Genomic DNA, 115,343 nt, shown 5'->3' with positions numbered 1-115,343 from the left:
TACAGAAAAACTGTGGAAGCATTCCCCACTCGCTTATGTCGGTAATGTGCAGACCCCACTGCTTATTCTTCATGGCGAACAGGATCTTCGCTGTCCCATTGAGCAAGCCGAGCAATTATATGTTGCACTGAAACGCCGCAAGCAAACAACTCGGCTCGTGCGATTCCCAGGGGCCAATCATGAGTTATCCCGCGGTGGTCATCCTCACCTGAGGGTGCGACGTTTAGAGCATATCGTCGGGTGGTTTAATGAATATCTGTAACACACAAAAAGCCGTTTGCCTGTAATCACGAAACATTACAGGCATAACGGCTTGTTTTATTTTTAGAAATCAGACAACATACGAACTCGCTTATTCTTCTCCCCAGATGACCGTCACTTCATTTAAATCCTTATTGCTTGAAGATGGGTTACCTGTAATCGTTACAGCATACTTGCCTTCCTCACGACCTAAAATGCTGAATTCGTCAGCTTGAATATCCTCACTGTTTTGAGTCAGGTTTTTATTCTGATAATAATTTTTATAGGATGAAGCAAGTGTACTCAGACTATCCTTGGTTGTATAAATAAGAACCACTTTTTTATTTCCATCAACAACGCTCTCGATCAGACTTGTCGCTTTGGCATCCTTAGGCAACGGGAAATCCGCTGGCAGGTACTTGGATTTCACTCCTGATGCTGGTGTGTTCGCACCTGTCGATGGGGAAGTTGAACTACCGCCACCAGTAGATGCAGATCCACCTGAGGAGCTGGAAGCACCAATGCTTACCTTATTATTTTTAGCATCATATTTCACTTCTGTATTCAACGCTTCTGCAATGGAACGAGCCGGAAGATATGTACTGCCTTGATACGTAATTGGCGCAAGCTTTTTGCCTTGGTCACCTGTTGGCGTAAATTTTTGTCCATTTACTTCGATAGCAAGTCCGTGGTTCAAATAGGCTTTGATCGTCTCCAGCTGTGTACCTGCATAGACACCTGCCGATCCCGTTAGTACCATACCAAATACACCTGCAGCAATCAGCCACTTTTTGTTTTTCATTTTCGTTTTCCTCCCAGTTTCAGTTAAATATAAATTGATGTTACATCTTTAATTGAAAAAAACGGTTAAGCATAGATATGATTCGGATACTTATAGTTCGTATAACAATGAGCTGTACTAGATAATTACGGAATCTCATCTTATATTAGCCATATCATAAGCACTTGATCGTATGTTGTAAACGATATCTCACCAAATCAGGACTTGGGTCATATAAAAATGGTTTAGAAGTTGCGAAAAGTGAAGATGTATTAGATAATGATCTCTTGTTTGTAGGACGTAACAACGAATGAATGTAACCAAGGAGGACTTCATTGTTATGATAAATCACAGTTTGTTTGATACACCGATTGCCCGGTTATCCACCGCTTCCGAGAAATAGGACGGGCTGGAGCAAACCTTTGGTGTAGCAGATGCACTCCCCATGTGGGTGGCCGACATGGATTTTGCTGCCCCCCCGTCTGTTGTTGAAGCTTTGCAGACCCGAATAGAACACGGTATCTTGGGTTACACGCTACGTACCGAGGCTTATCATGCTGCAGTTACTGACTGGATGTTACGCCGCCACAACTGGCACATCAATGCGGACTGGATCGTATTCACACCCGGGATCGTACCGGCGCTTAGCATAGCGGTACAACAATTCACTTCACCTGGTGATGCTGTAGTCATCCAGACTCCGGTATACCCACCCTTTTATAATGTGGTAAAGGACCAGAGCAGAGAACTCATAACAAATCCACTGATCGAGAACCAAGGGCAGTATACGATGGATCTAGAACAACTCGAAACCAGTCTGCAGACTGGTAAAGTCAAAATGCTGATCCTGTGCAGCCCGCATAATCCAGTTGGACGTGTATGGAGCCGCGAGGAGTTGGAAGGACTTGCATCGCTGTGTCTAAAATATAATGTACTCATCGTATCGGATGAGATTCATGCCGATCTGGTATATGAGCGGGGAACTCATACGCCGCTTAGTCTGATCTCGGAAGCGATCGCAGATTACAGCATCGTCTGCACAGCACCAAGCAAAACGTTCAATATACCCGGATTATGCACCTCCAATATCATCATTCCAAACGCCGAATTGCGGGCACATTTCGCCCAAGGTGTGAACACCATGGGATTATCCAGCATAAGTACACTGGGAGCAGTAGCAACCGAAGCGGCTTATAATGGTGGTGAGAGCTGGCTCGATCAATGTCTTGCTTACATTCGAGATAATATGGAATACGTGCAGCAATTTATAGCCGAGCATATGCCTGGCGTCCGGGTATATCTACCTGAAGCAACCTATCTGTTATGGGTCGATTTCCGTAGATTAGGGTTGACTCATGCGCAATTAAGCAAGAAACTGCTTCATGAGGCAGGACTCGCTTTTAATGACGGGATTGTATTTGGTAAAGAAAGTTCCGGATACATGCGCATAAACGTAGCCTGTCCACGTGCGACGGTTGAAGAAGCTATGCGCAGATTGCTAGTGCTGGTCAAGAAGTAAACATCAGGGTGTCTCGGCAGTCATATCATGTTTTTTCATGATTACTGCTGTGATACCTTATTTTTTCACCAACAGTCCATTTCACATTGCATTTATTTATCCTCTGTTTTCTTACGCCATCCTCACTCCCCATCCTCATTCATTTTAATTGTTCTTGTTCTTGTTCCTGTTCCTTTACCTTACTATCTGAGCCTTTCGGTTACTTATTTCTATGATTCTGAATAAATTGCACGGATGCCTGTAGCGCCTGCTGTGCAGCTTCACTTCTCAGATCGAACTGATAATCATGTCCTAATTTTTCGGAGGATGATTGAAAAAATAACGTTTCTGTTGTAACACCCTGATGCTCCAACACTTCTGCTAATTCCATTGATTGTACGGTCAAAGGATCATCATTACCAGAAGTGATAAATGATGGTGGATATTCGCCTGTAGCCTGAAGTACCGTTGACATTTCATCCAGATTTGGATCATCTTCGTATACCTTGCTTCCCGTGTATGACCAGAGGAACGTGCGCATAAATGGAAAACCTGTACTCTGAGCGGTACGCAAGTTATACGGGCCACAGAACAAAAGTGTTCCTCTTAACTGCTCAGGCTCAACCGATGGTGTTATATTCATCTGTATTGCGAGATTGGGATTCGTAAGCAAAGCTGCAGTCTGACTTGCAATCTGGGCACCAGCTGAATTACCGGCAAGAAATAGGTTATTCGGATCGCCTTGATATTGACTTACATGATCTCTGATATAAGTTAGAGCCTGATTTGTTTGTTTAACAGGCATAGGATATGTCGTACCCGGTGCAAGTGCATAGTTTATGCTCACCACCACATGACCACGTTTGCTCAGCTGCACCGCATAATCGGCAATGTCTCCTTTATCGCCCATAACCCAACCGCCGCCATGAATCCACAATACGACCGGCAACGGTTCAGTTGCTGCGGAAGGATAATAAATGTCCAACGTACTGTTGCCCCGGCCTTCATCCGCATAGACCACATCGGTAACCCGAGTTACCCCTTCCAATTCATTCGTGTGTTTGCTGTTTGTGTTCGAAGTAGCGAGCTCAAGTCCTGATTTCAGCAAGAAAATCGTTATTTTAGGTGTAAACTGTGCACCGATTCCTACAAAACCGATAATCAGGATCAATAAACAGATGGGAACCCAGTAACGCTTTCGTTTCCATCCAAATCTGCCTTTACGCTTAGAATTTGTTCTGTTAACACGCTTTGACTCAGTTCTGCCTGATCGTTTCATCCTATGCCCTGGTTGCACCAGCTTGCACCTCGTTCCGTGTCCAAATGGACTTAATCTTTTTATAGAGGTGTACGCGCCAGAAAAAATCAAGTTTCTCTTATACATTTTTCACAGGATAGATCACAAGCCACCGACTTGCAGAATCAGGCTTCTTAATTAGGTCTGTTACGGATCTCCTGACTAACCTTGACGTAGATCGCGGACACCTTCTGCTCTAACGTGTGAATGTTCCGGGTTGCAGCCGACCACCTTTCAGCTGAAGAAACCAAAGAATTCAAGGCACTTAATGCGCGTGAAGGCTCACCTTTTTTCAGTATTTGTTTGAAATTCCGCAAGGCATTCTTATATCGTTCTCTGGACAAGCTGACCTGCTTTTTGGCCGATTTGATCTGTTTTTTTACTGCAATCGTGCCATTTAACATGGTTCGCAGCCGCTTCACCTCGTTATTTTTCCGCTTCCGTGCTTCAGCAAGGTTCATTTTCTTCGTACGAATATCCTCCCGTGCCAACTGCACCAGCGGTTTCAACGTTTCGGCCTGAGTACGAATGGCAGAACTAAACTCTTTGCTCTGAAGCCCCTTGGCTGCAGACAGTTGTTTGTTCAGCGAGCTGTAGAGTTGAAACAACGGTTCATATCGTGTCCGTGTATGCTCAAGGCTCTCATGAAGCGCTGCCAGCTTAGCTGCGTCAATGCCACTGATTTCTTTTCGAAGCTTCATCAATTCAGTCGCATTGGTCGTATGGAGTTGCTTGATCTTTTGTTCCCACATTTCTTTCTGTGACTTCCACTGCCCGGCAGTCTCATACGATTGCTGCAAGTTACGCTTGGTCTGTGCATCCGCCTTGTTTAATACCATGTTCCAGGCTTTCTGCGCAGTTACATTCAGTTCGATCCCCTCACCGTGAACTGTTGCTGTACTGCACATCATTCCAATCCCGAATGTTACAGCAAACATCACACTCAATCTTCGTAAAATAGAATGTCCAACAAACATGTTTAACGAAGACTCAATAAACAGACCCCACTTTGAATGTCCTATCCACCCATTCTTTGATTGTTGTTCCAATGTTGGATGCTCTGCCAACTGACGTTTCTCTAAGCTAAAATGCATATCCTTTTGCCCCCTTTTCCAGTTTGTCTTGCATCCCAACTGCCATTACCTCTGTACTCGTCGTTGGGAGACTATTCGATACCTCAATCGAACACATCTCCTCTGCAGTTCAAGATTCCAAAGTCAGCGATCGATTCCGTATACGACAAAAAAAACACCCGCAAGTCAGGCATATGCCTGCTCTTACGGGTGCTTCCCTCCTGAGCCGTTCCATATAAGATTCGGTGATCAACGAGTTGTCTGAATCTTCACTTTTTCAAATATATTCCATATGATTCATTTGGTCAAGATGCATGTTGGAACAATGTGCACATTCTGTAACAAGCAAATATTGTGAATGATACAACCTGCAGCTACAGCGAGTGCAGAAGAATAACAAGTTATAGATCGCCTAGAATGGCTTTCATATTCTCGGTGAGATCTTCCTCCTTTAACATCATATATAGGCCCTGGCCTTTGACCAAATTTAGTTTAATCTGATAAAAGGTGCCCCGATTGGTGTTAACTCCGGATCTTTGGCGCTGGATCAGTTCGCTAATAATTTGTTTGTTTTTGGTCGCGACTTTTCTGTTTCCGTTCAGGTTTTCATTGATAAATTGCGAATCAGCATAGACCCACTTCACTTTACCGGGGCTGTCGATCTCCTGTTTAATAAACTGGGCGGAGGCAATTTCATCTACAGAAACCTGCAGCTGATCATATAGCTGGTTATCCTTGAGCCATTTAATCAAACGGGTATAGGTTGATTTAATCTCATACGTTGAACTAGAGTTAGAACGGTCCATTATCTGCTTGCCCGATGATTCATCCACATTATTCGGATAGATATCGGCTGACGCAAATGATTCCCAAGTGGATTTCTGATCTTGATACGTTTGATCTAGAATTTCTGATTTCAGCAGTGCATTGAATTCACGGATTAACTGAGGATCACTGATGTACACAGTACGATCACTAAGGATGCTTGACCGAATACCGATACTGCGAACATCGATATCCAGTCCATAAGTTTCATATCTGTTTTTTTTGTAATCTTTCCAGTTTTTCATATTCTCGAATTCCGATTGAAAAGCAGGCTCAAAAACGGTGTATTCCCTTGATAAGGTTTTCCCATTCTTTAACTTATAATCAATGATTACACTTTCTTCCCCTAGTATATATTGATTCTGTACCCTGTCCTGAAGGGACGGACCGGCATCCACAATTTTCTGATGAAGGTCAAGAACAGCCTGTATATACCCCTCCGTGTTAGAGTACATCGTTTCGTCATCCACCTTCACATATGTACCATCCACGTAGATAGAACTATCGCCTCCAATACGTACCTTTTCCACGCTGTCCTTGGAAGGCACATTGGCTGCATAACCATTCCAATCTGCAACAGGTACGTATAAGATTAACGCAGTTGCAATCCCGTACACAGCAAACCTTGGTAATAAGCTACGGTTCCAGATCAACCAGGTTTTGCGAATAATCATCTCGGCTCCAATGTATCCCGCAACGCCTCCGATGACATACCCGACAATACCCCACATATCCGAATGTCTGGGCGAAATTGTCGACAGGTAAGCACCACCCGTTAGTACAACCGTGAACATGAAGCCAAAACGGAAAATCGGCTTTACAATCCGGAATGTAATGGCCTGCGATGCTGATTCCACATGCCGTTTACGATATAAAAGATATGACAGAACGATAAGCAGCACCGTCATAGCAGCATAGATCCCAATTTCGCTCCAGCCTGGTGCTTCTTGGAGGACGCTCATCCGGGCGACCGGGGATATACTCTCCATACCGGACCGAAGCGCATGATCTGGAAAACCTAACAGATAACGCTTCAGATGCATCTCAAAAGTTCCCCAGAAAATTAATGGAATCAGGCTGATGCCATATACAGTAAGTCCTTGTAAGATGGACTGTCCAATACACATGCCCACCGCAACAGTTAGCATAAACATGAACAAAGAGATAACACTCATCGTCAAGCCCCACATCCAGATCACACTGCCGTCAAAAATAAAAGCAGGTTCATCCAGAGCTGCGGACACCCATGCGGTAACTCCAGCTGTAATCCAGATGGGAACCAGAATCATCACATATCCGGTCAGCAGGTTCATCGTCAGCAGATGTTTACGCCGCAGCGGCAGGCTGTGATATATATCCGCAGGTCCACCGGCCTGGATATACCGAAAGAGGAATAATGCGATCACTACCGGAACCGTTATCGCTAAGAACCAGTGAAATTCTCCACGCGCTCTAAACAAAGTGCTAATTTCTTCTGTATAATCCCGGTACTGTGTACCGATAAATAACGGAAGTGAATATAATAACAGAAGCAGATAAACAATCCCGAGCCATCCATGCTGCCTAAAATTTTGGTACAGGATGCCGCGGTTAAAGTATAATCGGTTGAATGTCATAACCGGCACCCTCCATTTCATAGATGAAAATTTCTTCCAGCGTTAGCGGCAAAACATCCAGCAGATACGGATCATGCAAACGAAATTGCGAGGTAACATCTTCACGATGACCTTTAACAATGTACAAGGTGACACTTCCTCTTTTTTCTTCATGCAAAATATGAACTTGTTCTTTCAGCAAACCGGCATGATCCGGGTGGCGGAAAGCAACCTGAATCTTGTGAGTGTCGGCCTTAAGGTCATCCAGATCTTTCTGAACGATAATTTGGCCTTTGTGCATGATGGCTACATGGTCACAGAGATCTTCAATCTCCCGCAAATTGTGGGATGAGATGATAATCGTCACCTGACGCTCCGCCGCTTCCTGGAACAGCAGGTTTTTGATCTGCTGGCGCATGACAGGGTCCAGTCCATCAATCGGTTCATCCATCAGCAACACCTCAGGCATACAACTGAGTCCCAGCCATACCGCGGCCTGACGGCGCATGCCTTTGGACATGCGATGAAGCTTGCGTTTTACATCTAATTTGAAGACAGATGCTAGTTGATTAAATCGCTTATCACTCCATTGTGGGTACACGGAACGGTAAAATTGAGCCATGTGAGTTATCGAAGATTGTGGGAAAAAGTACGGTGCATCGGCCATAAAAATCGTACGGCCTTTAAGTTCCAGATTCTCATAGATTTCTGCCCCTTTGATGCGTACAGTTCCACTGTCTTGTCGATAGATCCCTGCAATGATTTTGAGCAGCGATGTTTTGCCTGCCCCGTTAGAACCGAGCAGACCGTAAATCGATCCCTTATGTATGTGCATACTTATGCCATTAACGGCCTTTTCCTGTTCAAAAGCTTTAATGACTTGGTTCAGCTCAATCATGAGGTACCTCCTTTTCTATTCGGGCCATCGCTTCTTCAAATAACAGAGTCATCTCCGCCTTGGTTAAACCGGAAAATGAAGCTTCGGCAATCAGTTTTACCAAGGAATCTCTGATCTCATCTTTCATAGCCTCCTTCGGATGTTCCACAGATGGTGATACGAAACTTCCTTTACCCTGCACGGAATAAATATAACCTTCTCGTTCAAGCTCACGGTATGCCTTTTGAATTGTATTCGGGTTCACGGTGAGCTGTGTTGATAATGAACGAACGGAAGGAAGCTGCTCATCGGGTTTCAGAATACCGTATACGATCATTTCTTTGACTTTATCCACCAGCTGCTCATAGATCGCCTTACGGCTACGTACATCCAATTCGAACATCCCGCACCTCCTCTCTTAAATGGGTTAACTGCCATCCATTCTTTTCTTTACGACCGATGTTCATTTTGCATTTATTTATGTTTTTCGGTTAAAAGATGGATGATACTTGTGTGTTACACTGTATCACCTGTACTACTATTAATAATACAGTTAATACAGTTTGTCAATCCTAAAATTGACTCCATATGTGAAACCGAGGGAAGAGCAACAATTTATAAACGAACAATTAATATGGTATAATTGACATATGGAAAAAACGTTTAAAAAGCACTTCGCTTTATTCCTGTATTCTTTGAAACCTTAAGAGGATATTTCGTTGTGAAAACAGTTTTAGAGAGAACTTTACGAAAGTCCTGTTAAAGATACCGTTTTTCTGATTCAGGTTATCGAGCTCCACTTATGATCCAGACTTGTTATAGAATAAGTGTGTGAACGTTTGGCGTTTGCACATTTGATCATTTGATCGTTCTTATCACAAGCAGCATTGAGAGGAAATAATCGGGGAATAGCTTGAATATGACATGCTCGCTATCGGGCGAAAATATATTCAAAAGCTTGTTCTGCACTTGTCCCTTCGTTATGATGAGTTATGATAAGTTATGATGAGTTAGGACAAGTTCGGATATGTTCGGGTGTGTTCGGAGGAAGAAGCTCTGTTATTCATTTGGTGCAGAACATTGTTGTGCAAATCAAACGTGTCTTGACACCCAATGAAGTGCATCTTTGGCCGACTTTTCGCCCCCTGCTGCGTCAACTCCACTTGATGTACCCCGGTACGCTTGCGGTACACTTCCTGACTTGCAACGAAACTTCAGCTACATTGGCTTTCTTCATTCGTTTTCAGACACACCCTGGAGTTGTAATCGCATGGTGGGAACATTGTTTTTTTGCCAATCTGCCATTCTGATGTTCCGGTGTTCTGGTGTTTCGATGTTCTGGTGTTCTGCTGTTTTAGCTTTTAAGTAGCAATTTAACGGATTGAAATTTGTCCACATGTCGTGTACATTTAGGGATTTTGTTTAACAAAAGGTGGACACGTTTTTGAGAATAACACCCATTATACACCAATCTACATATAGACTTAATTTTACATTTTGTTGTTTTTTTATCTATATATAGTATTTCAAACATTAACCGAGGGACATGCTCTATTTGAGAGGAGTGTCCACTCTTTGAAAGACAAAAAAGGTTCATTTGTTCTCATACAGTGGACAAGAATAGGTTTGGGTTTGGGTTTGGGTTTGGGTTTGGTATCTATTAAATACTACAAATAAAATCGAGGTAAATGCCCAATGAATACATTTAAAAGTACATTCTCAGATAAAGGCGCTACAACAACCGGGTTCTGTACAACTTCTCGCGTACTGATTGTAACGGCAGTAGATGCGGAAAAGGATGCAATCCTTCGCGGCTTGGGTGATGATGCCGCAGCACAATTTGATGTAATTGCGGCGGGCGTTGGCCCTGCCTCGGCCGCTGCCGGAACTGCCGCTGCCATAGCCTTTGCTTCAGCAGCGGCACGTGAACTGGCGCATGGCACTGCCGCGCCAGAGGAACGTGATGCGGCACAAGCATCTGCCGCATCTTCAGGGCCGGGGCCCGCTGCCGGAACCGGCGCCAGATCAACAGCCTATGGGCTGGTGATCAGTGCCGGCATCGGCGGCGGGTTCCCCGGCCGGGCGGACGTCGGCTCCCTCGTGGTAGCCGACGCTATGGTTGCAGCCGATCTGGGCTCGCAGACGCCAGACGGCTTTCTCTCTGTGGACGAGCTCGGATTCGGCTCGTCCCGTGTAGCGGCGGACGCGGTGCTTGCCGCGCGCCTGCGCCATGAGCTGCAGCGTGCAGGGCTCGCTGTCAGCGGGGGCACTGCGGTCACCGTGTCCACGGCGACCGGAACCGCGCAGACGGCCGCGGAGCTGCTGCGCCGCGTGCCAGATGCCGCCGCCGAAGGCATGGAGGGCTTCGGCGTGGCAACAGCTGCGCAGCAGTTCAGCCTGCCGGTACTCGAACTGCGCGGCATCTCTAACGCGGTCGGTCCACGCGACCGCGACGCCTGGCGTATCAAGGATGCCCTGGATGCGCTCCAGGCAGCAAGTTCAATTTTACGGGAGGTTATTACATCATGAATATTGCTTTTTCCCCTTGTCCTAACGATACATTTATCTTTCATGCCTGGGTACACGGATTGATTCCTGGTGCACCTGAACTTGAGGTTCGCTATGCAGATATTGATATAACCAACGGCCTTGCTGCGAATCCCATCGGACCAGAAATTCCGGAAGTAATGAAAATCTCTTATGCAGCGCTTCCCTATGTACTGAAAAACTATGCTTTATTACCTGCTGGCGGTGCGCTGGGCAGAGGTTGCGGTCCTTTAGTTTTGACGGCTGATGGCACAACGGACCCGGCATACCTGTCTGGACGGCGGGTCGCCGTGCCGAGCGAGCGCTCCACAGCCTATCTATTATTCCGTCTATGGGCCGCACAAAATGTCCTTGGCGGTGTCGGTGAAATTGTGGTCATGCCTTTTGATAAGATCATGCCTGCTGTTCGCGATGGTCAGATCGATGCCGGACTGGTTATCCATGAAGCGCGTTTTACGTACCAAAACTATAATTTGCAACTGATGACAGACCTCGGCAACTGGTGGGAGAGTGACACAGGCTTGCCGATTCCCCTTGGTGCCATTATTGCACGCCGTGATCTGGATGCTGATGCTCTGGCTGGCTGGGCTCGTGCCTCTGTGGAATATGCCTGGGCACATCCTGAAGAATCCCAAGCATACGTGATGCAACATGCACAGGAAATGGATCCCCATGTCGCCGCTCAACATATCGATCTGTATGTCAACGAATTCAGTGCGAATTTGGGCGAAGATGGATACGCCGCCATTACGGCACTGCTTGGTCGTGCTATGCAAGAAAAACTGGTTCCCGAGTTCGACCTGAACCTGTTACGGATCTGACCTCCCCATTACAGTGCTCCTATTGGCTGGTAATGATTGGTTCGTACTGATTGGCTCGCACTGAAAAGTTGTTAGTTTATTAACTACGAGCATAGCCAAAGCTATTGCTAACCGGTTAGAGCCTTTCTTTTTACAGCAGCGTATCTCTAACGATCCTGACAGAGCTTATTTGGCCTATTTTTGCACTCTGATAATTCTAACGATCACCAGGAAGCTTATTTCGCCGAAAATGACTCTTTTTCACCTCAATCTTGTCTATTTTGGTGAAATAGCGTTCCTACGGATCGTTAGAATTATAAAACCACCAAATTAGTGTAAATAAGGTCTGTGGAGATCGTTAGATTTTTCACCGGACAATCGTGCAGGATCATCGTGTCTGACGCGCAGTTTTATTGAGTCCAATATATGAAAAGGGCAACTCCGCGCGCCACCTTTGTGACGTATCGGAGCTGCCCTTTTGTTGGTTGGTTCTTTGGTTGGTTCTTTGGTTGGTTCTTTGGTTGATACGTTCGTTCGTCGTCCTTGGGTTCTTTGGTTCTTGGGTTGATACGTTCGTTCGTCGTCCTTGGGTTCTTTGGTTGATACGTTCTTTGGATGGTACGTTCGTTCGTAATTGATTGGTTGGTTGGTTGGTTGGTTGGTTGGTTGGTTGGTTGGATGGTACGTTCGTTAGTTGGTTATTTGATTCGTTGACTCGTTGGTTCGTTAGTTGGTTATTTGACTCGTTGGTTCGTTGGTTCGTTAGTTGGTTATTTGATTCGTTGACTCGTTGGTACGTTAGTTGGTTATTTGGTTCGTTGGTTCTCTCGTTGGTTTTATTTGCAGTTTATTTTTTTATTCCGTCCTCTATGTTTATTTTTGCTTCTGACAAAATTGTGCGGATCATGGATCGCAGTGCATCCAGCATCACTGGCAATGGCAAAGATGGGACAGATGGCTCCAGTACGGCCATTTCAGTCGATGCCGGAAAATGTACAAACCCCGCCCTCACGGACAACTGCTGCAACCGAATATAATCCAGTACCCGGTACATCGTGTTATTACATATATAGGTTCCCGCTGTGTTGGAGACGTTTGCCGGTATGCCCGCTGTCAACATATCATTGACCATCGCCCGGATGGGCAAGGTGGAAAATAAACCGTCCGGACTTCCAACTGCAATTGGCTCGTCCACAGGGCGCTGACCTTGATTGTCCGCGTAAGATCGGGGCGGAATATCCTTCACGTTGATCGCGATGCGCTCTGGCGTGATCGCTGTTCTGCCTTTTGCCAACCCGCAAGCGATAACGACATCTGGCTGAAAAGCCTCCATCTCTTCAATTAACAAGTCTGCACATTCATCAAAATGCACAGGCAGCAGCAAGGTTTTTAATACAGCACCCTCAACAACCTCATACTCTAATGCCGCCATCAACGCCCCTGTCGGATTCACCGCATCTCCGCCAAAAGGCTCAAATCCTGATATCAAAAATTTCATCACCGCTGCACTCCCTCCTGTTGTAATCATGCCGCGTTCTTACTCCGATCTGTAGCGCAATCCCCACTGCCGCCGAACCGTGTCCATCAACTTCATGATTTCCAGGGATTCGTCCAGTTTCATCGTATTACTCTCCGTGCGGCCTTGCAGGATGCAACGTCCCGCCTCTTCAGCTTCAAACGCATACCCGATACACGTCCGATCATCCACAAACTTCTCTGGCTCGTCCTGTCCATTCACATGTAAGTAGGCTTCTTTGCCTGCAAGGAAAAAAGGCAGACGAATTCGCCCTTCCGTGCCATATATGACAGCCTCATTGTTCAGATTCAAACGAATGGCACCGTTTAATGACGCCGAACGTCCCTCCGAATACGACAACAGTACGGAGAATTGCTCGTCCACACCGGTTTCCCCAATATGCGCTGTGCTCCATACATGCTGTGGCTGTTCACCAAAGATCATCGACGCGAAAGAGATCGGATACACCCCGGCATCCAGCAATGCACCACCGCCTAGATCGGGATTAAGTAGCCTTCCCTCCGGCTCCCAGCCAATGCGGAATCCAAAATCCGCATGCACCATCCGCACTTCACCAATGCGCCCTTCCGCAATCCACGCTCGTGCCTGGGCAACCGGCGGCAGGAATCGTGTCCACATGCCTTCCATTAGAAAAAGCTTCCGCTCTCGCGCCGTTTCCACCAATGGCTCCAGTTGACGAGAGTTCATCACAAAAGGTTTCTCACAAAGTACCGCTTTACCTGCTTCGAGGCAGGCCATCACATTTTCCTTATGTACCGGATGAGGGGTTGCCACATAGATGATATCCACCTCAGGGTCTCGCAGCAATTCATCATATGAAGCGTAAGCGCGTTCAAAACCATATTCGGCTGCAAACTTCTCTGCACTGCCTGCTGTTCGTGAACCGACCGCTACTTTCTCCGCATTCCCGGCATGTACCAGGTCCTTGGCAAACTGGGATGCAATCCATCCCGTGCCCATAATCCCCCACCGTACCTTATCCCGTCCCGCTGTCTGTGTCATCCGTACATCCTCCTACTACAAATTTGAGTGTTACAAGGTTCATGATTCAGACCAGCCAACATGGTATCTCTCTTATTTTACCAAAAAGAAACGTTTTCGTCAGAAAACCTGCTTCGCTTCACCACATTTCATTTCTGCAGCAGATTTGCTAAGATGATTTGGAGACAAGCCCTGAGCACATGCACCCTTTAGAAGAACTTATAGACCCCAATGAAAGGAAGGTACGCCATGATCACTGAGCCAAACCAAGGCCATAACCGCATACCTTCAGACGACAAGCTGACTATGCGCCCTCGTGGCGATGCTAATATAAATGCACAACAACTAACGACGGAGACTACTCTGAAAAAAATAAACACTGATACGTTGGCCGATATTCCTCGGTCCGTATCCAAGCCAACGAATGGTCTCGCTTCTAATCATGGCCCTACACGCTCGGCTAATGGCCCTATTAGCTTGGCTAATAACCCTACTCGCTCGGCACTTGCAACGTCTCGCGATGAACTTCAGCAGTTCCTGGGCCATGCTTTGGTTGAACTTCGACGGGCAGAACACATCAATACACACGGCCGCTTCCAATGGCAGACAGACGAGCTACCGCATCATACTCTCATTTATATGCATCGCTTCACGGGAACTCAGATTGTGGGTGCCGATCCAGCCCGCGTTGTTCGCAAAGCGGCTTGCTTGTACCCACCCGGAACCCGTCTGGAACTTGTATCGGATGCCGATCACGATACTGAGTTGTACATACTTGAATTTGATCTGTTTCGAGTGACAGAGAAAACAGAAGCGAAGCGCATCTATGAACGTGAACTTCATTTACCCGTTACCGGATGGATTCAAGGTCCCTTTTACGGCATACAACGAATGGCTGCCCAATTGACCGAACTCGCACATCCCGATAACGAAACAGCATCCCGTGAAATCAAAGCACAATTACTATTGACTGAACTGCTCTATATGCTCTGGCCTGAAAGCAATCCAACCCCTGTAGAGGAACAGGAGCAGGATGATCCCGAGTCTTGGCTAAAATCAACACTTCAATATATGCAGCAGCATTATATGTACGAGATCAAGCTGGATACACTCGCTGAACTGGCGGGCATGCATCCGTCGTATTACTCCCAGCTGTTCAAAAGCCGGATGCAAAAAAATCCGACTGAATATATTACTCATCTGCGCATGAATCGGGCCAAGGAAATGCTGATGACCTCGAATTTGCGCATTCGCGATATTGCGCGCGAGGTCGGTTACCGTGACGAATTTTACTTCAGCAGACGTTTTCGCAACTATGCGGGTTATGCCCCAACATCTTATGCCAAGCAGGTTCATCGCAACATCGTGTCCCTTTCTTATCCGTATACCGACCATTTGATGACGCTCGGCATCACCCCATGTGCTGCCCAGATACAAGGCCATCTGCCACATCTGCCTCAGTCGCTTAAGCTGCCTTTTCATGCGTATGAACCTTGGGAACAGGGACGGCAAGCTTTTCTGGATGTGAATCCCGACCTGATTCTGACCAAAGATAACGCTGCGGCCAGAGCGATGGAGCATATTGGAGATGTCGCTCCTATTATTACCGTCCCGTGGAACCAGACTGATATGTTCGGCCATTTGGAACGAATCGCTTCCATTGTAGATCGGACTCAGGCGGCAAAAGAATGGATGGATCGACACGAACGCAAAGCAGAGCGTGCACGTAAGAAGATCAGAGAACTGGCTGGCGATCTGACTATAGCTGTAGGTACGTTAACAGCCAAGGGCCCCCGAATGTACAGTCACCGTAACTTCGGCCATGTGTTCTACCGCACGTTACAACTCGCTGCACCTGAGCGAATTCAGGCTGAACTGCAAGGCAAAGCTCCCGGGATTGGCTTCAACTGGATGCCTTTTACACCCGGACAATGGGACGGTCTGGAAGCCGATGTACTTGTGCTTGCAACAGATAAACTGCATAACCGAGCAACACTGCTGCAAAAATTAAAGAATGATCCGTTATGGAACAGTCATCCCGCTGTTCGCAACGGACAGGTCCATCTTGTGGATTGGAACACTTGGGTTGTCTACGCCCCATATTCCATCAACATCCAGCTCGAGGAAGCGCTCTCGATGTTGACGAACAAGCCTGTACTTTTGTAATCTAAAAAATGTCCATTTCCTAAATCTTAATTTATGCCATGTACGGGCTTGGATTAAGATTTTATAATAATCACTAATTGATAATGATAATCAATAACAACGAAAGATGTTATTTGTTATAAAGGAGTGACCCGTATCCATCATCCGGGACTACCTCAGCGTCCGTCTCATGTTAAACGATCCGCAGTATCGGTTGGCCTGATGTTTCTATCCGCTATCGCGATTCTGCTGATCAGTATGTTTGTTGCCATCTCATTGGGGGCCAAGGGATTAACACTGGAAACGGTCTGGGCTGCCGTATTCCAATATAGCCCTTCCCTGACGTCTCATCAGATCATTCATGAATTGAGACTGCCACGAGTGCTGGCTGCCGCTGTCATTGGAGCCGCCTTTGCCGTAGCCGGGGCTTTGATGCAAGGTATTACTCGCAATCCGCTGGCAGACACCGGTATCCTCGGCATTAATGCCGGAGCAACATTTGTTGTGGCATTAAGCTTTGCCTTCTGGCCGGGATTACCGTACGGCTGGATTATGCTTTTGTCGTTTATAGGAGCGGTGCTCGGCACCGTGCTCATCTTCCTGCTTGGCATGGCGGCCCCCGGGGGCCTGAGCTCAATCAGGCTCACAGTGGCTGGTGCAGTGATTGCCGCTATGCTCGGTTCGCTGAGTACCGGGGTCGCCATTTATTTTGACCTGAGTCAGGATCTGGCCTTCTGGTACGCGGGTGGTTTTGGGGGTATTGAATGGCAGCACCTGAAACTGATCCTGCCGGTACTGCTGCTTACACTGTTGTTAACCATGCCGCTCGCACGGCGTGTCTCGCTCATGTCTCTGGGGGAAGAGGTCGCCATTAATCTCGGGATGAACCTGCGCTGGACTCGCTTTCTTGCCCTTGCTGCTGTCGTTGTGCTCGCGGGGGTGTCTGTCTCCGCTGTAGGTTCGATTGGATTTGTAGGGCTAGTGATTCCTCACATGTCTCGCAAGCTGGTGGGCGTAGATTATCGGCTGATCATTCCCATGTCATCCCTGCTCGGGGCAATTCTACTTGTGCTCGCTGATCTCGGTGCCCGAATTGTAAATCCGCCTCAGGAACTGGCCGTAGGCATCATGGTTGCTTTTGTCGGCGTACCGTTCTTCCTCTATCTGGCCCGCAAGGAAAGGAGGGCTCTGTAGTGATGAAACGGAGAATGAAATCCGTCGTCAGAATCCCTTTGGAGAAGTTCAATCCAACCTCTCGTGGCCAAAGGGCAATCATCGTCAGCATCGTTCTGCTCTGTCTCGCAACTCTGGTGATCCTCATCAGTCTGAACACAGGTACGGTTCGCGTATCTCCTCTGGCTGTTGTGCGGACCTTTTTGGGACAAGGAAGCGAACAGGATCAGATCATCCTGTTTGATTACCGCCTGCCCCGCATACTGGTTACCGTGCTTGCCGGGGCAGGGCTCGGAATTGCAGGCGCAACTCTGCAAGGCATTACACGCAATGCACTTGCAGACCCAGGGATTCTGGGCTTGCATGCCGGGGCAGCTTTTGGGCTAATGATTTTTGTCAGCCTGTCATTCAGCATGGATACTTCAGTAGCACTGTTGATTCCACTCTTTGCTTTTGCCGGTAGTGTGGCTGCTGCCCTGATCATCATGCTGCTGTCCTATGACAAAAACAGCGGTGTATCACCAATTAAACTTATTCTGGTTGGCATCGCTGTTGCCGCCGGGTTCCATGCACTCACGCTCTATCTGTCTCTGCGTCTGGACGAAGACACGTATTCCTTCGCTGCACGCTGGCTTGCAGGCAGTGTGTGGGGTCGTGACTGGGTTCATGTACAGGCTTTGCTTCCCTGGGTCGTGCTCTGTATCGCCTACATCTGGAGCCGTTCCAAAACCTTGGACGCCTTCCATCTAGGCGACGCTGCTGCCACCAGCATCGGCACACCTGTGCGTTCCCGGCGTATCCTGCTGTTGCTCTGTTCCGTAGCCTTGTCTGCGGTCAGTGTATCTATGGCTGGAGGTATCGGCTTCATCGGGCTGGCTGCCCCTCACCTGGCCCGCAGATTGGTTGGACCGATGCATCGGCACTTGATTCCGGCATCGGGGCTGATCGGCATGGTCATTCTGGTAGCTGCCGATACGGTGGGCCGGACGATATTTGCACCAAACGCCATTCCAGCGGGCGTTGTTGTCGCCGCGATTGGCGCACCTTATTTTTTATACCTGCTGGTACGAACCAAATGATTACAAAAATATCTATCCCAAGAATTTTGATCCATTCATTTAAGTTGAACTATTGATTTACACAATAACGGAGAGGACAGAAAAAACCTGGAAAAGCGGAGCGTTCGCCTAAAAGCTTTCTGAAAGAAAGCTACATCGGAAGCATACGCTTATCACCGGATTTTATCCTTGAGACAAAGGAATCAAAAAATCTGGGGATAACAGCGATTGTAAGGTTATTCTGTTATCGAAGTGTCCGTGTAAATGATCTTTAGTTCAACTTATATAGTTACATCAAAAAATCTATCCCATCCATGAGATGTTCAAGGAGAATGACAAACATGTTGAAAAAAAATCTAATGCTTTTGTTAACCATCAGTTTGGTGCTGGTACTCGCAGCCTGCGGTACAGCCAAAACGTCCACATCTGGCTCGGGGGATTCAAAAACCAATGCTGGCACAAGCACCTCGGCAGACCATTCGAACAACAACGCAGCTCCGGGTGAACCCCGTATTGCTTCCATGTCCATTCACCTGACCAATGATTTGCTTTCCCTCGGGATCACGCCTGTCGGTTCTGTCATCGGCGGGGAAGCGAAAGGTTTCCTGTCCCATGTGGCTGATCGCCTGAAAGATACGACACCACTCGGCCCGGTTAAAGATCCGGATATGGAAGCCCTGCTTGCTCTTAAACCGGATGTCATCTATCTGGATGAGGAGTTTTCCGGTAACGATGTGACCAAATTCGAAAAAATTGCGCCTGTACATGTGTTCAATCTGGACGATGGCACATGGCGGGATCACTTGAAAGAGATTGGCAAGCTGGTAAACCGCGAGAAGGAAGCGGAACAATATATTAAGGACTACGAGACCGAAACGAAGGAAGTCCAAGGGCTGATTCATGATCAGATCGGTGACGGCACCGTCATGGCGATTCGCGTGACCGCCAAGGAATTACGTGTATTCAGCACACGCCGTCCCATGGGCCCTATTTTGTACGATGATCTTGGTCTGACTCCAGCCAAAGGTATCAAAGAAATGGACACTTCCAAACCGTATCAGGTTGTATCACGTGAAATACTGCCTGATTATGATGCCGACGCGATCTTTGTCGTGGTTAACTCGGACGATGAAGCACAAACCATGTTCAAGGAACTGCAAAACAATCCGATCTGGCAGGGACTGAAAGCTGTTAAAGCAGGTCATGTCTACCCAATCGGAGCACAGCCTTGGCTTGATTATTCTTCCATTGGTAACAAAATGGCTATGGATGAAGCGAAAGAAATGTTTTCTAAAAAATAATCCCCGCTTCGCTTACGAGTAAAAACAACAAAAAACCTCGCTTCGGTAACGGAAGCGCGTTTGCAAGAGCACAGAGCGCATATTAATCATGCTCCAAGCTCAATGAATACAGGGATCAGACTTCGTAATCATCTTATCTCTGTATCTCGCGCGTTTCCTTACCCAGCTGAGGTTTTTTATTTTACATCCATCATAGCAAGCATAATCGCTCATACTGTACATACAACAATCTCGATATCCATCTCCGCAAATGTGTTCTGAATAATCACACTAACTTTCTCCCACTTCAATCTGTCCAGCCCGCAACCGATTCGAGGCATAGCCAGCCGAGTGATCCCCTGCGCTTTACAAACATCACGCATTGATTCTACCGCCTGGGTTAATGATAAATACGTAGGTTTATTCGAAAATTTGGCTTTGGTTACCAAGTTCAACGTTCTTCCAACCGGATAACATCGACCAATTTCGAGCGGCTCCAGCCTTACTTGCTCCTGAAGAGTCTGTAAATCAAACCGCTCTCTGAATTGTACCGCAATTCCTTTACCCATTCTCGCATCGGCGGATATGCAGTGTGCCAGTGCATAGTGATCCTCTAGTTCAAACAAATCCTGTTGTCGTTCATGAAACTGCATATTGGTTCCACCTTTCTCTTCCTTGCCAAATCGCATCTCACTATTGAAACTACAAACTTCTTGTTTATTTTGCCCTCTGCACATTAGGCGTTAAATAACGTCCGTTCTATTAAATGATGTCTACATAACATCTTGCTCTCCCACTTCCCCTGCTCAATTTATCAGAGTAAGCGCTTGAAAGTTTCCAACGTTCGCTGTCCTGCACTCCGGTCATAAATGGCAAATACGATGTGATCAAAGTAGTTCTTGTATCCTTCATCAACCAGTACATCATTAAAATACGCTGCCACCTGTGCCGGTTCATTCCGAAACACACCACAGCCAAAGGCGCCCAGTACGATGGTTCGATGACCTTGGGTAGCTGCAACCTCCAGCACGTATCGAATACGCTGCTTCATGACCAACCTGATCTCTTCATCCGTCGCTTCGTTCCGCTCTCTGACAACACCTGCATTTACTGCCGGAGCGGTGATAAATGAGGTTGTGTAATATTGATCCAGCAATCGGTCAACATCGTCCCTGATTACGGGAACCTCAGGAGAATAGATCATATGATCCGAATACAGGCAAGAACGCTGCTTACGGTTGTACTCATACATTTCTTGCATCTGGGCAATACATGGGTACAGTCCGGTTGCCCGCGCCAAGCTTTCCTCCTGAGCCTGACTTCCGCCGAGAAAACCACCGCCCGGATTTTTTGCGGATGCAAAATTCAGACAGACAACATCCGTTCTTCCTTCCTCCAGGGTCAGACGAGCTGCTGCTGCAAGTGTCGTTTCACTGGTTACTTCAATCCGAGCCGGGTTCCCTCGGGACGGTATTTTCTCGGTACCTTGTTGGTTCCCTGCCGAGCTTGCTTGCTCATCTATGCATACTCCTTTGCGTAGCTTCTCCCCTAGTAGAGAAAGCTCCGAAGGCCGATAGAGAACCGAATTCTGAATGGCCTGCTCCATATTTTCCTTAATATGAACTGCACGGTCATATCCGTTTACGTACAAGCCTTCTTCCAGAATCTCCAGCGTTTGATGCGCAATACGCGAACGTCCAGAACGCGAGTTAACGCCAGTACGATCTGCTGATGCGTTAGACTTACGAGACTCCTCGGTCTTACTATTTAAATTATTGTATTTGTTGTTTTTGTTGTAGTTGTTGTAGTTATCTACATTACTCATTGTAATCACTTCCTATTTCTTCTCTCAGACGAGTCAGTATCTCGCCAAGCCAGTTCGTTCCTCGCCATGTTTTTCGATTGCGAATACGCGGGTCTTCCTCCGCCAGTCCGACACCCCAGATACGATCATCCGGGCTCGCTTCCACGAGTGTTGTGCCACGGGTGGCGAGTAGAGCAGCCAGCAGATCTTCGTTCTGTGTAAACTTGGCCCGATTGCCTTCATAGACAATGCGCTGGCACTCGCTTTCCCATATCGTCTGGTTAAAACCTGCGACCTGTCGGCCCAGCTTTTTTTGCACCGAAGCCGAACGAGTCTTCATAATTTTGTCTGCATTATTCTGGTCGTTAAAGAGCAGCGCTTTCTGATGCATCATATATTGTTCTGCGCTCGTGTATTGAACCCCGTTCACCGTAAAATCAGCCAAAAACCACTGGGAAAACGGCGAAGCTGTCCGCCAGAAAAACGTAAACTTTTCCATCTCTATCACCTCTCATTCCTTCCCCAATAAAACTAGCACTTACTTACTTACTTACTTACTTACTTACTTACTTACTTACTTACTTACTTCTTGTAAATCAAATACTGACTCCTCCTGATCCCACCTACAGGGTCTCCCTATCCGGATTTAGGCGGTACAACCGGGACGGACGATGACCTGCACTACTTGCATACTCTCCCGTCTCGATCACCCAATCTGCCATTTTGCGCCGGAAAGCAGCTGCCAGCAGTTTTTTGCCACTAATAATCTCATAGACCTTCTGCAATGCCGTCAACGTAAATTTTTCAGGCATCAGATTAAACGCAATATCCGTATATTCAATTTTGGAGCGCAGTCGCTCTAGCGCATAATGAATAATTTTGGCGTGGTCGAATGCGATCCCTTGAACGTCCAGCAGTTCTACACTACCACTTCGCACACGTCCCTCTACCTTCTCCTTGGTCTCCACAATGGCCGATAATTGCTCCGTCTCATCTTCATTGCTCAAAATAAGCTGCAATCTGCGCTCTGTCACCCGGCCACGTTCATGAATATGACGTTTCTCTTCGATGAGTTTCTGCTCCACTCGAAACCAGCTTGCGTCGCTGGCATCATCACCCGCTTGAAGCTCCAGCTCACTACTGTCCACTAGGGCCATATAAGAGCAACTTATGACCCGTGTGCGCGGATCACGGCCTACATCTCCCCAGGTATACAGCTGTTCCAGATAGATATCGTCCAGTCCCGTCTCCGTCTGTAATTCCCGCCGGGCAGCATCCTCCAGTGATTCATCTATGGAGACAAATCCCCCTGGCAAAGCCCACTGCCCAAGGTAGGGGTGACCTCCCCTGCGAATCAGTAGCAAACCAAGTTCCGGTTCCGCCAGCTTACGGTAATTTTCCTGCTCTCCGCTTCGGATCGTAAATACGAGCATATCCACAGTAACCGAGGGACGTTCGTAATCTCCGGCATCATAGGTTTTTAGGAATTCTTCTTCGCTAATGTTGACTGGGTCAAGCGCTTTGTCTCCATGAGACATGATTCATGCACCTCATTCTGTTATTAACATTTTGTTATTAACAAATAGTTAATAACAATGTAGCACAACTGTAACGAGAAGGTCAAATCTTCAATAAAGTCAAAAAAGCCGCCGTCTTTGCTCTATACCTTCAGAGCAAGGACGACAGCTGAAACACTCATTTTCATATTACATAGATGGATATCTCAGTTTAGTTCTCAGAGGCCAACCCAATCTTTCTTAAAATACGCTATCTGGAACATAGTATATTTTCTGCCCATTCTGTTTGTTTCCAGGATCGGCCACAATCAGAAAATAAACGTTCCCGTTCTTGTTTTGCACACCCTCGATCTCATGTTTTCCGACATTCGTTATTTTCACAAGAGACTGATACGTGCCTGAACTTGAGATTTTAGCTATCTGAGGCGTATCTCCTTCTGCCCCACCAGATGTAAATATTTGAGTCTTACCCAGCAAGTCTACCCCTTGGAAAGATCCATTTGGCCGAATAATTCCGCTACCCGACTGTGTGAAACTGGAGACTGCTGCTTTAATTGCCGCAGGGCTATCCATGCGAACCTGCTTGTTCTGATCAAGCAACCTGTTTAATGCAGCCGTATCATACACAGACCAGACTACCTTATCAGTGTTGGACTTTCCGCCTTCCCTCGTCTGAATCCGGAACACGGTGTATTTACTATTGCCACCGCCATCAACTCGGTATGTCGTTCCCTGTTTCGTACCCTTTTTATTCGCATAGTTCATATAAGTAAACCGATGAAGATCGGTATAATCTACAGTTTTGCCAGCAGCATATTGAAGTCTCGCTACCTGAAGGGACCAGACATTTGTAGGTGCTACATCCGCTTTGGAACTAAAATAAAAATAGTTCGCTCCGTTGTACGTATACATATCCAGCGTCTGGCAATGCCCGCTGTTCGTAATCGTCATATGATCTACGTATTCGGCATTATTGCCTTTAATCAGTAGTCTGGATAGTTGACACGTCGTGTCTACACGTTGCGTTACGTATACGTACTTGTCTGCTATATAAGCTTTCTGCACAACTCGGTTAAATTTGAGTCCTTTTAGGTTATAGGCCAATTTGGCTGATGCATTTACAGTTTTTCCTGGAGAAGCTGCAAGAGCCGGGACAACGGACATCATAAATAGCATTACTGCCAGAAAAGTAGCTACGATCGATTTCCACTTCATCGTTGTAAGGTGGAGAAATTGTTTTTTAATCACACAGGTGCCTCCTTTTTCATTAAGAATGGAATACATCAGATATATTAGCTGGTCTCTGAGACTATACTGCATTCAATAGATAATACCATATTTTCCAGATTACGAAACATAAATTGTAAATCACGAAATGACCATTTACGCACAAACCTGATATCCTTTAAAATTTAATATTTCTTTTTAGTACATTTGTGTTATATTAATTTTAATTCATATGTACCAAAAAAAGGAGGACTTCATGAAACGAATTGCCCTACTCGACATTCTTCGGGGATTTGCGATTATTGGCACCTTGGGAACCAACATCTGGATTTTTGCTTACCTTGGTGATCTGAACCTGGTATTCGGAAATGCTCTTGAACCGTGGTGGAGTTCAGGAGATCGCCTGATGCAGACGATCATGCTCATCTTGGTGAATGGAAAATTTCTAGGTATGCTCACTTTGCTATTTGGAGCCGGCATGGAATTGAAACGCCAAAAAGCAGCTCGTGAAGGCTACGCATGGCCTGGTGTCTATATCTGGTCATGTGTACTTCTGCTACTAGACGGACTACTACATTACATCTTCGTGATGGAATATGACGTGTTAATGAGTTATGCCATTACAGGTATGATTGTATCCCTGATCATTCATCGCTCCAGGCGCTTTATGCTAACGATAATGGCGATTGCCGGAAGCATACATGTGATCGGCGTTACAGGAATTACAGCGTTGCTTGCGTTCGAATCCGGTTCATCCTTCAACGGGATGGATACCATTACACAGCTGTATGCTTCTGGAACGTGGTGGGAACAAGTCATGTTCCGGCTGAATAACTTTGTTTTTTTCCGTGCAGAATCGATTGCCATCATCCCGCTGAACGTCTTTCTCTTTCTGCTGGGGGCACTGCTTATGCGGACAGGAGTATTCTCCAACGATGATTCTGGACGTCATAAACGCCGTAAACTGATGATTGTCGGACTCGCGGCAGGCATTCCCCTAAATCTTCTGTTGCTCGTCCCCGGCGGGATTATGGATATTTGGGTACGTTATATCAGTGCGCCAGTGCTTACGCTTGGTTATATCGGAGTCATTGCTTATGGAGTGGAAAAAGGGGTACTTCCTACGCTGTTCAAGCGTTTCGGTGAGATTGGCAAGATGGCGCTAAGCTGTTACATTGTACAAAATATCATCACCTCAGTGCTTTTCTACGGATGGGGAATTGGCTTGGGCGGACGACCGTCTTCCCTTTTTATTTTGCTAATGTGGTTTGGCATCTGTCTGTTATTAATGCTTTTCTCGCACCTCTGGCTACGCAAATATTCACTCGGTCCAGTCGAATGGTTGTGGCGCAAGTTATCGATCTCCCCTTCTACCAGAGCAAGAGATACGTCACAAAATACGTCCGTATAAGTAGTCTAAACGCCAATAGGGGCTGTCCGGCTATCCATCGATGATTGATCATAACTAATGACCGATGGATAGCCGCAGGACAGCCCTTCTTTATTCCATATTGCTAATATCCCCAGCAAGTTTTATCCCCCCTTTTTGTGCTGGTCTGACCTATAACAATTCCATTTTATCCGTCTCCACAGGCAAGCATAACGTGAAAGTGGAACCTTCCCCCATTGCACTCTGAACGGTAATTCTACCGTTATGATCCTGAACAATTTTTTGACAAAGCGCAAGACCAAGCCCCGTGCCTTCCTCTTTTGTCGTAAAAAATGGGTTGAAAATCGCGGTTAGCGAACTCTCGGGAATACCGCTGCCCGTATCCGCTATCGAGATCAATGCCTTATCCCCTTCCTGCATCATATGGATATGTACCTCGCCGGGGTCTGACATCGCTTCAAATGCATTACGAATCAGATTGATTAGAACTTGTACAATTTTATCCCGATCCATGTTCACTAAAACCGACTCATCCTTTACATGGAGTGTAATCCGATGCCCTCTTGAGGCAGCGTCCGATTCGGTCAAAGACATGACGCGCTCCAGACAATGTGCCAGCTTTTCCGGTTTCATATGATGGACTTGTGGTTTGGAAAATTGCAGAAATTCCCCCGTTAAATCGGTGACTCTGGTGACCTCGCTCATAATCACTTCATACCACGGTGCAATATTGAAAGATTGCCCACGTGACAACTGCAAAAAACCCCGGATCGCGGTGAGTGGATTACGTATCTCATGTGCCATCCCCGCGGCAAGCTCACCTACAGCACGCAGTCTCTCGGAACGAAATACTTCCTCTTCATTTTTAATCCACTGGCTACGCTGCTGCTGGATCAACTGATCCTCCGCAATGGTCATGAATTGCTGCAAGGTTTGTGATGATCTCGGATAACGCGATATGCTATAACTTACTTGTAATCCCTGCAACTGATTCGACAGCAAGGAGGATATCCGTTCTTCGATATAGGGTATTTGCGGCAACACGATAGCGAATCGGTCACCTGCATACCGTGATATACCATAAGCTTCGGGAAACTGATTGGTGATCTTAGTTCCGATTCCCTTAATGACTGAACACCAAGGATCATCTGATCCTTTCTTGTATCCACTAAAATTATTGACATTCAAAAGAACTAAGAGGAAAGATCGTTCTTCCTCCAGCGTCCGATGAAGCACCTTCATGTATCCTTCATAATTTAGCAATCCCGTAAGCGGATCATGGAGGGTCAGAAATTGATTTTTTTTCCGAAGTTTCTGTTTCTCGGACTCACTGTTCATAAGGGTGTGGTATAGAACGATAACCACTACCGAGGTAAGAAGATCAAATAAAGACACCAGTAGAGTGTATGCATCCGTCGGCACGTAAGTCAGTCGAATGATCGTATACTGGAGCATGAGCAGCAGTGAAACCAGCAAGCTCTGTCTCATTTGCTGTTTGTTCTGAATCATTGAAATAATAAGCATATAATAGAGCAGATTACACCAGTTCAATTGACTGAAATAATGAAATGCGCCAAGGATTAACCATTGTATCATTCTTAAAAATGGATAACGTTGCTCTCCCCATATGCTCATGATCAGCAAAACACCTGTAAGCATCATCAAGACCGGATGCGCTGTTTGTCCCAATATGATTGAGGATACAATGACAAGCAGGCAACCTAGTGGGAATATCACCATCTTCATTGTGTAACTTAGCAAACAGCCTCGCCCCCTTAGACAAAAGTCACACTAACAAATATATTCACAAATATTATATCGATTATGATTAGCCGATGTTGTCGATTATTGGAAGCTGTTAAAATTCGCAAGGATGTATAATTTTCAAAAGCAATAGGACATATGAAGTGATTGAAATGAAAAAATGAACATATCGATATCTTCACTCTTATTCTGTATGGGATAATTCAATGTAAAATAATCAAAGCCAGCTCTCTAGGTATGAGGGCTGGCTTCTTTGCTGCTTTTCCATATAGGTCATATCGTTCTGGTAGAAAATATATGATGAACTGTATTATTTCTTAGCCATATATTTGCGAATATCAAACGCCACGGCTGCAACAATAATTAATCCTTTGATAATCAGCTGCCAGTAAGGACTTACCCCGATAAAAGTGAGACCGTAGTTGATAACTCCGAAGATCAGCACCCCCGCCATGACGCCAGGTACGGTTCCAATTCCGCCAGCCGTGGATACACCGCCAACAACACATGCAGCAATGGCATCCAGTTCGTACATATTTCCGTAATTGTTTGTTGCTCCGCCGGTACGAGCTGCTTCCAGTACGCCGCCCAGCCCGTAGAGTCCCCCAGCAATGGCATATAGCGCAATCAAGTTCCGAGCGACATGAATGCCCGATACGTGAGCGGCCTGAATGTTTCCGCCAATGGCATACATATTTTTACCCAGACGTGTTTTGTTAAACACAACCCAGCAGATCAGTGCAACGCCGATAGCAATCAGTACAATATAGGGAATCGAATACCCTCCACCGAGATCAATGTAACCTGAACCTATCGTGGTAAAGTCCGATCTAAGCCCGCCGATCGGCTGTGACTGGTTCGGCTCTGTATCAAAATAGATTGAGTTCAGTCCGTACACAGCCACCATCGTGCCGAGCGTTGCGATAAAAGGCGGCACATGCAGTTTGGCAACGATAATCCCATTCACTAATCCAACGAGCACCCCGGCTATAATACCGATCAGGATCGGCAACCCCACCCATAATTGTGGAAGATCCGGAAAAAATCGATTGGCATACGTATCAATCTGTAACATAGAGGCCGATACAACGGCTGTTAGACCAACGACACGACCGGCAGACAGATCGACGCCTCCCGTTACCAGAATGAAGGCCGCCCCCAGTGCGATAATGGCACGAGTGGAGGATTGCTGCAGAATGTCCCGCAAGGTGGAAAAAGCGAGAAAGTTTGGATCGGCAATCGCAATACCGACGACAAGCAGAATCAGCACGATAAAAATTGCACGCTGCGTTACATATTGCTTCACTTGATTAACAAGGGGTGTATTCATTTGTGTTCCTCCTGACCAGTCATCCGCTGCTGTGCGGCCAGCCTCATAATATGCTGCTCTGTAGCCTCTGCTCCGTCTACAATACCGGTGAGACGTCCTTCGCTCATGACCATAATGCGATCTGACATCCCCAGCAATTCAGGCATCTCGGAGCTGATCATGATAATGCTTTTACCTTGCCGAGCCAGTTCAGTAATGATCGTATAGATTTCGAACTTGGCTCCGACGTCAATTCCGCGTGTTGGTTCATCGAGCAACAGAATTTCCGGGTTGGTCAAGAGCCAGCGGGCGAGCAACACTTTCTGCTGATTCCCTCCAGATAAGTTTCGAATAAGGGTGTTAACCGAAGGGGTTTTGGTTCTGAACTTCTGTGTCTGCTCCCGTGCCTCTTCTCGCCCCTTCTTCTCATCCAACAAACCCAAACGATTTTGGTAGCGACCCAGGCTTGCAATAATTGTATTCTCATAGACCGACAACACGGGGAAAATCCCGGTCACTCGTCGTTCTTCGGTCAACAACGCTATGTTATGACGTTTGGCTGCTGAGGGCGAGGTAATCTTCACCTTGCGCCCATGAATAGAGATCGTACCTGAAGCGAGTCCACGCAAACCGAACAAGGACTCCATCAGCTCCGTCCGCTGTGCACCAACCAAACCGCCAATTCCGAGCACTTCGCCTTTGCGTAAATGAAAGGAGACATCCTGGAACGAATTCGGCTGATTGGATGTCAGCCCTTCTGCCTGAAGAATGACTTCGCCAGGCACATTGTGCCGTTCCGGAAATCGTTCGCTCAGATCACGACCAACCATGCGGGTAATAATCAAGTCTGTCGTCAGATCCGTTGCATCCCAGGTACCTACTACAAACCCATCTCGCATAATGGTCACTTCATCGGAAATCGTCAAAATTTCCTCCATCTTGTGTGAGATATAGATGATGGACACGCCGCGACTTCGCAGCTTGTTGATGATCGTAAACAGTTGCTCCACTTCTTTCCCTGTCAGGGATGAGGTTGGTTCATCCATCACAATGACTTTGGAGTGAAAGGATACCGCTTTGGCAATCTCCATGGATTGAATCTTGGACACAGACAATGTTCCAGCGAGCGCCTTCGGATCAATATCCAAATTCAAATCCTGAAACAGTGCGAGCGTATCGGCATACATCCGTTTCTCATCAACCAACAGACCCTTCATCGGAAATCGTCCCAGCCATATGTTTTCCATCACCGGACGGTGCGGAACCGGATTCAACTCCTGATGAATCATCGATATGCCATGCTGTAAAGCTGCCTTCGAACTTGGGATCTCTACATCCTTGCCATCGATGCGAACCGAGCCAGCATCCGGACGATACATTCCAAACAAACATTTCATTAAAGTTGACTTTCCCGCTCCATTTTCGCCCATCAACGCATGAACCGTTCCCGGCTTCACCTTCAGCGTAACCTCGCTAAGCGCCTGTACGCCGGGGAATGCTTTGGAAATTCCGTTCATCTCCAGCAAATAAGGTGAGTGCATTTTGTATCTTCCCCTTTCATCTAACCGGCCAAAAAGGGACGTTGCCTGAATGACATACGTCCCTCTCTGCTGCTGTTATTGGGCGTCGGCAATGTTGTCTTTCGTAATTTTTTTGTAAGCAATCCACACATATTTCCCGTCCGTAATATCAAATTTCGTATTTTCTTTGGTTGGTGTCTCACCTTTGGCAAGAACAGCAGCCAGTGCGACCGTTGCAGCTCCCTGATTTTTGGCATCGTTCAGCACCGTGCCAAGCATGGTCCCATCCTGCAATGCCTGAATTGCCGGAGCTGTAGCATCGACGCCTACAACAGGCATCGTTTTGCCATCCTTGAAGTACCCTGCTGCTTTCAACGCTTCAATGGCACCGAGTGCCATGTCATCATTGTTCGCCAGCACCGCTTCGATCTTGTCGCCATGAGAAGCAAGGAATGCCTGCATTTTCTCTTGGCCTTTGACCCGATCCCACATCGCCGTATCTTCAGCCAGCGCTTCGACTTCAATACCAGCGTCCTGAATGGCCTGAACGGAATATTTCGTACGCAGCTCGGCATCCTGATGTCCCGGTTCGCCTTTCAGCATGACGTATTGCAGCTTACCGTCACCGTTTTTATCAGCTTCCGGATGAGCTTTCCAGTAATCCACGATCAATTGACCGGAAATCGTACCCGACTCTTCTGCTTTGGCACCAACGTAATACACTTTATCCCACTTGTTCATGTCTTCTGCTACAGGCTCACGATTCAGGAATACCACCGGAATATTGGCCGCTTTCGCCTTATCAATAATGACACCTGCTGCTGTCCGATCTACCGGATTCACCGCCATGGCATTGTATTTCTTGGATACAAACAGGTCCACCTTCTCATTCTGAGTCGGCTGTGCATTCTGACTGTCTACAATATCAAGGGTAGCGATCCCCTCTGCTGCCGCAGTCATCGCATTCCGTACTCCCGTCATAAACGTATCGTCAAACTTATAGATCGCAACCCCGATTTTCGGATTTTCAGTTTGTGTTCCAGCTTCTGCTTTCGTTCCACTGTCCGTCCCTGCGCTGCCGCTTTCACCGGCGCTGTTTCCCCCGTTGCTGCACCCTGCCGCCACAGCCATGCATACCGTAAGCAAAAATGTCATCCACGTTTTCTTCTTCATTCTTAAATGACCTCCCCCAAGTTCATTCGGCTTTACCGATGTCTTTATTATGAAAGGGTTTACATTACTTTCGAATACAATATCTTCATCTCTTTTATCGAAATCCTCATCAATTCATCTATTCTATATAAGTTGAACTAAAGGTGTTTACACGGGACACTCCGATGACAGAATAACCTTCCAATCGCTGTTATCCCCAGATTTTTGATTCCCTTCTCTCAAAGGAGAAAGTCCGGTGATAAGCGTATGCTTCCGATGTAGCTTTCTTTCAGAAAGCTTTAAGGCGAACGCTTCGTTTTTTCAGTTTTTTTCTGTCCTCTCCGTTAATGTGTAAAAATAACAGTTCAACTTATATAAATACTTTATAAATGAGGCGCAATGATCTAATCTTCATTGCACAAATGGAAATAACAGCTTCTGGTTATCCATCCAGAACATATTGTCTGTACTAACGACCTTGGTTTCCAGAATGACTCGGGTCTGCACATGCTTCCGATCCAGTCTGGCAAGGGCTTGATTAAGCCCTAAGTATCCGGCGCTGTACCCGTTCTGTACAATCAATCGTTGAAACACACCTTCCTGCAGCTGCTCCAGTTGCTGCTGCTCACTACCAAACCCCACAATGCTGATCGGCCTTTCATCCTTGCGGCGATGCAGTTCATCCGCTGCCCCAAGCGAGGCCTGCTCTTGAAGAGCAATCAACCCGGTGAGCTCATGCTGATCCAGTAGTTGCTTTACCGCTTGCCAGCAAGCATCCCGGTTATTGCACACCGTTCTCGGGATTACATCAATGCCGGGATACTGCGATAATACATCCTTGATCCCCTGCTCCCGGAGAACCAGGCCGGCATTCAGTGCATCCGGGCCCACTAAAGCAATCTGACCGTGCCCTTGTAATAATTCTGCCATCGCTTCACCCGCCTGTCGTCCGGCTTCGAGATTGTCCATCGAGATGACACTGGTTATGCCTTTAACAGGGAACTCATCATTCAGCACAATAACGGGCACAACACCTCCATCCGTTCTTGCTGTCTCTGCTTCCCGAATGATATCGCTAAGGACATCTTCACTTAGCGGATCGACAAGCAGCGCTGTTGCCCCTTGTTTCAATGCGAGATCTGCTGCCTGAACCTGCGCCTGCTCACGCTCACTGCGAGTGAAATCCCGGTCAATGGCACCCCCTGTGTTCGCAGGTGGCGGACTTATCACATAGTCCGCATTGGAAGAGGTGTGCGAAGCCGAATCCATCTGATACGCTTCAACGGTAAGCAGCTGTGCGCCGCGCTCTTTGGCGGCAGCCTCGGCTCCCAGGCGTATCGCTTCGGCCAGTTCTCCGGTGCCCGCAGGCGTAATGAGCGCAATGCGCGGCGACGACGCCGGTTGATCCGCTTCCGCTATGCCGCAGGCAGCGCATAATAACAGGCAGCAGGCTGATGCTGTCTGGAACAAAGCTCGGAACGGCCGAAATTCCGGGGATACCGGAAAAGTTGCCTGGCTTTTTTTGGCCAATACACGGCGTGTGCTCTTGATCTGGTTGCTGGTTTCGCTACAGTCCTTCATTCATCCCGTCCCCCTTCTGCTCTTCCTGAACAGGAATCCGAATCCATACGGTTGTGCCTTCCTCCAGCTCGCTGGTGAATTCAAGCCCATATCCCTCACCATAATAGTGCCGGATGCGATCATGTACATTGCGTACAGCGACACCCGAGCCTGCTCCGCTTTTCACTACTGGACGACCGCTGAGCAATCCCTCCATCTGTTCCTCCGACATGCCTACGCCGTTATCCGTAATACGGAACAAAATGGCGTGCTCTTCACGCTCAACCTCAATCTCAATGTTCCCCTCATCCATGTGGTACTCGATGCCATGTACAATCGCATTTTCGATCAACGGCTGCAGAATTAACTTCACGGTCAGGCAGTCCAGCAGCTCCTCATCCGCATGAATGGTGAAGGTGAACTTGTGTTTGAATCGCATCTGCTGAATGGTCAGGTAGTGGCGGGCGTGCTCCAGTTCTTCTCTGACGGTAATGATGGTTTTGCCTTGACTGAGACTGATGCGAAACAACCGGGAAAGCGACGTAATCATTGTGATGACTTCATCATTACGGCTCATGCCCACCATACGCACAACCGAATTCAGCGTGTTGTAGAGAAAATGTGGATTAATCTGAGCCTGCAGCGCCTCCAGCTCCAGACGGCGTTTCTGCTCCTGTTCATGGATGATCTCATCCATCAGGTTACGGATTTTGTTCACCATAAGGTTAAACCTGCGCGCCAGACGCTCGACCTCAAGTGGCCCCGTTGTCGGTAGCTCCACGTTGAAATCCCCTCGCTCCACGGCCTTCATCTTGCGTTCCATCCGCCGGATGGGACGTGTCAGACTGGAGGAGAGAAACAGGGATACCACAATGACAAGCACCAGCACAACGATCAGCACACGAATCAGATAGCCATTCACTTCCTGCCGTGTCGTCATAATCTCGTCCAGATAAGCCACGCCGACGATTTTCCAGCCGATATTCGCCACCGACTTTACGGTGTTCAACCTTTTCTGTCCATCGGCCTCGTCTTCGTAACTGCCTGTAGCTACCAGGGCTTGCTCGATATTTTCTTTTTTCAATCCCATATACATGAGTTGTTGTTGCGGATGGTACACAATGTTGCCCGCACTCTCATCAATAATGTAGACGTAACCCCGTTGCCCCAGGCTGACCCGGCTGCTCAGTTCATCCATTTGCTTGAAGTTGATATCCACCAGCAAAATGACTTGCTGCTCCTGACCCTGGTGCTTAATGGTGATACCTTTGCTCATCGAAACGACCCACTTATAAGGACCCGCGTACATATTCTGAATATGAGGCAAGGAAAAGCTCAGATGATTGGGTACACGCAATGCGGATTGAAACCATCCTTGCTGGGTAACGTGAGCGCTGCGTTTCAATGCGGCGGCAGGTCTGTTCTTGAGCAGTTGTCCATCCGCGTCAAGCAGCGTAATGGAAATGATATCTTCCCGGCTGCTAAGCAGGGTATCCAGCTGTTTGTCCACCTGCTCTGCTTCCCATGTTCCGTCCCGCAACATATGTTCCTCGATGGCACGATACAGATGGGACATACTGCGTACGTAATCCTCCAGGTTATAACTGACCTGATCCACAATCTGTCTTGTGGACAGCTCTGCACTGCGCTCGGCAGCTTGCGTGAACTTGTCATGTAGCAATATCGCCATAATGGTGAGAACCAGTACAATGAAGATGGAGAAAGACCACGTAATAATAGAACGAATGCTGCTGACCTTGGACGAGCGCATATACAGACGGAGTTTGGCTCCAACCGTTTTCATTCGTGCAGTTAACGTGCTCCAGCTCATTGAAGGGAACCTTCCTGGGACACAGCGGCCTGTTTACGATACTCTTTGGGCGAGACCCCGATATGTTTTTTAAAACAAAAACTGAAATAATTAGGCTCGGCAAAACCCACCTTCTCCGCAATCTGAAACGACTTCAGCTCTGTGGAGCGAAGCAGTTCCCTTGCCTCATCCATGCGAATCTGCATCAGATACTGCAGGAAGGTGAGCTGCACTTCTTTTTTGAAAATGCTGCAAAAATAACCGGAACTGATATGCAGATGTGCGCATACCTTCTGAATGGACAGATCCGGATCGGCATAATATTTTTTCGTAAACGTAAGTGCCTGTTCCACGATATCCTTGTAAACGTGCTGGCGTCCGCTAGATATCCGCTGCTGCACAAGCAGACAAACTTCGCTCACCTTATGCTGTGCCTCGGACAGACCCGGCAGTCGGAATAAATCCGTATACAGCTGGAATCCAGCGCCGAATATATCTTCCATCTCTTCACCCGAGGCCTGCGCAGCCTTCCACACCGTCGTTAACACTTCGATCAAGTACAGCTGAATATCACTTCGCCCATGCTCCACCGTAATTTCCTGGAAAATGACTTGCAGCCCCTCTTCCAGCTCTGCCTGCGTCCCAGCCTTCAAACAGCGGGTTAACGTCTGTTGTTTCAATTCATCAAAACGCAGCTTGCCTGCGGCCTGACGCTCTACATCGGCAATGTAGATCAGGGAATCCGTTCCAGGTACTAGCCGATAATCCAGTGCCAGCAGAGCATCCTCATATGCATGTTTCACATCGGGAAGTGTATCTACAAGACGACTCGACCCAATCGTTACGGGTACACGTAAATAGTGACGGATGCTGCGTACCACATTTTCCAGCGCCTGCTGCTGCAGCTTTGCTGCCTCTCCGACTGTCTCTGATTCACCCAGCGGTTCCACGTAGAGTAATACAACGCTCTCCTGATGCATAAAAGCATATCCTGCCGTGTGGTCCGTCCAGACTTCTGCCGCAATATTAAGTGCAGCAAATAGCTTTAATTCAGGATCTTCGGACGGGTGCAATACCAGAACAGAAACAGCATAACGTTTACCGATTAGTTGTAGTCCGCACTGACTTGCTCTGCTTAATATATAGGAAGAAGATTTCTGACGATGCAGTATCGTTGCAATCAGATCCGCCTGTAATAAAGGCAAGCTGGAGCGATAGTGCTCCCTCAACTGCTGTACATCCTCACGCTCAGCGATTTCCGCCTCCATCTGGGCGCGCAATCTGGTGAGCAGTTCGGTAAGATGGCCTGCCGAGAATGGCTTCAGCAAATATTCATCTACACTAAGTGACACCGCCTGACGAGCGTAATCAAATTCATCATATCCCGTTAAAATAACCACCTTCACCAGCGGATTCCGCTCTCTCAATCTTCGCGCCAGTTCCAGACCGTCCATAAATGGCATGCTGATGTCGGTAATTACAATGTCCGGCTCCACCCGCTCTGCCATCTCCAATGCCTCACGCCCGTTCTCGGCCAGACCCGCAATACGCAGATCGAGCGCTTCCCAATCGACTTCGATGACCAATCCTTCACGCACATCTTCCTCATCATCCACGAGCAGGACCCGGTACATATGTTGATTCCTCCCTTTTTATCTAAAGGCTGTTACCCCTGGTCATTAACTGATCTCATTGATCTCAAGGTTCCAACATAATATACAATAAAACTCTATATATGTAATCGCTTTCTTTTTTGAACGAAAGTCCAAGCTGTTGCTGAATGTTTTTATGCGGTATGACAAGGGGTTGCGCTTTCATAATAAAATTTTCCTCTAGAAAATACATATAAAAATTGACTTATATTGGCACGCGTGTTATGATGATATAGATCGATACATTAGTGGACTTTAAAGTCTTCGGTTTAACCGCCGGATGAGCATTAATCAGAATTGAATACCGCTCATACCAATGGTCGTAAAAAACTTATTATTTTTGGAGGAATCACATGCAAACAGGTACAGTAAAATGGTTCAACGCGGACAAAGGATTTGGCTTTATCGAAACTGAAGAAGGAACAGACGTATTCGTTCACTTCAGCGCCATTCAAGGTGATGGTTACAAATCGTTGGACGAAGGACAACGTGTAGAGTTTGAAGTAACTCAAGGTAACCGTGGACCACAAGCTGAGAACGTTACTAAACTGTAATTGATACGGGGGCTGCCTTCGGCAGCTCTTTATTTTTGCCCATCGATGCTTACTTTGTTGTTTTATCTACATCAATCACCATATAAGTTTGGACTTTTTGTTTATACAATAACGGAGAGGACAGAAAAAAACTGGAAAAGCGAAGAAGCTCGCCTGAAAGCTTTCTGAAAGAAAGCTGCATCGGAAGCATACGCTTATCACCGGATTTTCCCTTTAGGAAAAGGGAATCAAAAAAATCTGGAGATAACAGCGATTGAAAGGTTATTCTGTCATCGAAGTATCCGTATAAACACCTTCCTTACACTTATATCCATCACAAGAAAAGAGGTTTTTATTCCAACAGATCATTATAAAGCAAGTGAACACGTTGTATTTTCCACGGTTGACGACATCATTAACTTCTACTCACCTCAGCAAACGAGCATAGAAAGCTCCGAAGCTCACTCGCGTCCTACACATCCGGTAGATCCATCCAATCACAAGGATCACAAGACCGAACGTTAACCACGAAATGACAGCAACCTATCCGACATAAGCAGAAGGCCCTGAACCGCTTGAACGGTACAGGGCCTATTTATATTGTTATTTTACATAACCGTTCCGAATCGCAAAAACGACCGCCTGCGTGCGATCCTCCACCTGTATCTTCTGCAAAATGCGATGTACATGCGTTTTCACCGTGCTTTCACCGATGAACAACTTCCGGGCAATCTCCTCATTGCGCCGACCGTAAGCCATCTGCTGCAGCACTTCAAGCTCACGTCCAGTGAACGCATCTGTAAGCAGCGAAGGCTGCTCACCGTTCACCTCGTTAAATGGCGAATTCACGGCTGAATTGGCTCTTTTTTCGTCTGGAGATACTGTTCTTGTCGACCTTACCACTATACCAATAACCTTGGCCGCTACCGCAGTTCTGTAGATGGCTTCCCCGCGATGAGCAGCTCTGATCGCATCAATCAATTCTTCCGGTGCGGCGTCCTTGAGCAAATAACCTACGGCTCCGGCACGTATTCCCTGGTAGACATAATCCTTCTGATCAAACGTAGTCAGAATGACAACCTTGCATTCAGGCAGCACATCCAGTAACGCTTGTGTTGCCTCCAGTCCTTCACCTTTCTCCATCTGCACATCCATAAATACAACGTGTGGCTTGAGTTCTACCGCGAGCCGCACGGCTTCGTTTCCGCTTCACCGACCACAACCATATCTTGCTGAGCATTAATGATATAACGTAATCCATGCCTGACCAGAAGTTGGTCATCTACCAGAAGCACACGAATTGTTGTTGACTCGGTCATAGCTCATCCCCTCCTGCTGCTTCTATGCCGCCATATGGAATGCAGACAGTCAGCCTCATACCCTGGGTATGGATCGCTTCAATCGTCATCGTTCCCCCTGCCCTTTCACACCTTGCTTCCATACTGGATAAACCGAAACCCGGCACAATCGGTTGATGCTGACCGAATACACCATCATCCTCTACTCTCATGTACAGATGCTCTCCCTGTTCCGTGATCTGCACACGTATCCTTAAAGCCTGAGCATGGCGAATGATATTGGATAAGGCTTCCTGAAGTATCCGATACAGAAGTTTGGATGTTTCCGGCGGCCATACTTCCTTTTGCCCGGCATAGTGCAGTTCAATGGAACAACCTGTCAGCTACTGTACTTCATTGACCAAACTGTTCAATGCGACCAGTCCAAGTCCTGCTTCGCTGCTGCCCATCTGATGAGCCACCGTTCGCACTTCCTGCAAGCTTTGGCGTACGACATGCAGCACAGTATCGATCGCTTGGTCTGCCTCAGCCGCATCTACCTTCATCATGTAAGGAATGGCTTGAAGCTGCACGATGGCCGATGTCAGCCGTTTCCCGATACTATCATGCAAATCCATGGAAATTCGGCCCCGCTCTTCAAGTACAGCATATTGCATCAGACGAACCGTTGCACGCTCTAGTTCCTCATGGGTGTGCCGGAGATCATCATGCGTTTGGCTCAATTCAGCATGGACGGACTGCAACTGTGCGTAATGAATCTCGCTCTCTCGCCTGCTCTCCCGCTTGATACGAGTTCCCCAGCATAAATTATATAAAGATCGCTACAGCAACAATGACAGGCATCATCCACATGCGATCAAGCTTAACCTCTTTTTCCCGCATCCATAATAATAAAATAATGAAAGCTGTAATCACCATGTTTAACATCTATCATTCCCCACTTTCTCTGATTTAGCGTCTCTGACTTCTCTTCTCACCACTCCATGTAGAACAGTATAACCAGCCAGAAATCACATGAAGTCCACCTACGGGTGGACTTCATGTGATTTCGCTTCGATCTGAGGATCGATATGAAAGAAAGCAGGGGGCGGTGTTTACCTTGAATACTTTATATTTTAAAAGGTTTCAGGGATACCTGCAGTTCAGCCGAAACGTCCGACAGCATCGCAGCGGATTCCTTGATCTGCTCTACAGACTTGAGTTGCTTTTGTGCAGACCCGGCGGCATGTTGAGAGTTGGCACTAGCTGTCTGTGCATGCCGTGCAATCTCGTTTACCGAGGCCACAATCTGCTCTACACCTGCGGACATCTCTTCACTGGTCGCCGCCATATCTTCAATCTCTGTGGCAATGCGCAAGTTCGTATCCCGAATCTGGGTAAAGCTCTGCTCTGTCTCTCGTGTGAGTCGCAGTCCTTCACGTACTTCTTGCTTCACTTGGGCCATAGCTGCCAAGGATTGCTGCATGTCCTGTTCCATGGCACCAACAAGCACTTCAATCTGGTTGGATGATTGTCCAGCCTGTTCTGCCAGCTTTCGTACTTCGGTGGAGACAACGGCAAACCCCCTCCCGTGTTCTCCTGCTCTCGCCGCCTCAATAGAAGCATTAAGCGCGAGCAGATTTGTTTGACCCGCAATCTCATGAATGGCAGAGACCATCTGACCAATCTGGGCAGACTTCTCCTCCAACATCCGAATCACATCATCCGTTGCACTGACGGAAGCTTCAATGGCTGCCATCTGTTCCACCGTTAGCTGTACGGCCTGCTCTCCGGTATCCGCTTGCTGCCGCGAGTACACTGCCGCATCTGCGATGCTGGAAGCTCTGTCCGCGATACGCTGTACACCAATAGCCACCTCTTCCATCGCTTGCAAGTTCTCTTCTGTGCTTACGGTCTGACTCTTCGCTCCCTGTGCGACCTGTCCTACAGAAGCAGCAATCTGCTCCGACACACTTGCTGTCTGGTCTGCGATCTTCAATAACAATCCGGTTGAATGACCTGCTTTGTCCGCTGCATTCAGCCCACCTTGAATAATGCTTTGCAAACTGTTTCTCATTTCATTGTAGCCTGCGCCGAGCATACCAATTTCGTCTCGCACGTGATCCACCACAGGCTGTGTGAAGTCTCCGGTACCCGCACGTTTGATGGCAAGTGAGACCCGGTTGATTCTTGCTCTCACTCTGCGGACGTACCAGACGATTAGCACAATCGCAATCAGCATCGCACTGCCAACGACAATCAGGAAGGTTTTAAGAAAGGAGGAGATAATTACATCAATTAACGATTGAGAAGCTCCGACATAAAAAATACCAATAATTTCTCCAGATGCATTTTTGATGGGCTCATAGGCTGTCTGTGTTTTCTGCCCCACAACGACCGCTTCCCCAAAATACTTTTCTCCCTTCTGCAAAACGGTCTGTGCAACCTGTTCGGACACCTTCGTGCCTACAGCGCGCTTTCCATCAATCATGACATTCGTAGCAATTCGTTCATCTCTACGAAAGATAGTTACGGTATCTCCCGACGCATTACCGATTTCATCCACTAGTTCAAAATTTTCTTCCAGCAATGTAGCACCTTTATATAACTGCCCATCTTTAATAGCCCAGTCGCCCGGATATTTGTATGACAAAATGTGATTCGCCATCTCCAAGTCCCGTTTTGCCTTTTCGGTAGCGAATGCCTTAATGCCATTCCTCATCTCCATGATCACGCTGACCGCCACGGCCGAGGAGAACAAGATAAAAATGCCGATCACGATCAAACTGATTTTAGTACCAATGCTCATGCTACGCATGTGTGTGAGCCACCCTTTTCACGATTAAATTGTCTTGATCTCTGGCAGATGGGGTCTGCTTAGAGATTTCACATAAAGACTTATCGGCGTTGGTATGCACATTTTTTATAACCTGACTGTGATATTTATCACATTATTTCTAAAATATTAACTAGTCATTTACGCATTCTCCGTAATTGTGTAAAAAGATGTATGAGGCTGGGAGATTCACAATAAGGATGATGTGCCATATGTCCTAAAAGTGCAGCTAACAATTAATATTGGAAGATAAGACCAAATAAAGTCGTATTCCTCCACTTACGGGAGGTAGATACGACTTGTCGGGGAAATTGTACAATCGCTCGCTCACTTGCATGCTCTTGTTAATCCGGTTCAACCACTTGAGTTGACTATTCGGATGTCAGACTAACCAATGCATTCGTTGAATTCCCAATCTACTTTCATTCCTAACCTTTCTGAGATGAAGCGAACCGGAACCAGTATACGATTGTTTTGAAGGATGCTCGGTGTATCCATCTGCAGTGTGTTACCGTTCACATTTACTCTCTGCTGCCGATCTGCAATGATGGCTTATGTGACCATGGTAGAGGACGAACCTTTAGTGAATCTTATTTAAAAATATTTTGTTAATGTATATGGGCATTCCTGTAATTTGAATTATGAGAAACATTCATATTTATATGATATTTTTTACGTAAAAAGACGAAATTAATTCAAAAGTTCCGGTCCATAAGTCCTATTTTAATTGAAAAATCTAACATTAATATGTCGAAATAACGATATAACTGTTGAGTAGAACTTACCTGGAGTTCATATACGTGAAGAGTAAACATAATATTTTAGCCACTATAGTCTTCTTATCTGTAATGACATCGAAACTCTCATAGCAATTGAAAACGTCTGTCCATCATGAAAGCAATACAACATGCAGCGTATACGACGTCCAGGTGAAGTCCGTTTTAATTTTATAGGAGGAGTGAACTACCTTGTTTAAAAAGCTTCACTGGAGTACCATGCCATTTTTCGCCAAGAATCTGGTGATCTCATTCGGGAGCATCGCTCTGATTGGAATTATTCTGATCACTGCGGCTTATCAGTTGCAAAAAAGTATATTAATCAATCAACTGCAAGATCAAGCCGAGATTACAACCTTGAAATGGTCCCAAGATTTAGACACAAGTCAGGTCGAACAGGCCACATCCGAAAAGAGTTATTCCGATACATATCAGAGTAAACTACGGGATTATCTGGATTCCATTCACACCTTTAATCCTAATATCGCGCAAGCTTACATTTTCGGCTCACAGCTAGATCAGGAGAAAGGCGCTCCGATTTATGCGATTCCAACCAGTCTGGTTGAAGCATTTGAGAAAGATAAGTATCTACCTGGTACAAATTATGCGTTATCTCCTCAGATTGAGCACGGTCTTGATGAAATGAATGCAACTGGTGGACCTGCGTTTAGTGATTTCTATACCGATGATTTCGGTACGTGGACAACACTGATGTATCCCATTAAAAAGGCAGATGGCTCCATCTACGCAGCGCTGTACTTTGATGTTGATGCAAGCGCCGTTCCCAAAGGACTTAATAAATTACTTATGTACGGTCTGATGTACCTGATCGGCTTCCTGATTCTGTTCATGGTACTGCAATTTATTCTACTGAAAAAGACCATGCGTCCGATCCGTGACCTCATGAAAGGCATTGAGGAAGTTAGCACAGGCAACCTGAATGTTACGATTCAGACAGGACGAGATGATCTCGGGGTCATTAACGAGAAGTTTAATGTGATGATTGATCGCTTTAACACTACACTTTTCAAGGTAAAGAATACGTCACGTCATCTCTCGAATTCGTCGAAAGAACTGCTGGATATCTCAGCGAAAAACAACGATAACATTCAATCCATCAGCACTAACATTCGGGAAATCTCTACGGGCCTCGTATCTCAAGATAAAGCAACCGTGGAAAGCGCTCGCGCCATGACCGAGATGTCTACCGTAGTGCAGAACATTGCCGGAAGCTCAGCAGAAGTAGCCGATGAAGCGCTCAGCATGGAGCAACGTTCAAGTAACGGACATGAAATTATGCAGCAGGTTATCGATCAGATGGGGCTGATCTCAAGCGCGGTCCAGAACACCTATGCGTCGATTCAATCTCTGGAGAACCGTTCCAATGAAATTAGCAGCATTGTCGGTATCATTACGGATATTGCTGGTCAGACCAACCTGCTTGCCCTGAACGCTTCTATTGAAGCGGCACGTGTTGGAGAAGAAGGACGCGGCTTCGCAGTCGTGGCTGGAGAAGTACGTAAACTGGCAGAGCAGTCTCAAGAATCCGCAACCCAGATTCGTGCGTTGATCGATGAGATTCAGCGGGATATTGGACAGTCTGCAGACGCGATGGAACGCGGTTCGGAAGAAGTACAAAAAGGCCTTAACGTTACGCGGGAAACGGGAACTTTCTTTGAAGACATTATGACCGCCACCAACAAAGTAGCGAACCAAATTCAGGATATTTCCAGTTCCACCGAGGAAATCTCGGCGAGCACACAAGAAATGTCCGCAACCGCAGACGAGCTGTCCGCAAGTGTCAGCAAAGCAGCAAGCAGTACCAAACACATCGAGCACTCGATCGCCGAACAGGAAACTTCCATGGCTTCCATCGTCAGCGCATCCGATGAGTTAGCCGAAGTATCCGAGCAACTGCAAGAACTCATCTCGTTCTTTAAGGTGAAAGAAGCGTAAGCTGAGAAGTATATGATATTGCGGCAAGGCGTGGAAGTGAGAAGTACGGAAGTACGGAAGTACGGAAGTACGGAAGTACGGAAGTACGGAAGTACGGAAGTACGGAAGTACGGAAGTACGGAAGTACGGAAGTACGGAAGTACGGAAGTACGGAAGTACTCGATAAGTATAGAAGACTATGGGTGAGACATCCAGTAGCTGTGAAGACACAGAATGCGTGGAATTTGCGTGGAAGTGAGCATGGCGTGAATTGCATATGAACCAGCAGTAGCAGCAATTGCAGGTACGCCACGAAGTACTTTTCATCGACGATCTGCGCCACAGCCGTAATATCAACCAAGGCTTGAGTGTTTGTACATTCAAGCCTTGGTTTTTTAGTTCGCTCTGATTGCCATTACATTCTAACGATCTCAGGAGACGCTATTTGCCTGTTTTTCTGCTCTACAGAATTCTAACGATCACCAGAAACCTTATTTGCTTTATATCCCCCTTTTCCCGTTGTTTTCTGTTGTATTTCTCCTAAATAACGTCTGTGGTGATCGTTAGAATTAGAAAAGGTCATAAAACGACCAAATAAGCTCTCCTGTGATCGTTAGAGCTCGTCTGAGACTAATTTATCGCATCAGCTATACCGTGCAAGCTGCTCCTAACATCCTCCACACTACGATAAGCTCCAGCAATCTTAACCAGCTTCCAATTATTTTGCTGCTTCAAATAATGCAATGTCACCGCACTAGGCAGTAAGCACACTCGCTCATCTCCCATTTCGAACCATTCCAGCTGCATTCCCACATTTGACGCAAATTGTAGAAAGCTTTCTATTGTCTTCAGTGTATCTACCTTAGATAGTTTTGCACCTGTACCTGTACCTCTACCTACCACATTCCCATTCTCGGTCTCGTTCTCACTTTCTTTCTCTATTTCGGCTCCTGCATCCGCCCACACATCCACACTATCGAACAAGTACGTCCCGTCCATCTGGAATGTCATATTCACCGTGTACCCCTCATAATCCAAGCTGATTACTTCCAGTTTTTCCGCCGCCACACTCCACACTTCATCTGCCTGTGCTCTGACCTTATCCAGTGTGATCTGAGCATCTGCTGGTAAACATTGCGTTATCTTCCCCTTTTGCACATACTCTTCTAAAAAAATCGTGCCAATGAGTAACTTGGTCTGCTCATTATTCATCGTTTGTTCGTCAGCACCTTTCTGATTTGTTTATCAAGAATATGCAGTGAGTGACATTTTGCAGAATAGTCAGCCTCCCCGTTCTCAATACTATACATATTGAAATATTGGGCTTCGTTGCTAAAGTTAAGAATAAAAATAGGTATACGTGGGTTGTATGTCGCATAAATGTTTAATAAAATGAAAATAAGGAAAAATAAGAGTAGCCAGGCCAATGGCTACTCCTGCACAGCATTTGCGATGGATATTCCTCCAAGTGTGTTCCGTAAGGTGAAGAAATAACCCGCTAGGCCTCCAACCTATGGCGGGTTATTTCTTTTTTCGATCAATGTATGTCAGGAGCGCAATAATTAACGTTGCGAACATGATCACATCTGAAAAGAGAAATTCATAGACACCACCTCCTTACCGGAGGACTGTCTATACCCACCACCAAATTGGCTGTACATTTTAAATGATACCAGTATGGAACTGCTCAGACGAGCAGTTTTTTTATTTCCTGGATGTTCTTGTGTTTTATAGTGTAGCCTTTTATTTCAGGTATCCTTTGGATTTCCAATATCGCTTCGCAAAGGATTCAACGGCATAGGGCAGTTCCCCATCCAGCAAATCCCGATTCGCTTGCATCAGCTCTTTGCTTCCACGTTCCAGCAATTGAACGGCATGTAGTAATTGGGGACCACCTATATAATGTAGTTCAAGCAACAACGGCTCTTCCTCATCCTCTTTCTCCTGAGCCGAGTATTCAATTAACACAATTTCCGTGCCGTCCACATGCTGGTGTAGCGTATAGAAGTATTTCTCGACCTTCGTCTCCCCTTGTGTATCCGTATACTCTCTACCAATACGCAGCATAGCTGGCTGGGGAACATCATTATACATTTGACCTGCTTGTCGAAATGCAAAGTAAAAGTCTTCAATCCACAGCCCATGCCGGTCATCATCATAATAATCGTCATACGGCTCCACGATAGGCAACGCTAATAAATCACGAATACGTTGCGGCGAAATTAAGGTGCGTGCATACTGGTAATTCGATACGGACTGCAACAAGGTATCCCATCCACGGTTGCTTAATTGCTGAATATCCGAAGGTGAGTCTTCCGTAAATACACTCCATTCGGAGTTCTCACTGTTCACATAACGATATGCGCCTGAGATCATCCAGACAGTAGTGCCCGCTTGCTCGGCAAGTTCATTAGGAGTGTCTGAAGCTTGGTCTGCTGGCTCTATTTTGAGCAACAATGCACAGTCATGGTCGTCTTGAAAATACAGACTCCGGAAATAACCCTCCGTATACTCATCCCCGTAGACAGAACCTCGGCAAAACTGTCCATCCACCCAAAACTCATAGCTGTTCAGCAACTCACCCTCCTCTCTTACAGGTAATAATGAAGGGTGAGTAAGACGCTCAATGTTCGCAGCTGTGAACTGATGATCTTCGAACCAATCCGGTACATCTGGCGCTAGTTCTGCGGCATAAATATACTCTCGTTTAATGATAGGCTGTCCCTGCTGGAGCCTCTCTATCATCTTTTCTCGCCATGGAAACGGCTCTTCTGTATCTTCGTCAATTACACACTCAGGAACAAATAATTCCAGCATGTCAAAGCCTTGCCATGGTCCGACATCCTCCCAATCTTCAAACTGACGCTTCACTTTCCGCTGTCCTTGAACCTGAATTCCATATTGCTCTGTACTTACTAGTAACCCACCTTCTACGTTGCCTCTCACCGTCAATTCTCCATGGTTGTAATCTCCCCAGAACATATCCTCCACATAAAGATTACCTGTAATATATATTTCCTGCCCTCCAACGAGCATATAAGGCGTTGTAAGATCACCAAGCACAACCAGGTTAGAAGAGGCCGCGTCGGATTCTGTGTTTCCAATATAACGATCAACGATCAGATTTCCCTCCACCATAATTAAAAAAGGCCCCTCATCCAGCAACAGCTTACTGATATGAAGATCACCTGAATGCAGCCATATTTCCTCGGCATCAAATTCACCATCATGTGCTTCATTCTGTGTATACATCCAGCTTTCGTGAGGCAATCTCGTTTTGATTTCGGCAAAAGTAACCTTTTGACCTATGTGATGTATGGACATGTCCTGACACTCCTCATCGGTTGATATATGGATAACATCTTCAAAACTTCTAATCTTCGAAACTCCGAATCTATTGGCAGCATGACTACCCAGTTTAATTATACTAGAGGAAATTGAGTTGAGCTTTCTGCTGACTAATACTTTTGTAACGCTCTAATCTCCGTTGAAATCTCTCTTCTTCACGCCTATCTTCATCGGTACGCGCATCATCTTGATCCACTTCATGTGCGACTATTGACGTTCATCAATTCAGCAAATTTGACTTCTATTTCAATCCACACACTCCATACAGAGTGCGACGGCAATGTAATTGTGTATGGAGTGCCATCAACACTATTTCAATCCACGCACTCCATACGGAGTGCGACAGCGAAAAAACACGTATAGTACACACTTACACGTCACAAAACTACGTTTTTTTACTACTATTCTATGTGTTCCTGCCAATGAATTCAATCTTTTTCCAGTATATTGTTGCCATAAGGTATCAATACACCCTGTTTTCACTACTTTCGAGGTGCGAATTCCCCGGGGGTTTTCATGTGAGCTTCACATTCGCACCTGCACAAATCTCTTTCTGCCCCTACTTAATCTTCCTACGTTTCAATGTCCTTATCTCGTCTACTCTCCTTTTTAAGTCTCCCCCTTTCTCTACTCTTCCAGCTTCTCCCTACCCACACCATCACAACGTTCACTTTCCAAACTATGACATAGATCACATCCAACCTCATGAACAAGTGCTACATTAAATAACGACCAACTGACCGAAACAGTAAAACGGTCAACCGTAAGGTTAGGTTCACTCTGTTTCACAACCTGCCTTCATTGCTTCAACCAGCTTCATTATTTTCAAAAGTTTCTCCTGCTTCACACTGTTTCTTGTGTTTTACCCGCTTCACCCATTCCACACGTCAGACCCCAAGGAGGTGCATAGCCGTGAAAACGATAGATCGAAGGCAACAGGTGATGGACTCTGCCGAGAAATCCTTTGCCCTGTTTGGCTACAAAGCCACAACGATGGAGCAAGTGGCGAGACTGGCCAATGTGGGCAAAGGCACGATCTATACCTTTTTCGAGAACAAAGAAGAATTGTTTGATGAGATCCTGCGCTCCATTATTGCAGACATGAAACAGATTACGGAGCAGACGGTGAAGGATGAGAACTCTTTTCTGGATAACGTGCATCAGAGTATGGACTCTTTGCTCGAATATCGGGAGGAGCATGAGTTGCTGATCAAGCTTTTTCAGGAGGTAAACGAGTTTGGGACACCTCAAGCAAAGGAAGGTTTGCAAAAAGTAGAGAAAGCCATTCTCGAATACCTCGAGCGTCAGGTTAGTCGGGCCATGGAATTACAGCAGATTCGGAGCGACGATCCCAAGCTGGTCTCGTTTGTGCTCCTGAAGTTATACGTTAGCCTAACATCCGATTGGAATAAAGCGCATCCTACCTTGCACAAGGATCAGATCAAAGCGTTTGTGGGCCTCTTTCTCAAAAATGGATTATCCCCCACCTAGAGAAACACCTGCGGACGCACACATACCATACTAAATAGAGAAACAAAGGATAAGCGTAAGATAGGGAGAGAACATCATGAAATCATTTCGTGTATTTGGGCAGGATCTGAAATCCGCCTTCAAGAAACCAAAAGTATGGATTCCAATTCTCGTTGTGCTGTTCATTCCCGTGTTATATAGCGGACTGTTCCTGAACGCCTTCTGGGACCCATATGGCAAAATGAATGAATTACCTGTCGCCGTGGTCAACACGGATCGGGGTGCAGTTTACAATGACAAATCGCTTGAAGTCGGCCAGAATCTGGTTGATGAGTTGAAGAAAAGCGATGATTTTAACTGGCAGTTCGTCACTCGCGACCAGGCAGAACAAGGCATGAAGGACAACAAATATTACATGACCATTGTCATTCCAGAGGACTTTTCCGCCAAAGCAACTACCCTGATGGATGAGCATCCGGCTCCGGCTGAGCTGATCTACGAGCCCAACGAAGGTTACAACTTCCTTGCGGGTCAGATCGGCGGTACGGCGGTGAAACAGATTCGCTCCAAAGTCTCTGCCAAAGTCACAGAATCTTATACCGAAACCCTGCTGGATAAGGTCGAGAAAATCTCGGACGGTTTGGCGGATGCCGGAGATGGCGCAGGCAAGATTCATGATGGAGCAAGCAAACTGGACGAAGGGGCGGCTACGTTAAAAGAAAACCTGGCGAAACTGGCTGACGGTGCAGGCAAACTTCAAACCGGCGCCGTTTCGTTAAAAGAAGGCACAGCTACCCTCGCCAAAGGCACAGGTGATCTTCACACTGGCGCGAGCACATTATCCAGTGGTCTCGCACAACTATCTGCCGCCAGCACCAAGCTGGGTGACGGCGCAACACAGGCCGCCGCTGGCAGCAAACAGCTGCATGCCGGTATCCAAGCTGCGCAAGAAGGCGCGTCCAAACTGGACGCAGGACTCGCAGCTACCGAACAAGGCAGTGCCAAGCTGACCGCCGGACTGCAAACTTCCGTGGAAGGTAGCGGCAAAGTCAGCGAAGGCGCCAAAGCGGTCGCCCAAGGCCTGGCTCAGCTAGCCAAGTCCAGTCCCGAACTTGCAGCCAGCCCCGCTGTTCAACAGCTACTCGCCGCTAGCCAGGCCGTTGCCGCTGGCAGTGAGCAGGTATATCAAGGCGGACAGCAACTCGTTGCCGGAAGTCAACAACTGCAGGCTGCACAGCAACAATTGCATCAAGGCAGCAGACAGTTGGTTCAAGGTGAAGAGCAGCTGGTACAAGGCGCTGTACAGTTATCCGGTGGGCAAGAAAAGCTTAGTGCCGGACTCAACCAGTTCAATGCTAAATTAAATGAAGCCGCCGCTGGCGGTGCCAAACTGGCTGCAGGTTCAGAGCAACTACATGCTGGTGCGGGTAAACTGTTGTCTGGCGTAAGCCAGCTGGAAAGCGGGGTTTCTACCCTTACGGACGGTTCACATAAACTGGCTGATGGTGCAGGTAAGCTACAAGAAGGCACGTTCAAGTTAACCGACGGTTCCGGTGAACTCGCCACCAAATTAAATGATGCTGCGCAGCAAACGAGCAGTGTCAAAAAGACGGATGAACTAGTTACGATGTATGCCGAACCTGTTCATGTTGATGAACACAAATTAAACGAAGTGCCCAACTACGGCACAGGTTTTTCGCCCTATTTTCTCTCACTCGGATTATTTGTCGGTGCGTTGATTGCTACGCTGGTTGTGCCAACACGTGGCAGCAGTGTGAGTGAGGCAAGTGGCTGGAATCGTTTTGTCAGCAAAACCCTTGCGTTCACCATCATGAGCGGCGTACAATCGTTGCTCGCTTCCGGACTGGTGTTATACGGGCTTGGCCTGAAAGTACAGAGTGTGCCGTTATTCCTTTTGTTCAGCTTTGTGACGAGTCTGAGCTTTATGTACATCATTCAGGCATTGGTAACTTGGCTGGAAAATCCGGGACGGTTCATTGCCATCCTGATGCTGATCTTCCAACTCACCACCAGCGCAGGCACGTTCCCACTGGAACTTATTCCGAACTGGCTGAAAGTGTTCAACCCATGGTTGCCAATGACATACTCCGTAACGGGATACAAAGCAGTCATCTCCAGCGGACAATTTGGCGTCGCCTGGGATCAGATCGGCATTCTGTGCATCTTCGCCGTTCTCGGTCTGGTCGGTACGTTAACGTATTTCCTGAAACATCGCACGGTCGAAAACGAAAATCTCAGCAATGAAGCTGTGTTTCAGGCTTAATTGAATGTAAGCTTAAGTATAAACATTTTATTTATAGTCGTTAGAGGATATCTAAACGACATTGAATAACCAAACTTGTACGCTATCAAAAGTCAAAAGGCATATCCCCTGTCCTGACTCGCTTAATATCAAGCGGGTCTGACGTAAGGATATGCCTTTATTTCTGAATAAATGGCGTCAATTTCTATTTTTTTGCTTAAAGCTTCTTATATCTCACAATCATGCTCTCGCAATATGTTCATCCACAAACTGTAGAACCACCCTTGTAGAAAACAAGTTAAGGAATAACACCTTTAATGTTTCATGATTGACGAGTAAAATAACTTGCGTAGTCGTCGAAGTCATGGCCTGTGATATAGCACAACAAACGAGCATATTTGTTTCTATGTAAGGAGCAGATAGTCGGCTGATTAACTTTCTAGTGATCAATAACATAGTATTGTGCTTTTAATATGTAGAATACATATCTGCGTTTGTAAACAGTAAGTAAGCAAATAGAAAAAACACAACAATAATTGCATAGAGGGCTGTTCCGATAATTCCGCACACAAGCCCCGCAACCGCCAGACCTTTGCCTTGTTCCATGCGCATCCGGATTTCTTTGAAAGATAGCGAAGCAAAAACGATAGCAACAATCCCAATCAGGAATCCCAGATACGGAATAATGATAGACAGAATCCCCAATACCAGTGATACAATCGACTTGGTATTTGTTTTTGACGGTACATAAGGCGGTGGTGGCAATGCGTCGCTATAATAGCGATCTACATTGTTTAAGTTTTGTGAGTTCAAGGTAAATCCTCCCTATTATTGAGTATTCTCACATTATAATCGATAAACAGAAATATTCCCCTCCATTTATTATAAAACATAAAAACAAGCGATGCTCCGATTACAAACATTTCTCCCTCTTCCTTATTTCACCTAATTTAATGTACCTTGAATGGAGTATAACCAAAGAGGTCTGCCATGACCAGCTCCCCCCTCATGAACATATTCTAATTCAATATGGTTCATCAGTGCGAATGAACGTAGACTTCACAAATTCTAACGATCACCAGAGACGCTATCTTTCCCTTTTTAACCATTTTAAAAATCTAACGATCACCTGAGAGCTTATTTACCTGAAACACAGCGATTTAAACTCCATTTTGAGAATTTCAGTCCAAATAGCGCTTGTGGTGATCGTTAGAGTTTCAAACACCGATTATTAAGCAGAATAAGCTTCTGTGTGATCGTTAGCGTGTTTGGTTGCAGTTAAAGCCCGCTACAGCTCAGTTTGTTTTTCACCAAAATACGTCCATATGAGTGCCATGATTCCAGAAAGGTGTAGCTTGCCTTCGCTCGTATGCCAATCCACGTACTCCATATGAAGTGCAACAGCTAAAAAACACGTAATAAAAGTATAGATTGTATACTTTATTACGTGTTCTCGTTTAATTTATCTATTCATGGTCGATTGGCATTTTCGCATTTGTTTTCACGCAAAAAAAACACGCGATGAATACGTTTTTCAACGGTATCCATCGCGTATTTGACAGCTACTCTTTCATATCCACTCGTTTCAAAAACGTCTGCGTACGCGCTAGCTTTGGTGCACCAAAGATTTGTTCAGGCGGGCCTTGCTCGGCTATTTCGCCATTGTCCATGAAGAAGACACGGTCCGCCACATCACGGGCGAAGCTCATCTCGTGTGTGACAATCATCATCGTTATGTTTTCCTGTGCAAGCTGCTTGATGACACGAAGCACTTCTCCCGTCAGCTCCGGATCGAGGGCTGAGGTTGGCTCATCGAAGAGCAGGATATCCGGCTGCATCATCAAGGCGCGGGCAATCGCTACGCGCTGCTTCTGTCCACCGGATAAGTTGGCCGGATAAGCATCGGCCTTGTCCGACAGTCCGACTTTGGCAAGCAATTCCGTGCTGCGGCTGCGAATCGCCTTGGTGCTCTCTTTTTTCAACGTCTTCGGTGCGAGTTCCAGATTCGCCTGCACGGTTAGATGCGGGAACAAGTTAAAATGCTGAAACACCATGCCCATACGATCGGTAATCTTCCGAATCTCGGTAGCGCCTGCGTATCTGCCATCGTCCACCAGCATCTGATTCTGAACACGAATCGTTCCGCCCGTAATATCCTCCAGATGGATCAGGCTGCGCAGCATTGTGCTTTTTCCCGAACCCGAAGGTCCAATGACCGCAATCACTTCACCTGGAGCCACATCAAAAGATACCTGTTTCAGCACATCAAGTGTACCAAATGATTTTTTCAACTGATTTACTTCTATACTATAGGTCATATGCAGACAGTCCTTTGATTGAACAGATTTGATTTACTCATACGAGAAACGTTTCTCCAGAGCCTTGAACAGTAAGGTAAGCACCAGAGTCATCAGCAAATACATAATCGCCGCTACGAAAAATGGAACAAGCTGCAAGTCTCGATTCACCGCGGCTTGCGCAAAGTAGAGCAACTCAGGTACAGCCACGGCATAGAGCAACGCCGTATCTTTAATTAAAGTAATTGCCTCATTCGCTGTGGCCGGCAGTACCACCCGAACCATCTGTGGAATGATGACTTTCGTCATCGCCTGCCACTTCGTCAGGCCTAGCACTTTTGCTGCTTCATGCTGACCTTTATCAATGGACAACAATCCGCCCCGGAAGATTTCTGCGAAATACGCTGCGTAGTTGAGCACAAAAGCTATTCCCGCAGCTACGATTCGTTCAAACACCAGATACTCACCAATGACCGGCAGCAACGGCAATCCAAAGCAGAAAAACAAAATTTGCAAAAGCAATGGTGTCCCACGCATCACATAAACGTACGTGTGGGCAATCCACGCCAAAGGTTTAAACCTACTTTTCATCGCAAGTGTGATCACAAATCCAAGCGGTACCGATAGGATGATCGCAACCAAAAACATAATAATCGTTGTCTGTGCACCCTCAAGCATCGGTTTTAAAATGGTCAAAATATAGTCCCAACTCATATTATGTCTCCTCTAATCTCTTAACCCCGCACTCCTCGGAAGCATATCGCTCCAGCGTGGAATACGGGGTTACTGTTTTCGTGAGTACACTCTCCTGATTCGAGAACAGCTCACATCATTATTGGTCAGATGAATTTCACCTGGCTAATTTCAAATTCACAAATTCATTTCAAAATGATCGAAGACCATTGTGTGAAATGATTTTTCATAATTTATTCTCACTTCTTATATCTTACTTCTTACTTCAGAACCTTGTCCTCACCCAACCACTGGGTAGAGATTTTCGCCGCTGTGCCATCTGCATTCAGTTCATCCAGTGCTTTTTGCAACTGGTTCAGAAGCTCTTCATTGCCTTTTTTGATCCCGATGCCATATTGCTCTGGCGCCAGTGATTCATCCAACAGTTTGAAGGTTCCTTCTTCCTTCGACATATAATATCTTGCAACCACTTCATCAATGATGACAGCATCGAGACGTTTTGTTTTCAAGTCTGTCAGAGCAAGCACATTATCTTTGAATTCGGAAGCTTTGACTTTATCCTTCAGAGGACTTGCCGCAAGCGCATCTGCCGCTGAGGACAGTGCTTGCAATCCTACATTTTTGCCATCCAATTCGTCCAGCTTGGTAATCGGGGAGTCTGCCAGAGTAATAGCAACCTGACTGTTCTCCAGATATGGCTTGGTGAAAAGCACTTTCTCTTTACGCTCATCTGTAATCGTATATCCGTTCCAGATCATATCGATTCGGCCACTGTTCAGCTCTGACTCTTTGGAAGACCAGTCGATTGGCTGGAATGTCACCTTTTTACCCATTTTCTCCCCAGCCGCACGGGCATAATCAATATCAAACCCGACAATTTCATTCTTCTCATCCCGGAATCCCATTGGAGCAAACTTATCATCGATCCCTACAATGATCGTATTCTCGTCTTTACTTGCCGAGCTGGTACACCCAGCCATAATGATCATACATATGCTGATAAATAATAGTAGAATTGCTTTCTTTCTCATCTCTAAAACCCCTCCATGTCTATGTCCAAGCCCAAACGCTTTAGTTCGTTACCACGTTATCAGAGTCTTATAATAACATAGCATGAGAGAAGAGTCGAGCACCTTGCCCATTTCCAGCGAATTCAACCCTAAGAATTGTCAACTATTTGTGAAAATGAAGCCTGGATCTGATTATTTTTATCATCTATTAAATTAATTTACTCAACGATAAAAAAGGGTAATAATAGTATTTTAAAGAAAATAAGTATAACTTTTTCCATATGACAGTATACATAAGTGTTTTTATATGGTAAATTATAGATGTAATATAAAAAATTAGTTGGATGTAGTTACTTAATGAAGTTATCACGCATTACCACAAAAGTTGCGTCAGGCGCCCTTGCTTTAAGTTTATTGCTTTCTGTTTCTCCAGTGCTCGCTTCAGATGCTCCAAGCCTTACTGCTAATCAACTTGAAGTCATTGAAGCCGCAAACAATGCTGTACTAAGTGAGGTACAAACTGTTAATAACGATGGTGTTTACTCACTCGCAGCAAGCAATGTACCTTACACCGTAAAACTTACTAGAGGAAGTTTCTTAGCTTGGTCTGACGCGGTAGTAGATTGGACTTCAAATGGTAATCAAATTACTTCAAGTAGTGGTAGTCAAGATTCAGGATATGTGTTCCCTAACATAGTAAGAAAAGGAGGAATAACCAAACAGAGTTCTTCAGCTGCTTCTTATCACATCTATCTTTCCAAAACTACTATTGGTGCCGGTGTTGTATCTCCTTGGGGGGATGTAACCGTCTACGAATCAGACTTTTCTGACTACATCAAGGTTAATAAGGACGGAACAGCAACTAATTACTAAAATACTTATAACAACTGAAAACAACGACCAAAAAATGGTCGTTGTTTTCAGTTACTAGAGGTGAAAATCATGATAACTATTTCTAACTTGTCAAAGGACTACAAAAATAAAGTTATTTTCAATAATTTAAACTTAAAAATTCCAGAAAATAAAATTACATTTATCTCTGGGCCTAATGGTTCTGGAAAAAGCACTCTACTAAAGTGTCTTTTGAATCTCGAAGATTACACTGGGGAAATTAGATATGATAATTGTCATTTTGAAAAGGTAAGGGAAGATGTAATGGTTGTATATGATAATAGCCCACTCTATCATAATTTAACCGGATACCAGAATTTAGAATTATTAACCAACCATTCCTTTAAGAATGTAAATGAGAATAATCAGGATATACTTATGCCTCATTTTCTTAAACCAGAAATTTTAAAAAGCAAAGTTAAAAACTATTCTCTCGGGCAAAAAAAAAAATTAAGCCTAATGAGAGTTCTTCTAACTAAACCGAAATACTTATTTCTTGATGAAGCATCAAATGGATTAGATCACGAAGCTCTCTTAGATCTTAAATCTCTTTTGAGAAAGTTGTCAGTAGATACCACCATTATAGCAATAGGGCACCATTTCGAATATTATACTTCTATTATTGACAATCTTATTTTGATGAATGATCAATCCGCGATCCAAATTAAAGATTTCGAACTTCAAGAGGGGGAAGGATTGAATGACATCTACGAACGTTATATTAAATAGAACAAAAAAAGAAATAAAATATCAATGGTATTCACGCATTATATGGATCACTATGATTATTTCAATTTCCATCTCTTTATTGAATATATATGGTTTAAAATCGAAGGCTGCGAGTTCTTACGATCTATACGTTAGAACCTATAATTTGTATAAAGAAGAAGGCATGGATGTTGATAAAATGCTTGATATGCCTATAAATATCAGCGGCACTGGTTCTGAACAAGTTGTAGATAACCCTGTTCGCCTTCGTCTGGAAGAAGCAGCTACTTCGATAAATCATCTTACTATAAATTCAATTGTTACAAATACGTTAGAATGGATGACTTTTGTTTTCTTTCCATTAATCTTTGCTATTTACTCTATATTTATAGCTTCTTATGATTATAAATATAAAACGGTCAGTATTAAAGCCACACTCATGGCCCCATCACAATTAATCACCTCAAAAATACTCTCTATTTTTTTAGGAGTATTGGTTGTTTTTGTTGTTACTTTATTCTCTTCATTAATTACAGGAGTTATTTTCCATAATCAAGTTATTTCTGGAATCGCAGAGCAAACTTTAACAAGGTTTGATAATGCTATTGTTCCGAATAACCTTACCCTTCAAATTTTATTTAGCCTATTAGTCAGTCTAATATTTGCATCAATTGGTTTTTTCATGGGAATATTATTTAAGTCCGCTCTTCTTCCCGTTATTTTATTTTTTGTATATGATTTTATAATTCCTGTACTTGGGAGATACGATGTACGTAACTTAATCTCTGTAATAGCTCATGATATCTTCGAATTTAAGGGAAGGTTCCAATTATTCAAACCTACACCTGTTTCAGAAGTGACTTCTTTTATAATTTTAATTATTGTTTTTGCCCTATCTATTTTTTTATCTTATGCTAGCTTTAATAAGCAAAGTAAGTACAATATGTAAATCAATTAAACTAATACATGACAAGCGAATACAAATTATCATCCGCTTGTCATGTTGCTGCTTATCTAAAAAATGATTCGTTTCTCCACTCTCTACTGCTGTACCTTCTCGCGATCCTTGCCTTTATCCGACTCGCCCGCATTTTTATTGGCAGCTTCCCTGTCTTGCTGCATCTCTTCTACCGTTTTGACCTTCAGGCGTGCAGCGCCTTCGTATGATTTGGTTGGAATAAGATTGCCCTCAGCAATTCTGACTTCTGCCGCAGCAATCGCATCACCGTACTGTGGCAGCCACTTTGCCTGTGCAACCAGCATCTCATCGACCATCTGCCAGATTTCCTTCGGATTACAGACCGCACCCACCAGCGGGTCCATCATGAATGCCTGCCGCAGCAATTTATCGTCTCCATGGACTGCCGCCTCCACCGCAAGGCGCTGCACGGAAATACTCACATTACATACAGCTGCAGGACCGAGTGGCAGATCACCGATGTGCGGCATCGAGATGCCGTTACGATCCACATAACCCGGCGCTTCAATGATGGCATCATCCGGCAGGTTCGAGATGACTCCGTTGTTCACCGTGTTAAAATGACCACGATACACACGTCCCGTCTCCAGACTCTCTATGATATAGGAGCCGTGCTCTTCGCCACGTTTCTCAGGTATATACTGCATCGGGTCATCCTTCATCCAGTTTGGAAAATCTGTCTCAAACCAGTTGCGTCCCTCGGTGCACACGCGCAAATATCCACCTGTTTCCCCGTTAATCCAGCTTTCCATGTCAATCCAATCGTTGATTTCTTCAGGACGTTTGCGATACCATGGCACATACTCACTCAAATGACCATTTGATTCGGTACTGTAATATCCAAAACGCCGTAGCATATCAATCCGTACCTTCTCGGTGCGGCTGTACTCCGGGTGTTTTTCAAAGGCTTCAAGCAAGTCACTTGTTAGATCCCTGCCCTCATGCGATGCCTGAATGTACCACGTTTGATGATTGATGCCTGCACAGACAATATCCACTTCGCTCTTTTGCAATCCATACACTTCCGCAATCTGTTGATGCCCATGCTGAACCCCGTGACACAGCCCGATCGTCCGCACACCACCATACTTGTTGCACGCCCATGTCATCATCGCCATCGGATTGGAGTAGTTGAGGAGTATTACATCCTGCGCACTCTGTTCGCGAATATCTTTGCAGATTTCAAGCATCTCGGCGATCCCGCGCTGTCCATACATAATGCCGCCTGCACACAGCGTATCCCCGACACATTGATCCACCCCGTACTTCAGCGGAATATCGACATCGGTTGCAAAAGCCTCCAGTCCCCCTACACGAATCGTACAGAGGACATACTTGGCGTCTTTCAACGCTTCTCTCCGATCAGTTGTCGGTTGAATCTGAATATTTAATCCATTCTCGCGGAGATCCCGCTGGCACAGCTCGGTAACCATGTCCAGATTATGCTGATTAATATCGCAGAATGCGACCTCGATGTTGTTAAACTCGGGTACGGTGAGCAGATCACGCAACAACCCTCTTGTGAATCCAATACTTCCTGCCCCAATAAACGCCACTTTGAACGACATGTACATGTCCTCCCGTAATCCGAACCTTCCGGTTTCGGTTAATGACTTGCTTCATGGGTTCATTGTAGCAATGGAGAGAAGGAGAGCGTTATCAAAATCATGACCTGTTCAGGAACGAGGTGTCAAAAATCCTAACTTATATCTTCTTGTTTGCTACAACTGGCTGTAGCTAATGAGTTGAATCCCTTGTTCCTTCACATATTCCATCAACGCTGGATTGACCAATACAGCTAGATCATGATCACGCTCATCTACTAGAGATGAGATGCTGCGCAGTTCCTCATCCGCATAACCCGGATGACCAGCAATCTCAACGATATGTTCCGTATCCTTATACTGGTCCAGCACACCACGCAACCAAGATTCCTGCAGAGAAGGCATAGCTGGATCACCACATAACTTATCCGTAGAACGAATCCCTGCTTCAGCAAGCTTCCCCTCCAATTCCGGAGATAAGATATCATCTCTTCTCATGGGAACGTTATACTCCCGAGCCAGATCCATGACCAAGTCAAGCATTTGTGCATCTTTTACACTCACACCATGATGGGTATCCAGATGATTCAACGTCAATCCGGAAGCCAAAAACTTCTCTATTTGTGCCTTCAGCTCGGCGCGTACTTCCCCAGGATCATAGGATGCAGGAATAAGTCCAGGTTTTCGATAGAAACGGCCTGATTCGTCCACGATACTCTGAACAGCCGAAGCTTCCAGCACAGGGGTCATGAAGGTCAGGTTCAGATGAACCCCCATAGCCGTAATGCCTGCTTCAAGGGCCATGACACTACTCTTTTCAAAATGTTCCGAATTCACCAATGCCGAGGTATCTGTGATCAGACCCTGTTTCATTCCATGAAGAATGCCTTCGCTTACTCTCATGGTGATTCCATAATCATCTGCATTAACAATCAGCTTCATCTTGCTCTTCTCCCCTCTGATTCTATGTTAGGATCGAACAGATAACAGTTCCTCTGTGATCGCAACCGTTCCTTCTGTCAGCAACGGCGTAATGACGCGGAATTGATCGGAGTTCGTTACGACAATCGGAGTTGTCAGCTTAAAGCCCTCGTTCCGGATCTGATCCAGATCAAATTCAATCAGTACCTCCCCCTTACGGATTCGGTCACCTTGCTGAACTTTCTGTGTAAAATACTTTCCTTTTAATCGCACCGTATCTATGCCGATATGCATGAGAATTTCGACACCTTCATCCGAAGTGACTGCGATGGCATGTGCACTTTTCATCGTTACGGAAACGATCCCGTCTACTGGCGATACCAACTGACCTTTGGACGGAATGATGGCTACTCCTTTACCCATCGACTCCGAGGAAAATACGACATCCTCCACGTCATGAAGTGGAATTACTTTGCCTTCGAGTGGGCTTGTAATCAAGCTTTCCATCGCTGCGTTCATGTCGATTCCGGCAGCGTTTTGTTCCATTTTCCCCGTAGATGATCCAGGTGCTGAGTGCTGGTTATTTTCACTTTTTCCTTCAACGGGGTTATTGTCATCTTTTTGTACCTCAGGACCTTCAGCAATCTGATCATTTTTCTTACTCTCGTAGCCAAAGAGAACCACACACAAGGCTCCGCCCGCAATGGCAGTCAACACACCAATAATGTAATACAACATCGGACTCTGTGCCGGCAGGGTGAACACGTTGAGGAAGAAATTGAACACAATCAACTTCACACCAAGATAACCCATCAGACCGCCGCCAATGGCTCCAGCTGCTACCAGATATATCAGTGTTTTGCGGTAACGCAGAATGATACCATACAGGATAGGTTCAGTAACCCCGGACAGAATCGCAGACAGGAATGATGAGCCGCTTAAAGCCTTAAGATCTTTATCCCTTGTTTTCAGGAATACCCCGAGGCCAATACCCATGGAAGCCGCTACAGATGTTGCCGCGAGAGGTGCAATGAGGTCTCCCCCAGCGCTTAGATTACCCATAATAATAGGTACCGTCGCCCAGTGTAATCCAAGCAAGACAAGAAACGACCAGGTCCCCCCCAAAATAATACCTGCGATGACTGAGTTGCTGTTAATCAGGAAATTAACGATATCCCCAATCCACTGGCCTACATATTGCCCGAATGGACCAATCAACATAGCCGTTAGCGGTACCATAATGACAAGAGAGAAGAATGGAACTGCGAACAACTGCACATTTTTGTGCATGATTTTCTTCAAAAACTTCTCTAGAACCGCGTAGATACTAACGGCGATGAACATCGGAAAGACCGACGAAGCGTAGTTCATTAACGATACAGGAATGCCTAGAAAATGAGTTGTACCTCCTGCCGCCGTCAAAGCCGTAAAGTTAGGCTCCATTAATGCAGCACCGATTGCGGCTGCCACATAAGAATTCACATTTAGAACTTTGGCAATTGTAATTCCAAGTAGGATCGGCAAGAAATAAAAGATAGAGTTCCCTGCCGCAGCCAATATGGCATATGTTCCACTGTCCGCAGCAATCCATCCTGCTCTTTCAAGAACGATTAGTAGTGCCTTGACCAGACCAGCTCCGGCAAATACCGGAATTAATGGCGTCAGACTGCCCGATATCAGGCCAAAGATGGCTGAACGGATGCTCTTTTTTTCTTTCTCAGAGCCTCCACCGGACTCAGCCCCGTCGAACTCCCCTTCCGCGACGATATGTTTGTACACCTCCGAAACGTCATTACCTACTACAACCTGAAATTGGCCGCCGCTTTCAACCACTTTCAGGATGCCTGCTGTGTTTTCGAGCGTGTCTGCATCGGCCTTCCGATTATCGTTCAAGACAAATCTCAAACGGGTAGCGCAGTGCGTCAGCGACTGAATATTTTCCTTTCCTCCAACGCGACTTACAATGTTTTGAGCTAATTTGAGATGATCCATGTTGCTCCCCCCATACTTTTGTATAATCATTACAATTCACATTTTCACTTCGTCACTTCGGACGACACCTACGATGACAAAATAAAAACCTGAACTGAAGCTCGTCTACTGACCTTAGTCAATACACAAGCCTCAGTTCAGGTTTCGCCTGCCGAACAGTCACAATCCCTTAATATAAAGTTGTATTAGCATTTCTTCATTCTTCCGTCAGATCATGCTCACGGTTTGTGACTCGGTGAATGTGGATCATAAAATAAACCATTTCCTCATTTGTTGTTTTCTTCTCGTAGTTAATCTCCAGATAGTTTCTAATTTTTTTCGCGCACGCGTAGGCTTCGGGGTACTTGTCCTTTACATGATCGTATAAAGAATCTCTATCCTCCGGAATCAACTCATCATGAAGAATTCGGTACGCAAAATAACGCAAATGTGTGAGGAAACGGCTGTAATTAATCGAGCTTTCGTCCAGTTTAATTCCAAAATGGTATTTCACAATGTTCGCTAGATCGTTAACAATCTTCGTCATCTGATACGTTTGTTTCATATCCTGCCCACGCTGCTGTGCATTTACAAAATGTAGGGCAATCGAACCCGCCTCATCCTCCGGCAGTTTCACACCTGTTTTCTGCTCAATAATATGGAGTGCCTTGAAGGCAACTTCATATTCGGCTGCATAGAATTTTTTGATCTCCCACAGCAAAGCATTCTTTACAATGATGCCCTCAGGAAACCTTCTCAGTGCAAAACTGATATGATCTGTTAGGGTGATGTAGATGTTGTCACTGAATTTGAGGGCAAGCTGTTGTTCGGCAAATTCAATAATTTCATTCGACAACTCCAGATGTTCGGTTGGAATCTCACCAATCAGCCCCATCAGTTTGTCTGACGTCGCCTTTTCAACGACGAACTTTTTCTCCACCTGTGAAAAATCAATTATATCACTGTTATGTTTGTTATAACCGATCCCTTTTCCCATCACGATCATTTCGTGCCCGTTATCATCCGTCAGTAAAATCACGTTGTTATTAAAAATTTTCCTAATCTTCATCTGCATCACCCCCAACTCATCACATGTTCGTCCCGTTAATATTCCATAAAATTCTTCAAAAAATCAAAATCTCCTATAAAAAAAACCTAAATTGAAGCAGTAACATGCACAACTCATGTTTACTACGAACAATTTAGGTATCGCCTGCCGAACAGTCACAATCCTGAGTATATTAAATTAACTACTACATTATCGACGAATTGGTTACTTCTGAACAAAGGATATCATGAATACCCTTTCAGTTCAACATTTAGTTTCTACCCGCCTGTTCCAGCCTCGCGGTCTGCTGCTACTCCGATTCCTCCGGATAGCTCCACTGTATTCGCTCCATGGATTCTCGGTATTGAACAGGCGTATTACCCGTATATTTTTTGAAAAGCATATGAAAATACTGCCTACTGCCCACACCCACATAGTCTGAAATTTCGGAGATGGGAATGTTGGTCTGCTGTAACAACATCTTGGCCTTCTCCATCCGTAGCATCGTCAGATAGTCGGTCGGTGTCCACTGCATATAATTACGGAAAATGCGGTGCAAATACCCTGGATGTAAATTGACTGCGGCCGCGATATCCTTCATCTGAATATTGCGATCCATATTGTGATGCATGAATTCAATCGTACGTTTCACATACAGCTCTGTCTGATCTAGCGCACTTCGTTCCATCTCGCCTCGCAGTCTGGCAATCCGGACGAGCAATTGGATAAAAAGGGTGCGGACCAGCATCCCCTGCTCCGGGGAGCTCAGGTTTCGGGCTTCACGATGAAGCATTCGCTCTTCGGCAGGTATCACCCTCATGTGTACAGGAGAAAGCCCAGACTTCGTGTGCTCTTGTGATTGTTCCTGTTCCTGCTCCTGCTCTTGTGATTGTTCCGGTACCAGTTCCTGTGTCTGTACTTGCCTCTGCTCCAGCAAGCCACGCTGATCCAGTTCAAGCACAAGGCTTTTCATCGTGTGATACACCTCTTCCGGGTCAGGCAGAACGAGATAAGGAGTGGATCGAGTTAGAAAAGTATGAACGGTTTCCTCTTCCAGCGCAAGTTGCCGTATGGAAAGTTGTCCAGATGCATGACGGACAAAGCCAAATTCCACATTGAGCATCCGGCAAGGCACACCGTCCTGTACTAACAGTCGATGAGGAACCCCTGCATCCAGCAGGATGAACTGTCCTTTTTTCAACACCGCCTGTTCCGAGCTTCCATCTGCCATCATCACATCCACTCGGCACATGCCCGTAATGATGTACATAATTTCCGTGGAATCATGGGTGTGATAGGCCATCTGATAATCATCCCATTGTTTATAATAATAAGCGAAAAAACGAGGTCCCCAGTCTTCTGTACGAAGGCGTTCCTGAAAAAGACTGCCTGAAAAGGATTGTGTCTGATCCAACCCCATCCTTATAACCTCCCTTCAAACGCTATACAGAGTGCGGCTGATTGGCTTTATTTTGAATAAACATCATTAATAATCGCGTTAGATTTCGACGATCCGGTACTGCTCTCCATCCATAACAATGACTTGGGAGTTCGTTATAGGTACAAGAGTTAACGTCGACTGATACTCATCCATGACTTGTGCTGCCGACTCTACAAATGGGGGACATCCCACATGAGGGACGGGGTAGAAATCAACAGAATTTAGTCCTTCATAGCTAGACAAGTCTGGTGCTACCGCGCAATCATCCATGGCCTTCACATATGCAATATCAGGGGCGAGGATGATGGAACCTGCTGACTCCCCGATATATATTTTCCCTGCCTGAATATGAGCTTGTATGTACTTCTCTGCTCCACTTCTGCGAAGCTCCTGTAATAGAAAAAAGGTGTTGCCACCCGACACGTAGATCAAGTCACTTTGTTGCAACTTGCTAGCTATCTCCTCAGAAGTTGCCGTGGATACTTCTAATTCTTCTACGATAAGTCCGTATTTCTCAAGCGCCTGTCTACCTGCATGTACATAAGCATCATATGGTTCAGGTACAGCAGCAGTCGGAATAAAGGTGACGCTTCTCCCTGCTAAAGTCTCTCCCAGTGTGTTCAACAAGCTTGATGTCTCTTCAAAAGAAGCGGACAAAAACAATTTTTTCATTTTCATGACCTCCGAGTCTTATTAGGTAATCGTTGATAGATCAGATAGTACTTGAACGTATTGCATTGGTGCAAAAGTACATATACATTATTTATGTTCTCGTAATAATAAGGGAGTACAGTCAGTTCCCTATAGGCTATTATTATATAATCATCATCCTTTCAGCTCCAAATCCATCGTTAAAGGAGATTTCATATCATGAATACAACCTTTTATCTGGTCAGACATGGTGTCAAAAAAAGTGATATTGGCAACGTGCCACTTACATCCGAAGGTAGCCGTCAGGCTCAATTGACCGCCAGGTACTTTGCAAACGCTCCATATCCTATCCACCGGATCGTCGCGAGTCCACTTCGCCGAGCTCAAGAAACCGCCGAAGCAATTGCTTCCCTTACCGGGTCTGACGTTGCAGAAGATGCACGCTTGCGCGAACGTGCGAATTGGGGCGATGATCCGGAGCAGACTTTTGAACAATTCGTCGCCTTATGGGATCAGTGTACAGCAGATCCAGAGTTCATTCCACATGTTGGTGATTCCGCCAAACAGGCAGGGATACGACTAGCCTCTTTGCTTGACGAACTGGCTACGCAGGCGCCACCCGGCAGTCATATTGTTTTGGCTACACATGGCGGTCTGATTACCGATTTCCTGGTGCAAACCTTTTCCGAACAAGAGCTGAACAGATGGCATCCGAATTTCCTGGTGGATCAGAAACGTCTGGTTCCCGAGTGCTCCATCACCAAGTTGTTGATTCAGGATGGTCAATATACGCTGGAATCATTCGCTTCCGCAGCACACTTGAGCGAAGACGTGGAAAAGTAGTCCAACGTGCTATTCAACGTAACATATAACATGATATGTAATATATTATTTAATAATGGATCTAACCATACGCATCTAAAAAAGCTCTGGAATGTCCCTGCGTTATCATTACACAGGAGCGAATTCCAGAGCTATTTGCAGTTAGCTTACATCATTCTCTATAACTCTAAGCCGACAATTTATTTATCCCCTTTTCCTTTCCCTGGGGTATAGAACTTCGGCAGCGTCACCTTCGACCAATCGATATCAGATGCCATGTAGAAGGATAGATAGGAAGGCTGGTTATACCCGCTGTTCTGTCCGGCAATACCTACACGGTACATCGCATCGTGCATCAGCGTATACAGCTTGCGGTCTGTCTTCTCGGTGCTCAGGTAGATACGAATCGCTGAACTATCCGCCGTACGCACCAACATCTCTTCCCGCCAGTCTCCGAATACATCGGCAACTAGCGAAGGTGTACCTTTCGTATGGTTATTGGTTAAGGTTCCAGTCGCGGTCAGCAACGTGCCACGTTTCCAGTCTTTAATCGTAGGGGTGACATCGATGGCCCCGTCTACGATTTGCGTTGTCATGTCGGCAGCCCAGCGAATGCTCATATTGGTTCCGGGTGCCTGATCACTTATTTTCTCACCCTGTGCCGTCCATAATCCGACAGCCCATGTCTCCAACCCGCGCCGGGTCGGATCAACATCTCCTACCATGCCACGTCCGGTATCTTTGCCAGTATATCCGCCATAGATCACTTCTCCAGTCTTGGCATCACGCAGGGAATATCCGTATGGCGCCCAAGGTCCGCCTTCATGCACCATAAAAATCTCAAGTCCCGGGCGATCCGGGTTAATATCCGCGACATGCAGCGCATCCCCGTGTCCCAGACGGGCAATCGTTCCCGGTGCAGCACTCTCAAGCGGCATCACATCTGTGGAGCTGTACAGCACACTGCCATCGTGGTCAATTGTCGCGGAGCCATAAATAATCTCATGTTTGCCGTCACCGTCCACATCAGCCACACTGAAGTAGTGCGCCCCCTGCGTTGTAATTGAACCGTACTGCGGATCAGTGCCATCTACACCGTGTGGCCCGTCGTTAAACGGATTTTTCATCGGTGTCCAGCCGCTATCCACGTACCATTCCTTTTTCAGCTTTTTGCCATCCCAATTGTAAGCTGCCATCGTGGAACGAGTATAATATCCGCGTGCAAAAATCGCAGACGGTTTCTTGCCGTCCAGATACGCAACTCCCGCGAGGAAACGGTCTACCCGGTTTGCCGGTTCAATGCGTGCCATCGCATAATCGCCCCACATCAGGCCATCATCATGACGTTCCGGTTCATACCGGACGGTCTGCAATTCTTTTCCCGACTTGCCTTCAAATACGGTAATATACTCCGGTCCATCCACAATAAAGCCTTCAAATTTGCGCAGTTCATTGCGAGCGCTCCGCTCCGGTGCATATACATCTATAAAGTAGTCGGCCAAGCTTTCCGCATCCTGCTGGGATAACGGATAACTGTACTTTTTCTCAATCCCAAACGCTTCTTCCAGCGTTGCAGGCCAGTTTCCTTTCACAACCTCTTCGTGTTTATGCCAGTTTCGGAACATATCGACTACATGGTCGTAGTACCCCTCTGCACTGAGGCGATAATCGTCCTCGTTGGTCACCCCTGCCTTGCGATCCTCCTTCGGCAGGGTGATGTACTTCTGCGAGGTTGGTTTGCCCTTTTTGTTGTATTTGATGATCTGCGTGCCCGGAGCGGTCTTGAACATCAGTTCAGCCTTGCCATCTCCGTCAAAATCATAGACAAGCATCTGCGTATAATGCGCTCCCGCACGAATGTTAACCCCGAGATCGATCCGGTACAGCAGTTGTCCGTCCAGCGTATAACAATCGACATAAGTGTTGCCGGTATATCCTTTTTGCGATACGTCCTTGGCGTTGGATGGGTCCCATTTTACGAAAAACTCGTACTGACCATCCCCGTCCACATCACCGACACTCATGTCATTGGCACTGTAGGTGTATGCTTCACCCACAGGCGTTACACCGTCTGCCGGCTTTTGCAAAGGAATATCAACATAACCGTTTGCCCACGGACTGACGGATGAGCTGCGTTTGCTTTCTTTGCCTTTGCTGTTCACGGCGGCAACTTCGTAACGAGAAGATGTCGTTCCTGTGCTGTCCACATAATTGGTACTGTCTGTGACCGTCGCGATCCTTTTGCCATCCCGATACACGTTGAAATCCGTCCCGGTCAGCCCTTGGTCGCTGTACCCTGTTGCCTCATCCCCAAGTAATCTCCAGCTTAGAAAAACACCTTCGGACGTCGAAGCCGCTACCAACCCGCGATCCAGCTTCTCCAATTGAATACCTTTACCGTGGCTGCCACCTCTGTCTTTATCATGCATCTCCACTTCCATAGCACCATTCCCTTGAGTTTGGGATTCGGTTTGGGAGGCCTCTGCTCCGCTAATTCCGGCAGTGCCACTAAGCATCAAAGCCAGACTGAGTGCAGAGGAAAGCACTTTGGCCCCAAGAGGCATGCGCGGCCGTTTTGATCGATTGCTGCGACTTCTTCGACTGTTGGGACTGCTGGAAGGGATTTTGCTGTGACTGCCTGGACTGATGCTACTGCTAGTATGGAAGCCTGCACCGGCCTCAGGACCGGCATCTTTTACTGATCTTAAGTTCATCAACCTTCACTCTCCCTGGTTAGAATGGGTAATGATACTTCTACCTGGCCATATTCATGTTCAAGTTAAGATTCGTGTTTGTGTTTGTGTTTGTGTTTGTGTTTGTGTTTGTGTTTGTATGCATATTAAGGTCAGGTTCATACATAAGAAAAAAAATGATTACGCTTACAAAATTGAAGTTTAAAAGAAAATCCCGTTTGCCTGACGTACTTCTTTCTCCCGTTTCTCCAGCCCCTTCCCCTCTCTTCACTTAATTGGAAGTCAGAGTTACCTTCCATCGGGTACTATTATAGACATCCTCACTGCCTAACCATAGGCAAATATCCGTCCAAAACGATCAATATTCAGTGTATCTCTGTCGGATAGCGCTCCAGCCTCATTCATCCAATTATGCTTTTTCAACAAGCTCGCTCCAACTATAAATTCTAACGATCTCCACAGAGCTTATTCAGGTGTTTTAAGCCACATTTGAATTCTAACGATCACCAGTAACCCTATTTCCCTCCAAACGAGGCAAATCACATCAAAACTACCGAGTTTCATCAAAATAGCATCGCTACGGATCGTTAGAATTGATTCATGTCTCTTTTTCGCCAAATAAGCTCTCCTGAGATCGTAAGACGAAAACAGAGCTGCCTCCGGTCAATGGATGACCAAGAAACAACCCTGTTTTGATAAGATGTGCTAGACTCACACGTACCTTAGCACCAAATCATCAGATGTATAACCTTACGGCTCGATTCCCCATACAAGGCTACCGCCTTGATAAAGTGTGACTTTATCCCAATCCTGATAAGATGTTTTGGTTGGATCATAGGAATAGTCATCGCTCTCGTCAAAGTTGGACCAGTCTGTTTTGAACATACGAAGCTGAATATCTCCAGACTGCCCGCCAGCAGCAATGCTTCCTGCACCGGACTTGAAGCTCAGCTCGACATATCCATCCCCAAAGGTACGGTCAATGTTAGCTGCGCCAACCACGGCCCAGTCAATGGAGGAATCCATTGCTGCTGAACCTTCCTTGGTGAAATAATAACGAAGTGTCAGATCGCTCAGGTCCACTGCAGTGCTGCCCAGGTTTTTGATATTGAACAACGGTCTGATCTGGTTATCCGTTGCATTCGTATCCCCTGCACGATATTGCACCACCAAATTACTTGTTGGTACAACTACTGCCGCTGGTGTCGCAGAAGCTACAGTTGAATTCGCACTTTGCCCGGCTGCGTTCACCGCACTCACCACATAATAGTAGGTTGTGCCATTCGTCAAACCAGTGTTGGTATACGACGTTGCCGTTACATTCGATGCAATCGTCGTAAATGGACCCGCAGCCGTCAGCGCACGTTTCACGTTGTAGCTGGTTGCACCTGCCGATGCTGTCCAAGCCAGGCTCACCTGTGCATTTCCAGCTGTTGCTGTCAATGCTGTTGGTGCCGCTGGAGCGGTTGCAACTGCTGCCGGTGTTGCCATAGCAGATGCGGAGTTCACACTCTCGCCCGCTGCATTACTTGCTGTCACGACATAATAGTACGTTGTACCATTCGTCAAGCCAGTGTTCGTGTAGCTTGTTCCGCTGACATTGGCAGCAACCGTTACAAATGGACCGGATGCCGTCAGCGCACGTTTTACCGTATAACTGGTCGCACCTGTCGAAGCCGCCCATGTCAATGTCACTTGAGCATTGCCAGCTGTAGCGGTTACAGAAGCCGGTGCAGCTGGTGCTGTATTTCCACCTGGAGGGTTACCTCCACTATTCTCAGAGAGTACAGGGAAAGAGTTTTTCACCAGTTGTACAAACTGATCATGGAACCAGTGACCTGATACCGGTGCGTTAGGCAATGCGCCAGTCAGCACTCCATCTTTCGTTGTATACGTTGGGTCACACATCCGGTCAAAGCCTTTACCCTCATTGTTCGGAATTTCAGAACTGGAGCCATCGGATTCACCTGGAGGTTTTACCCATACATAAGCATCCAGATGCGCAGGTCCTGGAGCCGCCTTAGGCGCTTCTCCGATACCTGCTCCGCTTGCATTACACCAGTTACCCCGGTGCTCCCGGCGATCCACCCGACCAGAATTCACATAATCATTGATATTGCTGCCTGTAGCCGTAGCTGGACGATTCACCCCGCCCCATCCGTTACGGCTGGTATCAATGAGGAACCCTGTGCTCGCTGGCCATCCTGCTTGTACGAAATCAGAATACAACTTTGCTGTGAAATCGGTTTCGTCAAAGTACGGATTCCATTCGTAGAACTTCGCTGAACGGATCGGTTGTCCACCGATGTTGAGATCTGGATTGGACAAGTTTGGTTCAGCCAGCGGTGTTGTATTGGCAGTATTCGTAATGAATCCATCTGCACTGCTCAGTCCGCCCAGCGTGTCCCCTACCACATCTGTATACAGAGCTACCGCGCCAGAACGATTGTTATCCCATCCGAGCCAGCCGGAGTGACCGATATCCAGATAGTTGTATACGTTTGGAATAGCGTGCAGCTTGTCCAACGTATATTTAATACCAGCTTCATAAATCCCGCTTGCAGCCGCTTGACCACAGGCTGGTGTGCTCAGATTGGTTACCAGGTTAGGCAAACTATCAGGCTCAATAACAGCGATAATGCGAATGTCCTGGTATTTTGGATCAGCAAAAATATCTGCAATTACGTCAATGTAATCCGTTTTATACGTCTGCAATGCTGCCTGGGTTAAAGGAAGCTCCCCGTTAGATGCAAGGGCATGGCAGTCCCGACCCGGCAAATTGTAGATAACGAAAGACGCGGTAATAGGTACGCCTGGCTTCTTCTGAGCGAGCACTGCATCGAGATGCTCTTCCACGCTCTTGCGTCCAGCGTTCTCGGCCCCGCCGTAGATGGCTGCAATCCGGTCAATCCATACCGCTGTAGGATAGGATTTCACCGTTTCCATCTTCGCTTTCAGCGAAGCATCACTGGTAATGGCAATAGAGGTATCCACCAGTGCAGAGTAATCCTCATTGAGATAAGCCGTGGCGCCAACAAACGGATTGTTCACATGGGCCTCCGCTGCCTGCGTCACACCTGGAGACATGCCAGGGAAAATCCCTGCTGCAAGCAGCGCAGCTGCCATCATTTGTTTTACACCTTTACGCAGCAGCTTCTGGCCTCTCGATTTCGTTTTCAATGTTTTCTTCATAGTTCCACCTTTCCCTTAGATAAGATTGGACTCGACTCATGTCTGTTCCTCTGTGTAGAAGCAGGATGCATGGCACAAAGTGCATGAAAAAAAATGTGTGGTGTTTCGTTCACCTCCATAGACAAAATAGCTTGAGTTAAAGAGCAAATATAAGTTGGGTGTGTTGATAGAATTGCTGTGTGAGCGTGTGTGGGGGTCAAATCATGAGAGTATCGTGGTGGAGTAGTTGATCCATGTGCTTGGGATTGAAGAGTGAAGAAAATGTTGAGTCCATAACGAACCTTGCCGTAAGCGCTTACTAACTAAACTTCAAAAAAATCTTCATCTCGAGATGACTACCTGTTCACCTCCTTATAGTGTGATTATACGACATGTAAATATTACTGTAAATTGAATTATATAAATTAAATTATATTTTTTTCCACATAAAAAGAAGGATTTCTCTCCCCTCCCGCCACAACAGAGAAAAGGCCCATTACGGTATACACCGCAATGAACCTTATGTAAGGACGACTCTATTGAATAACAACAACATCCCCCGGCTTTAAGCCACTAACAACCTCGGTTTTATCTCCTGACTCCATGCCCGTTTTAATCGCATGCTGCTCCGTCTGTCCGTTTCCTTTATCCAGTAACACGTAAGGTTCGGGCTGATCACGCATAATGGCAAGGCTGGATACGACCGTCACTTTGTCCTTGCGCATGGTTTCAATGTCTCCTTCCAGACTCACACCACCGTACATGCGAGCGTCCGGCTTCAGATCAATGACCACATCAAACTGAGAGGCCTGCTTCAGATCGATATCCGAGCTTTTCCGGGCAAACTTGGACACCTTGCTGACGGTTCCGGTAAATTTCAGATCCTTCTGCGCACTCATTCGCACCTGTACCGGCATGCCTGCCTTCAGTTTGAACATCTCTTCCTCACCAACAATAGTCATGAATTTCATCTTGCCGGTATTGGTGATAGATCCGATGAGCTGCCCTTCCGTAACTGCCCGTGTTTTGCTATCCTGATCGTTCAACTGAAAAACACCCGTGGTCCCGGCATATACCACTGCTTTACTCATCACGTCCTGTTTCTTGCGTATTTCCTGCTCTTTGAGAACCAGCGCTTTCTGACTCAGTTCGTTTGCAAGACGTTTGCTCTCCCGATCTGCAAAAGCTTTTTTGCGCTCCTCCTCCGTCACACCAAGTGTTTCGGTCATGCCGGCCGAATTGATGCTGATCTGATTCATCTCCACATCTAACCGGGCTTTGTCCAGATCACTCTGCATCTGACTGACCTCTGACTGTAGCGCCGACGTATCCAGCGTGAACAGAATGCTTCCCTTTTTCACTTGCTCCCCGTTCTTGACATGCCACTGTTTAATGTTTGAAGTAAATGGAGCAAATACATCCGTCTGCTCGGTATATACCGATTTCCCTTTCACTTGTATCGTTTGTGTCATCGTCTCCTGTGTCACATCAAAGGTGATGGGCGGTGGAGCTTCAACTGGGGCTTCGGGCTGGGGTTTGTATTTCTCGTATACCCAGTACCCTGCACCTGCCATAAGTACAACGGTAATGATCATGCTGATCCATTTCTTCATGCGTTATATTCCCTTTCACTGATAAGTTTGAGTCTGAAAATAGTTCCGGAGTTCCGCTCGCTAGTCTCTCGCGATCACATCGATTTAATGACGCTCAGTGCATTCGTACGGGACGCACTGATTGCCGGATAGATACCGGATACCACACCGACAAGCACGGCAAAAATAATGCCCATCGGCAGTGCCGACTGTTGAATAATGACCGTCATCGGCCCGCCTGCCTGATCTGCCATCTGATTCGCGAGTAGCTGGTTCACCCCTCCAAGCGCGGCAAACGCAATACCTACACCTGCCACACCGCCAATGAATCCAAGCATGGCTGCTTCCACTATAAACATCTGACGGATCTGCCACAGGTTGGCGCCAAGTACCTTCATGACCCCAATCTGCTTGCGCCGCTGATGTGTGGACATGATCATTGCCACAATAATGGAAAGTGACGCCAGCACCATAATAAAACCGCCAATGCCAATAGCTGCTTTTTGATACATCGCAAGCTGTCCAGCCATGGCCTCTTCCTGAAAGAGATTACTTTGCGTGTTTAATGTCAGCCTTTTGATCTGCTCTTCGACCTGAGCCACATGCCGTTTGTTATCCACCTTCACCAAAGCGGAGTTAAGACGTTTGAGCGCCGGGCTGTCTGCTTGCTGCAGTCCAAGTTCATCCTGCAGGGCTCGTGCCGTATCCAGCGGAACATATACTTTTTTGTCACCTTGTGCACTCATATCGTCCATATTGGCAGGTTTGGTCAATTCACCCGATACACGAATGGTTCCGCTCATCTTGGTCTTTCTGCCATTCATAAAATCTTCATACCGAAATTGAATACGCTGCTGCATCAGTTGATCCTGTTTCATCATCATCTCGCTGTACTGTTGCAAAAGATCATTGTTATACGGATCGGAATTTAGCTGTTCAAACAACTTTTGCGTCACTTTCTGATCGATAAATCCATAGGTGGCGCCGTAATTCACAACGGCAACCCGGCCGTTGCCAGCACCGCTGCCTTGTGAATACTTGTATCCGAAACCGTTCAGTGTTCCCATTTCCGTACCGATCACTTCCACATAGGAACTACGTCCATCGGGAAGCACCATATCCAGTGCATCCAGCTTTAACATCGGAGCTACAGCAACGACATGTGGAAGCCGCTGTATAATTCGAATTTTCTCCATGGTCAGCGCGCCGCGTTCAAACTTGCTTTTCGTGCCTCCGCTGCCATTCCCCGTTTTGATTCCCTCGTTCGGGCTGATCGTAATTTCGTCCATCTTGTAGTTATCGTTCAACGTTTTTTCGCTATATGTCTGCACCGACTGACCCACACTCAGGGCAATAATCATCGCTGCCGATCCAATCGACAAGCCGATCATGCAGAGCAATGTGACCACTTTGCGCCGGATGATCTGTCCCCAGGCCATGCGCACTACGTCCCGTATTCTCACTGTTCCTCTCCTTTTACCTTATCTCATACACTCTGTAACTGATCAGACTGTTCGACCAGTTTCCCCTGCTGCAACGTCAGGACAACCTGCATCTGTTCCGCTACCTCACTTTCATGTGTCACAATGACAAAGGTTGTTTTCATCTCTCTGTTCAGCTGCTGCAAAATGGAAAGGATCTCTTCCTCCGTCTCTGTATCCAGATTGCCCGTTGGTTCATCTGCAAAGATGACCGACGGCTCCGTAATGAGCGAGCGGGCGATACTGACCCGTTGCTGCTGACCGCCGGATAACTGGGAAGGAAAGAGGTGCGCCTTCTCACCCAGCCCTACCTGCTCTAGCAGACGTAGTGCCTTTTCTTTTCGTTTGGATGGTCTGATCCCCATAAATACCAGAGGCAACTCTACATTTTCCCGGATGGTCAGATTGGACAACAGCTCGTAGGATTGAAAAATAAAACCGATATGGCTACGCCGAAACTCTGCGAGACGATTCTCACTGAAACGCACAATATCCTGTCCCGCGATCCAGATCTTGCCTTGCGTTGGCTTCATCAGCCCAGCCATCAGATTCAGCAGCGTGGACTTGCCTGAACCCGAACTGCCCAGCAGAGCAACCATCTGCCCCTCTTGAATCGTCAAATTGATATCTTGCAGCACGGGAACATCGCCCTGTGCATTGCGGAAGGCATGGGATACATGTTCAACTTGAAGCATTCGTGCTTGTCTTCCTTTCTGTTTCCTGATTATGTATTTCTGTGTAACCTGCACTTAATTATAGTGTGAAGATGTATCGTGGCAGGACGAAGTTGTATCCAACTTGTAACATGTCAACACAAAAAGCCCTGCGGGCAAGCGTTGTACGCTCTACCGCAGGGATATATATTCTTTCTAATGTCTGAATAATACTAAGGCTGTGGCATCAAATTCTCTACATGAAGCTACCTCTCGCTGGGTAGTACTCCTATTATAAACCTACCACGCCTTGAAGCTAAAACGATACAACTCACTCTTGCTGGCGGTGCTGCTTGCCATGAACAGTTCTTCCTCAAACCATTTCAGCTTGATAAAATTGTTGATATTCCGGTAGATCACCGTATCGGAGGACAAGCTCTGATCATTCAGGAAGGCAATATGAAGCTCGTTTTTCTGATTCTCCAGTGTATTCAGATAAGCAATTCGGGATTCGTCCGCGCTCAGATCAAAATTCCAGAATGTGCCCTTGGCCAGCAAGTTCAGCTTATTTTTTTCCGCCTGATATCGGTATAGTCCCTGCACCTGATTCACTTCACCCTGAAAGATCATATCCCCGTTTTTCAACAGATGGTATTGCTGAATATCCTTCGATCTCAGGTATAGGGATACGTCCGGATTTTTCTCCAGCGACACACGATAGACGGCAAAATCATCCTTGTGCATGACCAGCACATAAGCCTGCTTCATATCCTGACTAAGCTCAAAACTGTCAATAACGATGTAATTCTTGCCCGACTTATCCTCATGTGTCTCTACTCCGACTTTCTTCATCATGACCTCATCGGAAAACAGGCTCTCTTCTTTGCCCGTTCTCAGATCGGTCTGAATGAAACCACGCTCATCATGACTGATGGATGTGTCGTTACTGAGGAACTCCCTGAAATAGGAATGTTCCTTGCCCAGTTTGGTTCGTTCGCCACTTTTCATATCGTATATAAAAGCCGTGCGCTGGGCTTGTCCTGAACGATACTGAGCATACATGAGCTTGGTTCGATCCGGGCTCAATACAACGCCAAAATCGGTGTTGCTGCCGATCTCTTTCACCTGGTTATCATCCAAATGCAGTTTTAATAGCCGCAGTCCCGAATAGGAGCGTTCTGTACTATTCACAACAATCGTATTCCGGTCCCCCATATCAAAATCATAAATGACAAAATCATTCGGAATTTTAGTCGCTGACTCTATCTGAATGGTACTGCTCGATGGGGGCGCAAGGCGACTGTTGAATTGCTCACCAGGCAATATCACAGTACGTGGTTTAAGGTGACCCATGCTGAACAGACTGCCAATCCCGAATATCCCACCAACAAAGGCAATGAGTAGCCCAGACAGCATCAGCTTATCGCGATGTTTACGCCAGAAGCCGGTATATTTCATGTCTTTCTATCCCCCGGCAGGCGGATATGGACTTGTGTCCCTTCCCGCATGATGCTTTTCATCTCCACTGTTCCTCCATGACGCTCGACAATGTTTTTCACAATTGACAGCCCAAGACCGGCGCTTCCTTTTTCCGTACGATTCATACCCTTGTCCTGGTAAAAGGGTTCAAACACATGATTCAGTGCTTCCGCACCGATCCCCTCTCCCTGATCTCGAATCAATATGGCAATGGACTGCTCTTCCCGCGAGGACTGCACTTCAATAATCGAGTTCACATCACTATACTTGACGGAGTTATCCAATACGTTCAGGAATACTTCCTTCAGCTTGTCCCGATCTCCCTGGACATATAGTTCTTCTTCGAGTTCATAATGAATGCCGATATTGTACTTGCCTGCCTTGATAGACATATCCTCACACGCTTCCCGTATAACTTCAGAGACGTCAACCTGTGCAAAACGGTAGTTCTCAATGACTGCTGAGGACACCGAAACTTCCAAAATATCTGCAACCATCGTATTCAGACGACGGCTTTCCTTAATGATATAATTCATGCCCTTGTCGAAGAAATCCGGGTCGGTGAATCCATTATCCCGCAAAATCTGTGCATAGCCCAGAATGGTCGTCAGCGGTGTTTTTAATTCATGTGTCACATTGTCAAAAAAAACCTTGCTTCGTGCCTGTACTTGTTTCACTTCGTCCCGTTCTCGCTCAATCACATCAATCTGCTCTCTTACCCGGTCAATCATGACCGTGAAGCTCGCCGCAAGTTCCCCAATCTCATCCTTCGTTGCAATCTGAATATCCGCATTCAGGCTACCTTGGGCCACCTCAGCAGAACGTTTCGTCAGCACACGAATCGGCTGTGTAATTTTCCGGGAAATAAAAATCGAAGCAATAAACACAAACACAAATATCGTCGCTGCAAACAGCTTAATCGTATCCTGAAAACGCATATTTCGTCTGTAAAGGTCGGTATAATCCTTTTCAAGTTGCACAATGCCAACGAGTTGCTGGTCACTCTGAATCGGAAAAGAGAGGCTTGCAACAACCCGTCCTTGATCGACTTTTGTAGTATAGGCGATTCGGGATTGCATCGCTTCTCTCAAATCTGCAATGTCTGTCCGTTTGACAAGTTTCCCTCCACTGGTGTTGGAACCATATGTGGTCGCATCAGGACGATAGAGCGTAATTTCCCCACCTACGGCAGAACCAATCTGCTCTTCCAATTCCCGGCTGCCTGCCTCCAGCGAATCTTTACTGATACGTTTGTTATGGATGAGAAAATACTGATTCAGGGCGATATCCAGGTTTTTTTTGGATTGCACCATATCCTCTCGCACTTCACGGTACATATTCTCTTGAGCGACCTTGTTGGACAGAATCAGAAGTGCCGAGAAACCGATAAAAACGATCACAGAGAACAGCACAACCATCTTGAACTGAATCGTCCATTTCATGTCTGCACCTGAATATTCAGCTTGTACCCTACGCCAAATACCGTTTCAATCATCGATATTCCTTGATCACCGCTATCCAGCTTTTTGCGAATGCGCTGAACGTGGATGTCCACGGTGCGGGTATCTCCAGCAAAATCAAATCCCCACACCTTGTCCAGCAGCTCTGAACGTGTATGTACTTTACGGTGGTGGTTCACGAGGAAGAGTAACAGGTCATACTCCTTGTTAGTGAGCCCTGCCCGTTCTCCGTCCTTCCACACCTCGCGCTCATCCTTACGAATCTCGATATGTTTGCCCAGCCTAACGACTTCGTAAGATTGATTCTCCAGCGTTTCGCTGATGAGATCGATCCGGCGGAAAATCGCACGGATGCGGGCAACCACTTCGCGGATATCAAAAGGTTTTGTAATGTAATCGTCAGCCCCTAGCTCCATACCAAGCACCTTGTCCAGCATATCGGACTTCGCCGTGATCATGATTACCGGGATTTTGGAATTCACAGACAACTGTCTGCACACATCGAAGCCGCTCATATCTGGCAACATCAGATCCAGTAGAATCAGGTCGGGCTTGGACTCCCGAAGCAGATTCAATCCTTCTCTACCTGAAGCCGCCTCCTTGATCTCGAACCCTTCCTTGCGAAGCGAATACGACAATATATCGCGAATGGACTCTTCATCCTCGATGATTAATATCTCTTTTGGTCTCATAATACATTCGTAATCTCCCTGCTCTATGAATTTCATCTGCCTATATTTTGTATCCCAAGCTGTCTGCTTGAACAGAGGAAATCAAGAAATGTTACAACTCCGATACAACTCTGAACCTTTTGGAAACAACCTCCCGCTATACTTGCATTAACAGAATGCAAACGGACCGAACGAAGGCTTGATCCATATCCAAGGGGGATTCACATCTTATGAACCACTCACAGATTAATGATGCTTACATTAACTATAAATCAGAAATCACCAGGTATCTATCCCAAATCGTCAAACAGCCACAGGATGCAGAAGACTTGGCACAAGATTGTTTTATTCGTCTCATGAACGTCACTGTTTATATCCCTGAAGACCGAATTCTCTACTATCTCAAACGCATCGCCCGTAACCTCGCTATGGACAGCTTTCGCAAACGTACACGGACCTTACGTCGTGACAGCCGGCTGGAGACGCCCACACACCATGTTGATACTCCTCAGATAGAGATTAATGAAGGAGTTAACGAAATCGTCTCCCATATCAACAATACCGAACATCGCAAAATTTTGGAGCTGCGCCTGATCCATGGGTATTCGATCAAAGAAACTGCCCAGATGGTGAACCGCAGTGAAGGCATGATCAAATCTTCCGTTTTCCACGCCGTCAATCGTATTCGTGCCAAAGTCATCTCGTAGAGATGGCTTTTTGACTTTAGTGTTGTCCCCGTTGTTGTGACTGTACTTTGTAATTTGTATCTGGTGTTCATCTCTTCTGTTCACGACTCGTAAGTTTCTACTCCACATGTTCTTTCCGCTCTATGTCTCAACTCTTGTTATCCACCATATTATTATTTCCATTCTTGTAACAACCAATAATCCAAATGACCTATTGATATGCCAAAATGCCTAATTTTACAAAGTTCGATCTAATTTTTACATTTTGTTATGACTATGTGAGATTTTCATGTGGTAGAATATGGACGAACTTATGAATCAATCAGGGTGTGGGTTTCATGACACGTCCTAAAATTGGGGAGGGATTTGGTTGGGTAAATTGACACGTTTACGAGGAGTTTGGTTAAAATCACTCCTGGCATTATCCATGGCTTTGCCACTTCAGATCGGATTATGGAACGGAGATGCTTCGGTTCATGCGGAAGGACCGACAGACCCGGCACCGTTCATTCAAGCCAAGGTAGTTAACGAGAATGCTGGCAAAAAAGTACTGTTCGACAATTCGCACGGTCAAACTGCCGGAGCAGCTGACTGGGTTATTGATGGTGGCTTCTCGGATTTCGGTAATGCTCTGGCGAACGACGGCTATTACGTAAAAGAACTGCGCAAAACGACACCTTTTACCTATGATGATCTGAAAGAATACAACGTATTTGTCATTGCAGAACCTCAAATTCCTTTCAAAACGTCTGAACAGGCGGCATTAAAACAATATGTTGAAACGGGCGGAAGTATCTTCTTTGTTGGAGATCACTATAACGCTGACCGTAACAAAAACCGCTGGGATGGCTCGGAAGTCATTAACGGCTATCGCCGCGGTGCATACGAAGACCCAACCAAAGGCATGAGCGCAGATGAGCGCAATTCAGCAGCCATGCAAGATGTAACCAGTACGGACTGGTTGTCGGATAACTTCGGCGTACGTTTCCGTTATAACGCACTTGGCGATATTAACGCCAATATCATCGTACCTGCGGATCAATCATTTGGCATTACGGAAGGCGTCTCTGCTGTAGCAATGCACGCAGGCTCCACGCTGGCGATCACAGACCCAGAGAAAGCCAAAGGTATTGTGTACTTGCCAAAAACGAATGCCAAATGGAATAACGCCGTAGACCAAGGTGTATATAACGGTGGCGGTATCGAAGAAGGTCCTTATGTGGCTGTATCCAAACTCGGTGCAGGTAAAGCGGCCTTCATCGGTGACTCTTCCCCGGTGGAAGATGCATCCCCGAAATATTTGCGCGAAGAAACAGGCACACGCAAAACGACATATGACGGTTTCAAGGAAGTCGATGATGCCGTATTGCTCGTCAATACCGTAAACTGGCTGGCTACACAAGAAAACTATACTAAATTGTCCGAAGTAAACGGCCTTACATTGGATACAGCTACAGCGCTGTTACCATTCGAAGAGCCAGCGGCTTCTACTGAACCACAAGCTGAACCTTGGGCTGCACCTGCGGCCGGATACAAGTGGTATGATCGTTCCACGTTCAAGCCAGGATCTTATGGCGGCCCTGCATCCAGTGCTAACGCAGCTTACAGCTTCGTGAAACAGGATACATTGCCTAATGCCGAAGACTTCCAGATTCGTGTTGTGGTTGAGAATATGCCACCAAACACAACGGTTACCGGTTACAGCGCCGGAATCTATCTGACAGGTGGAACACAGGTAGCGATGATCCAAAATGATAGTGGAACATGGCCAACTTCGTACGGATACAGCTCGGTGTTTAGCGTAACATCAGACAGCAAAGGCCGTGCAATCAAGGATCTGAACGTTCGCATTAAACCAGACACGAATGGCAATGCCAGCCTGCGTCTGCGCCTGAACGGAAGCAACCTGATTACCAGTGCGGTGAGCATTGCTAATGTACCCGCACAGCCGCTTCCAGAAGAACAAGGTCCAATTCCAGCAACAATTAGCGTTGCCGAAGCACGTACCAAAGCAGTAGGTACCACAGTTACCGTTGAAGGTGTTGTCACAACGAAGCCGGGTTCTTTCGGTGGACAAGCCTTCTATCTTCAGGATGATACGGCGGGAATCTACGTGTTCCAGCACACCAGTGGGTTCGACGTAGGTGACAAAGTGAAAGTGACTGCACCAACAACGATCTACAACAGCGAGTTCGAGTTAACTGATGTGGTTGCGATTGAGAAAACAGGAACAGCTACTGTTCCGGCTCCAACTCTCGTTACAGCCATTAGTGATGCCAATCAAGGTCAGCTTGTTCAATTAAAAAATGTAACAGTACAGAATATTATCAGTGCTACACCTGCTGGTTCATTTGAATTTGATGCGGTAGCTGCTGACGGGACAAGCACACATGTGCGTATGGATACACGTACTGGTGTAAGTGAAACAACTTTCCCTTTTGTTGCTGGTGACAAGATTGATATCACAGGTATTTCAGCTATTTTCAAAGACGTATTTCAATTGAAACCAAGAAGCTCGAATGACATTGTAGCTTCGGAAGAACAAGGTGGAGGCGAAAACCCTTCTACTCCAGCTGAAGACGCACCGGGTAAACCAGTGCTCTCATCCGATAACGGACATACCACCGGACTATCTGATGGTTCATTCAACGTCAGCATGAATCTGTGGTGGGGCGAAAATGCTACCGAGTATAAGCTCTATGAGAATGGTATCCTTATCGATACGCAAAAGTTAACGGCGGCTTCTCCTTCTTCCCAGTTTGCGAAAACAGAGATTAAAAGCAAAGCTAACGGAACCTATACGTATGTTGCCGAGTTGATCAACGACAAAGGTGCTACTCGCAGTGACGAGTTGACGGTTCAAATTGCGAATGCTGCTCCAAGTAAAGCCGTTTTATCTCAAAACAATTGGGACGGCGATGGCAACTACACCGTAACGATGAACCTCTGGTGGGGTACCAACGCAACTGAGTACCGTCTTTATGAAAATGATGTACTGATTGATACGCAAGCGTTGAACGCTGCTACACCATCTGCTCAAACGGCGAAAACCGATCTGAGTGGTCATGCGAACGGAACATACACGTATCGTGCCGAATTGATCAACGCCGCAGGCGTGACCAGTACGGAAACTATTACGGTACAGGTGAGCAAAGCAGCGTTGCCTTTGGCGAGCTAGTTTCAAAGTAAAAGTAAGAGTGAAAGAAAGTAAGCATAGGAATACTACTAGAGAAGTCGCAAGCGCGGAAATGAAAGTAGGAGTAGAGGCAGAAAGTAAGCGCCGAAACCGAAAAACTACGAAAACGGAAATTTATGCAATAACTTAGATTTAACGAAACGAAGAATGTTAATAGGAACGAAGAAAGTAGTTTAAGCTAAGTAGAACGCGAGCAGTAACAAAAAACCTAAACCGGTCCGGTGGTCAGAAAACAGGCTCCGGTGGTTTCGGTTTTTTTGTGTTTTTGTAGTCTTTTTTAGGTCTTTGTAGATTTTTGATTGTTCTATTTTGTGTTTCTATTGCAGTTTTGTTTCGGTTTTATTGTGATTGTATATTGGTTTTATCGTGGTTGTATTATGGTATTATTGTGGTTGTATATTGGTTTTATCGTGGTTGTATTATGGTATTATTGTGGTTGTATATTGGTTTTATCGTGGTTGTATTATGGTATTATTCCTTGCGTACCAATGAACCCTTGAACTCTCTACTCCCTCAGCGCTAACGATCATGAGAGAGCTTATTTGGCCATTTTTGCAGGCTTATACATTCTAATGATCACCAGCGACGCTATTTGGCTATTCTTCAGTGTTTTGAGGGATAAATCGGGCTTATTGCAACAAATAGCGTCCGTACGGATCGTTAGAATTTCAAAAAGGCTTTTTTTAGCTAAATAAGGTTTCTGGTGATCGTTAGCGCACCTGCTTCGAGAATCATCTTAGACGCGGATTCTCATAACCTTTCCTTACAAAAAGAATACTATTCCACACTGTACTATAAGCTGCTAAGGCTAAGATACCAATGACCAATATGAGGTTCATCTGCGTGAGAGAATAGCTACTTCCCGTAAAAATAATGAGAATCGCACTGAGTCCGATATTTTCCCGGTTATGTTTTTTAAACTTCTGAAAGATCATTCGATACAGCAAGATTAGCACCATAAACACGGTCCATATCACATAAAATGTTTCCATAGAATCGTTACCTCCTCACAAAAGGCTTATTTCTTTAACAATAAATTAACGTTTCAAATCTCATGACCAACATCATTATGTACGTTCCAACTTGTCAAGCGGCCATATTCACCTACAAATGACTTTGCAATCCTCTTCTATCCCCTTCGATTTACTTCAATTTCCTTCGATTCTCTTCAATATGGCCGTGTTCCCTATTTTCAATTACGACCCGTACAAAGTTTATCCAGTATAATGCAACATAAATCTTCGAATCTTCGCTTTTACTTCGCTTTTAAAATTATATCCTCTTGATACTTTTTACCATTCGTGTCTTTCCACTCAATCACAACTATTTGGTCGTCCTCAGTACTAGCCATGGAGCCTTCTGTGCTAATTATAGGAAACTGTATCGATTTTGAAGTTAATCCGTCTTCCTGTCTAATCATTTTTCCATCATTTATGTTTATTTTGGACCATTTCACATCTTCCAGATTATCTCTTTTGTAAGAAATGATATATTCACCGTTTTCCCCTGCTCCCTTTGTGACTGTGGTATCTAATTCTCCACTCCAATGTTCACTCTCTCCGCTGAAGTTCATTTTTGTTTGCATGTCTGAGCAACCAAGAAGAGATATGGCGACGATAAACATAAATATAGATATCCATAATAGGTTATTACTCTTCCTCATTAAATCCCTCCATTACATTATCCAATGTATAACTATACACTATCATATTAAGAATATATTTTTAACATTTATTCCAAATAAGTTTATATACTAATAAATTTCGTATAGATCAGTAAATGATCTTAATAATAAGGTACAGTAATAACTTGTTCACTCATAACCATAATCATATGAAACAACGACCAAAAGCATCTCATGCGAATGCACAAGATGCTTCTAGTGATTATTACGGATTAAAACATTTCACTTCTATGTCTTCTCTGTTACGGGCAAGAAAGTATAACGTCCTCTACACCAGCTTCTTCCGGATATACCCCGAGATCAGGTCAATGATCGTGATCATCACGATAATACCGAGCAGGATAATGCCGACACGCGGCCAGTTGCGTGTGCTGAGTGCAAAGATCAGCGGTGTACCGATACCACCCGCGCCGATTACACCGAGGATTGTGGCAGAACGGACATTAATTTCAAACCGATACAAAGTATAGTTCAGGAATCCCGGAATAACCTGCGGCAAGATAGCAAACCATAGCTGCTGCAATCGGGTTGCTCCGGAAGCCAGTAACGCTTCGGACGGGCCGTAATCTATATTTTCAACCTCATCCGCGTACAGTTTACCCAGCATACCGATCGAGTGCAGTCCTAGGGCTAACACCCCTGCGAATGATCCGGGTCCCACGGCCTTAATGAACAAGAGAGCCATAATAATCTCGGGAAACGTACGGATGAAACTAAGCATCATTTTACCCGCACCCGAGATTGCCCGATGTCCACTCATATTCCGTGCAGACCAGAAAGCAAACGGGATACAAAGCACAGCAGAGATGACGGTACCCAGCACGGAGATCGCGAGTGTATCCAGCAGTCCACGCAGCAAATCTTCGCCTTCAGGCAAATAAACAAAATTCCAGTCGGGCGAGAAAATGCCGGCAATAATAGCCTTCATGATCTGTCCAGCGGTTTCCTTGAATCCGGTAAAAGGTACGCCCGCAAGCGCCCACGCATAGACCAGAATTAACAGTAGAACGATAAGCCAGCGCAGTGGATTTTTCCGTGGCTTGGATCTTGGCCGAATACGGCTCGCTTCATTTTTCATCATAACAATTTCTCCCGCAGCTTAGTGCTCACATAGTCGATAATCAGAACGATGGCCAGTGTGAAAATAATAATGGTATTTGTCTTGTCATACTCCAGGAATCCAAGTGTCGCTTCATAATATAGTCCAATACCACCCGCTCCAACGAGTCCAAGGATGGCGGCGGCGCGTACGTTAATTTCGAAGGCATACAGTACATAGGACGTGAACTGGGCTGAAAGTTGCGGCACGACACCATAGACAATAAGCTGAATACGGTTCATGCCCACAGCAGTCATCGCTTCAAGAGGACCTTTGTCAATCGTCTCCAGTGTCTCATACGTAAGCTTGGCGATCAGACCTACAGAGAATACAGCCAGCGCGAAAATACCCGGAATCGGTCCCAGCCCAAATACAGCGACGAACAACGCCGCCAGCAGCAAATCGGGAACCGTACGAATCAAATTCAGCAGAAAACGTGCCGGATAATAGATCCAGCGGCTCGGCGCAAGATTTCCTGCACAGATAATCGAGATGGGAATCGCAAAAATGGCACCGATTGTTGTTCCCAGTAAAGCCATGCGAATCGTCTCCAGCATCCCCTGAACGATATTGTCAAAATAACTCCAGCGGGGCGGAAACATCTCCTTCAGCAGTTTCCACATCTCCGGGCCACCTGTGAACAGTTCCGCAAAGCTCGCATCCGTTTGCTTCGCACTCGCCCACAAGAGTAACCCAATGATTACTAGCGTCAGCAGATGTTTGGTCTTCCCCGGTGGTTTGGGGCGATTCACAATTTGTCTCGGGTTTGACCCAGGTTCCTTACCCACGCCCGCACGCCCTTCATGTTCAAGTGAAACGTTGGATTGTCCCTTCATACCAGTACTTCTCCCTGCTCATGCACAGCCTGCTTGTCAAGCAATTCATCCGCCAGGATCGGTCTGCCGTAAATTTCAGCAAAACGCTCATCCGTTGCCTCTTCCACCGGACCGTCAAATACAACCTCTCCTGCCCGCAAACCAACAATACGTGTCGCATACTCTCTCGCCAGATCAATAAAGTGCAAGTTAACAATCGTTGTAATGCCGAGATCCTGATTAATACGTTTAAGGTCATCCATGACCTGTTTCGTCGTCAGCGGATCAAGTGAGGCAACCGGTTCATCGGCCAAAATGATTTTTGCTTCCTGAGCGAGTACACGGGCAATCGCCACACGCTGCTGTTGTCCACCAGACAACTGATCTGCACGAGAGTAAGCCTTCTCGGAGATATTCACCCGATCCAGTGCATCAAAGGCCAGTTCGACATCTTCTTTTGGAAAACGACCCAAAATGGTACGAAGTGTGGAATGATACCCCACCCGACCAGCCAGTACATTGCGTAGCACGCTGGATCGTTTCACCAGATTGAAGCTCTGGAAAATCATGCCGATATCCCGGCGGATCAGACGCAGACGTTTGCCCTGTGCCTTGGTGATGGAGCTACCGTTAATCAGAATTTCACCTTCACTAATATCGTGTAGCCGGTTGATCGACCGCAGTAGCGTAGACTTGCCTGCACCAGACAAACCGACCACAGCGATGAATTCTCCCTGCTTAAATTTCAAATTTATGTTATTGAGGCCTTTCGTGCCGTTCGAATATGTTTTGGTCACGTTGTGAAGCTCAATCATCGCGTTAATCCTTCTTTCATCCATAATATTTATCGATATAAGTTGAACTATAGGATGGTTTACACAGGCACTTCGATGACAGAATAATGTGTAAATTAAATGTTCAACTTATATCGTTTTCGCTGCTTCTATATAAATTGAACTATTCATTTACACGTTAACGAAGAGGACAGAAAAAATCTGAAAAAGCGGAGCGTTCGCCTGAAAGCTTTCTGTAAGAAAGCTACATCGGAAGCATACGCTTATCACCGGATTTTCCCCTTTGGAAAAGGGAATCAAAAAAATCTGGGGATAACAGCGATTGTAAGGTTATTCTGTTATCGGAGTGGATTGTGTAAAATCTTTAGTTCAGCTTATATAGTAGAAACTTATAATAACGGCACAAGCCAGAACAGCGTCATTTACGCTGAACTGGCCTGTTCACTGTGCAAAAGTCACGAATCGCTTGTCGGATCGGAAAACTACTCGGTTTTTACTTTCTCGTTATACTGGCGCACGATATCAAACTTGCTGTCATCGGACTCCACATAACCTTCGTGTGTGTAGATTTCTTTGATGATCTTGTGACCTTCTGTATCTTTACCGATATCGATGAAGGCTTGTTTGATCTTCGCTGTCCAATCTGCATTCATGTCGGTACGAACGGCGATCGTATCGTTAGGAATAGGCTCAGTGAAAGCAAGGACACGTGTGTCTTTAAACACATTCGGGTAGTCTTTGGAAACCGTGTTACGGGCATCCTGGAAAATAGCTGCTGCATCTACGTCACCGTTAAGCACGGCAAGAACAGCTTGGTCATGGCCTTTAACGGTTACAGGCTGTACATCTTTCAACGGATCGATACCGCGATCCAGCAGCAAGGCTGCAGGCCATACATAACCAGCGGAAGACGTTACGTTCTGGTAAGCAATTTTCTTACCTTTCAGATCCTCAACCGATTGGATCGGGGAGTCTTTTTTCACAATAATCATGGATTTATACGAATCTGCCAGTTGCTCTGTCGGAGCGCCAGTCTCATCATTCACACCAAAACGCTGTGCTTGCAAAATAACTTGTGCTGCCCCTTTTTCTTTCGCAAGGACATAAGCCGTTGGAGGCAGGAAACCTACATCTACTTTTTTGGAAGCCATCGCTTCAATAATCGTGTTGTAGTCCGTGGATACGCTAACTTTTACAGGGATACCCAGCTTGTCGCCAAGCAGTTTTTCCAGCGGTTTTGCTTTTGCTTCAAGGGTGTCTGCATTCTGGGAAGGAACGAATTGCACTGTCAGTTCCGTAGGGACATAACCTTCAGCGGTTTTGTCTTTCTCTGCTGTGTCGGTTGATGTGCCGGACGCGCTTGAATTGGCTTCAGCGCCGTTTGACGAATTGGATGTAGCGTTAGACCCACACGCACTCAGGAACAGAACCAAAATCAACAATGGTAAAAATAAAGCAGACTTCTTCAATCGAACACCCTCCAAAAGTTTTTCTATTTTTCAATACTTATCTACTATAATTGGCGAATATTTGCGTGATGTGAAACGAAATTTGGAGTTTTGTAAAGTTTCCTGGCAGGCTGTCAACGTAACATTCTTCTGTTAAAATAGGCTCATTATGGTCGAGGAATCTGGATGAAATAGGCTTAGTTTAAGGCTTACCGCCCGTTATTTCGTTTATTTCTTCCGCTTCATTCTACGGTTTATGCCATATATCTAAACTTATATATTAGAGGAGATTGTAAAATGACCCACATTCCCCCTACGACAAACTTTGATATCCTGTTCACCAGTGACCTCCACGGAGCGATTCGCCCGATCCATTACAATACGAATGCTTATCGTCATGCAGGTCTTGCCCTGCTCGCTTCTTTGATTCGGCAGGAACGTGAACGGTCGCATGAATTACTACTAATTGATAATGGAGACTTACTGCAAGGCTCTCCTCTAGCTTCTTATGCGGCTTCTCATGGCTCCAAAGTGCAGACTCATCCTTTTATTCACGTGTTAAATGAGCTGGGATACGATGCGGCAGTAATGGGCAATCATGAGTTTAACTATGGTCAGGAGTTACTGCGCGGAGCGGTCGAAGGCTCCTCCTTTCCTTGGCTGTCTGCCAATATTGTGAAGGATGAATCAATTGTTGTTCATACGTATCGAGTAGATTCCAGCGAGAATGAAACTACTAGCGAGCGTTTAGATGACAAGCAACAAGTTTCAGCACTGCCGCTTGCCCCTGATGGAGCAGGTATTCCGGCTTTTGGCGAACCGTATATGATCAAAACTCTCTCTTCTGGTGTAAAAATCGCATTGCTCGGTGCAACCACACATTACATCCCCAACTGGGAGCATCCGAAAAATATTGAAGGGCTGCACTTCCTGGATGCGCTGGAAACGATTCGTGCTTGGGTGAAGTACATTCGAGCATATGAACAGCCTGATGTGCTGGTGGTCAGTTATCACGGGGGATTTGAGTGTGATCTGGAGACGGGAGAAGCTGCCGAGCGCTTGACCGGAGAAAATCAGGCGTACGAAATCTGCCGAGAGATTGAAGGCATCGACGTACTGCTCACGGGGCATCAGCATCGCCAGTTGACTGCCGAGATTTATGGGGTCACCGTGATTCAGCCAGGGTTTAATGGCAGTGGATTAGGTCATGTGTCTGTGCAACTTCAGCAATCGCCTGACGGCAAGTGGTTAGTGGCGGACAAACAAGCGCGCTTGTTGCTTTTAGATGAACATCCTGATATCAAACCCGATCCTGTTGTAATGAAGCTGACGGATGAACTGGAAGCTTCGGCACAAACCTGGCTAGATCAGCCGATTGGCGAAGTCGCCGGGGACGGTGATCTATCGATCTCCAGTGCCACACAGCTGCGGCTGCAGGCGCATCCTTTTATTGATTTTGTACATCAGGTGCAGATGGAAGCAACAGGGGCTCAGCTTTCCAATACGGCGATGCTTAGCGAAGAAGCTCGTGGATTCGGCGAGCAGATTACGGTGCGGGATGTGTTATCGAACTTCATTTATCCCAACACCCTGACAGTGCTTGAACTCAGCGGGAAAGATATTCGGGAGGCTTTGGAGCAGACGGCACGTTATTTCGAACTGGACACCTCCGGCAAAGTAGTCGTTAACCCGGCGTATATGCAGCCCAAACCTCAACACTACAACTACGACATGTGGGCAGGCATCGATTATGAACTGAACATTTCCCAGCCTGTGGGCAGCCGGGTTGTGAAGCTGGAACGTGAAGGAAAGCCGCTGGGGATGGCTAAGAAGTACTCCGTGGTGATGAACAGTTATCGCGCGGCAGGCGGTGGAGATTATGCGATGTATCCAGGCAAAAAGGTACTGCACGAAGGCGCCACGGATATGGCTGCACTGGTGGAAGATTTCATTCGCAGGCACCAGCCGTTACAAGTTCGGGAAGTGCATAACTGGAAAGTAACCTGCTGAATTTTCAGTTGGCGAAAATGCCAAAGGAAAGAGTGCATGAAAAAAGGACGGAGCCAGGTTATCCGGTTTCGTCCTTTTACCTTTTATGGAACTTCCTTTTAACGATGTATACATTTTAGGATTGCGTACTTTTGTTGTAAAGACTATGGATTCACGGGTAGGATAACGTAACTCTATTAAAACAAAGAATCCGAGAGAAGCAGTACGATCAGAAAAGCGACCACCCAGAACAGAAACAAATTCGCAGTTGCGACAGCCCATTTGCTTTTGCCCGAATGATAGAACGCCCAGCATACGAAGGAAAATAATACACCCATGGGATACGTAGCCATAAGGATTGCTGCTATCGTATCTAACAATGGGTGGTCACCAGACTCCCGATAGGCATAAAAAAACAAACTCATCATCAGTACATACGGATAGGCTACAAGAGTTAATCCATAAATAACATTGAAGAATATAAGCCAATTTGCAAGTTTAGGATTTTTCAAAACAGATGAACAACCTCCTTGTAAACATTAAACTCATTTCAGTATATCCACCTGTTCCTATCACGTCATGGTATACTTTTCCATTAATTAATTAGTATATATCCATGTATATTCCCTTTCAAACAGCAATCTGTTTGTGCATTCTATTGATGCGTCTGTAGTGGTAAGCGAACAGGATAAGTCCCAGCGCACTTGTAATGATCTCTGTTACTGTCATAGACCAGATGATGCCTGTAAGGCCAAAAGATTGATGAAAAATAATGATGACTGGAATAAACAGCGTACCCTGACATATTGCCATGACATTGGTCGGGATGCCTTCTCCTGCCGCTTTGAAAATACCTGTAAACAATCCTGTTAATCCAGTGAACAGAGCAGAGATCAACATCGCTACCAGAATTGAACTTCCCGCCTCCAGTACGGCTGCATCCGAAGAGAACAACCGAATGACAGGTTCCTTGAACATATATACAATGCCTATAAAAAGAACACCAATACCGATGATATACAGCGAGGCCTGTTTGTACGTAGCTTTTAAACGACCAAACTTTTGACTCGCGAAACTGTGTGCGACCAGTGGGATAATCCCCATAAAGATCCCCATTGCAAGAAACTCAGGAAGCTGCACAACCCGTAAAGCAATACCAAATCCAGCGACTACGCTTTCTCCATAAATCATGGCATAATGGTTCAGTAGTAGTGTAGATACGATTAGAAAAGAGGTCTGTAGCAACTCGGAAACTCCGATTTTGAATACTTCCATCTGGTCTTTGACCTGAAGTTTCCAATGTCCCAGAAACCCTCTCAAATTCTCGCTGCGACGGGACAAAAACCAAACATAATAGGCCGCAGAACAAGCATTGGCTAATACAATGGATAATGCAGCTCCAACCACATGCCAATTCAATACAAGAATCAATAGCCCATCCAGAACGATGCTCGCTGCGATGCTAATAAACATGCCGATCATGGATTCTTTCGAAGCACCCTCCGACCGAACGAGCTGTTCCAGCGCAAAATTAAGAATAACGATAGCTCCTCCGCCCAGAAGTGTAATCGCATACTGACTTGTGTACTCATATACAGCTTGATCGGCTCCCAGTCCCTGAACAATAGGTGAGATGAACAACCATGAGATCAGGGCAATCAGCAAACCAACGCCCAAGCTCGAGTAAAAGGAATATCCTGCGACTCGTTTCGCCTTTTCCCGCTCTCCCGTTGCCGCTAAGCGTGTAATGAATGTGCCACCGCCCACCCCGAACATATTGCCAAAAGCCATTAATACCGTAAAGATCGGCAAGCCCAGTGTAATGGCGCTAAACATACCCGTGTCATGAACCAGACCGATAAAAAACGCATTGATGAGATTGTATAACGTTCCCGCTGACATACCCAGCATCATCGGAATGGACAGATGCATAATCGACTTGTGGACAGGCGCTTTGTCCAGATAATAGGAGTTTGAATGTTTTTCTTTCATGTTAACTTCCACCTTTCTTAAATGTCAAACAATTAGATTTCTAAGTATTAATTTAAAAAAACACATTTAAGTTCATAATATTCTGCAAAGAAATGTAAAGCTTGATACATGTACATTCATAATTACTTTCATATTACATGTACAACTACAGCCATAATTACACCTATATTAACAACTAAATTGATAGAGTTTTAATAGTTTGAATTCTAAGTTTTAGCTTAAGAGCAGTTCATCTGCTCTATATATCCCCAGTTACCGTAATCAAACTTATAAATTCTGATTAACCTTGGTCAGCAAACGCATCAATGTTGCCTGCTCTTCATCCGTCAAACTTTTCACAATCTCGTTCTCCACGGTGGCAAACATCTGCTCTATATCCTGAATCACTTGCTCGCCCTTCGGCAGCACGTACAGATTCTTTTGCCGCTCATTATTCGCTGGAATTTTACGAACGATATAACCGTTCTTCTCCAATCCTTTTAACATGCTTGTAATCGTTGCATCCCTGCGGTTGAAGACATCCGCCAGATTTTTCTGTATTAATCCTTTTTCCTGATGCTCGTAGATATATCCAATAACTCTTCCTTGTTGAGCGTTCAATCCCAGTTCATTGACCTGATCATCCGCTTTGCGTTTGATCTTAATACCGATCGTCTGGAACAGATCCGAATAAGGCGTATTTTTGCGCATGAATTCTCTCCCTCCTGTTCTTGTTCTTCTTTAAATTGTTTCATCACTGTTCTCTTACTTACTTACTTACTTACTTACTTACTTACTTACTTACTCGGTCAGAGTCAACCTCTAAATGTTAGATATCTAACTATTCATGAGCTAAATATACAACTGTGACTTCCTCTCTGTCAAGAATCGATTTTTCTTTCTTTACTGCGCATATCCAACATATCAAAAAAAGGATTGAAGCCCCTTCCGGGCTCCAATCCTTCTGCTGTTACATCGCTAGCCTGAGTTAGCATTACCTTGTGTATACCGGAAGGAAGAGTCTCTCTCTCCCTTTCCAAGACTCTCCTGCTTGTTTCAAGCTTGCTTCAAGCTAGCTACACTCTATTGTGCTTTCTTCCGCAGTTGACTGTTATACAGCTCACTATAAAATCCACCCTGTTTCAGCAGTTCATCATGTGAGCCCTGCTCCAGCAGTTTCCCATCCTTAAGCACCAAAATCCGGTCGGCCTGACGAATCGTGTTCAGCCTGTGTGCAATGACAAAGCTGGTGCGGCCATGCATCAGACGTTCCAGCCCCTCCTGAATTTTGATCTCGGTCACCGTATCAATGCTGCTGGTCGCCTCGTCCAATACCAGAATGGACGGATCAGCCAGGATTGCCCGGGCAATAGCAAGCAATTGCTTTTGTCCTTGGCTAATGCCACTCCCATCTGCTTGAAGCACCCGGTCATACCCGTTCTTCATTCGCATAATAAAGGAATGTGCATTCGCCAGCTTGGAGGCAATCTCCACTTCTTCATCGGTTGCATCCAGACGTCCGAACCGGATATTTTCACGAATCGTTCCCTGGAACAAAAATGAATCCTGCAATACAAACGCCATGTGCGACCGCAGGTTTTCCCGCCGAATGGTTGTCATCTTGTGCCCATCCACCGTAATCGTTCCACTTGTCGGGTCATAAAAGCGGGATAAGAGCTGAATCAGCGTTGTTTTTCCTGCTCCTGTTGGACCGACCAATGCAATCATCTCGCCCGGCTTCGCTTCAAAACTGATGTCGCGTAGAATATTACGACCCTCATCATATCCAAAGGACACCTTATCGAACCGAACGTTGCCCTGAATGTTATCCAAGGCAATTGCCGCTCCTTCATCCTTCGACTCCTCATCTTCATCCAGCACTTCGAACACCCGCTCTGCCCCAGCGATCGCAGACAACAGCGTGTTCCACTGATTCGCCAGATCGTTCAACGGACGTGTGAATTGGCGCGCATACTCTACAAAAATAATGATGACCCCTACCGTAACGGAACCCTGTATCGCCAAAATACCGCCAATCCCCGCTACGATTGCAAAGCTCAGGTTGTTGAGTCCGTTCATCAGTTTTGGAATAAAACCTGAAATCGTCTGAGCCCAGAATGCGGAAATGCGAATGCGCATATTACGCTCCTCAAAGCCGCGAATGACCCGTTCTTCCTGCGAAAATGCCTTAATGATCCGCTGCCCGGATAACGTTTCCTCAATATAACCGTTGAGTTCCCCCAGATTGCGCTGCCGCTCTTTGAAAAGCGGTCCCGTTCTGCGCGTTATCCAGCGCATCCCCACAGCCATTAGAGGTACAACGATAAAGGTGAGCAACGTGAGCAACGGGCTGAGCCACAACATCACACCTAATGTGCCAATTAACGTTAACACACTCGAAAAAATCTGAATGGCCGAGCTGTTCAGCGTACTGCTGACGTTCTCGATATCGTTGGTGACCCGGCTCATAATCTCACCTTGCTGGCGCTTGCCAAAGAACGGAATCGGCAGCTTATGCAGATGAGCAAACAGATCATAACGCATACGGAATACTGTCTCCTGAGCAATCTCGATCATCCAAATATTCTGCAGCCAGGATGTGAGCGAAAAGAGTACATACACCGCTACCAGTCCGAGCAGAAACCAAGTCCAGCTTGAACTGGTCGCTTCTTCGGCAATAAATTGGTCAACGGCCACGCCCACCATATAAGGCCCAAGCAGAGCCAGCGCAGAGCTGGCAAATACCATCAGCAGCACTAGTGAAAGCTTTATTTTACGACGTGAGAGATAGCTCCAGATCCGGCCAAGTGTGCCTGACCAGTTTTTGGCTCTCGCTTTCGGCTTACGCTGGCCTCCTGAACGGAGTGACTCGGAATCGAGAACAGGCCGTGGCTGACGGAAAGGCTCAATGAATGCTTTGAACATACTGTGCGCCCTCCCCATATTGTGATTCATGAATTCGGCGGTATAACTCCGACGACTCCATCAAGTCTTCGTGTTTTCCCTGTCCAATCAATCGTCCATCATCCAGAAGCAGAATCAGATCGGCCGAAGTGGTTGAACTGATCTTCTGTGTAATAAGAAACGTTGTGCAGGAGAGGTCTTCAAGTGCATCTAGAAGCCTGCCCTCAGTAGCTACATCGAGTGCACTTGTGCTGTCATCCAGAATAAGTATGCTTGGACGGCGCACCAAAGCTCTCGCAATGGAGAGGCGCTGCTTTTGTCCACCCGAAAGGTTAACACCCCTTTGACCGAGCAACGTATCATATCCATTCGGCAACTGCTCAATGGTCTCATGAATCTGAGCCCGCTTGGCCGCTTCCACAATCTCTCCCATCGTGGCATCTTCTCGTCCCCATGCGATATTTTCACGCACAGAACCCGTGAATAGTACCACTTCCTGAGGAACATAACCAATCGATTTACGAAGGGTAGGCAAATCCAGCTCGGATGCATCTGCAGCATCAATGCGCACCTCACCTTGTTCTTCCGTATACAAGCGTGGAATGAGTTGCACCAGAGAGGATTTTCCTGATCCGGTAGCTCCCATAATAGCAATCCGCTCACCTGCTTTTGCAGAGAACGTAATATCTTCCAGCACTTTAATCTCACTATTGGGATAACTGAAGCCAACGCCGCGGAATTCGACTTCACCTTGTATGGTGCGCTGCTCCTGCTTATGCTGTATCGAGCCAGAGTTGTGCTCATGATTCAATGAACTTTGGGTATCTGTATGTCCGGCCCGTACCCGCTGACCCGTACGCTCCGTTTCTGACGTATCCTCGGTTTCAAACACTTCATTCAGACGCTGTGCTGAAGCGCTCGCCCGTGAAAAGGTGACCAGAATCCACGATAACATGGATAATGCTCCAATGGTACGTAGCAGATAGTTAATGACTGCAACAACTTCACCAACGGTTGCTGAACCTGAAACGATGTCTCTCCGACCAAACCAGAGCACAGCGATAATACAACTGTTCATCATTAACAGCATGAATGGCATTGTTGTCTCCGTCAGGCGCAGCGCAGAGATTGTGCCTTTCATCAGCTTGCCGCTGAAGATGGCAAAGCGTTCAATCTCGTGGCCCATCCGTACAAAAACACGGATTAGCCGAATGCCTGTCAGATTCTCCTGGATGACACCGTTCACGGCATCCAGTCTGCGCTGCACATTGCGGAACAGCAGCGCCGCTTTTTTTAGCATCCAAATTACAACGACAAGCAGCACCGGCATCATGACAACAAGTAGCCATCCCAATCGCGGACTCACTACGATCGCCATGATCATACTGCCAATCACCACCAGCGGAACACGGGTCATGAAGCGAAGACTCATAAAGATGGTATCCTGCACCTGGGTCACATCCCCGGTTAACCGGGTGATTAGCGACGAAGTCGCAAATCGGTTGAACACGGCATAGGAAAACGTTTGCATCTTGTCATACAGCTTCTCTCGCAGATCATACCCAAATCCAAGACTCGCATGCGAGGCAAAGAACGAACTGGCAATCCCGGCCGCAAACGCGATAACCGCACTGCCAACCAGCACGCCACCCCACATCCATACGACGCCCAGATCTCCCTGCTGAATGCCATTATCAATGATTTTGGAGATCAGATAAGGCTGAGCCAACTCCACCGTTAATTCAATCAGCATCATAACCAATGCTGCAATGGCGGCGACTCGGTACTTTTTCAAGTGAACAAACAGCTTGAGCATTCCCATTCCTCCGGCCCGGAGCACGTTACTGGCAATATTACATCCCTTTCACACCATAAGCTCCGTTATTCTCTTTCCTTAAAGCTATGTAAAATTTCACGTAACCAATACGACTATTATATCGCATTTTCCTGCTGTACATCGTTACCTTCTTCTCATTCTTAGTATTAACCTCAAATTCTAACCTGCAATCGACTGCTCAAAAACATGCTATATAAGTTGAACTAAAAATTTTACACAGTCCACTTCGATGACAGAATAACCTTTCAATCGCTGTTATCCCCAGATTTTTTTTGGTTCCCTTTTTCAAGGGGAAAATCCGGCGATAAAGGCGAACGCTTCGCTTTTCCAGGTTTTTTCTGTCCTCTTCGTTAACGTGTAAAAAGAATAGTTCAACTTATATAACGTATCAAAATAAAATACCCAAGGCAGCCTGGGCATCCTTTTACAACTGTCTCAACGCGGTGCCCACGTACTCACGGCGCTCTTTCACATACGTACGAATCTTCTCCGGTTCATTAAGGAAGACATTCATGGGCCACTTCATATATGGGTCATTACCTACATCTTCCTGAATTCCATCGTGCAATCGATATACCAACGGCATAATTCTCTTTTCCGTAAAAGCATGCTCCAAATGTTGTTTCATCAGCTTCTTATACTGCTCGCGGAACGTACGAAAAGCCAGCACGCGACCTGTAAGCTTGTTATAGCCCTGAATACGAACCAAATTCGGATTGACCTTGGCGCCATAACAGTTTCTCCCCCAAGTCCCTTCATAATCCCAAGGAAGAATGCTGTATTTTCGGCTTTTTGCTTTTTCATACCATGTATAGTTCTGGTGAAACCCATCGAAGTTCCCTGTCAGTACCGCCCCGCTCAGCCACCGCAGATAGTTGTTAATATCCACCCTGGATTGCAAAAAACGAAACAGATCCATTTTAGATTTTCCATTCAAATGTTGAATAAACTTGCGCAGCCTCTGGCGATCCTCCATATTACCCCGGATCAGACTGTATCCAGACAATAGATCACTTCCTGAATCGGTTGTTCGGGATGGTAGGGCAAAACTGGCGCTATCGTTTACGGCATAAAAAATACTCCGGACAGGCATTCTTCTTTGGCGAAAAAAAGAAGATTTCACGCCTTCAATTCGTAAATATACACCTGCAAGTTGACCATTGAGATACAGTACACAGTGGTGTGTAGAAGGTGCCGGTACACGAATCATCTCAAAGAATTGAAATGAAAGTGCGTTCCGTAGCAATGAAGGGTCATCATATTCCGCATTGAAATGAAACGTACGACTTGCCGTGCGAATCTCGAATGATTTTTTCACATAGGCCCGTGTATGTCCTCCCCGGTACCGAATTCGAATGGGAAGCTGCTTGCCGTCCATCTGCATCGTGCCGTTCACAAACGTTTCTGACCATATGTTCGATGTTAATCGCTGGTATTCATTCGTCGACACATGGATGTGGTAGACAGGTAGAGTCATTTCCATCCGCCTTTCGGTCACCTGTGAGTTAAGCCCGTAGGCTATTACATCATCCTATGCACAAGCACAGCAGGCCGTAAGGGCGAATGCACAGCCCATTTATGGAACCATCCGCGAAGTCATCATGTTAATGTGCTGAAAACATATCACACCAATCTATAAATTATCTTTTTTCTCATAGATTACTGCCAATTTACTATATAAATGGTTGTCTGCTGGTTCCTCAGATGCTAGGTACACATATGATTAAACTACAGACAGACTCCAATGACGAGTGGTAGGGATTCAACGAACAACCGTCGGGCGGCCTATCTGAACTTATATCAGGGAAGGGGCAAAATACAATGTCTATGAACGGTCATGGAATGAGAGGTTTGGTTGGAAGAGAAGTTAAGATTAATCGTGGGGGACCTGATGCAATGCAAGGCACATTGATGGATGTACGCTGGGACTACATGGCTGTGGACTGCAAGGAAGGTATTGTGTATGTGAGTGATTCTCATGTTAAAAGTATTACCGACACAGGTCGTTCCGGTGGAGCCAGAGGGCCTATGGGGAATCCGATTCCAGCGAACACATTTCTTGGAGTTATGCAGGCACTGCGCTTCCGTCCTGTACAGATCAACCGTGGAGGCCCGGAAAAAGTAGAAGGCATCCTGGCCGATGCCAACCAGAGTCAATTAATTCTGACTTTGAAAAACCAGGAGATCATCCGTATACCTTTGCAGCATGTGAAATCCGTTTCTCTGGTTCGCGGAAGCAGCAACAACAACAACAACAATAACAGTGGCAACAACGGTAAAAACACAAGCCAAGGGAATAAAACACAAAATACGCAGTCTGGCGGCAATCGTTCCCAAGGGAATCGCAGTGCAGGCAACCAAGCTTGCGGAAACAAATCTCAGGGAAATAAATCTCAGGGAAATAAATCGAACAACAACAAGTCACGTGGCAATCAGTCTCACGGGAATAAATCTGGCGGAAACAAGTCTGGTGGAAACAAGTCACAAAATCGCGGAAATAAGTCTGGTGGCAAACGGTAATTTGAGAATGATGAGGAGCTAGTTACTGCCAGTTTAAAGGGGGGAATGATCATGCTGATCTTTATTGCAATCGTCTTGACAGGTGTGCCTTTGTATTGGATCGTTATGCCAGGAAGGCCCACTAAGACTCATGAACATCTGAAACAGTCTTCACAAGGACTTCTCCCCCTGGGAGGTGAATCACAGTAAATGCCTGATTACCAGTTGTGGTTAACCTTCGGGGTATTTATCATCACAGTTATTTTCCTAATGTGGCGGCCTGGCGGATTAAATGAATCGATCCCCACTTCGCTTGGGGCGCTGCTTCTTATCCTGACCGGTGTCAGCAGTTTGGGGCATATTCTGGGTATTTTCGAAATTGTATCTGGCGCAGCGATTACGATTCTCTCCACCATTGTTATGTCCATTATTCTGGATAGCATCGGTTTCTTTCGCTGGATCGCTGTGAACATGATTGAAAAGGCGCGAGGTTCCGGCTTCCGATTATTCTGGTTAGTTCTGTTACTCTGTTTTCTCATGACTATCTTCTTCAACAACGACGGCAGCATTCTAATCACTACCCCCATCATCATTCGAATCTGTTCCATGTTACGTCTTAAAATTCATCAGCAGTTGCCATATCTTATCTCTGGCGCACTCATCGCTACAGCTTCCAGTGCTCCGATCGGACTCAGTAATCTTGCTAACCTGATTGCCTTAAAAATGGTTGGATTAAACCTGAACACCTACACTCAGATGATGTTTGTACCATCCATGCTCGGAATTATCGCCATGACTTTGCTGTTACTCTATTATTTTCGCAGAAGCATACCCAAAGTTATTCATCAGTTCCCCGTATCCATGCAAAGTTCATCTGGATCAGGCTATCACCCACTGCAGACAACAGAATCCGAATCGGATAACTCCAAAACGAATGTAGACTGGTGGTTGTTCCGTGTTTGTATCGGGATTGTTGTGTTGATCCGGGCAGGATACTTTCTGGCTGAGCAAATCGGTGTACACATGGAGATTGTCGCCATTACCGGTGTAGTTCTGATGCTTGCTGTACGGTGGTATCGTACACGATCCGGACTGAGAGATGTCGTCACACAGACGCCGTGGCATATTCTTGTCTTTGCCTTCAGCATTTATATTATTGTGGATAGTCTTCACCGAGCCGGGATGACAACATGGATTACCGAATTCACAGGCCCGATTGCCGAAAGAGGCAATGCCAGCCTGATTGCCGTATCCGGGTTATTACTAACGGTGCTGTCTAATTTGTTTAACAACTTGCCCTCGGTCATGATTGGAACATTCGCCGTTACTGACCTTCATTTGAGTGATACTCAACTCCATCTAGCATATCTCGCTAATATACTAGGTAGTGACATCGGAGCATTATTAACACCCATAGGCACACTTGCCACCTTAATCTGGATGTATATATTACGGACCCACCATATTCGGGTCTCATGGAAACAGTATATGAAAGTAACCTTCATTGTGATACCCATCAGTTTAATTATCAGCCTATTTTCCTTATATATTTGGGTGGCTATGCTGTATTGAGAGGAGGTATACTGTGAAATCTGCAATGACGTGGTTAGGTAAAAATATTGAGTTTGAATTGTCCGGTTGCAAACTGCCTATTCAGGGCGAGGTCATTGATGCAGGCGAGGACATTATAGTGGTTTATGGTAATCAACGCTACATTTATGTGCCGCTTCACCATATTCAAACGATGCATTTTACGAAATCAGAGGAAACTTCAACTAGCTTGGACGTGCCTGCACCTGATCCCGAAATGGACCATGACAACATCTCTTATCGAAAAGTACTCATGAATGCTCGCGGAAGATTTAGTGAAATTTCCATTGGCGGGCGAACGCTACACGGTTATATTACCAGCATCATGAACGATTATTTTATCTTCTATTCTCCTTTGCACCATTCGGTCTATGTTTCCATCCATCATCTGAAATATATTATCCCTTCTCCTTCCAATAGCAGACCGTATGCGATGGAACATCAACATTTCCCCATACAGCCTTCGTCCATCTCACTCTCTCGCACACTCGATCAACAGCTGCAAAAAATGGCAGGAGAACTCATCATTTTAAATCTGGGTTACAAACCTGAACAGACAGGATTGCTCAAAAGTATCAACGACAAGTTGCTTGAAGTCATTGATGCTGAAGGTGGTGCGCGGTTCATGCACACCAGCCATGTTCAAACGCTTCATTTACCTTAATGGTTAATATAGAACGCAAACAGGGATATTCCGGAGATTGGCATTGTGACCTGGAATATCCCTGTTTCATTTGTTTTTCCGAGCCTTAACTTACTCTGATTTGGAAACCATGTCTATTACAGTGCATAGAAAACGGCGATAACCCCGTAAATCTAGTGACTCATTATTCCAAAATTATCCACTTGCACCTTTACTCGTGTATCTGTATCTTCGCGGTTTAATTGCCTATAAATTGCCTATTTAATTCCTTTAGCTTTCGCCATATGCTCGGCCCGAATCTGATGATCCGTTGAATTCACTGCGTTCAGCATGTTCCAGATCGCCTGAGTGTCCTGTTCTTGATATAAGGTCTCCGGAAGTTCTGTCTCCAGTCGTTCTGTTTTGCGCTGAATGGTCTCCACCAATTCATGATCATAAATAATCATTTCATCGGAATTGACATACCTTACGGCGGGATCAACACTGATCCGGCAACGATTCGTGAACGTCACCATGGAAACCAGCCGAACACGCTTGTAATCCCCAAGATGTGCCTGAATCGCTTCAACATGGGCGCGGTGCTGCATGAGTGGATTATACATTTTGACCCTGCTGCTGCTCACGGACCAATTCGCTTCGCGGCGGCCCCCACGAATCTCTCCAGTTGTCAGGTTCCGGGTTTCGATGACAAAGATCGCCCGTGGGCCAATCACGACATGATCAATCTGGGAATACCCCGAACGAGACTTCGGATTAGGAACCAGCAGGTCGTTTAATACTTTATATTCATTGGACAAACCAAGCAGTAACTCGGAGGTTGTTGGTTCTTGCGGTACGCTGATCCAATCGGGTTCGGACTTTTTCTTTTTGCGCCGACCACGCGCCAGACGCGGAGGAATTGTTGTAACTGGCGGCAAAGCCGAAGCTGAAACAGAATCGGTAAGCGGGCTCACAAGCTCTGGCTGAGTCTTGAACAGAGACAGAATTTTCTTGAACATGGGCAAGCTCCGTTCTACTTGGAATGGGTTTATGAAGTATGAAATATGAATTATGAAATATAGATTATGTAGATCTTTAATACCGGATATCATGTAAACTTCTATACTTTATGTCGGATAAAGTCGAACAAAAATAAAGAGACTTTTGCCAAATTCACTAATTTGTTAAATGTGCACGACAGTATATACCCAAACCTGCGACTTTAGACGCACATCAAATCCACAATAAGTCCATATCAAATCCGTACCAAGTTCATTTTAATTCCAATATATAGAGAAAAAGCAGCGTCACCTTTTCCCTAAGCAAAAGAGTCCGCCGCTGTCTTCCCATGTTCATCTTCTAAGCCTGGAGATAGTACGTGTACAGCACTTGTGTACCTTTCTCGTCCAAGCCATTCTTCGATATTTCCTGATAGAGCGATTCCGCCAGAGCCAGTCCTGGTGTGTTCATACCCATGGATTGAGCAGATTCCAAGGCAATACCCATGTCTTTAATAAAATGTTTCACATAGAATCCAGGCTCGTAATCGCCTGCGATCATGCGCGGACCCAAGTTGCTGAGGGACCAGCTTCCGGCTGCACCGGTCGCAATACTCTTAAGCACATTCTCCGCGTCCAGTCCCGACGTCTTGGCATAGGCAAGTGCTTCGCATACGCCCAGCATGCCAGAGGCGATGGCAATCTGATTGCACATTTTGGTATGCTGTCCGGCGCCCGGCTTGCCTTGCAGCACAATGTTGGTGCCCATCTGCTCAAAAATCGGACGCACTGCTTCAAAAGCTTGCGCGTCACCACCCACCATAATGGACAGCCTGCCGTCCCGTGCGCCGATATCGCCGCCGGATACAGGCGCGTCCAGTGCATGCAAACCTTTGGCTTCCGCAGCCTCCGCGATGCGCGCAGCCAGCAGCGGGCTGGAAGTGGTCATGTCAATCAGGGTTGACCCTGGTTTGGCATGAGCAACAAGCCCGCCTTCTCCGAGATAAATCTCCTCGACATCCTTGGGATAACCGACCATGGTGATGATTACATCACAAGCAGCAGCCAGTTCCGCAGGCGTTTCATGCCAGACAGCTCCTTCCTTTACCAGCGCTTCTGCCTTAGCGGCAGTGCGCGTGTATACATGAAGCGGATACCCTGCACGCTGGATGTGACCAGCCATGCTTTTTCCCATAACGCCTGTTCCAATAAAGCCTACTTTGATCTCTTCAGGTGATTTAGTTGATTGCATCATTGCAAGTTTCCTCCCTGTTCTTGAACGATATATTGTGATATTAAGTGCTGCATAGTGAGATTGGGTGCTGCATAGTGAGATTGGGTGCTGCATAGTGAGATCGGGTGCTGCATGGTGAGATTGAATGCTACATAGTGAGATCGGGTGCTGCATAGTGAGATCGGGTGCTGCATAGTGAGATTGGGTGCTGCATAGTGAGATTAGGTGCTGCAAGTGCTTGTCTCTACTCTGTTGAAGCGGATACGGATACTTAGTCGAGTACGAATGAGATAAGGCGAGGCCTTTGCTACTTTAGAGCCCCGGGACCGATTGCATCTCTCTCTAACGATCACCAGGAACGCTATTTGAGCAATATCACACCTTTTTATATTCTAACGATCTCAGGAAACCTTATTTCGGAGAATTACTTCAAAAATGGGCGTTAAACTTGTCTTTTCAGCAAAATAAGGCTCCTGGTGATCGTTAGAATTCCAGAACTCCCCATTTTGCTTAAATAAGCTCATCTGAGATCGTTAGAATATTTAAGTGGTGAGCGAGTGCCCCCTAAACCTACAATCGATTCAAAATTACTCCTAAACTCTGAATCCTCCCCGATAATCCTCATCCTGCATTGCCTGATGGGTAGCTCATTCCTTATACTCGATACCTACCTTATGCCTTACACTACATACCTTATGGCCTACACTCCATACCTTATGGCTTACTCCTTATGCCTTACACACGGCCTTATGCCTTACTCCTTATTTCTTACACACAATACCTACCTTATACCTCACACTTCACTTCTCATCCCTTATACTTCATACCTTATACTTCATACCTTCTGCTTCATACCTTGACCTGTACCTTATACCTTATACCTTATATCTTATACTTTATATGTTATAGCTTTCTTTCCCCTCCGTCCATCTTGGGCTGATTTTTCTGTGAAAAAATCTGAAAAACGAATCATTTTCTCATAGACTGTACAATCTAACGAAAACACATCGAAATGGGAGGAACGGACATGAGTCAGGACAAGGGACAGATCACCATCTGGTTATCCATCTCCATTATTTTGCTCAGTGCGGGACTGGTCTGTCACGTCTTGTCTGTCCCCGCCATTCTGGATGTGGCCGGAAGGGATGGCTGGCTCTCTGTTCTCGCGGCAGCACCACTGTTCATGCTGTTCCTGGGTATGATGTACATCATTATCCGCCGTATTCGCGGACAGCGCTTGACCGATTGGATCACGCGTGAGTTCGGCGTCGTTCCCTCCTGGATCTTTCGCATTACTGCGGTCTTGTTGCTCTTCTCGCTAGGGACACACACCTTATATGAAACCACCAACTGGACGGTATCCACCTATCTCCCTTTTACACCGACCTATGTGCTGGCTGGTGGAGGTGCTCTGGTTGCTGCCTGGTCAGCAGCCAAAGGCATTCGTTCGATTGCAATGACATCCAGTATTCTATTACCTCTGGTCATTCTGCTTGGCTACTTTGTCATGTCAGCCAATATGAAATACAAAGATTACAGTCAGCTCTTTCCCATCATGGAACATGGCTGGACTCCCGTCATCCGAGGAATGATCTACTCTCTAGCGGGACTCATGGAGATCTGGGTGTTGATGCTCTTTCAACATGACATTAAAGGCAAACTACGCTGGTGGCATGTGTTGTTGCTTGGCCTCTTCATGATCAGCATGGCACTGGGGCCAACGCTCGGAGCCATTGTCGAATTCGGGCCAGAAGAAGCGGCGAAACAGCGGAATAGTCCATACGAACAATGGAAACTCGTCAATATCGGCAAACTGTTTCAGCACGTTGATTTTCTCTCGATCTACCAGTGGCTCAGTGGTTCCTTTGCACGTGTTGCCATCTCCATGTACCTGATTGTTGATCTGCTGGATATCCGCAGACCTAAGAAACGCTACATTACCATCCTCTGTCTCACGCTGATCATGTGCGCTTTGGCTATTCAGTGGTGGCGCATTGATTACGTTGATTATTATGTAGATCACATTCAATTTCCAGCCATGCTCTCTTACGTGGCAATCATCACCACTCTTTTGACACTGGCCGCTCTTATTCATAAAAAGGACAAGGAGGCTCCTGCTCATGGCTCAAACGCCGCGAACGAAACCAACCCGTCCAGGGACTAAACCGTTCCGTATCGATCAGCATCATCTGGAAACTTACTTTGCAGGCTCTGATGATGTGATTATCGACAGCCACCGGCTCGGTGAAGGACAGATGAAGCTGGTTGTCGCTTATTGCAGTGGCATGGTCGATACACAGATTATCCATGACATCATCTTGCCGGAAATGAAGCGAACCTACGAGGTCACACATTTCATTCACAAGTCTGACATTGAAAAAAATATAAACTTGCAATGGAACAGCGTTGACCCTGATGATGCGCAGTATGGAACGGAGCTAATATCGCTTCGTGTTTTTGAAGGGCATCTGCTTCTATGCCTTCCCTCTCTGCAGACCATGTGGAGCATCGATATCTCCAACATGGCTACACGAACACCAGAAGAATCAACGACTGAGGTCTCGATCCGCGGAGCAAGGGATGGTTTTATTGAACCACTCGCTGTTAATGTATCCTTGATTCGTAGCCGGTTGCGTACGGCCGAACTTGCATGCAGCATCGAACTCATCGGATCACGTTCAGCAACCAAAGTGGCTCTGATGTATATGAAAAACATTGCCAACCCAGAGTTGATCAAAGATATAAAACATCGTCTCCATGCCATTCAAACCGAACGTCTTATGACGGCAAATGATCTGGAAGAGTTGCTCTCACCTGCCAAGATCACCTTATTTCCATTGACGCATTACACGGGTAGACCTGATTTTGCATCGGAATGCTTGCTGAGCGGTCGCTTCGTTCTGATCGTAGACGGTAATCCCAGCGTGATTATCGGACCTGTGAACCTGTTTCTGCTACTGAAATCACCAGAGGATGCCAGCTTCCCCTTCCTTCCGGTGAATATGGGTCGCTTGCTTCGATTCATAGGTCTATTTGTCACTATATTTTTGCCCGGTTTCTATATCGCTCTGACATCTTTCCATATGGATCAAATTCCGTTTCCACTCGTCGCAACGATATCTGTCGGTCGCATGGGACTTCCCATGGAGTCTGGCATTGAGATGTTTCTCATTATGCTACTCATGGAGCTGTTCCGGGAAGCAGGCGTTCGTTTGCCCAGCGCCATTGGACAGACGTTAACCGTGGTCGGTGGTCTGATTATCGGAGATGCAGCCATTCGGGCTGGCATGGTCTCTCCGCTCATGATTGTCGTCATCGCCGTTACTGTTGTAGCTGGAGCAACCATTGTCAATCAAGTCATGACCAGTTCTATACTCATTTTGCGCTTTCTTTGCTTTATCTTGGGAGCCACACTGGGGATTTACGGGTTCATTCTGTCCATGATCCTGTTTCTGATCTATCTAACGGACTTAAAATCGTTTGGCATTCCCTATCTTACGCCCTTAACACCGCTGAATTTTAAACAAGCCATTGCCTCACTATTCAAAGTCCCGACGGGTTTGGGAAAACGTAGACCTGTCTACCTGGAGACACAAAAACCGCGTAAGGATGGCAAAGGTCGATGAACAACATACTACACCGCTGGTTGCTTGGTATGTTAAGTCTATCGCTTTGCCTCATGACCACGGGATGCTGGAGTGCATATGAGATTCAGCAGGTGGATTATGCCAAGGCGATTGGCATTGAATATAAGGACGGCATGTATCATATTTACGTGCAAACTCTTGATTTTTCAAGTATAGCCAAAACGGATAATTCAGGGAAAACAGCCGAATCCCCTCCAATCTGGGTCGGACATGCTCAAGGGAAAACGATGAGCCTTGCCATGAACGAGTTATGGCGTGCATCTCAGCTTCACATTGCCTGGGGGCATGTGACGGCCATCGTTATGGCAGAGAGCGTGCTGAACAACCAGCACATCAAGGATGTATTTGACATGCTCGGACGATTTCCGGAAGCACGATATACCACATGGGTATACGGTACGCGAGAGCCTTTGCTGGACATTCTGAGCACCGCTTCAATCTACAACTTGTCTCCGCTGGACAGCATCCTGCACAATCCGTTGCCCAGCTACATGGAAAATTCGCTGTTTGCGCCTGTACTCAGCTTCGAACTGATTGCCAAGCACAATGATCCCGCAACCACGACGTATCTGCCTGTCATTGCCTTAAACAAAGACTTATGGCTTCAAAATAAAAAGGAACATGACTTGTTTCTAATTGAAGGAGCTTATTTTGAAAGGATGGGAGAAAAGTTCAATTTTTTATCGCGAGACGAATTGTCTGGCTATCACTGGTTGATTAAAGGTATGCGCCGGGCTCCTCTATTGGTTCAAAAGAACGGTGTAATCTACGGGGCGCTCAGTGTTGGACTGCCCACAATAAAAATAGAACCGATTATCCGCGGAGAGAAAGTTACCTTTCGAATTGATGCCAAATATCTGACTGCACTGTATGAATATCTCGTTCCCATGACATATGACGAGATGACCCGGGTAAGCGAGGATACACTTAAAGAGCAGATCATGGAAACCTATCGAAATGGATTAAAACGAGGAGTCGATGTATACGGTCTACAAGAAAAGCTATATCGCAAAAACCCAAAACTGTGGCACAAGTTATCCGGGAATGGGGAAAACCTGATTCTCACGGAGGATTCCATTGAAACATTAAATATTCACCTGACGATCCCGTATACCGGTAAATATAAGAGGAAAGTGTAAAGGAAGAAAACCTTCTGCTGATAACAAAATATGTTCAGCAGGAGGGATTTTAGGCATCTTTTTTTCAGATCAGATGGTTACGAAAGTAGGTTTTCCACAACCAAGCGCTGCAATCTGACAAGTAGTAAAAATGTTGCTATCAGGCCTTGGAGTTGGTGCGTAAGCGCTGCACCTGTTCCAGCACCCAACCGATGATGACTGCGAAAGATATGCCAAACAGTAAAATCGGAAAGTTGTAGTATAGCGTATTCGTATATTGGTTCAGCCAGCCAAAACGATACACTGCCGATTCCGGGTCATGTGTATAACCGTTAAGTTGCACACGCAGGTCTTCAAAAATGTAAATTTCCCAGAAGACAGACAATACACACAATGCTGCCGCAACAACACTGACCGCCGCATTGCCCCATTTCCCCCAGTACTCACGTTGGTCGTAGAAGCACCATTTCGTGACATATGCCGTCCAGAAACATAAGATCAGAAAAGTAAGCACGGATGGAAATAAAGCAAGAATGCCCAAATTGCCATTCCCAGATACACCTTTACCCATTTCATGCTTGATCGTCATTCCATCTACGGCAAAAACCATGAGCACATTCCATATCAGGAAGATCAGATACGGCTTGTTAATGCGTTTGATTACCTTCATTTTACCCTCTCCTCTCCTATCCCGGCTCACTTCCAATAATAGTCCATCACTCGTAATCGAGTAACAAGAATCATAAGTTGTGGGATAAACACAAAGGCAATATACACCAGAATAATTAACCACAGATGAGCGGCAAAATGTTCAGCACCAAACGATGGCTTAGGTCGCTCCACAAAGTACCACCATATCGGAATAGCAACAACCCATGTTAATATCGTCGAAGCCAGCATATCCTTGACGTCACTCCAGAGAAAGCAAAATATAGCCGCAAATAAGATTGGAATCGTCCATGAGTTTAAGATAGGGCCCCAGCTCTGAAAAATGAAAATAATGGCGGGATACAGAAGAATAGTCGTCCATCTCCAGATTGGATTTTTGTAAATCCTCATATTTGACCTTCCTCCTTGTTTAACCTGTGTTGAACATCGATGCCTAGCATTGTTACGTCCTAATCATTCCGAATAGGAATGTATCCTTAAAAAATCAGGCATGTTTTTGAGAAAATAGCTCATACTACCTTCAGGAAAATATTGAAGGAGTGACAACATGAGTTTAAAACGCATCGTTGCTATTGGAGCGATTCTGGCATGTACATCTCTAGTTTGGGGGTGTGGTAACGGCAACAACAGCAATAACATGCCTACTGCCGAGCAAACGAACCCGAACGAACAACAGACCCAAAGCTGGGGAGATCCCAAACGGTTAGAAGCTTCTCACCTGGAAGCCCTGGAAAGAATGGAGAAAGATCATATCCACCGTATGGTTTCTCTGAGCGTCAACACCGATGGCGATCAAGTCATGACAACGCTGGAACGTTCAGGTCAAAAACTTGAAGAAATGAGACCTCTCGCCGAGATGCTCCAATACGAAGGCCACCCTGCTTTGTTGCAACGGATTCAGGAAATGTCAGGAGATATTGAAGGTTCTAAAAATGCAGTCACCGAGATGAAAAACAATCCTCCGTCCGGAAAAATTAAAATCCAGTCTTCGAAAACAGATGCCCTGCACCATATCAACAGTTTTCGCGACTACCATGAATATGTACAAGGTCAGGTCAAGGTGATGAATAAGTAATAATAAGTCTCTGTTATCTCAGGCCAGCCACATATATTATAAATAGTTAGACTCGGAGCCTTTGATCTGCCGATTCTAACTATTTCTTTGTTATCGTCATATCTATGGTTATTGGGACATTCGTCTTGCTCTGCGATCTTCCCGATCTGCTTCTTCCATTTTACGAATATATCGTTTGAGTTCCTCTTTATGGGCTTCAAGTTCGGCAAGTTTAGTGGAGGCTCCTTCTACAAAAGATTGCATTTTGGAGCTTAATTCTGTTGCCGATACCCCCACCCAATCCTGCACTAATCTTCCATGAATCGTTCGCATTTTCTGTTCCTGTTGCATAAGCCGTTGTTGTAACTGTTCACATTGCTGAACGGCTCTTCTTAAGTCTGATAAGGATACGGAAATTCTGCCCATGTCCTTCCTCCTGTTAGTCTGATAAGATGCCTTGTTCTTTACTGCTGGTCTGCAATGACGAAATCTTCTCGCTTACGCTCAATGTAATCTGCAATCTCACTAATCGATTCCTGGTACCAACGATTGATCCGTTGCAGGGTAGCTGTCGCGTTATAAGCAATCGGAGTAAAAGACTGACTTTCACTTGTGGAAATATGCGTCTGAAACATCTGAATCGAAGCTTGCGCATCGCTGGAAAATCCAGTTAAACTCATTCTCATTTCACGAGCAGACTGTGCTAACTCTTCCGGTGTTAATTGTATCTTTCCTCCGCCTAGTCCCCCTTGGTTGCCAGCAATAGCTGATATCAAAGTGCCCACTGCTCCTGAGGTAATCTTGGAGAAGGCCGCAAGAGCCTCTTGGTGCGCAATCCACCTTGGAGAGATATCCATGCTAGCCCCTGTTTTCCGATCAATTAATGGACCGATCAAGTTCCCTTGTTCATCGAAACTATATTGTTTCATGGAATGATACCCCTTCCCCTCATCCTTGGAAAAGGAATCCATGAGTCTGACAATGTTACCCATTTGCAGCTTATCCAGATCAATACCGAGTTTTAAATCATGCACCAGCATTGGAGAACCAGCCCCCAGAGGTTGAAACGGGATTTTCAGCTGTAATTGGAGTTTCCAATCCTGATACATCGCATTGGCCGACTCGAAATCTTGCCCTTTATATACGGTAACACCGACATGTCTCTCATATTCACTTAATCCGCCCGCACCTACAGAGTCATTGGGATGAACCACATTAAGTATTTTGTTATCAAAGTAGCCTTTGTTAACCTTGGCAATGCTGGCATCATCCAGCAAATTCATCACACTTGGTGCACTGTAGGTCATCCCTGATACATCATTCCGAGCAGCAACATATTGAGCTAAGCCACCACCCAGAGAATGACCTGTTACCGTAATATCGGAGTCAGGATATGCTTTCTGTACCACCTCATATAGTTCCTCGGCTTGGTGAAACTGATTGTTCTCCCAAGACATTTTATCCATAAGAAGTTTGAAGGGACTATTTTTAAAAATGTTATGGCGTTCCGGGTCAGTTACTGCATCTTCGAGTCTTCTAGTTCTGCCACCTAAAACATCGAAAGCATCTGTTTCCCAATCTGCAGCCATATCAGTAACATTACCTCCTGGTTCTGTTCCACGATAACCTATAACAATCTGGTCTGTTTGATCATTCTTCAAAACAACAGCGTCGAATCCGGATCTTCTATGAAGTTTGGCTCCATCCGGTTCAATCACTTTCCATTTCGCTGAGTCAAGGGTATCCGGGTAATCTCCTGCCTTCATATTAAGATAAGCCAGCTCCGAGATTTCCTTATAAGTTTTATCACTGATATATGTATCCATAAGCTTATCCTTCCTGTGTTTACTGATTCAAAAAGTTAAAGTATATTATTTAAGTGTCAAGTTCACACATATAGGGGGTTGAAGAATATTTTAAAAAAAATTCAATATATATCAACTTTATTAATCATCTTGGCCTTTATAGTCGGAGGATGTAATACCGTGCCCAATCAAGATCAGGTTGTTGAAAAAGCCACACAAGTGGGATATCAATATTTCATTGACCACTACAATACAGAAGTAAATTTCACAGATCATAAATTTATGCCAAAGGATCTTAGTCACAATGTGAATTTGAGTGGACACGTTAAAGATAATCAAGAAGTATCAATCAGTATACTAATTGATTACGATACGTTTGAGGTACAAACAGCTGTTGTCCCCAAAGAACTTTTAGATAAGAAAATCAAGTAAACAATCTATTCAACGTTTAAGAGGCTCTAAAATTTATAACGGGAAGCTGATGCTAAAAATGCAATCTTATCGTTTTCGTCATTACCTCTGTCTACTCCTCATGATCCTGAGTCTCACCATAATTTGTGGTTGTATGTCCAGCGAAAAAAAGGAGATTATCCAAAAGGCTGAGGAAGTAAGCTTGGCTTATTTCAAGGAAACTTACGGCATTGACGTTGTGTTTACAGATCATAAGTTCATTCCCGCTGATCTGTCTCATACTGTTTCACTGACAGGGTATGTACAAGGCCACAAAGATCAGGAAATCTTTGCGATGGTTGATTATGATACGTATACGGTAAAAACCGGTTCAGTACCTGATGAAATTAAATCCTCTAAATAGAATATAATGTCTACCGGCCTCACCTAACGTAAGAGCCTGATCTTTCATCAGGCTCGTTTTGGTATAAACGTATAGGCTTGCATCTATCCTGCATTTTCCAAAGAAGTAGAATCATTATAGATCATCTAATACATATCGTGTATAACAACGCCCATAAATGAGTAAAAGGTCATTATGCACATTCTAATCTAAACCTAGTTTATTTGATTTATTCATAGGACGTTGTTACCAGAATATTAATATCCATTGCATCTTTACACGTGCTATATGAATTGTGCTTCTTCAACCACGCATCAAGCTTCACTCCACCCAAAGGGATGCCCAGATAAATAAGCAGAAAAATACAACAGGAACCATTGCTCCAGCGGCAATCCAGATCCATAACTTAACGGGCCTAGCTTCCCTCCAATACTCCTTGAGGCCATTCAAACGTCCATTGCGCCAGTTGGCGGACTTTAGCTGACAAATCATTCGCTCCATCACTTGCTCCCGTTCTTTCCCTTGTGGCACGTCTTCCAGTACACAACGAAGTTCCTCGTATAAACGAGCCTCTTCCTGACTTGTTTCTTCTATATGTGGATTACTCATCTTCTAGCCTCCCCAAATCATGATCCCTATACCTACTCAACAAACGAATCCACCCTAAAGTTTGGTTTATTTCATAAAAAAGATAAGTCGATGATCAACAAGTTCAACATTAAATAGCAAATAGCCCAAACGTTCTTGGGCTTGTTAACTTCTTCTCAGGTATATTGAAATTTCAGCCAATTCAAGTTAATTAACATTTGATTCTACCATCTCTTACGCGGATGATCTCCAAAATGATGGCCATTAATATCCCCCAGACTTTCTATGGTATCTTTATAGATCTTAATGAGGGACTGAACCTTGCGAAAGTCAGGATCTCCAGGCCCGATTCCCTCCATAAACATTCTCTGAATGATCTGTTGAAAAAAGTCCACCCTGGCACCCAGCTGCTGTTTCTCTAGTTCAAGCACCTCTTCAAAGCTATGATTCTCTATGTAATCCATTAACTCATCGCTCTGTGATGACCGTTCATCCCACCGATGATCCCTCTCGAACTCGTCCGAATCATCTGATTGAAGATTAACCGTGGTCCGCAGCCGCGATAATACGATTTTTTCTTTGGCAAGCATCACATGAAAATCCTTGTTCTGTAACAGATCCGAAACGATCAGACGACACATCTCCCGGTTCTCAATCAGAATGCCGTCAAACGGATGCAGCTTCCATTCTCCATTGGAACAGAACAAATTAAAGTTAAAAAACTGACTACCATACTTGTATTGAATGTTAATTTTGGCCTCATCAATGATTTCGAAAGTAAACTCCAGCATGTTAGGCGGCTCCTTCTTCGACTTCCAAAGTTTACCTTCATCTTATCAAAGACTCCCTAGAAAATACAGCATATTAACGTTCGTTTAATTCCGAAATAGACTCTGCTTTTTCACTGCTGGCTACGATGATCAGAACACCAATGATACCGGCGATAATGAGAGATAACATGTCCTGCCCCCTTCACGGTGAAGATGTACATGTTCACAGTGTATGCAACAAACTTCAATGTATGCCCAGTATCGCCCGCTAGAGATTGGAATAAACCAATGCCCATCTCAGACTTGAGGATTTCTTTTCATCGATGCAACTACAGAAAAGCAAAAAGAGACGCCGTGGTAAACTGGTACCCATAGACTGGACACTTTGAAAAAAAAAGTGCCTGGCTATGGGTACTTTTTGTATACTGGAAGATACATCGGAGGGATGACATATGAGCAAAAAATTATTTAGTAAAACGGAGCGCGAGATGCTATCTATGAATTCAT

At 45.9% G+C, this 115,343-nt stretch carries 95 protein-coding genes and 1 pseudogene (1 of these 96 running past the window's edge); 29 read left to right on the top strand and 67 right to left on the bottom strand.

Features of this window, described 5'->3' with window-relative positions:
• On the top strand, positions 1 to 262 hold the end of the coding sequence (locus AB4Z30_RS10670) for a S9 family peptidase (RefSeq protein WP_441926027.1). It extends 1,757 nt beyond the left edge of the window; only the last 262 of its 2,019 coding nucleotides appear in the window; the start codon falls outside the window, past its left edge; its stop codon occupies positions 260 to 262.
• Positions 263 to 352: 90 nt separating this feature from the next.
• On the opposite strand, the gene AB4Z30_RS10665 is transcribed toward AB4Z30_RS10670, so the two are convergent.
• Positions 353 to 1,042: a stalk domain-containing protein gene (locus AB4Z30_RS10665; protein WP_441926025.1), complete on the bottom strand. Its 690-nt coding sequence runs from the start codon at positions 1,040 to 1,042 to the stop codon at positions 353 to 355.
• A 439-nt stretch (positions 1,043 to 1,481) separates the two neighbouring features.
• Here AB4Z30_RS10665 and AB4Z30_RS10660 point away from each other — a divergent pair, with 439 nt between their 5' ends.
• Positions 1,482 to 2,540: a MalY/PatB family protein gene (locus tag AB4Z30_RS10660; RefSeq protein WP_441926023.1), complete on the top strand. Its 1,059-nt coding sequence runs from the start codon at positions 1,482 to 1,484 to the stop codon at positions 2,538 to 2,540.
• 199 nt (positions 2,541 to 2,739) lie between these two features.
• On the opposite strand, the gene AB4Z30_RS10655 is transcribed toward AB4Z30_RS10660, so the two are convergent.
• From AB4Z30_RS10655 to AB4Z30_RS10635, 5 genes are all read right to left on the bottom strand, one after another.
• Positions 2,740 to 3,798 (bottom strand): alpha/beta hydrolase, encoded by a 1,059-nt coding sequence (locus tag AB4Z30_RS10655; protein WP_441926021.1) that lies wholly within the window; start codon positions 3,796 to 3,798, stop codon positions 2,740 to 2,742.
• Between the two features lie 152 nt (positions 3,799 to 3,950).
• Positions 3,951 to 4,910 carry a hypothetical protein gene (locus AB4Z30_RS10650; protein WP_441926019.1) on the bottom strand — a complete coding sequence of 320 codons (960 nt, stop codon included), beginning with the start codon at positions 4,908 to 4,910 and terminating at the stop codon, positions 3,951 to 3,953.
• A gap of 380 nt (positions 4,911 to 5,290) precedes the next feature.
• Positions 5,291 to 7,330, bottom strand: coding sequence for a hypothetical protein (locus AB4Z30_RS10645; RefSeq protein ID WP_441926017.1), 2,040 nt, complete (start codon positions 7,328 to 7,330; stop codon positions 5,291 to 5,293).
• Positions 7,305 to 8,207 carry an ABC transporter ATP-binding protein gene (locus AB4Z30_RS10640; RefSeq protein ID WP_441926015.1) on the bottom strand — a complete coding sequence of 301 codons (903 nt, stop codon included), beginning with the start codon at positions 8,205 to 8,207 and terminating at the stop codon, positions 7,305 to 7,307. The genes AB4Z30_RS10645 and AB4Z30_RS10640 overlap by 26 nt, the downstream gene beginning before the upstream one ends.
• Positions 8,200 to 8,589 (bottom strand): GntR family transcriptional regulator, encoded by a 390-nt coding sequence (locus AB4Z30_RS10635; protein ID WP_441926013.1) that lies wholly within the window; start codon positions 8,587 to 8,589, stop codon positions 8,200 to 8,202. The genes AB4Z30_RS10640 and AB4Z30_RS10635 overlap by 8 nt, the downstream gene beginning before the upstream one ends.
• Before the next feature lie 1,292 nt (positions 8,590 to 9,881).
• Here AB4Z30_RS10635 and AB4Z30_RS10630 point away from each other — a divergent pair.
• On the top strand, positions 9,882 to 10,715 hold the full coding sequence (locus tag AB4Z30_RS10630) for a futalosine hydrolase (RefSeq protein WP_441926011.1): 834 nt from the start codon (positions 9,882 to 9,884) through the stop codon (positions 10,713 to 10,715).
• Positions 10,712 to 11,554: a 1,4-dihydroxy-6-naphthoate synthase gene (locus tag AB4Z30_RS10625; protein WP_441926009.1), complete on the top strand. Its 843-nt coding sequence runs from the start codon at positions 10,712 to 10,714 to the stop codon at positions 11,552 to 11,554. The genes AB4Z30_RS10630 and AB4Z30_RS10625 overlap by 4 nt, the downstream gene beginning before the upstream one ends.
• An 826-nt stretch (positions 11,555 to 12,380) precedes the next feature.
• On the opposite strand, the gene AB4Z30_RS10620 is transcribed toward AB4Z30_RS10625, so the two are convergent.
• Together AB4Z30_RS10620 and AB4Z30_RS10615 are read right to left on the bottom strand one after the other, a co-directional pair.
• Positions 12,381 to 13,031, bottom strand: a complete 651-nt coding sequence (locus tag AB4Z30_RS10620) for a pyroglutamyl-peptidase I (RefSeq protein WP_441926610.1) — start codon at positions 13,029 to 13,031, stop codon at positions 12,381 to 12,383.
• Positions 13,032 to 13,070: 39 nt separating this feature from the next.
• The gene (locus AB4Z30_RS10615) at positions 13,071 to 14,072 is read right to left on the bottom strand and encodes a Gfo/Idh/MocA family protein (protein ID WP_441926007.1); all 1,002 of its coding nucleotides are present in this window, start codon (positions 14,070 to 14,072) and stop codon (positions 13,071 to 13,073) included.
• A gap of 228 nt (positions 14,073 to 14,300) precedes the next feature.
• On the opposite strand from AB4Z30_RS10615, the gene AB4Z30_RS10610 reads away from it, so the two are divergent.
• From AB4Z30_RS10610 to AB4Z30_RS10595, 4 genes are all read left to right on the top strand, one after another.
• Positions 14,301 to 16,217 carry an AraC family transcriptional regulator gene (locus tag AB4Z30_RS10610; protein ID WP_441926005.1) on the top strand — a complete coding sequence of 639 codons (1,917 nt, stop codon included), beginning with the start codon at positions 14,301 to 14,303 and terminating at the stop codon, positions 16,215 to 16,217.
• Positions 16,218 to 16,418: 201 nt separating this feature from the next.
• Complete coding sequence (locus tag AB4Z30_RS10605) at positions 16,419 to 17,390, top strand: FecCD family ABC transporter permease (RefSeq protein ID WP_441926003.1); 972 nt, start codon at positions 16,419 to 16,421, stop codon at positions 17,388 to 17,390.
• A 14-nt stretch (positions 17,391 to 17,404) separates the two neighbouring features.
• Entirely contained in the window at positions 17,405 to 18,448 is a 1,044-nt protein-coding gene (locus AB4Z30_RS10600; RefSeq protein WP_441926608.1) for a FecCD family ABC transporter permease, read from the top strand.
• Between the two features lie 323 nt (positions 18,449 to 18,771).
• Positions 18,772 to 19,728, top strand: coding sequence for an ABC transporter substrate-binding protein (locus tag AB4Z30_RS10595; protein ID WP_441926606.1), 957 nt, complete (start codon positions 18,772 to 18,774; stop codon positions 19,726 to 19,728).
• Between the two features lie 209 nt (positions 19,729 to 19,937).
• On the opposite strand, the gene AB4Z30_RS10590 is transcribed toward AB4Z30_RS10595, so the two are convergent.
• From AB4Z30_RS10590 to AB4Z30_RS10570, 5 genes are all read right to left on the bottom strand, one after another.
• Complete coding sequence (locus AB4Z30_RS10590) at positions 19,938 to 20,360, bottom strand: macro domain-containing protein (RefSeq protein WP_441926001.1); 423 nt, start codon at positions 20,358 to 20,360, stop codon at positions 19,938 to 19,940.
• Positions 20,361 to 20,521: 161 nt separating this feature from the next.
• Entirely contained in the window at positions 20,522 to 21,532 is a 1,011-nt protein-coding gene (locus AB4Z30_RS10585; protein ID WP_441925999.1) for a TIGR02452 family protein, read from the bottom strand.
• Entirely contained in the window at positions 21,525 to 22,010 is a 486-nt protein-coding gene (locus AB4Z30_RS10580; RefSeq protein ID WP_441925997.1) for an NADAR family protein, read from the bottom strand. The genes AB4Z30_RS10585 and AB4Z30_RS10580 overlap by 8 nt, the downstream gene beginning before the upstream one ends.
• Before the next feature lie 124 nt (positions 22,011 to 22,134).
• On the bottom strand, positions 22,135 to 23,049 hold the full coding sequence (locus AB4Z30_RS10575; protein ID WP_441925995.1) for an NUDIX hydrolase: 915 nt from the start codon (positions 23,047 to 23,049) through the stop codon (positions 22,135 to 22,137).
• Positions 23,050 to 23,268: 219 nt separating this feature from the next.
• Entirely contained in the window at positions 23,269 to 24,243 is a 975-nt protein-coding gene (locus AB4Z30_RS10570; RefSeq protein ID WP_441926604.1) for a hypothetical protein, read from the bottom strand.
• Positions 24,244 to 24,511: 268 nt separating this feature from the next.
• Between AB4Z30_RS10570 and AB4Z30_RS10565 the strand changes: the two genes are divergently transcribed.
• Positions 24,512 to 25,666 (top strand): DUF418 domain-containing protein, encoded by a 1,155-nt coding sequence (locus tag AB4Z30_RS10565; protein ID WP_441925993.1) that lies wholly within the window; start codon positions 24,512 to 24,514, stop codon positions 25,664 to 25,666.
• A 150-nt stretch (positions 25,667 to 25,816) separates the two neighbouring features.
• On the opposite strand, the gene AB4Z30_RS10560 is transcribed toward AB4Z30_RS10565, so the two are convergent.
• The 7 genes from AB4Z30_RS10560 to AB4Z30_RS10530 form a co-directional block, all read right to left on the bottom strand.
• Positions 25,817 to 27,406 carry an ATP-binding protein gene (locus AB4Z30_RS10560; RefSeq protein WP_441925991.1) on the bottom strand — a complete coding sequence of 530 codons (1,590 nt, stop codon included), beginning with the start codon at positions 27,404 to 27,406 and terminating at the stop codon, positions 25,817 to 25,819.
• A gap of 313 nt (positions 27,407 to 27,719) precedes the next feature.
• Positions 27,720 to 28,739, bottom strand: a complete 1,020-nt coding sequence (mglC, locus tag AB4Z30_RS10555) for a galactose/methyl galactoside ABC transporter permease MglC (RefSeq protein ID WP_441925989.1) — start codon at positions 28,737 to 28,739, stop codon at positions 27,720 to 27,722.
• Positions 28,736 to 30,259, bottom strand: coding sequence for a sugar ABC transporter ATP-binding protein (locus AB4Z30_RS10550; RefSeq protein WP_441925987.1), 1,524 nt, complete (start codon positions 30,257 to 30,259; stop codon positions 28,736 to 28,738). The genes mglC and AB4Z30_RS10550 overlap by 4 nt, the downstream gene beginning before the upstream one ends.
• A 75-nt stretch (positions 30,260 to 30,334) precedes the next feature.
• On the bottom strand, positions 30,335 to 31,411 hold the full coding sequence (locus AB4Z30_RS10545; protein ID WP_441925985.1) for a galactose ABC transporter substrate-binding protein: 1,077 nt from the start codon (positions 31,409 to 31,411) through the stop codon (positions 30,335 to 30,337).
• Between the two features lie 390 nt (positions 31,412 to 31,801).
• Positions 31,802 to 32,971: a substrate-binding domain-containing protein gene (locus tag AB4Z30_RS10540; RefSeq protein WP_441925983.1), complete on the bottom strand. Its 1,170-nt coding sequence runs from the start codon at positions 32,969 to 32,971 to the stop codon at positions 31,802 to 31,804.
• Positions 32,958 to 34,781, bottom strand: a complete 1,824-nt coding sequence (locus AB4Z30_RS10535; protein WP_441925981.1) for a cache domain-containing sensor histidine kinase — start codon at positions 34,779 to 34,781, stop codon at positions 32,958 to 32,960. Before AB4Z30_RS10535 ends, AB4Z30_RS10540 begins: the two co-directional genes overlap by 14 nt.
• Positions 34,778 to 36,394 carry a response regulator gene (locus tag AB4Z30_RS10530; protein WP_441925979.1) on the bottom strand — a complete coding sequence of 539 codons (1,617 nt, stop codon included), beginning with the start codon at positions 36,392 to 36,394 and terminating at the stop codon, positions 34,778 to 34,780. The genes AB4Z30_RS10535 and AB4Z30_RS10530 overlap by 4 nt, the downstream gene beginning before the upstream one ends.
• Before the next feature lie 371 nt (positions 36,395 to 36,765).
• Here AB4Z30_RS10530 and AB4Z30_RS10525 point away from each other — a divergent pair, with 371 nt between their 5' ends.
• The gene (locus tag AB4Z30_RS10525; RefSeq protein ID WP_293201638.1) at positions 36,766 to 36,966 is read left to right on the top strand and encodes a cold-shock protein; all 201 of its coding nucleotides are present in this window, start codon (positions 36,766 to 36,768) and stop codon (positions 36,964 to 36,966) included.
• 582 nt (positions 36,967 to 37,548) lie between these two features.
• On the opposite strand, the pseudogene AB4Z30_RS10520 reads toward AB4Z30_RS10525, so the two are convergent.
• The 5 genes and pseudogenes from AB4Z30_RS10520 to AB4Z30_RS10500 form a co-directional block, all read right to left on the bottom strand.
• Positions 37,549 to 38,264, bottom strand: a pseudogene (locus AB4Z30_RS10520) (response regulator).
• Complete coding sequence (locus AB4Z30_RS10515) at positions 38,261 to 38,554, bottom strand: sensor histidine kinase (protein ID WP_441926602.1); 294 nt, start codon at positions 38,552 to 38,554, stop codon at positions 38,261 to 38,263. The pseudogene AB4Z30_RS10520 and the gene AB4Z30_RS10515 overlap by 4 nt, the downstream one beginning before the upstream one ends.
• Before the next feature lie 72 nt (positions 38,555 to 38,626).
• Positions 38,627 to 38,986, bottom strand: coding sequence for a sensor histidine kinase (locus AB4Z30_RS10510; protein ID WP_441925976.1), 360 nt, complete (start codon positions 38,984 to 38,986; stop codon positions 38,627 to 38,629).
• A 365-nt stretch (positions 38,987 to 39,351) separates the two neighbouring features.
• Complete coding sequence (locus AB4Z30_RS10505) at positions 39,352 to 41,040, bottom strand: methyl-accepting chemotaxis protein (RefSeq protein ID WP_441925974.1); 1,689 nt, start codon at positions 41,038 to 41,040, stop codon at positions 39,352 to 39,354.
• Between the two features lie 405 nt (positions 41,041 to 41,445).
• Positions 41,446 to 41,556 carry a stalk domain-containing protein gene (locus tag AB4Z30_RS10500; RefSeq protein ID WP_441926600.1) on the bottom strand — a complete coding sequence of 37 codons (111 nt, stop codon included), beginning with the start codon at positions 41,554 to 41,556 and terminating at the stop codon, positions 41,446 to 41,448.
• Positions 41,557 to 42,053: 497 nt separating this feature from the next.
• Between AB4Z30_RS10500 and AB4Z30_RS10495 the strand changes: the two genes are divergently transcribed.
• On the top strand, positions 42,054 to 43,790 hold the full coding sequence (locus tag AB4Z30_RS10495; RefSeq protein ID WP_441926598.1) for a methyl-accepting chemotaxis protein: 1,737 nt from the start codon (positions 42,054 to 42,056) through the stop codon (positions 43,788 to 43,790).
• Positions 43,791 to 44,399: 609 nt separating this feature from the next.
• Here the strand turns inward: AB4Z30_RS10495 and AB4Z30_RS10490 are convergent.
• The 4 genes from AB4Z30_RS10490 to AB4Z30_RS10475 form a co-directional block, all read right to left on the bottom strand.
• Positions 44,400 to 44,981, bottom strand: a complete 582-nt coding sequence (locus AB4Z30_RS10490) for a hypothetical protein (RefSeq protein WP_441925972.1) — start codon at positions 44,979 to 44,981, stop codon at positions 44,400 to 44,402.
• 309 nt (positions 44,982 to 45,290) lie between these two features.
• Positions 45,291 to 45,353 (bottom strand): putative holin-like toxin, encoded by a 63-nt coding sequence (locus tag AB4Z30_RS10485; protein ID WP_441926596.1) that lies wholly within the window; start codon positions 45,351 to 45,353, stop codon positions 45,291 to 45,293.
• A 159-nt stretch (positions 45,354 to 45,512) separates the two neighbouring features.
• The gene (locus tag AB4Z30_RS10480; RefSeq protein WP_441925970.1) at positions 45,513 to 47,093 is read right to left on the bottom strand and encodes a hypothetical protein; all 1,581 of its coding nucleotides are present in this window, start codon (positions 47,091 to 47,093) and stop codon (positions 45,513 to 45,515) included.
• A gap of 651 nt (positions 47,094 to 47,744) precedes the next feature.
• On the bottom strand, positions 47,745 to 47,906 hold the full coding sequence (locus tag AB4Z30_RS10475; RefSeq protein ID WP_441925968.1) for a hypothetical protein: 162 nt from the start codon (positions 47,904 to 47,906) through the stop codon (positions 47,745 to 47,747).
• Positions 47,907 to 48,029: 123 nt separating this feature from the next.
• Between AB4Z30_RS10475 and AB4Z30_RS10470 the strand changes: the two genes are divergently transcribed.
• Both AB4Z30_RS10470 and AB4Z30_RS10465 read left to right on the top strand, forming a co-directional pair.
• Complete coding sequence (locus AB4Z30_RS10470) at positions 48,030 to 48,608, top strand: TetR/AcrR family transcriptional regulator (protein WP_441925966.1); 579 nt, start codon at positions 48,030 to 48,032, stop codon at positions 48,606 to 48,608.
• Positions 48,609 to 48,684: 76 nt separating this feature from the next.
• A complete protein-coding gene (locus AB4Z30_RS10465; protein WP_441925964.1) occupies positions 48,685 to 50,871 on the top strand; it encodes a YhgE/Pip family protein in 2,187 nt (728 codons plus the stop codon).
• A 447-nt stretch (positions 50,872 to 51,318) separates the two neighbouring features.
• Here the strand turns inward: AB4Z30_RS10465 and AB4Z30_RS10460 are convergent, their stop codons facing one another.
• The 4 genes from AB4Z30_RS10460 to AB4Z30_RS10445 form a co-directional block, all read right to left on the bottom strand.
• On the bottom strand, positions 51,319 to 51,663 hold the full coding sequence (locus tag AB4Z30_RS10460) for a DUF4190 domain-containing protein (RefSeq protein WP_441925962.1): 345 nt from the start codon (positions 51,661 to 51,663) through the stop codon (positions 51,319 to 51,321).
• 749 nt (positions 51,664 to 52,412) lie between these two features.
• On the bottom strand, positions 52,413 to 53,168 hold the full coding sequence (locus AB4Z30_RS10455; RefSeq protein WP_441925960.1) for an amino acid ABC transporter ATP-binding protein: 756 nt from the start codon (positions 53,166 to 53,168) through the stop codon (positions 52,413 to 52,415).
• Between the two features lie 33 nt (positions 53,169 to 53,201).
• Positions 53,202 to 53,861 (bottom strand): amino acid ABC transporter permease, encoded by a 660-nt coding sequence (locus tag AB4Z30_RS10450; protein WP_441925958.1) that lies wholly within the window; start codon positions 53,859 to 53,861, stop codon positions 53,202 to 53,204.
• Positions 53,862 to 54,100: 239 nt separating this feature from the next.
• Entirely contained in the window at positions 54,101 to 54,871 is a 771-nt protein-coding gene (locus AB4Z30_RS10445; RefSeq protein WP_441925956.1) for an amino acid ABC transporter substrate-binding protein, read from the bottom strand.
• 336 nt (positions 54,872 to 55,207) lie between these two features.
• On the opposite strand from AB4Z30_RS10445, the gene AB4Z30_RS10440 reads away from it, so the two are divergent.
• From AB4Z30_RS10440 to AB4Z30_RS10430, 3 genes are all read left to right on the top strand, one after another.
• A complete protein-coding gene (locus tag AB4Z30_RS10440) occupies positions 55,208 to 55,723 on the top strand; it encodes a hypothetical protein (protein WP_441925954.1) in 516 nt (171 codons plus the stop codon).
• 69 nt (positions 55,724 to 55,792) lie between these two features.
• On the top strand, positions 55,793 to 56,470 hold the full coding sequence (locus tag AB4Z30_RS10435; protein WP_441925952.1) for an ATP-binding cassette domain-containing protein: 678 nt from the start codon (positions 55,793 to 55,795) through the stop codon (positions 56,468 to 56,470).
• Positions 56,442 to 57,398 (top strand): hypothetical protein, encoded by a 957-nt coding sequence (locus AB4Z30_RS10430; RefSeq protein ID WP_441925950.1) that lies wholly within the window; start codon positions 56,442 to 56,444, stop codon positions 57,396 to 57,398. Before AB4Z30_RS10435 ends, AB4Z30_RS10430 begins: the two co-directional genes overlap by 29 nt.
• A gap of 92 nt (positions 57,399 to 57,490) precedes the next feature.
• Here AB4Z30_RS10430 and AB4Z30_RS10425 read toward each other — a convergent pair whose 3' ends face one another.
• The 6 genes from AB4Z30_RS10425 to AB4Z30_RS10400 form a co-directional block, all read right to left on the bottom strand.
• Complete coding sequence (locus tag AB4Z30_RS10425) at positions 57,491 to 58,996, bottom strand: alpha-glucosidase/alpha-galactosidase (protein ID WP_441925948.1); 1,506 nt, start codon at positions 58,994 to 58,996, stop codon at positions 57,491 to 57,493.
• Positions 58,997 to 59,149: 153 nt separating this feature from the next.
• Complete coding sequence (locus tag AB4Z30_RS10420; RefSeq protein ID WP_441925946.1) at positions 59,150 to 59,914, bottom strand: carbohydrate deacetylase; 765 nt, start codon at positions 59,912 to 59,914, stop codon at positions 59,150 to 59,152.
• 27 nt (positions 59,915 to 59,941) lie between these two features.
• Complete coding sequence (locus tag AB4Z30_RS10415; RefSeq protein WP_441925944.1) at positions 59,942 to 61,885, bottom strand: beta-glucoside-specific PTS transporter subunit IIABC; 1,944 nt, start codon at positions 61,883 to 61,885, stop codon at positions 59,942 to 59,944.
• A 196-nt stretch (positions 61,886 to 62,081) separates the two neighbouring features.
• Positions 62,082 to 62,933: a BglG family transcription antiterminator LicT gene (gene licT, locus AB4Z30_RS10410; protein WP_441925942.1), complete on the bottom strand. Its 852-nt coding sequence runs from the start codon at positions 62,931 to 62,933 to the stop codon at positions 62,082 to 62,084.
• A gap of 289 nt (positions 62,934 to 63,222) precedes the next feature.
• The gene (locus AB4Z30_RS10405; protein WP_441925940.1) at positions 63,223 to 64,332 is read right to left on the bottom strand and encodes an AraC family transcriptional regulator; all 1,110 of its coding nucleotides are present in this window, start codon (positions 64,330 to 64,332) and stop codon (positions 63,223 to 63,225) included.
• Between the two features lie 78 nt (positions 64,333 to 64,410).
• Positions 64,411 to 65,025 carry a Type 1 glutamine amidotransferase-like domain-containing protein gene (locus AB4Z30_RS10400; RefSeq protein WP_441925938.1) on the bottom strand — a complete coding sequence of 205 codons (615 nt, stop codon included), beginning with the start codon at positions 65,023 to 65,025 and terminating at the stop codon, positions 64,411 to 64,413.
• Between the two features lie 198 nt (positions 65,026 to 65,223).
• Here AB4Z30_RS10400 and AB4Z30_RS10395 point away from each other — a divergent pair, with 198 nt between their 5' ends.
• A complete protein-coding gene (locus AB4Z30_RS10395; RefSeq protein ID WP_441925936.1) occupies positions 65,224 to 65,847 on the top strand; it encodes a histidine phosphatase family protein in 624 nt (207 codons plus the stop codon).
• A gap of 179 nt (positions 65,848 to 66,026) precedes the next feature.
• Here the strand turns inward: AB4Z30_RS10395 and AB4Z30_RS10390 are convergent, their stop codons facing one another.
• The 8 genes from AB4Z30_RS10390 to AB4Z30_RS10355 form a co-directional block, all read right to left on the bottom strand.
• Entirely contained in the window at positions 66,027 to 68,390 is a 2,364-nt protein-coding gene (locus AB4Z30_RS10390; protein ID WP_441926594.1) for a rhamnogalacturonan lyase, read from the bottom strand.
• A gap of 879 nt (positions 68,391 to 69,269) precedes the next feature.
• Positions 69,270 to 71,711 (bottom strand): glycoside hydrolase family 6 protein, encoded by a 2,442-nt coding sequence (locus AB4Z30_RS10385; protein ID WP_441925934.1) that lies wholly within the window; start codon positions 71,709 to 71,711, stop codon positions 69,270 to 69,272.
• A gap of 515 nt (positions 71,712 to 72,226) precedes the next feature.
• Positions 72,227 to 73,303, bottom strand: a complete 1,077-nt coding sequence (locus AB4Z30_RS10380; protein ID WP_441925932.1) for an efflux RND transporter periplasmic adaptor subunit — start codon at positions 73,301 to 73,303, stop codon at positions 72,227 to 72,229.
• Positions 73,304 to 73,377: 74 nt separating this feature from the next.
• Positions 73,378 to 74,745, bottom strand: coding sequence for an ABC transporter permease (locus tag AB4Z30_RS10375; RefSeq protein ID WP_441925930.1), 1,368 nt, complete (start codon positions 74,743 to 74,745; stop codon positions 73,378 to 73,380).
• 23 nt (positions 74,746 to 74,768) lie between these two features.
• The gene (locus AB4Z30_RS10370) at positions 74,769 to 75,458 is read right to left on the bottom strand and encodes an ABC transporter ATP-binding protein (RefSeq protein WP_441925928.1); all 690 of its coding nucleotides are present in this window, start codon (positions 75,456 to 75,458) and stop codon (positions 74,769 to 74,771) included.
• A gap of 258 nt (positions 75,459 to 75,716) precedes the next feature.
• Positions 75,717 to 76,874 (bottom strand): hypothetical protein, encoded by a 1,158-nt coding sequence (locus tag AB4Z30_RS10365; RefSeq protein ID WP_441925926.1) that lies wholly within the window; start codon positions 76,872 to 76,874, stop codon positions 75,717 to 75,719.
• The gene (locus AB4Z30_RS10360; RefSeq protein WP_441925924.1) at positions 76,871 to 78,337 is read right to left on the bottom strand and encodes a sensor histidine kinase; all 1,467 of its coding nucleotides are present in this window, start codon (positions 78,335 to 78,337) and stop codon (positions 76,871 to 76,873) included. Before AB4Z30_RS10360 ends, AB4Z30_RS10365 begins: the two co-directional genes overlap by 4 nt.
• Positions 78,334 to 79,047 (bottom strand): response regulator transcription factor, encoded by a 714-nt coding sequence (locus AB4Z30_RS10355; protein WP_145333083.1) that lies wholly within the window; start codon positions 79,045 to 79,047, stop codon positions 78,334 to 78,336. The genes AB4Z30_RS10360 and AB4Z30_RS10355 overlap by 4 nt, the downstream gene beginning before the upstream one ends.
• A gap of 209 nt (positions 79,048 to 79,256) precedes the next feature.
• Between AB4Z30_RS10355 and AB4Z30_RS10350 the strand changes: the two genes are divergently transcribed.
• Together AB4Z30_RS10350 and AB4Z30_RS10345 are read left to right on the top strand one after the other, a co-directional pair.
• Positions 79,257 to 79,733, top strand: coding sequence for an RNA polymerase sigma factor (locus tag AB4Z30_RS10350; RefSeq protein WP_441925921.1), 477 nt, complete (start codon positions 79,257 to 79,259; stop codon positions 79,731 to 79,733).
• A gap of 406 nt (positions 79,734 to 80,139) precedes the next feature.
• Positions 80,140 to 82,890, top strand: a complete 2,751-nt coding sequence (locus AB4Z30_RS10345; RefSeq protein WP_441926592.1) for a chitinase N-terminal domain-containing protein — start codon at positions 80,140 to 80,142, stop codon at positions 82,888 to 82,890.
• Between the two features lie 749 nt (positions 82,891 to 83,639).
• On the opposite strand, the gene AB4Z30_RS10340 is transcribed toward AB4Z30_RS10345, so the two are convergent.
• From AB4Z30_RS10340 to AB4Z30_RS10315, 6 genes are all read right to left on the bottom strand, one after another.
• Positions 83,640 to 83,900, bottom strand: coding sequence for a hypothetical protein (locus AB4Z30_RS10340; protein WP_441925919.1), 261 nt, complete (start codon positions 83,898 to 83,900; stop codon positions 83,640 to 83,642).
• A gap of 263 nt (positions 83,901 to 84,163) precedes the next feature.
• A complete protein-coding gene (locus AB4Z30_RS10335; RefSeq protein ID WP_441925917.1) occupies positions 84,164 to 84,571 on the bottom strand; it encodes a hypothetical protein in 408 nt (135 codons plus the stop codon).
• A 289-nt stretch (positions 84,572 to 84,860) separates the two neighbouring features.
• Positions 84,861 to 85,673, bottom strand: coding sequence for a phosphonate ABC transporter, permease protein PhnE (gene phnE / locus AB4Z30_RS10330; RefSeq protein WP_441925915.1), 813 nt, complete (start codon positions 85,671 to 85,673; stop codon positions 84,861 to 84,863).
• Positions 85,670 to 86,527, bottom strand: coding sequence for a phosphonate ABC transporter, permease protein PhnE (gene phnE / locus AB4Z30_RS10325; RefSeq protein WP_441925913.1), 858 nt, complete (start codon positions 86,525 to 86,527; stop codon positions 85,670 to 85,672). The genes phnE (AB4Z30_RS10330) and phnE (AB4Z30_RS10325) overlap by 4 nt, the downstream gene beginning before the upstream one ends.
• The gene (phnC, locus tag AB4Z30_RS10320) at positions 86,524 to 87,321 is read right to left on the bottom strand and encodes a phosphonate ABC transporter ATP-binding protein (protein WP_441925911.1); all 798 of its coding nucleotides are present in this window, start codon (positions 87,319 to 87,321) and stop codon (positions 86,524 to 86,526) included. The genes phnE (AB4Z30_RS10325) and phnC overlap by 4 nt, the downstream gene beginning before the upstream one ends.
• Before the next feature lie 461 nt (positions 87,322 to 87,782).
• A complete protein-coding gene (locus AB4Z30_RS10315; RefSeq protein ID WP_123063040.1) occupies positions 87,783 to 88,769 on the bottom strand; it encodes a phosphate/phosphite/phosphonate ABC transporter substrate-binding protein in 987 nt (328 codons plus the stop codon).
• A 276-nt stretch (positions 88,770 to 89,045) separates the two neighbouring features.
• On the opposite strand from AB4Z30_RS10315, the gene AB4Z30_RS10310 reads away from it, so the two are divergent.
• A complete protein-coding gene (locus AB4Z30_RS10310; RefSeq protein WP_441925908.1) occupies positions 89,046 to 90,758 on the top strand; it encodes a bifunctional metallophosphatase/5'-nucleotidase in 1,713 nt (570 codons plus the stop codon).
• A gap of 176 nt (positions 90,759 to 90,934) precedes the next feature.
• Here the strand turns inward: AB4Z30_RS10310 and AB4Z30_RS10305 are convergent, their stop codons facing one another.
• The 6 genes from AB4Z30_RS10305 to AB4Z30_RS10280 all read right to left on the bottom strand — a co-directional run bounded on the left by AB4Z30_RS10305 (position 90,935) and on the right by AB4Z30_RS10280 (position 98,932).
• Positions 90,935 to 91,249, bottom strand: a complete 315-nt coding sequence (locus tag AB4Z30_RS10305; protein WP_441925906.1) for a hypothetical protein — start codon at positions 91,247 to 91,249, stop codon at positions 90,935 to 90,937.
• 118 nt (positions 91,250 to 91,367) lie between these two features.
• On the bottom strand, positions 91,368 to 92,729 hold the full coding sequence (locus AB4Z30_RS10300) for an MATE family efflux transporter (protein ID WP_441925904.1): 1,362 nt from the start codon (positions 92,727 to 92,729) through the stop codon (positions 91,368 to 91,370).
• Between the two features lie 267 nt (positions 92,730 to 92,996).
• Positions 92,997 to 93,419 (bottom strand): MarR family winged helix-turn-helix transcriptional regulator, encoded by a 423-nt coding sequence (locus AB4Z30_RS10295; RefSeq protein ID WP_441925901.1) that lies wholly within the window; start codon positions 93,417 to 93,419, stop codon positions 92,997 to 92,999.
• 372 nt (positions 93,420 to 93,791) lie between these two features.
• Positions 93,792 to 95,633, bottom strand: a complete 1,842-nt coding sequence (locus AB4Z30_RS10290; protein ID WP_441925899.1) for an ABC transporter ATP-binding protein — start codon at positions 95,631 to 95,633, stop codon at positions 93,792 to 93,794.
• Positions 95,614 to 97,434: an ABC transporter ATP-binding protein gene (locus tag AB4Z30_RS10285; protein WP_441925897.1), complete on the bottom strand. Its 1,821-nt coding sequence runs from the start codon at positions 97,432 to 97,434 to the stop codon at positions 95,614 to 95,616. Before AB4Z30_RS10285 ends, AB4Z30_RS10290 begins: the two co-directional genes overlap by 20 nt.
• Positions 97,435 to 97,873: 439 nt before the next feature.
• The gene (locus tag AB4Z30_RS10280; protein WP_441925895.1) at positions 97,874 to 98,932 is read right to left on the bottom strand and encodes a CotH kinase family protein; all 1,059 of its coding nucleotides are present in this window, start codon (positions 98,930 to 98,932) and stop codon (positions 97,874 to 97,876) included.
• A 338-nt stretch (positions 98,933 to 99,270) separates the two neighbouring features.
• On the opposite strand from AB4Z30_RS10280, the gene AB4Z30_RS10275 reads away from it, so the two are divergent.
• From AB4Z30_RS10275 to AB4Z30_RS10265, 3 genes are all read left to right on the top strand, one after another.
• Complete coding sequence (locus tag AB4Z30_RS10275) at positions 99,271 to 99,969, top strand: DUF6897 domain-containing protein (RefSeq protein ID WP_441925893.1); 699 nt, start codon at positions 99,271 to 99,273, stop codon at positions 99,967 to 99,969.
• 189 nt (positions 99,970 to 100,158) lie between these two features.
• Complete coding sequence (locus AB4Z30_RS10270; protein WP_441925891.1) at positions 100,159 to 101,520, top strand: arsenic transporter; 1,362 nt, start codon at positions 100,159 to 100,161, stop codon at positions 101,518 to 101,520.
• A 13-nt stretch (positions 101,521 to 101,533) separates the two neighbouring features.
• Entirely contained in the window at positions 101,534 to 102,202 is a 669-nt protein-coding gene (locus AB4Z30_RS10265; RefSeq protein WP_441925889.1) for a DUF2642 domain-containing protein, read from the top strand.
• Between the two features lie 236 nt (positions 102,203 to 102,438).
• On the opposite strand, the gene AB4Z30_RS10260 is transcribed toward AB4Z30_RS10265, so the two are convergent.
• Together AB4Z30_RS10260 and AB4Z30_RS10255 are read right to left on the bottom strand one after the other, a co-directional pair.
• Complete coding sequence (locus AB4Z30_RS10260) at positions 102,439 to 103,179, bottom strand: nuclease-related domain-containing protein (RefSeq protein WP_441925887.1); 741 nt, start codon at positions 103,177 to 103,179, stop codon at positions 102,439 to 102,441.
• Positions 103,180 to 103,519: 340 nt separating this feature from the next.
• Positions 103,520 to 104,410 carry an NAD(P)-dependent oxidoreductase gene (locus tag AB4Z30_RS10255; protein WP_441926590.1) on the bottom strand — a complete coding sequence of 297 codons (891 nt, stop codon included), beginning with the start codon at positions 104,408 to 104,410 and terminating at the stop codon, positions 103,520 to 103,522.
• Between the two features lie 1,009 nt (positions 104,411 to 105,419).
• Here AB4Z30_RS10255 and AB4Z30_RS10250 point away from each other — a divergent pair.
• Genes AB4Z30_RS10250 through AB4Z30_RS10240 form a run of 3 tightly spaced genes read left to right on the top strand, consistent with a single transcriptional unit; the run spans position 105,420 to position 109,178 of the window.
• Positions 105,420 to 106,556 (top strand): GerAB/ArcD/ProY family transporter, encoded by a 1,137-nt coding sequence (locus tag AB4Z30_RS10250; protein ID WP_441925885.1) that lies wholly within the window; start codon positions 105,420 to 105,422, stop codon positions 106,554 to 106,556.
• Positions 106,513 to 108,018, top strand: a complete 1,506-nt coding sequence (locus AB4Z30_RS10245; RefSeq protein WP_441925883.1) for a spore germination protein — start codon at positions 106,513 to 106,515, stop codon at positions 108,016 to 108,018. Before AB4Z30_RS10250 ends, AB4Z30_RS10245 begins: the two co-directional genes overlap by 44 nt.
• A complete protein-coding gene (locus AB4Z30_RS10240) occupies positions 108,015 to 109,178 on the top strand; it encodes a Ger(x)C family spore germination protein (RefSeq protein WP_441925881.1) in 1,164 nt (387 codons plus the stop codon). The genes AB4Z30_RS10245 and AB4Z30_RS10240 overlap by 4 nt, the downstream gene beginning before the upstream one ends.
• Before the next feature lie 139 nt (positions 109,179 to 109,317).
• Here AB4Z30_RS10240 and AB4Z30_RS10235 read toward each other — a convergent pair whose 3' ends face one another.
• Together AB4Z30_RS10235 and AB4Z30_RS10230 are read right to left on the bottom strand one after the other, a co-directional pair.
• A complete protein-coding gene (locus AB4Z30_RS10235; protein ID WP_441925879.1) occupies positions 109,318 to 109,827 on the bottom strand; it encodes a hypothetical protein in 510 nt (169 codons plus the stop codon).
• 26 nt (positions 109,828 to 109,853) lie between these two features.
• Entirely contained in the window at positions 109,854 to 110,216 is a 363-nt protein-coding gene (locus AB4Z30_RS10230) for a hypothetical protein (RefSeq protein ID WP_441925877.1), read from the bottom strand.
• 157 nt (positions 110,217 to 110,373) lie between these two features.
• Between AB4Z30_RS10230 and AB4Z30_RS10225 the strand changes: the two genes are divergently transcribed.
• Entirely contained in the window at positions 110,374 to 110,901 is a 528-nt protein-coding gene (locus tag AB4Z30_RS10225; protein ID WP_441925875.1) for a hypothetical protein, read from the top strand.
• A 108-nt stretch (positions 110,902 to 111,009) separates the two neighbouring features.
• Here the strand turns inward: AB4Z30_RS10225 and AB4Z30_RS10220 are convergent, their stop codons facing one another.
• Positions 111,010 to 111,306 carry a WXG100 family type VII secretion target gene (locus AB4Z30_RS10220; protein ID WP_441925873.1) on the bottom strand — a complete coding sequence of 99 codons (297 nt, stop codon included), beginning with the start codon at positions 111,304 to 111,306 and terminating at the stop codon, positions 111,010 to 111,012.
• A 38-nt stretch (positions 111,307 to 111,344) separates the two neighbouring features.
• A complete protein-coding gene (locus tag AB4Z30_RS10215; protein ID WP_441925871.1) occupies positions 111,345 to 112,706 on the bottom strand; it encodes a lipase family protein in 1,362 nt (453 codons plus the stop codon).
• 78 nt (positions 112,707 to 112,784) lie between these two features.
• Between AB4Z30_RS10215 and AB4Z30_RS10210 the strand changes: the two genes are divergently transcribed.
• Positions 112,785 to 113,117 carry a hypothetical protein gene (locus AB4Z30_RS10210; RefSeq protein ID WP_441925869.1) on the top strand — a complete coding sequence of 111 codons (333 nt, stop codon included), beginning with the start codon at positions 112,785 to 112,787 and terminating at the stop codon, positions 113,115 to 113,117.
• 133 nt (positions 113,118 to 113,250) lie between these two features.
• A complete protein-coding gene (locus AB4Z30_RS10205) occupies positions 113,251 to 113,499 on the top strand; it encodes a DUF1433 domain-containing protein (RefSeq protein WP_441925867.1) in 249 nt (82 codons plus the stop codon).
• A gap of 300 nt (positions 113,500 to 113,799) precedes the next feature.
• Here the strand turns inward: AB4Z30_RS10205 and AB4Z30_RS10200 are convergent, their stop codons facing one another.
• Entirely contained in the window at positions 113,800 to 114,087 is a 288-nt protein-coding gene (locus tag AB4Z30_RS10200) for a hypothetical protein (RefSeq protein WP_441925865.1), read from the bottom strand.
• 203 nt (positions 114,088 to 114,290) lie between these two features.
• Positions 114,291 to 114,857, bottom strand: a complete 567-nt coding sequence (locus AB4Z30_RS10195) for a hypothetical protein (protein WP_441925863.1) — start codon at positions 114,855 to 114,857, stop codon at positions 114,291 to 114,293.
• Positions 114,858 to 115,343: the final 486 nt, after the last annotated feature.

The sequence above is a fragment of the Paenibacillus sp. 2TAF8 genome (genome assembly GCF_052114825.1).
In the GTDB taxonomy this organism is placed as follows: Bacteria; Bacillota; Bacilli; order Paenibacillales; family Paenibacillaceae; genus Paenibacillus.
The sequence above is the reverse complement of the archived record's forward strand: the minus strand, read 5'-3'. Positions and strand labels throughout refer to the sequence as shown.

Bases quoted from the DNA above. Each gene is read 5' to 3' on its own strand.
- AB4Z30_RS10230 (WP_441925877.1), bottom strand. From the start codon at position 110,216: ATGAGGATTTACAAAAATCCAATCTGGAGATGGACGACTATTCTTCTG.
- AB4Z30_RS10480 (WP_441925970.1), bottom strand. From the start codon at position 47,093: ATGTCCATACATCACATAGGTCAAAAGGTTACTTTTGCCGAAATCAAA.
- AB4Z30_RS10295 (WP_441925901.1), bottom strand. From the start codon at position 93,419: ATGCGCAAAAATACGCCTTATTCGGATCTGTTCCAGACGATCGGTATT.
- AB4Z30_RS10250 (WP_441925885.1), top strand. From the start codon at position 105,420: ATGAGTCAGGACAAGGGACAGATCACCATCTGGTTATCCATCTCCATT.
- AB4Z30_RS10240 (WP_441925881.1), top strand. From the start codon at position 108,015: ATGAACAACATACTACACCGCTGGTTGCTTGGTATGTTAAGTCTATCG.
- licT (WP_441925942.1), bottom strand. From the start codon at position 62,933: ATGAAGATTAGGAAAATTTTTAATAACAACGTGATTTTACTGACGGAT.
- AB4Z30_RS10455 (WP_441925960.1), bottom strand. From the start codon at position 53,168: ATGACCTATAGTATAGAAGTAAATCAGTTGAAAAAATCATTTGGTACA.
- AB4Z30_RS10340 (WP_441925919.1), bottom strand. From the start codon at position 83,900: ATGGAAACATTTTATGTGATATGGACCGTGTTTATGGTGCTAATCTTG.
- AB4Z30_RS10450 (WP_441925958.1), bottom strand. From the start codon at position 53,861: ATGAGTTGGGACTATATTTTGACCATTTTAAAACCGATGCTTGAGGGT.
- AB4Z30_RS10505 (WP_441925974.1), bottom strand. From the start codon at position 41,040: ATGCGTAGCATGAGCATTGGTACTAAAATCAGTTTGATCGTGATCGGC.
- AB4Z30_RS10365 (WP_441925926.1), bottom strand. From the start codon at position 76,874: ATGAAATATACCGGCTTCTGGCGTAAACATCGCGATAAGCTGATGCTG.
- AB4Z30_RS10255 (WP_441926590.1), bottom strand. From the start codon at position 104,410: ATGCAATCAACTAAATCACCTGAAGAGATCAAAGTAGGCTTTATTGGA.
- AB4Z30_RS10285 (WP_441925897.1), bottom strand. From the start codon at position 97,434: ATGGGAATGCTCAAGCTGTTTGTTCACTTGAAAAAGTACCGAGTCGCC.
- AB4Z30_RS10300 (WP_441925904.1), bottom strand. From the start codon at position 92,729: ATGAAAGAAAAACATTCAAACTCCTATTATCTGGACAAAGCGCCTGTC.
- AB4Z30_RS10290 (WP_441925899.1), bottom strand. From the start codon at position 95,633: ATGTTCAAAGCATTCATTGAGCCTTTCCGTCAGCCACGGCCTGTTCTC.
- AB4Z30_RS10600 (WP_441926608.1), top strand. From the start codon at position 17,405: ATGAAATCCGTCGTCAGAATCCCTTTGGAGAAGTTCAATCCAACCTCT.
- AB4Z30_RS10615 (WP_441926007.1), bottom strand. From the start codon at position 14,072: ATGACACAGACAGCGGGACGGGATAAGGTACGGTGGGGGATTATGGGC.
- AB4Z30_RS10415 (WP_441925944.1), bottom strand. From the start codon at position 61,885: ATGGATCATCTCAAATTAGCTCAAAACATTGTAAGTCGCGTTGGAGGA.
- AB4Z30_RS10400 (WP_441925938.1), bottom strand. From the start codon at position 65,025: ATGAAAAAATTGTTTTTGTCCGCTTCTTTTGAAGAGACATCAAGCTTG.
- AB4Z30_RS10445 (WP_441925956.1), bottom strand. From the start codon at position 54,871: ATGAGAAAGAAAGCAATTCTACTATTATTTATCAGCATATGTATGATC.
- AB4Z30_RS10275 (WP_441925893.1), top strand. From the start codon at position 99,271: ATGTCTATGAACGGTCATGGAATGAGAGGTTTGGTTGGAAGAGAAGTT.
- AB4Z30_RS10565 (WP_441925993.1), top strand. From the start codon at position 24,512: ATGAAACGAATTGCCCTACTCGACATTCTTCGGGGATTTGCGATTATT.
- phnC (WP_441925911.1), bottom strand. From the start codon at position 87,321: ATGATTGAGCTTCACAACGTGACCAAAACATATTCGAACGGCACGAAA.
- AB4Z30_RS10370 (WP_441925928.1), bottom strand. From the start codon at position 75,458: ATGCTTCAAGTTGAACATGTATCCCATGCCTTCCGCAATGCACAGGGC.
- AB4Z30_RS10270 (WP_441925891.1), top strand. From the start codon at position 100,159: ATGCCTGATTACCAGTTGTGGTTAACCTTCGGGGTATTTATCATCACA.
- phnE (WP_441925915.1), bottom strand. From the start codon at position 85,673: ATGATGAAAAATGAAGCGAGCCGTATTCGGCCAAGATCCAAGCCACGG.
- AB4Z30_RS10355 (WP_145333083.1), bottom strand. From the start codon at position 79,047: ATGAGACCAAAAGAGATATTAATCATCGAGGATGAAGAGTCCATTCGC.
- AB4Z30_RS10525 (WP_293201638.1), top strand. From the start codon at position 36,766: ATGCAAACAGGTACAGTAAAATGGTTCAACGCGGACAAAGGATTTGGC.
- AB4Z30_RS10430 (WP_441925950.1), top strand. From the start codon at position 56,442: ATGACATCTACGAACGTTATATTAAATAGAACAAAAAAAGAAATAAAA.
- AB4Z30_RS10350 (WP_441925921.1), top strand. From the start codon at position 79,257: ATGAACCACTCACAGATTAATGATGCTTACATTAACTATAAATCAGAA.
- AB4Z30_RS10545 (WP_441925985.1), bottom strand. From the start codon at position 31,411: ATGAAGAAGAAAACGTGGATGACATTTTTGCTTACGGTATGCATGGCT.
- AB4Z30_RS10280 (WP_441925895.1), bottom strand. From the start codon at position 98,932: ATGGAAATGACTCTACCTGTCTACCACATCCATGTGTCGACGAATGAA.
- AB4Z30_RS10625 (WP_441926009.1), top strand. From the start codon at position 10,712: ATGAATATTGCTTTTTCCCCTTGTCCTAACGATACATTTATCTTTCAT.
- AB4Z30_RS10380 (WP_441925932.1), bottom strand. From the start codon at position 73,303: ATGAAGAAATGGATCAGCATGATCATTACCGTTGTACTTATGGCAGGT.
- AB4Z30_RS10360 (WP_441925924.1), bottom strand. From the start codon at position 78,337: ATGAAATGGACGATTCAGTTCAAGATGGTTGTGCTGTTCTCTGTGATC.
- AB4Z30_RS10420 (WP_441925946.1), bottom strand. From the start codon at position 59,914: ATGAAGCTGATTGTTAATGCAGATGATTATGGAATCACCATGAGAGTA.
- AB4Z30_RS10645 (WP_441926017.1), bottom strand. From the start codon at position 7,330: ATGACATTCAACCGATTATACTTTAACCGCGGCATCCTGTACCAAAAT.
- AB4Z30_RS10405 (WP_441925940.1), bottom strand. From the start codon at position 64,332: ATGGGGTTGGATCAGACACAATCCTTTTCAGGCAGTCTTTTTCAGGAA.
- AB4Z30_RS10640 (WP_441926015.1), bottom strand. From the start codon at position 8,207: ATGATTGAGCTGAACCAAGTCATTAAAGCTTTTGAACAGGAAAAGGCC.
- AB4Z30_RS10580 (WP_441925997.1), bottom strand. From the start codon at position 22,010: ATGGAAAAGTTTACGTTTTTCTGGCGGACAGCTTCGCCGTTTTCCCAG.
- AB4Z30_RS10650 (WP_441926019.1), bottom strand. From the start codon at position 4,910: ATGCATTTTAGCTTAGAGAAACGTCAGTTGGCAGAGCATCCAACATTG.
- AB4Z30_RS10610 (WP_441926005.1), top strand. From the start codon at position 14,301: ATGATCACTGAGCCAAACCAAGGCCATAACCGCATACCTTCAGACGAC.
- AB4Z30_RS10465 (WP_441925964.1), top strand. From the start codon at position 48,685: ATGAAATCATTTCGTGTATTTGGGCAGGATCTGAAATCCGCCTTCAAG.
- AB4Z30_RS10225 (WP_441925875.1), top strand. From the start codon at position 110,374: ATGAGTTTAAAACGCATCGTTGCTATTGGAGCGATTCTGGCATGTACA.
- AB4Z30_RS10570 (WP_441926604.1), bottom strand. From the start codon at position 24,243: ATGAAGTGGAAATCGATCGTAGCTACTTTTCTGGCAGTAATGCTATTT.
- AB4Z30_RS10665 (WP_441926025.1), bottom strand. From the start codon at position 1,042: ATGAAAAACAAAAAGTGGCTGATTGCTGCAGGTGTATTTGGTATGGTA.
- AB4Z30_RS10215 (WP_441925871.1), bottom strand. From the start codon at position 112,706: ATGGATACATATATCAGTGATAAAACTTATAAGGAAATCTCGGAGCTG.
- AB4Z30_RS10620 (WP_441926610.1), bottom strand. From the start codon at position 13,031: ATGAAATTTTTGATATCAGGATTTGAGCCTTTTGGCGGAGATGCGGTG.
- AB4Z30_RS10345 (WP_441926592.1), top strand. From the start codon at position 80,140: ATGGCTTTGCCACTTCAGATCGGATTATGGAACGGAGATGCTTCGGTT.
- AB4Z30_RS10425 (WP_441925948.1), bottom strand. From the start codon at position 58,996: ATGTCGTTCAAAGTGGCGTTTATTGGGGCAGGAAGTATTGGATTCACA.
- AB4Z30_RS10385 (WP_441925934.1), bottom strand. From the start codon at position 71,711: ATGAAGAAAACATTGAAAACGAAATCGAGAGGCCAGAAGCTGCTGCGT.
- AB4Z30_RS10550 (WP_441925987.1), bottom strand. From the start codon at position 30,259: ATGCACTCACCTTATTTGCTGGAGATGAACGGAATTTCCAAAGCATTC.
- AB4Z30_RS10200 (WP_441925865.1), bottom strand. From the start codon at position 114,087: ATGAGTAATCCACATATAGAAGAAACAAGTCAGGAAGAGGCTCGTTTA.
- AB4Z30_RS10575 (WP_441925995.1), bottom strand. From the start codon at position 23,049: ATGTCTCATGGAGACAAAGCGCTTGACCCAGTCAACATTAGCGAAGAA.
- AB4Z30_RS10495 (WP_441926598.1), top strand. From the start codon at position 42,054: ATGCCATTTTTCGCCAAGAATCTGGTGATCTCATTCGGGAGCATCGCT.
- AB4Z30_RS10500 (WP_441926600.1), bottom strand. From the start codon at position 41,556: ATGGATACACCGAGCATCCTTCAAAACAATCGTATACTGGTTCCGGTT.
- AB4Z30_RS10630 (WP_441926011.1), top strand. From the start codon at position 9,882: ATGAATACATTTAAAAGTACATTCTCAGATAAAGGCGCTACAACAACC.
- mglC (WP_441925989.1), bottom strand. From the start codon at position 28,739: ATGAATACACCCCTTGTTAATCAAGTGAAGCAATATGTAACGCAGCGT.
- AB4Z30_RS10390 (WP_441926594.1), bottom strand. From the start codon at position 68,390: ATGCCTCTTGGGGCCAAAGTGCTTTCCTCTGCACTCAGTCTGGCTTTG.
- AB4Z30_RS10260 (WP_441925887.1), bottom strand. From the start codon at position 103,179: ATGTTCAAGAAAATTCTGTCTCTGTTCAAGACTCAGCCAGAGCTTGTG.
- AB4Z30_RS10585 (WP_441925999.1), bottom strand. From the start codon at position 21,532: ATGAGTAATGTAGATAACTACAACAACTACAACAAAAACAACAAATAC.
- phnE (WP_441925913.1), bottom strand. From the start codon at position 86,527: ATGAAGGGACAATCCAACGTTTCACTTGAACATGAAGGGCGTGCGGGC.
- AB4Z30_RS10435 (WP_441925952.1), top strand. From the start codon at position 55,793: ATGATAACTATTTCTAACTTGTCAAAGGACTACAAAAATAAAGTTATT.
- AB4Z30_RS10310 (WP_441925908.1), top strand. From the start codon at position 89,046: ATGACCCACATTCCCCCTACGACAAACTTTGATATCCTGTTCACCAGT.
- AB4Z30_RS10245 (WP_441925883.1), top strand. From the start codon at position 106,513: ATGGCTCAAACGCCGCGAACGAAACCAACCCGTCCAGGGACTAAACCG.
- AB4Z30_RS10535 (WP_441925981.1), bottom strand. From the start codon at position 34,781: ATGAGCTGGAGCACGTTAACTGCACGAATGAAAACGGTTGGAGCCAAA.
- AB4Z30_RS10395 (WP_441925936.1), top strand. From the start codon at position 65,224: ATGAATACAACCTTTTATCTGGTCAGACATGGTGTCAAAAAAAGTGAT.
- AB4Z30_RS10590 (WP_441926001.1), bottom strand. From the start codon at position 20,360: ATGCAGTTTCATGAACGACAACAGGATTTGTTTGAACTAGAGGATCAC.
- AB4Z30_RS10235 (WP_441925879.1), bottom strand. From the start codon at position 109,827: ATGAAGGTAATCAAACGCATTAACAAGCCGTATCTGATCTTCCTGATA.
- AB4Z30_RS10540 (WP_441925983.1), bottom strand. From the start codon at position 32,971: ATGAAGGACTGTAGCGAAACCAGCAACCAGATCAAGAGCACACGCCGT.
- AB4Z30_RS10335 (WP_441925917.1), bottom strand. From the start codon at position 84,571: ATGAGGAAGAGTAATAACCTATTATGGATATCTATATTTATGTTTATC.
- AB4Z30_RS10635 (WP_441926013.1), bottom strand. From the start codon at position 8,589: ATGTTCGAATTGGATGTACGTAGCCGTAAGGCGATCTATGAGCAGCTG.
- AB4Z30_RS10655 (WP_441926021.1), bottom strand. From the start codon at position 3,798: ATGAAACGATCAGGCAGAACTGAGTCAAAGCGTGTTAACAGAACAAAT.
- AB4Z30_RS10205 (WP_441925867.1), top strand. From the start codon at position 113,251: ATGTCCAGCGAAAAAAAGGAGATTATCCAAAAGGCTGAGGAAGTAAGC.
- AB4Z30_RS10530 (WP_441925979.1), bottom strand. From the start codon at position 36,394: ATGTACCGGGTCCTGCTCGTGGATGATGAGGAAGATGTGCGTGAAGGA.
- AB4Z30_RS10660 (WP_441926023.1), top strand. From the start codon at position 1,482: ATGGATTTTGCTGCCCCCCCGTCTGTTGTTGAAGCTTTGCAGACCCGA.
- AB4Z30_RS10195 (WP_441925863.1), bottom strand. From the start codon at position 114,857: ATGCTGGAGTTTACTTTCGAAATCATTGATGAGGCCAAAATTAACATT.
- AB4Z30_RS10440 (WP_441925954.1), top strand. From the start codon at position 55,208: ATGAAGTTATCACGCATTACCACAAAAGTTGCGTCAGGCGCCCTTGCT.
- AB4Z30_RS10490 (WP_441925972.1), bottom strand. From the start codon at position 44,981: ATGAATAATGAGCAGACCAAGTTACTCATTGGCACGATTTTTTTAGAA.
- AB4Z30_RS10605 (WP_441926003.1), top strand. From the start codon at position 16,419: ATGTTTCTATCCGCTATCGCGATTCTGCTGATCAGTATGTTTGTTGCC.
- AB4Z30_RS10220 (WP_441925873.1), bottom strand. From the start codon at position 111,306: ATGGGCAGAATTTCCGTATCCTTATCAGACTTAAGAAGAGCCGTTCAG.